Genomic DNA, 111,293 nt, shown 5'->3' with positions numbered 1-111,293 from the left:
CGCAGCAGGTGTGTCCATCGCCGCCGGCGCGTGAGATGGACATGCTCCTGACCGCGGGTGAGCGGATCTCGAACGCACTGGTCGCGATGGCCATCAGCTCGATGGGCGCGCACGCGCAGTCGTTCACCGGCTCCCAGGCCGGCGTCATCACCACCAGCAGTCACGGCAAGGCGAAGATCATCGACGTCAACCCGGGCCGCGTCCGCAGCGCGCTCGACGAGGGCAAGATCGTCCTGGTCGCGGGCTTCCAGGGCGTCTCGCAGGAGAGCAAGGACGTCACGACCCTGGGACGCGGTGGTTCCGACACCACCGCCGTCGCACTGGCCGCGGCCCTCGAGGCCGACGTCTGCGAGATCTACACCGACGTCGACGGCATCTACTCGGCCGACCCGCGGATCGTCCCCGACGCCCGCCACCTCAAGACCGTCTCGTTCGAGGAGATGCTCGAACTCGCCGCCTGTGGCGCGAAGGTGCTGATGTTGCGGTGCGTGGAATACGCCCGCCGCTACAACGTTCCCGTACACGTTCGCTCGTCGTACACGACCAAACCCGGAACCATCGTGTCCGGCTCGATGGAGGACATCCCCGTGGAAGAAGCAATCCTCACCGGCGTCGCGCACGACCGGAGCGAAGCCAAGATCACCGTCGTCGGTCTCGACGACAAGCCGGGCTACGCGGCGCAGGTGTTCCGTGCCGTCGCCGACGCCGAGATCAACATCGACATGGTCCTGCAGGGCGTGTCGAAGGTGGACACCGGCAAGACCGACATCACCTTCACCCTTCCGCGCGAGCTCGGACCCGTCGCGGTCGAGAAGCTGATGAAGCTCAAGAGCGCCATCGGTTTCTCCGAGGTCCTCTACGACGACCACATCGGCAAGGTGTCGCTCGTCGGTGCCGGCATGAAGAGCCACCCCGGCGTCACGGCGACCTTCTGCGAGGCGTTGAGCGAGGCCGGGATCAACATCGAGCTGATCTCGACGTCGGAGATCCGGATCTCCGTGCTGTGCCGCGACACCGAGCTCGACGACGCCGTGCGCGCGCTGCACTCGGCGTTCGAACTCGGCGGCGACGAGGTCGCCACCGTCCACGGCGGAACGGGGCGATAAGCGATGGGACTGCGAATCGGAGTCGTCGGCGCGACCGGTCAGGTCGGTGCCGTCATGCGCACACTGCTCGTCGAGCGCGGGTTCCCGGCCGACGAGGTGCGGTTTTTCGCCTCGTCGCGCTCGGCGGGTAAGAAGCTGCCGTTCGGTGACACCGAGATCACCGTCGAGGACACCGCCACCGCCGATCCCACCGGCCTCGACATCGCCCTGTTCTCCGCAGGCGCCACGATGTCGCGCGAGCAGGCACCGCGGTTCGCCGCCGCCGGCGTCACCGTCATCGACAACTCGTCGGCATGGCGCAAGGACCCGGATGTCCCGCTGATCGTGTCCGAGGTCAACGGGGCGCTCGCGCACAACCCGCCCAAGGGCATCATCGCGAACCCGAACTGCACGACGATGGCCGCGATGCCGGTGCTCAAGCCGTTGCACTCCGAGGCGGGGCTGCGGCGCCTGATCATCTCGTCGTATCAGGCGGTGTCCGGTAGCGGGCTCGCCGGCGTCGAGGAGCTCGCCGGGCAGTTGCGCGCCGGTATCGACGACGTCGAGAAGCTCGTCCACGACGGGTCGGCGATCACCGGACCCGCACCGGTCAAGTACGTCGCCCCGATCGCCCACAACGTGATCCCGCTGGCCGGGGCCATCGTCGACGACGGATCGTTCGAGACCGACGAGGACCAGAAGCTGCGCAACGAGTCGCGCAAGATCCTCGACATCCCCGAGCTGCTCGTCAGCGGGACCTGCGTGCGCGTGCCGGTGTTCACCGGTCACTCGCTGTCGATCAACGCCGAGTTCGACCGGCCGCTGTCGGTCGAGCGCGCCCAGGAGATCCTGTCCGCCGCCGTCGGTGTCCGCCTGGTCGACGTCCCGACACCGCGCGCCGCGGCCGGGATCGACGAGTCGCTCGTCGGACGGATCCGTGTCGACGAGGGCGCTCCGGCCGGACACGGTCTCGCGCTGTTCGTGGCGGGCGACAACCTGCGCAAGGGCGCGGCGTTGAACACCATCCAGATCGCCGAACTCCTCGTCTGAGCAGGGCTGGTGGCGGTATCTCGCGATGGTGAGACACTGGTCACGTGAGTACCCCGCAGCGCCCCGACGGTGACGACCGCGTCCCGTCCCTCGCCGAACTCGACGCGATGGACCTGGCCGAGATCGAAGCCGGTCGGACCTCGGCCGACAAGGACCTCAAACCGTCCGGCGACGCCGGACCGATCCCGCGTGCGCTGCACCATGCGCGCGTGCTGTGGATCGGCGGCGCCATCGCCGGATTGGCGTCGTTCGCCTACGGCTTCCTCAACCTGGGCACGGTCTCCGATGCGCTGCGTCAGCGGCTCGAGGAGGGCGTTGCCGTCGACCCACAGAATTCCGCGGCTCCCAACCAGATCGGGTCGCTGGCCTCGACGATCCCGCCGGTCCTGCTCGTCCTGATCGTGGTCCTGCTCGCCATCCAGTACCCGCTGCTGATGGCGATCTCGCGGCACAACAGCCGCAACTGCCGCAGCTTCTACGTGACCGCCGTACTGGTGATGTTGGCGTCCATCCCCATCGGGATGGACCTGCTGTTCGACTACCCCGAAGTCTCCGTCGTCATCCGGGTCCTCGGGTGGGTGCAGTTCGCCCTCCTGCTGCTGTCGGCGCTGTTCACCCTGCGTCGCAGCGTGAACGTGTGGCTGCCGGCGACGATGAAGTTCATGCCCGGACAGACCCTGCGCCCCGGCAAGCGCTACCGCTGACTCACAGCGCGCGCAACGCTGCGATCAGCCCGGATTCGTCGACGCGCGTGCTGCGCCCGTCGGCCACGACGACCTCGCCGCCCACCAGGACGGTGTCGACGATGGTCGGGCTCCCCGTCGTCAGGATGGATGCGCCGGGGTCGGTGACCGGCAGCGTCGCGTAGTCGCGGTCGAAACGGATCAATGTGAGGTCGGCCGGCGCGCCGACCGTCACCCCGCCCGCCACCTCGGGCCGCCCGATGGTGGCGTTGACCCCGCCGCAGGCCATGTCGAGCATCTCGTCGAAACCCAGCAGGTCCGCCCGGCGATGCGTCGCCCGCTGCAGATACGACGCGATCCGGAACGTCTCCAGCATGTTCTGTGTGTCGTTGCTCGCGGCACCGTCCACGCCGAGTCCGACGCGCAGACCCTCGGTGAGCATGGCGGGAACCGGCGCGACGCCGCTGCCGAGTCGCATGTTGGACAGCGGGTTGTGGGAGATCCCCACGCCGTGGTCGCGGAGGACCGCGCGATCGCGGTCGGACACCTCGACGCAGTGCACCGCGAGCAGACGGTCCCACAGGAAGTCGCCGCCTGCGAGGTAGTCGACCGCGCCGACTCCGGCATGCTCGCGACACATGGTGTCGTCGGTGAGCGTCTCCAACAGATGGATCGACACCGCCATGGAACGGTCGGTCGCGAACGAGCGCAACGCTGCCATCCCGTCGCCGGTGAGGGAGCGGGGATTCGGTACCGCCGCGGCCATCGTGATCGCCGAACCGCCCACCGCAGAACGCAGCTCGTCGATGTGGTCGAGCACGTCGGGCAGAGGCTGCATCAGCGTCGGCTCGAAACCCCACCTGCGGGTGGCGTCGGGTCGATCGGCGACGCCACGCCCCAGGACCGCCCGGATGCCGGTGTCACGGAGACCGCGGATCACGGCCTCGTGCACCGCGGTCGACGGGTGCGGCCACATGTGTTCCACGAGGGTGGTGGTGCCCGACCGCAAGGCCTCCGACGACGCGGCGACCGTGGCGAGATAGGCGCGCTCGGGTGTGATGGCGACGGATCTCTCGCCCACGGCGAGCAACCACTCGAGCAGTGGGGTGCACTCGGCGACGCCCCGCATGAGCGATTGCTGCAGATGCGTGTGGGTGTTGACGAACCCGGGGATCACGTGGGCGCCCGGCGCCGTGACGGTCGTGGCGGTCCGCGTCCCCGTCGGCTCGACGGCGACGACGTTCCCGGTGTCGTCGATGATGATGTCGCAGTGCGGTTCCCACGCCCCGCCGGTGAAGACGGTGGCGTCGGGGACGATGCGTGTCACCGCGCTCATCCTGCGAAGTTGGCGGCGATGCGCCTGCGCAGGTATTCGGCCGCGGTGATGGGCTCGTAGCGGCCCGCCGGTCCCTCGATCACGACATCGGCGTTGGCCTGGGCGAAGAAGGCGATCGTGTGTCGTGGCCCCCGGTACTCGTCGCGACGCGGCGCGCGCACGCGGTGGAAGTTCGACGGCAGCAGGTCGTCGGACCACCGCATCAGCATGTCCCCGATGTTGCAGGTGATCGCGTCGTCGGACGGCTCGACGGATGTCCAGGCCCCGGTGCCGACCTCGGCGCCGGGGAGGACCTGCAGACCGCCCTGACCGGACCGCTGGAACAGGAGGGTGAGTGCGTCGAAATCCGTGTGGGCACCCGCGCGCCAGATCTCCGGTCGGTCGAGCAGGTCGTCGGGGAACGCGTAGTAGTGCAGCAGGCGCAGTGTGCTCTGGTACCCGGGGTCGGCCGGATCGTGGGCGCGGGTGAAGAAGTCCCGGTCGAAGCCGAGGCGGTCGGCGAAGCAGCTGAGCAGGTCCATCGCGATCTGACGGCACCGCGCCTCGAACGACTCGATCGTCGCGCGGAAGCCGTCGAGTTCGGCGTCGGAGGGCCACAGGTCCGCCATCCGGGGCAGGGTGACCTGATACGACTCCTTCTGGTCGGGAGTGCCCACCGACGGCCGTACCTGGGACCGGAACTCCCAGCCCGCGTTGGTGCCCGGACGCAGCGGATACGCCGCCTTGATGTGCTCGGGGAGAGCGAAGAACCGCTCCGACATCGCGAACACGTGGTCCAGGGTCGCGGCGTCGATTCCGTGGTCGACGACCTGGAAGAACCCGATGTCGGTTGCCGCTGACCACAATTGGTCGGTGATCTCGGATCGTCGGTGCTCGAGATCGCGGAGACTGATACGGCGGATCTCGCGGGTGTCGGTCTCGGTGCCGAGTCCACCCATCTGCGATTCGCGGTCCAGTTCGGCCATCTCGTGGGCGGGTGCAACGTGCGCGGGTTCGATGTGTGACATGACGGATGTCTCTTCCAGGGTGTGAGGCCGGATGCGCTTTTCGACGCGACAGACGTGACTGTGTCGCGGACGCGAACGGTGGGACCCGGCCCACCGCTACACGCGGCCTCTGCTCGGAAGGATAGGACAGCGACCGGCCGGCCGCGACTCGAACCGTTCGGCATCGTGCACATAGACGAATGACTCCAATAACTGGAACTATTCCAGTATTGGGGTTAGTGTGGGTTCATGACCGCGACGATGGCACCCCACGAGCAGCTCCGCGCTGCGGGTCTCCGTGTCACCGCAGCCCGGTTGGCCACACTGGAGATCCTCGGCGAGCATCCGCACTCGACCGCCGAATTCGTGGCGTCGGGAGTGCGTGAGCGGCTCGGCGGTGTCTCCATCCAGACCGTCTACGACGTGCTGCGCGTCTGCGCCACGCACGGTCTGCTCCGCAAGATCGAACCGGCGGGGTCACCCGTGCGGTACGAGACGCGTACCGGTGACAACCACCACCACCTCGTCTGCCGGAACTGCGGGCGCATCGTCGACATCGACTGCGTCGTCGGGGCCAGCCCGTGTCTCGACCACGACGACGACCACGGCTTCGTCGTCGACGAGGCAGAAGTGACTTTCTGGGGTGTGTGCAACAGCTGCCGCACAACCCTCCCGAACGACCAGTAGTCGAACAACCACACAAGAGGAGAACAGCCCATGGCTCCCAACACCACCACGAACACCGGTATCCCGGTCGCCAGTGACGACCAGTCGCTGACCGCGGGCCCGCAGGGACCGATCCTGCTCCACGACCACTACCTCATCGAGAAGATGGCGCAGTTCAACCGCGAGCGGGTCCCCGAGCGGGTCGTCCACGCCAAGGGTGGCGGCGCGTTCGGCGAACTCGAGATCACCCACGACATCTCGCGCTACACCAAGGCCAAGGTGCTGCAGCAGGGGTCGAAGACCGAAGCGCTGGCACGTTTCTCGACCGTCGCCGGCGAGCAGGGCAGCCCCGACACCTGGCGCGACCCGCGCGGTTTCGCGCTGAAGTTCTACACCGAGGACGGCAACTGGGACCTCGTCGGCAACAACACGCCGATCTTCTTCGTCAAGGACCCGATCAAGTTCCAGGACTTCATCCGCTCGCAGAAGCGGCTGCCGGGATCGGCGCTGCGCGACCACAACATGCAGTGGGATTTCTGGACCCTCAGCCCGGAGAGCGCGCACCAGGTCACCTGGCTGATGGGTGATCGCGGCATCCCGAAGACGTGGCGCAACATGGACGGCTTCGGATCGCACACCTACCAGACGGTCAACGAAGCGGGAGAACGCTTCTGGGTGAAGTTCCACTTCAAGACCGACCAGGGTATCGATTTCCTGACGCAGGACGAGGCGGACACCCTCGCGGGTAGCAGCCCCGACCACCACCGTCAGGATCTCTACGAGACCATCGATTCCGGTGACTTCCCCAGCTGGAGCTTCAAGATCCAGGTCATGCCGGTCGACGAGGCGGAGGGTTACAAGGTCAACCCCTTCGACCTCACCAAGGTCTGGTCGCAGAAGGACTACCCGCTGATCGACGTCGGCACGCTGACCCTGAACCGCAACCCGCAGAACTTCTTCAACGACATCGAGCAGTCGTCGTTCGAGCCGTCCAACCTCGTTCCGGGGATCGGCTACTCGCCGGACAAGATGCTCCTCGGTCGCGTGTTCAGCTACGCCGACGCGCACCGCTACCGCATCGGCACGAACTACTCGCAGCTGCCGGTGAACTACGCGAAGAACGCGACGATCAACTCCTACTCCAAGGAGGGGTCGATGTCGTACCGGTCCAACAGCCCGGAGACGCCGGTGTACGCACCGAACTCCTACGGCGGACCGCACGCATCCGAGCAGGCCGCGGGCGACGAGGGCATGTGGGCCTTCGACGGCCAGGCGGTGCGGGCCGGTTACATCGAGCACCCCGAGGACGACGACTTCACGCAGGCCGGGACGCTGGTCCGTGAGGTCCTCGACGACGACGCCCGAGATCGTCTGGTGGACAACATCGTCGGTCACGTCCTCGACGGTGTGAAGGAGCCGGTGCTCTCGCGGGTGTTCGAGTACTGGACCAACGTCGACCCCGATCTGGGCAAAAAGGTCGAGGCGGGCGTTCGGGACGGTCAGCAGAGCTGACAGATGTACGGCTCACGGTCGGAACACTTCCCGGCCGTGAGTCGTTGTTCCTCACGAGCCGCGTGCCCGTCGCGTGGCAACCGTTCGACCGCCGAAAGGAAGGCACCATGAGCATCGACACCGTCTACACCATCACGTCCAAGGCCACCGGAGGAGGACGTGACGGTCAGGTCTACTCCGACACCGGTCAGATCGATCTCGATCTGCGTCCGCCGAAGGAGATGGGCGGCAGCGGTGAGGGCAGCAACCCCGAGGAGCTCTTCTCGGCCGGTTACGCAGCCTGCTTCCTGGGTGCACTCCGCGCGACCGCGGAGAAGTCGGGCGTCACGCCTCCCGAGGGCACCGAGGTCAAGGTGACCATCGGCATCGGCAAGGACTCCGCCGACGGCGGCTTCGGTCTGACCGCCGCGATCGACGTCACCCTGCCGGGTCTCGATCAGGAGACCGCGGATAAGGTCGCCGAGACCGCCCACGGCTTCTGCCCGTACTCGAAGGCGACCAAGGGCAACATCGACCAGAAGGTCACCGCGCACGTCTGATCTCTGACGCGCACGCATGACGAGAGTGTGCGTTCCCGGCGCCTCCCACGAGTGGGGAGACCATCGCCGGGAGCGCACACTTTCGGCGTCTGTGGGGGCGGCGGTAGCGTGAGTCGGTGACCGACCCCGACGCGCCGACCGCTGCTCCGCTGCACCGTCAGTGGCGATCGATGATGTCGGTGTTCGTCGGCGGTGTGGTCGGAACCCTGGTCCGGTACGCAGCCGAGAAGGCCTACCCCGTGGCCGCAGGCGGGTGGCCATGGGCGACCTTCGCTGTCAACTGCGCCGGGACCCTGATTCTGGGTGCGCTGATCGCCGGGCTCACGGCCATCGGCCCCGACACCGGGTGGCGCCTACGAACCCGACTGCTGCTCGGGGTCGGTTTCTGCGGATCGCTCACCACCTACAGCGCGTTCGCTCTGGAATCCGATCGCCTGCTCGCGCGCGGTGACGTGGGTGTCGGTCTCGGTTATGTCGTCGGAACCGTTGCCGCCGGACTGGTCTGCGCTGCAGTCGGATACGTCGTGGGGCGGGGCGTTGGCAATCGGGTGGGCGCCCGGTGATCGCGGTCCTGGTCGCGGTGGCGGGCGCGCTGGGTGCGGTGCTGCGGCTCGTCGTCGACGGGGAGTGCAAGCGCCGCTTCGGCTGGTCGACGCCGTGGCAGACGGCGATCATCAACGTCAGCGGTTCGTTCCTGCTCGGTGTGCTGGCCGGCCTGGTGACCGGCGCGGGCGTCGGCGCCGACTGGCAGGTGGTGCTGGGCACCGGGTTCTGTGGCGGCTACACGACCTTCAGCACCGCGAGTGTCGAGACCGTCGGCCTGCTGCGCGCTCATCGCCCGGTGGCGGCGGTGGCCTACGCCGGTGTGTCGCTGGTCATCTCGCTCGCCGCCTGCGCCGCCGGTCTGGGTCTTGTCGACGCCCTCGCCTGACCCCAGTTGGGCACCTGACGCCATCGGTTGGGCATCTCGGGCCATCGGTTGGGCATCTGGGGCCAGCGGTCCATGGTTACGTGCCCAACTGCGGTGGTTACGTGCCCAACTGGCGGGCTATTGCTGGTTCTGGGCGATCTGCGCCTGCGCACGGGCGAGGATGCGCTGTACCCCGGCCTGCGACAACCCGGGGATCTGCGTCTCGATGGCGCGCACGACGTCGTTGTCGTTCAACACCTTCTCGCTCGACTGGATGAGAACCGTTCCGGCGCCGGTGAAGTCGAACTGTTGCTCTTCGCCGCTTCCTGCGCCCATCATCGCCGCACCGGCGGCCATGAACCCGCTGATCCAGCTCTGGTCGTAGTGGTGACTCGGGGACGGGCAGTCGGCCCACCCCACCAACGACTCGGGGTCCACGCGCACCGGCGGCTCGGCGAACATCACCGGTCCGTTCGACGAGGCCAGGAACTTGCCGGTGCCGATGAGGGTGAGATAGCCGGGGACGATCGACTGGTTGAGGTGCAGCCCGGGTTCGAAGGCGAGGAGATTCGCCGACCGGACGGTCAGGTTGCCGTCCTCGAGGTCGAACGAGTTGATGTCGTATCCGCGGTCGCCGATGATCAACGTCCCCTGCCCCTCGGCGACGACGTAGTCGGCCATGTACATCGGTGCGCTGATCGTCCCGGCCAGCGCGGAGAGCGCGCTCGTCTGCAGGCTCTGCATCAGCGTGCGGAACTGCATCTGGCCGTAGTAGGCGATCATCGCCCCGCGTGACATGATCCACGGCTTGTCCAGGGTGATGTAGTACGCGTAGGTGTTGCCCGGGATGTTGTCGGTACCGGGCAGCGAGCCCGGGTTCAGGATCTCGCTCACAGCTTCTCCTCCGATGCCTGCACGTAGACGATGCCGTCGCCGAGGCAGTGCAGCTGCATGGCCTCGCCCGCGCCGCGTCCGACGGCGTCGCGCCAGCTCATGGCCGACTTCAGTTGCGTCTGAACGTTTCCCAGCGTCCCCACGAAAGCCTGCGGATCCACGACGACCGGGTCGGGCCCACCGACGCGGAGTTCCATCACCTCGCCGTGCGCGAGCAGGACGACCGCGCCCTGGCCCTGCAGCTGGGTGGTGAACAGGCCGTTGCCGGTCAGTGCGCCGGTGGCCGCGCCGCGCAGGCCACGCATCAGACCACCGCCACCGCCGGAGGACTGCGCCTGGATCGACACGATCGAGGCCTGCAGTCCGGCGGTGTGCGCGAGCATCCGGGATGCGTCGACGGTCACCGACCCGCCCTGCGGCATGTCGATGACGTGGACGGCCAGCCCGGCGAACCCGTAGTGCACGTCGCCCATGCCCTGGGCGAGCATCGTCTTCTCCTGCTCACCCCGCAGCATCCGCCCGGCCATCCCGGCCAACGCACCCATTCCCGCTGCGCCCCCACCCATCTGGGCCGCGCCGGGGATCATATGCGGCGAGAAGTGCACGTCGCCGGTGTAGAACAGCATCGCGCCCTTGCGCGCGACGACACCACCGGCCTGATGGACGTTGACCTTGACGACCTTGCTGTTGATCTGCTCGAAGACCATGACGCACTCACCGTTCCGCCGGCTGGATGGACACGACCCCGGAGCCCTGCCAGCGCAGCGAGAACGCCTCGCCGCCGCCTGCGCCGACCATGTCGCGCCAGCTGACATCGGTGACGAACGACTGCTGCAGTTGGCCTTTGGCCGAGACGAACGCGTCGGGGTCGACCACCAGCGGCAGGTTCGGGTTCACCTCGAGGTGGATCAGCGGTCCGCCCGCCGACAGCAGCGCGACCTGCCCGACGCCGGTGACCGTGGTGGTGAACAACCCCTGACCGCTGCTCATCCCGCCGAGGCCGGCGAACGTGACGTTGGTCTGCAGATTGCCTGCCATGGCGAGCAGTTGCTGCGACTCGACCTGGATGGTCTCGTTGTTCAGCTGCAGCACGCTGACGTACTGCCCGTTGACGGCCAGGTGCACCACCCCGGATCCGCTGCACTCCATCAGCGACAGACTCTCGCCGGTGGCGCGCTGCTTGAGGCCGGCCAGGACGCCGGAGCCGCCGCCGAAACCGGCCGACTTGAACGCCACCGTGCCCTGATAGGCCACCATCGACCCGGAGATGGCCCGAACCGAACTGTTGCCGAGACGCGCCTCGACGATCCGTTTCGAATGCTCGACCAGCTCGCCCATCGCTGCTCCTGACGTCCGCCGCGCTCGGTGATGTTCGATACACCGTATTTCGAGGACATCGTAGAAGCATCTCCCTGCTCGTGGAGGTCAACGGTGCATTTCGGGCCGTACACGGCCACCAGAGGGACTTGACCGAGCGCTTGGTCGGATACCGGTACGGTGGCTGGCGTGAACAGCTCAGTGGTGGTGGCCGTCGGGATCGTGGCGACGGTGGTGGCGATCGTCGGGTACGTCGGATATCGACGGCAGGAGGGCTCGCGTCTCGATCGCGAGGCGGCGCTCGCGTCCCGGCTGCGTGATCTGGCCGGGGGCGATCCGGTCCGACTGGCCGCGGTCGACGAGTTCGAGACGCGGATCTACCAGCGACTTTTCGGGGTGTCGACGGTGTCGCCGCGCGTGACCGCGGCCGCCTGGGCGTTCCTGGGCGCGGTGTTGTCGACGGTCGGTCTGCTGGCGGCCGAGCCCGTCGACGGAGCGCTTTATGACGTCGTGTTCTACCTGCTGGTCGCGTTCGCGGTGATCTTCGCGATCGCGTTCCTCGTGCTCCTGGTGCTCGCCGTGTACGCCGCGACGAGTCTGCCCCGGATCTCTTTCGAGGACCCCTACGCCGACGATCCCCAGTCGACGAGCTCCGACCCCGCGTCGACGGGCTCGGCCGAGACCGACTGATCCGGGCACCCGAAACGGCGCCGATAGGCGGTCGGTGACACACCGACTGCGGCGCTGAAGTGGTGGCGGAGCAGGGTGGCGGATCCGAATCCGACGCGTGCCGCCACGTCCTCGATACCGATGTCGTTCGACTCCAACAGGTTTCGGGCGTGGAGGACCCGCTGTTCGGTGAGCCAGCGGTGCGGGCTGGTCCCCACCTCGTCGGCGAAGCGCCGCGCGAAGGTGCGGGCCGACATGTGCGCCCGCCGGGCGAGGTCACCGACGGTGATGTCGGTGTCGAGGTTCTCCAGCATCCAGGTGAGCACGGCCCCGAAGCCGTCGGTGGAGCAGTCCGGGACGGGTGCGGCGACGTACTGCCGCTGTCCTCCGTCGCGATGGGGCGGCACCACCATCCGCCGGGCGATCGCGTTGGCCACGGCCGGTCCGTGTTCTTCGCGCACCAGGTGCAGGCAGGCGTCGATCCCCGCCGCGGTCCCCGCGCTGGTGATCACCGGGTACTCGTCGACGAACAGCACGTCGGTGTCGACGATGGTGTCGGGGAAGGCCGCGGCGAGCGCCGCCCCGTGCTTCCAGTGCGTCGTGCACCGCTTGCCGTCGAGCAGGCCGGTCGCCGCGATGAGGAACGCGCCGGTGCACACCGACAGCAGACGGCCACCGCGGGCGACGACCTCGAGCAGCGTCGCGACCACGTCGTGGAGGTGTTCGCTCTCGGCCGGCCCGCCCGGGATCGCGACGAGATCAGCGCCCAGCGCCGCCGACAGTGGGTGGGGCGCGATCACGAACGCACCGTTACCGCTGTTCAGCGGTACGCCGGGGGTGGGGGAGCAGATCAGCAACTCGAACGGCGGGACACCGTCGTCGGTGCGGTCGAGGCCGAAGACCTCGTGGATGACGCCGTACTCGAACAGGGCCACCGGTTCTTGGACGATCACCGCGACGGTTCTCAACATGACCTCAGTGTGGCAGAAACTTTGTCATCAATGGCCTTGCTGCCACTGGTGGCGCGATCTCGTTGATCGCATAGTTTCTGACATGACCATCGCAGTGATACTCATCCCCGTCCTCGTCGTCGCTTTTGTCGCGGTCTACCGCAACCAGCTCGACACCGCCCACCTCCCTCGGGTGCCATTCGGCTTCGACCACGAGTTCGGCCCCGATTCCAGCCGGATCCGCGAAGAACTGGCAATACTGACGAGAACCGACGAAGTGGTTGCGGCGCAACGTCGCAGTGCGCTTCGATGACCCGGTAAGCCTCTGCCCGGCCAAGCCAGGAGTTCCCCGTGCTGTTCCACCGACAGATGTTCGCCGCCGTAATCGGCGCCCTCGCCCTCTCGGTGGTCACCCCGGTGGTGGCCGCGGCCGCGCCGGCACCGATCGAGTACGCCAACCTCGGTGACAGCTACAGCGCCGGATCCGGTGTGCTGCCCCTGGTGCCGGGAGCCCCGTTGCAGTGCGCACGATCGCAGAACAACTTCTCGCACATCGTCGCCGCGCGCCGCGGCTACCGGCTCACCGACGCGAGCTGCGGCTCGGCGCGCACGGCCGACTTCTACGGCCCGCAGGCCGGGATCGCCGGCACGCAGGCGCAACTGAACGCGGTCCGCCCGACCACCGACATCATCACCGTGATGATGGGTGGCAACGACTCCGGGACGTTCGGCGGGACGCTGCAGGCCTGTATCCGTGCCGCGCTGAACGCCCGGGGCGTCGCCGATCCCTGTCGTCGGCAGTACGGACAGTCGCTGATCGCCCCGATCGCGGCCCGGACACAACCCGCGTTGACGCGAGGACTGCGGGCGATCCGCGCCAAGGCGCCCCGGGCGCGGATCCTCGTGGTCGGTTATCCGTCGGTGTTCCCGCGCTCCGGGAACTGCTCGGCCGGCTTCCTGATCGCCCCCGGTGACACGCCGTATGTCCGCAGCGTCGCCGACGCGTTGAATCTCGCGGTGCGCCGAGCCGCGGAGGCCACCGGTGCGACGTTCGTCGACATGGCCCCGGCGTCGGTCGGGCACACGGCCTGCACGCCGCCGGGTGTTCGCTACGTCGAGCCGATTCTCGGTACCACGCAGATCATCCCGGCCCATCCGAACGCACGCGGTGAGCGCGCGATCGCGACGCAGGTCCTGGCTGCGATCAACCGTCGCTGACCTGGCGATCGACGGGCTACGGGTCTGACGGCGTCAGCGTGCGCCGACAAGCGCGGCAACCGCGGCGACGACGACCTCGCGGCGACGGGCCACTCCGACATCGGTGACGAGCGCGTCGTACTCCCGCACGTTGGACTCCCAGAACCCGGACAGATGAATGACCAGACCGAGGAGTTCGGCGGCGGTGAACGTCGTCGGTAGCAGCCCGTCCGACTGCGCCCGCGCCACCGATTCGATCTTTGCGGTGTTGCTCGCGATCACCACCTCGAGCGCGGCGTCGGCACCTCGTTCCAGCCGGTGCCAGGTCGCCAGACGTTGCACCCACGGCCGGCGCCGGTAGGAGTCGTGGAGTCGGCCCGCGTACTCCGGGAGGTCGGCCGGATCGATCGGGACCTCGTCCAGGGTCTCGCGACACATCTGGTCGAAGACGGCGTCGAACAGGCCGTCCTTGCTGTCGAAGTAGTGATAGATCTGCGCTTTGTTGCTTCGGGCCGCGGCAGCGATTCGGTCGACCCGTGCTCCGGCGACGCCGACGGCGGCGAATTCGTCACGCCCGGCCTCGAGTAGTCGCCGCTGCGTGGAGGCGGGATCGCGAGTGGTGCCGGGGGACATGCCGCGATCTTATCAACCGTCTGGTTGCCAACTCGCGCCTTCGGGTCTACCGTCGTTATCAAACGAACAGTTAGTTGATAGGAGAAGATCATGACGGTTTTTCTGGTGACCGGTGCATCGCGTGGACTCGGTCGATCGATCACCTCGGCGGCGCTGGAGTCGGGCCATTCGGTGGTCGCGGGCGTTCGTTCGATCGCACACCTCGACGACCTCGCGGCGGCACACGGCGATCGACTGCGGGTGGTGGCGTTGGACGTCACCGACGCGGCGGCTGCTCGCGCAGCAGTGGCCACCGCGGTGGATTCGTTCGGCGGTCTGGACGTGGTCGTGAACAACGCCGGGTACGCCAACATCGCGAGCATCGAGGAGGTCGACGCAGGCGACTTTCGGGAACAGGTGGCGACCAATCTGTTCGGAGTCGTCAACGTCACCAGGGCTGCGCTACCGGTACTCCGCAGGCAACGTTCCGGCCACGTCATCCAGATCTCCTCTGTCGGTGGGCGTCTCGCCACACCGGGACTCGGCGCCTACCAGACCTCGAAGTGGGCGGTGGGCGGCTTCTCGTCAGTCCTCGCCACCGAGGTCTCTCCGCTCGGCATCAAGGTCACCGTCCTCGAGCCGGGCGGCATGCGGACCGACTGGGCCGGATCGTCGATGCGGGTGGATCCCATCGGCCCCGACTATCAGGCGACCGTGGGCGCGTCAGCGCAGATGCACGAGGGCGCAACGATGGCGAGCGACCCCGACAAGGTGGCATCGCTGGTGTTGCGTATCGCCGAGATGGACCAGCCCCCACTGCGTTTGCTGGTCGGCCAAGACGCCTACACCTACGCGACCGCGGCCGGGCGGGCGTTGCTCGCGTCAGACGAGCAGTGGGCGGAACTGAGCGTGTCGACCACGGCCGACGACGCCACCGCCGAGCACCTCGATCCGCTGGGGTCTTCAGCGGGCTGAGACCTCAGATGATCGTCCCGACATCGGTGGCGACGATCTCGTCGAGGGCGCGTTCGGCCACTGCGGCGATGGTCATCGACGGGTTGCACGCGCCGGAGTTGCCGGGCATCAATGCGCCGTCGAGCACGTAGAGGCCCTTCTGTCCCTTGACGCGTCCCTCGAGGTCGCAGACCGCGCCCATGTTGGCCCCGCCCAACGGATGCCAGGTCGAGGGGAACAGCAGATTGGTGTCGACCAGGGTGCTCGCGGGTCCGGCGATCGAACGCACCGTGGGTCCGATGCGCCGGTTCTGGATGACGTGGTCGCCCTCCTTGGGCCACCGCAGTGTCGCGTCGTCGGACGACGAGTTGTAGACGAAACGACCGCGGGCATCGCTGACGCCGTACCCGACCATCATCGTGCTGTGGGCGTCGACGCCGAACGACGGGATCGAGGCCTGGATGACGGTGATCGCCGACGACGGGTCCTTCCAGTCCAGGCTTCCGAACACCACCGGCCCACCCTGGACCGCGCCGAAGTCGTCGGCGAAGTCGGTCCACAGGTAGATGCGGTCGGCGTTGCTGCCCCACCCGCGGCCGAGATCGTCAGGCATGTCCGGGATCTGGCCCTTCGCCGATGCGCGCATGAGGAGCTTGGTGGTGTTCATGGTGCCGGCCGCCATGACCAGGGTGGGGGTGGTCAGGATCTTGTTCTCCAGGACCCGCCCCGAGGTGTCGATGCGGTCGACGTGGACGATCCACCGGCCGTCTTTCGCGCGCTCGACGTCGGTGACGTGGTGGCGGGTGGCCACGGTGACCCGTCCGGTGGCCTCGGCCTGGGCGATGTAGGTGACGTCGACACTGTGTTTGCCGCCGTTGTTGACCCCGAGAGCGCCGGACCCGTCGGTGTAGGACGGCTTCATCTTCCCGCGGATCTCGTCGAGGGCGTAGTTCCAGTCGATCGGCATCGGGATCTTCGACACCGGCAGACCCGCGCGGCGGGCGCGTTGTGCGAACACCCTGGGCGCCTTGTAGTTCGGTGTCCGGATGAGTTCGTCCGGGGCGACCTCGAGCTGCAGCATCCGGGCCACCCGCGGGTAGTGGACGCGTGCCATCCGCTCGTAGTCGAGCGCCTGCGGGAAGTGCGAGTTGAACACCGCCTCCGACGGCTGCAGCGTCATGCCCTGGTAGACGAGCGACCCGCCACCGACGCCGGCCGCGCACAGTGCGGTCATGTTCTCGCCCGGCACCGCCTCGATCAGCCCGGTGTACGGCTCGAGTGCGACCGGCCGACCGAACAGCGTGGGGGCGGATTTGTACCAGAGGATGCGCTTGTCGGGGTTGAGGGGTGTGGCGAAGGTGTTGGCGTCGGGCCCTGTGCGCCAACGGTTCCCGCGCTCCAGGACGAGGACGTCGACACCGGCCTGGGCCAGGCGCAGCGCCGTCACGCCGCCGCCGAACCCTGATCCCACGACGACCACCCGATGCTCCTCACGGGTGGTGCGGACACGATCGACCTGCGCGGCGATGCCGGTGGTGGCGGCGTGGGCGAGCGATGGGGCGGCCGTGGCGGCCAGACCCGCTGCGGCCGCGCCGGTCAGGAACGAGCGGCGTGTGGTCACTGACAAGGGATCCCCGATCTCACGACGAGAAGGCTGCGCACCAGATGGTGAGGCACGTCACGGACGGACTAAAACTAGACAGTCTGGGGGTTAAGTGTCAATATTTGCGACGGGCGGCTGGTCAGCCGTTCGCGGTCATCGCGGGCAGCAACCACCGCGTCAGGAAGCGGCGCAGCGCGACGTCGGTGTGCACGGTCTCGTCGTCGAACAGGATGACCGACACCCCGAGCCGCAGGACGATGTCGACGAGACTGTCGAGCTCCGGCGCGACGTCCGGGTGCCGGGCGGCCATGGGCTCGAGGATCTGGCGCGCAACGGGTTTCGCGCGGTCCATCATGCCGTCGTCGAAGAAGGGGTTCGCTCGGCCCGGATCGAGCAATGTGGCGAGGACGGGGTGTGCGCGCACGGCGCCCCGCCCGGCGACGAGCAGTTCCACGATGTAGTCGAACGGGGTGGTGGTCGCCTCGAGTCGCAGCGTGATGTCGCCGAGAGCAGTCAGCGCAAGCCCGACGACGGCCTGCGAGACCAGGTCCTCACGGGTGCCGAAGATCGAGTAGACGGTCTGTCGGGACACGCCCGCCCGGTTCGCGACCGCGGCGATGGAGACGGCGTCGAACCCCTCGGACTCGATGATCTCGACGGTCGCGTCGAGGACCTTCTGCCGCGATCTCATGTGTTCATCATCGACCACGCCGACACGGCGTCGCGACTACGTCCCGCCGGTGTCGTCGGGGACGGGGAGCGGACGGTAGACCGCGAGCGAGCGGGACACGATCTCGAAGTGTGCCGTGCGCAGGTAGTCGCCGACCTCGCCGTCGTGGGCCACCAGGGTCTGGCCGTCGAGGGAGGTGACCGTGAACTCCGGGACCTCGAAGCGGTGGTAGAGCGCGCTGCGCTCGATCCGGCCGACCGCGAGCGCGGCCAGGATGCGCGTCGTGGCGAACCGATGGTCCACATCGATCACCCGCACGTCGAGCAGTCCGTCGTCGAGGGTGAACCGCTGCGTGGGCGCGAACCCGCCGGACCGGTACTGCGAGTTGCCCACGAACAGCAGTGACGTCCGTGCGGTGGTGCCGTTGAACGAGATCCGCACCGGCCGCTCACGTCGGACCGTGGACAGGGTCGCGTAGACACTGGCCAACGGTTTGCCGATCGTGTGCTCGAGCCGCTCGCGGGTCCGGACGAACCGCGGGTAGGCGCCGATGCTCGCGGTGTTGACGATGACGGCGGACCCGTTGAGTCGGATGACGTCGACGTAGGCGGCGGTGCCGCGTTCGATCGCCGAGACCGTCTCGGCGATGGTCGGACACCCGATGTCGCGGGCGAAGTGGTTGAACGTCCCGCCTGGGAAGACCGCCAGCGGGGTGTCGGTGTCGAGGGCGATCGCCGCGGCCGTGGCCACCGACCCGTCGCCGCCGCCGATCGCGATGACGTCGGCCCGGGCGGCCGCCGATCGCAGGATCGCCTCCACGTCGTCGCCGGATCCGATGGTGACGATCTCGGCCGCGGGCAGCGACCGGCGGACCTTGTCGATGATGCGTTCGCCGGTTCCGCCACCGGACGCGGGATTGACCACCAGGACGACGCCCTCGCCGTCGGGACGCGGCGGCACGGGCACGCGAGTCGACTCCGGGGTGGGCGGCCGGTGGTCCTCGTCGTCGGTGGGATGCATCCGGGCCAGTCCCAGCGCGATGCCCGCGCCGATGCCGAAGCCCACCGCGACGTCGCCGGGGTAGTGCGCGCCGGTGGCCACGCGGGACAACCCGACCAGGCCGGCGAGCGGTGCGAGCGCGAGCCCGAGCGTCCGGTTCTCCGCGGCCACGCCGACCGCGAACGCCGCGGCGCTGGCCGAGTGCCCCGACGGCATCGAACTCGACGTGGGGGTGCGCACGATGCGCGCTCGCGGGACCGACCCGGCGACCGGCCGCGACCGCCACCGCAGCCGCTTCGCGCCCTGGTTGGTGACCAGTGAGGTCGCCGCGAGGCTCGCCATCCCGCGGACCGCGCCGCGACGCGCGGACCGGCTGCCGAACACCCACAGTGCCGCGGCGACACCCATCCACAGCTTCGAGTGGTTCGCCGAGCGGGTGAGGCGCCGCATCGGTTCGTCGAGAACGGGGTTGTCGGAGTGCGCGACCGCGTCGAACAGGGCGTGGTCGGTGGCGCTGAACCACGTCTGCAGGCGAGCGGATGGTCGGGGACTGCTCCTGGCCATCGGTGTCGTACCTGCTCTCCTGGAGGCCCGGCGGCCGCACTGTGATGCATCTGTGTCGGGGCGGGAGAAGGTGATGCCCACGACGTCTGCCGCCACCGTAGTCGACGGCGTGGCGGGGCGTCTGTGCGTTACCGTCGGTCTCATGCACTATCGGCTGCGCCGCTCGGTGGCGACCATGACCCTGGCCACGGTCTTCGGGGTGTGGCTCCTGCGCTGCCTCAAGACCTTCGTGTTCGCGGTCCTGCGCGACGACCACGACGCCACCGTCCCCGACCCGCCCTCGGGTGATCTCGCGCGGCGGCGCGTCATGCAGGTCTCCGACTCGATCGACGTCGCGCGCTCACCCGGCGACCTCTATGCGATGGTCAGCGACCCCACCCGCATGGGCGAGTGGAGCCCGGAGAACCGCGGCGCCCGCATCCTCGACCCCGCCGCCGACGGCGAGGCCTTCGTCGGCATGCGGTTCCAGGGTCGCAACCTGCGCAATGGGGCCCGGTGGGTGACGCTGTGCACGGTGACCGCGGCGGATCCGGCGGAGCGGTTCGCCTTCCGCGTCCACGCCATCGGGGTGAAGAAGCCGCGGCTGCAGGCACCGAACGCGTCGTGGGAGTACCGCTTCGACCCGCTGCCCGACGGCGGGACCCGGATCACCGAGGAGTGGACCGACGACCGGACGCGCTGGCCCCGACCGGCCGTCGAGGTGTTCGACCGGATAGTTACCCGCGGGACCACGTTCCCGGAGTTCCAGCGCCGCAACATCGCCACCACGTTGGCCGCGCTCAAGAAGGCCGCCGAGTCCTGACGTCGCGGCTCACCACGCCAGTCGCGGGTGCAACTCCACGTCGCTGATGTCGACATCCGCCGGTCCGACGACCGCGGTACCGAACAGATCGTCGGCCAGGTCGTCGGTGTCGACGTCGAGCGTGCCCGCCCATCGACGGGCCCGGGCCGCCGACCGTGAGGTGGTCAGGGTGAGCGCCGGTGCGTCCTGGGCCCCGACCACGACCCGTCCGACGTCGGTGCTGTCGACGAGGTCGATGAGGCGGTCGAGCGATCCGGGACCGAGCCGGACCCGCCCGCGGACCTCGACGACGAACCGACTGCGCCGGGTGTTCTCGGGGACCCCGACGTGGATGCGGGCGTCGACGTCACCCCACTGCGCACGTAGCGCCGCCGCGTCGGGGCCACTGATCCACACCTGGGTGTCCCCGCTTGTCACCAGCGACCCGACCGTGACGAGAAGCGACGCGGCCGAGTGGTCCGTGGTGTCCACGATCGCGACGGTCTGGGGCACGGCGTAGACGACCCCGTGGGTGCGGGCGGCCGGATCGGTGACCAGCGGAGCCAGGGCCATCGCCTCGAGGTTCTTGTCCTGGCGGTCCTCGCCGGTGCGTTCGGCCCAGTCCGGGCCGTCGTGCCACGCGACGGCGTCGCGGACGTGGGCGAACACCGCACCCGCATCGAAGGCGCGATGCGCGAACTCCCAGTCCTCGCCCCCGTACGAGGTGAAGGACTCCTCGAATCGACCCACCTCGTCGAACAACGAACGCGCACAAGTCATCACGGCACTGATGATGAAGCGATACGAGCGTCGGTCGGCGTCGAGCAGATCGCGTGAGCCGGCATAGGCATCGCGCAGCCAGCCGGGCTCGGTCAGCTCCGGCGGAGCATCGGCGCCCTCGCTGAACCAGGCGCGCAGGTCCGTCGGGTCCCAGCCGGTCAGATCCGCGTGTCGCCGTCGGCCGACGGTCAGGGCATCGGGCACCGCCGCGGGCAGGCGGGTGGCGTTCTCGACGTAGGCGGGTTCGGGGACGGTGTCGGCGTCGAGGAAACACAGGATCTCTCCGTCCGCCGCCGACGCCCCGAGGTTCCGGGCGGCGGCCGCGCGGAAGCCATGGTCGGCCTGACGCACCACCGTCAGATCCAGCCGATCCCGGTACGCCCCGACATCGGGCGGGGTGGGCGAACCGTCGTCGGCGATGACCACCTGCAGCAGTGACGCCGGGTGGGTCTGCAGCGTCAGCGCCTCGAGCAATCGGTCCAGCTGCGCCTGCTGCCGGTAGTGGGGGACGACCACGGTGACCGTGGCGGGCGGCCGGGGCTCGTCGGGCACGAGATCCCACCGATTGCCCGGGACGACCCAGTGGCCGCCCGGCAGCGACAAAGGATCGTTCATCGGCGTGACCAGGCGTCGAACCGTGCGCGGTACATCGCGGCGACCTGCTCCGACGAGGGGAACACGACGACGTCGTCGGCCACCCAGGTCAGCTCCGGCTCGGCCGCGGCCCGGGCGATGGCGTCGCGGAGATCGCCCACGGAGTCACCATGCAGCCACAGCACGCCGGGCGAGTCGGCCTCGATCTCGGCGGTGTAGCGGTTGCGGGGGACCAGTGGCCTGCGCCCGGCCTCGATCCACGTGTTGATCGAGGCCGACGCGGACAGATGTCGGTGGAACGCCACGGGCACGGCGACCGACCGCAGGGCCGCCTCCAGGGCGGTGTCGGGGACGAAGCCCGTGGTCTCGAACGCGACGTCGACATCGGCCGCCCGGGTGGTCAGGTCGGCGATCATGTCCTCGTGTCCGTCGGCCACCGCGCCCAGGGCGAGCAGGCCGAGGTCGGCGTCGGCGCCGCCCAGGGCCTCGATGATCTCCGCGTGTCCCTTGCCCGGATAGATGAACCCGAGCACTCCGACCACGGGGCGGGTCGGTGCTCGCTCGCCCGGCGGTGTCGGGGCGCGGTCGAGGGCCAGGGGGATGACGTCGACACCACGGCGATCGGTGTGGTCGGCGAGCAGGGTGCGCTCGTGGTCGCTGGAGACGACGACCCCGTCGACCGCGTCGATCACCCGCCGGTACGCCGCGACGCGCATAGCGAAAGCGTGCCCGTCGGACGGCTGCGGTACGTCGTGCAGCGTGGCCGACACCGGTCGGTCCAACGCGTTTGTGAGCGAGACGAATTCGTCGGCCCCCAGCGTCGCGGTGGCCCCGAAGAGGCGGTCGGTGAAATGTATGTGTATCCGTTCGGCGTCCGGGATGGATCGCCCGCGCAGTTCGGCGATGTCGTCGGCGATGACCACGGGCCCGCCGACGACCGCGGCCGTGGCCATCGCGTGCCGCACGACGCCGTGCCGACGCGGGCCCACGATCACGTGGCAGACCGTCGGCGTCATGACGCGAGACCCAGCACGCGTATCCGTTCGTCGTGGCGGGTCAACGCCGCATCGATGAACTCCGGATGCTCCGCATACCACCGCATGTGGACGCGATGGACCTCGTCGGGATCGAGATCGACACCGTCGACCACCCAGTGCGGGACCGGCGGTCCGTCGAGTCCGAGTGCCCGCAGCACCCGGGGGTCCAGCGGCGCGCGGACCCCGCCGAGCAGAACCCGATCCGGCTCGCGCACCGCGCCGTCGACACCGGCCGCATCGAGGATCCGGCGTGCGAGCTCGACGAGCACCATGTTGCCCGGGTGGTTGATGGTGTGCGCCGCGTGCCGACCGGCCGGGGCGAGGACGTCGGAGATGGCGACGTCGGTGTCGCGGTGCTCGCGCCGGACCAGCTCGGAGACACTCAGATCGGCTGCGCGGCGCAGGTTCTCGTCGGTCACCTCGACGTCCCACGGGTCGGACTCGTTGTGTCCCTGCGCAACTGCGAGAACCGTCCGCAGATCGTGATACGGCACCCCCGCGGGCACCGCGCTGGGCTCCGACGGGTGTCGCACGATGATCTGGAACGGATGCAGTCCGGCGTAACGGATGACGGGCCAGCGGATCACCTGGGCGCCGGCGGGGAGCAGCGCGCGCAGATCATCGGTCCCGATGGGCAGCGATCGGTAGCCCGCACGCACCGGCTGCGACACCAGGACCGCGGTCCGGCGCAGCAGCCGTTCCACGTGCGGGAGGTCGGCGGCCTCGAGCTCGTGAACCGGGGGCACGCGGACGGTCTGGTAGGGGGTATCGTGGGGTGAACTCACCAGCGTCCGCACAGCCTCAGCCTGGCAATTACCCCAGACGAGCATCAGCGGTGCAGTGGCCGAATCCGTGCCGGGTAGTCCGTAGAAATCCCCGTAATGCCGGGTCCGTCCGTCCACCGTTCTCACCAGCGCAACGTAGCCGGGGTCGCCCCGCACGCGCCACATCACTTCGATTCGCCCCGTCGCATCGGCAGCCGAGCCCAGGTCCGATCTCGTGGCGGTGAGTCCGTGTTCGTCTCGTGAAGAAGGGCAGCATGATCACAGTCGCTTCCGTTCCGTCCGCACACGTCTATGTCGACCATCTCGCGCCGACCACCACCCCGGTCGACCAGCACAAACGGGTCATCCGTCTGCCGGACCCGACGCCGGCGAACGCGTCGATGGACGGGCAGTGGTGGCCACCGCGGCTGCTCGAGAACGACTGGCTGCTCGCCCACGTCAACGGTTTCGACGTGCTGCACGTCCACTTCGGGTTCGACACCTTCGCCCCCGAGGACCTCGCAGCGGTCGTCCGGACGCTGAACGCGTTCGACAAGCCCTTGGTGCTGACCGTGCATGACCTGCACAATCCTCATTTCCCGGACAACGACACCCACCTCGCGCAGCTCGACGTGCTGGTGCCCGCGGCGCACACCGTGATCACCCTGACGCAGGGTGCGGCCGACGCCATCGCGCAGCGGTGGGGCGTCCGTGCGCTGGTCATCGGCCATCCGCACGTCGTGCCGCTGACGCAGATCGGGCGCCCCCGTCCCCACGCCGACGGTTTCGTCGTCGGGATGCACGCGAAGAACCTACGGGCGAACCTCGATCCACTGACCCTGATGGACACCCTGGTCGAGGCGGTGCGCCGGATCCCGGACGCCACCCTGCGGCTCGACATCGACGACGACGTCTTCGACCACTTCAGCCACTGGTACTCGCCCACGACCGGCGCGAAGCTGTGCGATTACGCGACCTACGACGAGGTCGACATCCGGGTGCACCCGCGCTTCGACGACGCGCAGCTCTGGACCTACCTGGCGTCGATCGACGCGTCGGTCCTGCCGTACCGTTTCGGCACCCACTCGGGATGGCTGGAGGCGTGCCACGATCTCGGCACCGCGGTCATCGCCCCGAGCTGCGGGTTCTACGATCAGCAGCAATCCTGTGCGACATTTGATTTCGGTTCCGACACCTTCGATTCGGCATCGTTGATCGACGCGGTCGTCCGCACCCACGGCACCCCGACCGTCGCGGCGTCCCGGGCGCAGCGGACCGCCGAGCGTGACTCCATCGCCGCCGCGCACACCGCGGTCTACGAACGAGCCCTGGGTGATGCCCGATGAGCGATCGCCCGTTGCGCATCGCGATCCTCGGGTCGTCGAACTACCCGATCCAGCAACCGTTCGCCGGTGGACTCGAAGCGCACGTCTACTACCTCGCGCGCGCCCTGCAACAGCGCGGACACCACGTCAGCCTGTTCGCCGCACAGGGATCGTCGGTCGACCTCGTCGCCGAATTGCTACCGGTTCGGACGCTGGAACTGTCGCCGGTCTCGGTAGCCGACCCGTCGACCATGCCGCACGCGGTTCGCGAACACCACGCCTACCTGTCGGTGATGCTGGAGCTCGCCGGGATCCGGTCGAACTCGTTCGACATCGTCCACAACCACAGCCTTCATTACCTGCCCATCGCGATGTCGGCGACGCTGCCGGTGCCGATGGTGACGACCCTGCACACCCCGCCGTTCGCGTGGTTGGAGTCCGCGGTCGCCATCGCCCCGGAGCGGGCCAACACGTTCGCCGCGGTCAGCGAGTTCGTCGCCGACCAGTGGCGCCCGGTGGCGCCCGAGGTGTCGGTCGTGCGAAACGGCATCCCGGTCGGCGACTGGCCGGCCGGACCCGGCGGTGACTACGCCGTGTGGTCGGGACGGATCGTGCCCGAGAAGGGCACCCACCATGCGATCGAGGCCGCGGTCGCCGCGGGCGTCCCGCTGCGCATCGCGGGTCCGATCAGCAATCCCGACTACTTCCGCACCGAGGTCGAACCCCTGCTCGACGACACCATCACCTACGTCGGTCACCTGCGGCAGAAGGCGCTGGCCGAACTGCTCGGAGGTGCCGCCGTCGCTCTGGTGACACCGGTGTGGACCGAGCCGTACGGGCTGGTCGTCGCCGAGGCGCTTGCCTGCGGCACCCCGGTCGCCTCGTTCCGTCAGGGCGGGATCCCCGAGATACTCAGCCCGGCGTGCGGTGTTCTCGTCGAGCCGGGCGACAGTGCCGCCCTCGCGGCCGCGATTCCGCAGGCGGCGGCGCTGTCGCGGTCGGCGGCGCGTGCCCGGGCGGAGAGTTTCTGCTCCATCGAGGCCATGATCGACAGCTACGTGGACCTCTACGGCAGCGTGATCCGAGGTCGAGAGGTCGGCCTCGAACGGTCGATCGCGTGATCGGCTACTACGTTCATCACCACGGCGTCGGACACATGACCCGCGCCGACTCGATCGCACGCGCGCTGGACGAACCGGTCACGGTGTTGTCCTCGCGTCCCCGCCCCGTCGAGCACGGCAGCACCGACTGGATCGACCTGCCGATGGACACCGACCCCGCTCCGCCCGCCGACCCCACCGCCGGATCGGTGGTCCACTGGGCGCCGCTCGGGGTCACCGGGCTCACCGACCGGATGGCGGCCATCGCGGCCTGGATCGCCGAGACCTCACCGCGTCTCGTCGTGGTCGACGTCTCGGTCGAGGTCACCGCGTTCATCCGCCTGATGGGCGTCCCGGTCGTCGTGATGGCCATGCCGGGCTACCGCGGCGACGACGTCCACTCGCTGGCCTACCGGATGGCGTCGCACATCGTGGCACCGTGGTCGCGCGATGTCTACGACCCGGAGTGGTTGCGTCCCTTCGCCGACAAGACCACCTACTCCGGCTCGATCAGCCGCTTCGACGGCCGCGAGCGTGACGAGCGTGACGAGCCGCCGACCGTGCTGGTGCTCGGTGCGGCGGGCGGCACCTCGCTGACCGAGGAGATCCTGGCCGGCTGGACCGACCCGCGGTACCGGACCCATGCCGTGGGGTTCGGCGGCGCCGACTGGGTCGACGACGTCTGGCCGCTGCTGTGCACCGCCGACGTGGTCCTCACCCACGCCGGCCAGAACGCCGTCGCCGACGTCGCCGCCGCGGGGGTGCCCGCGGTCATCGTGCCGCAGCAGCGCCCCTTCGGCGAGCAGATCGCCACCGGTCACGCGCTCGCCACCGCCCAGATCGCCGCAGTGACCACCACCTGGCCGACGGCTCACGAGTGGACCCCGATCCTCGACCGCGCGACCGGCATCCGCCGTGGCGGGTGGGCCGCGTTACGAACGCATGGCGCCGCGACACGAGCGGCCCGAGCCATCGCCACCGCCGCGGACGGCTCGCGGAGCGCCGTGCGATGAAGATCGCCGTCGTCACCGTCGTCGCCGGACGCCATGACCACCTGACCGCCCAGATACGCGGACTGGTCGCATCGACGGTCGCGCCGTGCGAACACGTCGTCGTCGCGATGGGCGACGAGCGGATCGCGCCGATGCTCACCGAGATCGGGTCCACGGCCACCTGCATCGAGATCGCCGCGGACGGTCCACTCCCACTCGCGCGGGCCCGCAACCTCGGGGCCCGCCGTGCGATCGAGGGCGGCGCGGACCTGCTGGTGTTCCTCGATGTCGACTGCATCCCCGGTCGCAACCTGATCGCCCGCTACGCCGCCGCGGCCTGGGAGTCCGACAACCGGGACTGCCTGCTGTGCGGTCCGGTGACCTACCTGCCCGCGAACATCCACGTCGGCGACAGCCGGTCGCTGGACGACCTGACCGCGCCGCACCCGGCACGACCCGATCCGCCGAACGGACGGGTCGAACCCGGCGAGGATTTCGACCTGTTCTGGTCCCTGTCGTTCGCGGTCGAGCCGAGCACGTGGTCGGCGATCGGCGGGTTCTGCGAGGACTACCGAGGCTATGGCGGCGAGGACACCGACTTCGCCGCGACGGCCGAGCAGCGGGGTATCGGACTGCGGTGGATCGGCGGCGCCCACGCCTACCACCAGCACCACCCGGTGTCCGATCCCCCGGTCGAGCACCTCGACGACATCATCGACAACGCCCGGGTGTTCTTCGACCGGTGGGGTCGGTGGCCGATGACCGGATGGCTCGACGGGTTCGAGGAGCAGGGCCTGCTGCGGCGGGACCGCGAGGGGACCATCGCCCGCTCCGCCTGACCGCCGCGCGTCACACGAACGCTGAAACGCCGAACGCCGACAATGTGGATGTCCACATCGTCGGCGTTCGTGCGATTGCTCAGCGCAGACCGGGCGTGCCGGTCATGCGTCAGTCGCGATTGGGCATGTCCACCCGGACTCCGTCGCCGGGCTGCTCCGGGCCGGCGTTGGGGTGGTCCTGGGGCAGACGACCGCGGAACCGTGCGGCCTCGCTGTCCTGCAGGCCGGTGCCCGAGTGCTGTGGGCGGTGGTACGGGCCCGCCTTCGGTCGGACACGGCCACCGGGGAACGCCAGGCGCAGGATGGTGCGCTGCACCTGTCCCCACTGCTGGAAGAACGGTCCGGTGTTGTACGGCAGGTCGTAGCGCTCGCAGATGTCCTTCACCTTGGGGGCGATCTGCGAGTACCGCGAGCTGGGCATGTCCGGGTAGAGGTGGTGCTCGACCTGGTAGCTCAGGTTGCCGCTGGCGATGTGGAACAGCGGGCTGCCGTCGATGTTCGCCGCACCGACGAGCTGACGGGCGTACCAGGCCCCACGACTCTCGTCGGCCGCCTCCTCCTGGCTGAAGGTGTACGCCTGGTCCGGGAAGTGGCCGCAGAAGATGATCGCGTTCGACCACACGTTGCGCATGATGTTGGCGGTGAAGTTCGCCCAGAAGGTGGCGACGAACGTGTCCTCGACACCCGGCAGCGCCTTGTCGGCGAACTTCGCGACACGATCGGCCGGCTTGCTGTTCAGCTTGCGCAGGTGCTTGCCGAGACGCGAGGTGGGACGCTGACGCACCCGACCACCGGTCGCGAGCGCGGTCAGCGCGAAGGCACCCGCGCTGATGCCGGGCCAGCCGATGTAGTCCTTGATGATCTGGGCGCGCATCTTGCCACCGATGCCGCGCAGGTCCTTCAGGACGTCGGCAGGCGACTTCTCCCTGCGACGCAGCGCCTCGAGGTCGAGATCGTGCAGGGCGACACCCCACTCGAAGAAGGCGATCAGGAGCAGGTTGTAGAACGGCTGCGCCAGGTAGACCGGGTTCCACTTCTGGTGCGGGTCGATCCGCATGATCTCGTAGCCGAGGTCTTTGTCCTTGCCGCGGATGTTCGTGTACGTGTGGTGCACGTAGTTGTGCGAGTGCTTCCACGACTCGGCGGTCGACGCGGTGTCCCAGTCCCACACCGACGAGTGGATGGTCGGATCGTTCATCCAGTCCCACTGGCCGTGCATGACGTTGTGGCCGATCTCCATGTTCTCGAGGATCTTGGCGAACCCGAGTGCCGTGGTGCCGGCGAACCACGCGGGCTTGGACCGCGAGTTGAGCAGGACCACTCGGCCGAGCGCGGCGAGCTGACGCTGCGCGGCGATGACCGACTTGATGTAGTTGCGGTCCTTGTCGCCGAGGTCGCTGTAGACCTCGTCGTGGATCGCGTCGAACTCCTTGCCCAGACGCTCGATCGTCTCCTTGTCGAGATGGGCGATGGGGTTCTGGGTGGTGGGGCGTTGTTCTGTGGTCGTCATGATCGTTCCTCCCTGGTGGATCATCGTCGAACTGTGGTGCTGATCGTTCGGTGGGCGATACGCGGAGCTAGAGCTCAACTTCCACGGCGCCTTCGGCGCTGTTGACGCAGATCCGGATGGACTGGCCCTCCGGAGAGGACACGTCTCCCGTTCGCAGATCGCGGACCTGTCCCTTCCTCAATACACCAGTGCAGGTATGGCAGATACCGATCCTGCAGCCGTATTTGAGGTCCAGGCCCGCTTCTTCGCCTGCCTGCAGGATGGGTACTCCTGGCTCACACTCGAACTCGGCCTCGCTCTTGGTCATCGTGACCGTGCCGCCATCACCGTCGCCGGGGTCTGCGCCGAAGGTGGGTTGGAAGCGTTCGAGCAAGATCTGATCACCGATGTCGTTGGCCTTGTAGTGCTCGACGAGATCGTCGAGCAGCTCAGCCGGGCCGGACGCCATGGTGGTGCGTTCACGCCAATCCGGACACAGCTGGTCCAGATCCTCGGGCTTCATGCGACCTTCGTCGCCGGTCACCCGGAGGTTCAACGTGAAACCGTCATGCGCTTTGTCGAACCGCTCCAGCTCGCGCAGGAACATCGTCTGTTCGCGCTTGTGGATGGAGTGGATGGACACGATGTCGTTCATCTGATCGCGGTGATCGAGAGCACGCATCATGCTCATGATCGGCGTGATGCCGCTGCCTGCGCTGATGAACAGCATCTTCTCCGGTAGCGGGTCGGGCAACAGGAACGTGCCCTCGACGTCGCTGAGACGCACGATCTCACCCGGTCGGATCGCACGCACGAGGTAGGGCGACACCGTGCCGTTGTCGACGAACTTCGGGGAGACGCTGATCAACCCGTCACGCGGTTCGGGATCAGAGGTCAGGGAGTACGCCCGCCAGTGGAACTTCCCGTCGATGACCAGCCCGAGTCGGACGTACTGGCCGGGATCGTGGCCGGGCCATTCGTAACCGGGTTTGATCCACACGGTCGAGGCGTCGGTCCCCTCGGGGGTGACCTCCTCGACACGACCGCGAAGTTCCTTCGTCGTCCACAGCGGGTTGATGAGCTCGATGTAGTCATCGGGCTCGAGTGGGCTGAAGAGCGCTTTGATCCCCCGGAGAAATCCCCGACGGAGCGGGGACACCTGAGGAGTGGCGCCGCGTTCAGCCACGAGCAGTCCGAAGGGTGGAAGAAGAAGACACGTGACCTCGCATTGAGAGAGCTGACAGTGGTCAGGAACGGGCGGTGCTCGTGAGCTCTGCCCGCGACGAGTGGGCTTCACCGGCACAGAGCTGTGACACACACCATACCGTTGAACGTTGGTTCATGGACCATTTATTGGAAATCAGTGAACACCCGTCCACTCAAAATAGTCGCACGGTCGGGTCGGTGGCTTCAAGCCGGATCTGATCGAACTGCGCACCCATGGCCTCGGAGAGTGCGGTGGCCGCCGACAGCGGCCGGACCATCACCATGAAGTCATCGATGAGCCCGTCCGCGTTGACGTGGAGGAAGTCGCATCCGTTGATCGATTTCCCGCCCACGGTGGCGGTGAACATTAGCGCGTGGTCGGTGCCGGCCACGTCGTTGATCTCGCGGACGTATTCGAAATCGGAGAACACCCGCATCACGGCCCGCAGGATGGCGGCGGTGATCGCCTTGCCCGGGTAGGGCCTGAACGCCACCGGGCTGGTGAAGACGACGTCCTCGGCGAGGAGTCCCTCGATGGCGGCGTGGTCTCGGGCCTCGACGGCCTGGCGGAAGGCATGCAACGGCGTTCTCCGATCGCGGACGGGTGTGGGTTCGAGTCGAGCTTCGCAGCATCGAGCGGCCACGGGCAGGCGATCGGTGGAACGAATCCGGGTCGTCGAGCGCTGCATCTCGGGAGAGAACACATCGCAGTCAAGCCAGGGGCTGCTCGACTCGAGAGGTCATCCATGACACGTAGTACCCCCGGCGTCGCGCTGGTCGTCGGCGCCACCGGAATCTCCGGACAGACCATCTGTCGTCAGCTCGTCGCCGACGGATGGGACGTCCACGGGCTATCCCGCCAGGATTCCCTGCCCGTCGACGGTGTCACCGCCGTGCAGGCCGACCTGCTCGATCCCGACCAGCTCACCGAACGGCTGCGCGACGTCGCGCCGGAGGCGGTGTTCCTGACCGCCTGGATGAAGCAGGACAGCGAGGACGAGAACATCCGGGTCAACAGCCAGATCCTGCGCAACGTCTTCGCGGCGCTCGAGCCGCAGCGCTCGGTCCGACACGTCGCGCTGATGACCGGGCTCAAGCACTACCTCGGGCCGTTCGAGGACTACGGCACCGCGGTCATGGCCGAGACGCCGTTCCACGAGTCCGAACCGCGTCTGGACAACAAGAACTTCTACTACGCGCAGGAGGACGAGCTCTTCGCCGCGGCGGAGCGGATGGGTTACACGTGGAGCGTGCACCGCGCGCACACCATCTTCGGCTTCGCCGTCGGCAACGCCATGAACATGGCGCTGACGCTGTCGGTGTACGCCACCCTCTGCAAGGAGAGCGGACGCCCGTTCGTCTTCCCCGGCTCCGAGACCCAGTGGAACGGGCTGGTCGACGTCACCGACGCGAACCTGCTGGCCGAACAGATGGTCTGGGCCTCCACCGCACCCGAGGGTCGCGACGAGGCGTTCAACATCGCAAACGGTGACGTGTTCCGCTGGCGCTGGCTGTGGCCGCAGGTGGCTGCGCACTTCGACATCGAGCCGGTCGGTTTCGACGGCGAGCCCCAGCCGCTCGACGGCCGGATGGACTCGGCGGCGTCGGAGTGGCGGGCGATCGCGGAGAAGTACGACCTCATCGAGCCCGACGTGGACCGGTTGGCGTCGTGGTGGCACACCGACAGCGACCTCGGCCGCGACATCGAGTGCCTCACCGACATGACCAAGAGCCGTCAAGCAGGGTTCCTCGGTTTCCGGTCGACACCGGACAGTTTCGCGTCCGCGCTCGAGCAGTACCGCGAGGCCAAGATCATCCCCTGATCTCGCGATTCCCCGGTACGCGGCGTCGACCGGCCTACCGGGGTGCGAGAAGCATTCGTACGTGCGGGATCCCGGCGTCGAGATAGTTCTCGCCTGCCCGGACGAAGCCGAAGCGGCCGTACCACTCCTCGAGGTGCGCCTGCGCGGAGATCTCGACGGCGCCCGGGTACGCCTGCAGTGCGGCGGTGATGAGTTGTCCGGCCTGGCCGCGGCCCCGCGCGTGCACGGCCGTCGCCACCCGTCCGATGTGGACCGCGTCGTCGACGAGCACGCGCAGAGTGGCGGTCACCTCACCGTTCGCGTCCTGCATCCAGAACAGGTCCGTCGTCGGCGCCAGGTCCGCGCCGTCGAGTTCGATCTCATCGATGATCCGCTGCTCGTGGACGAACACCGCGACCCGCAGCGCCATGATGCGGTAGAGGGTGTGCTGGTCGACCTGGGCGAGCGGCGCGTGGTGGACGGTGTTCATCGTCGATCCGTTCTGTCGGAGTAGGGGAGTGGTCCGCGCGCGGTCGGCGCCCGCGTCGCGACACGAGGGCGCACATGGTGAGCCCGAGAAGGATCAGATAGACCGGGAACGCGACGGTGGTGACGTCGTAGGTGGACAGGCTCAGCAGCGCGAGCGAGCCGTTCGCGGCGGCGAGCAGGTAGACCACGGGGCGTTCGGTGTCCGGTCGTCGCCACGCCTTGACGATGGTGGGGACACCGCCGATCGCGTCGGCGACCACTGCGGTGAGGACGGCCAGAACTGGATCGTCGAGGGCCAGCCACGCCACCAGTGCGACGGCGGCCACCGCGCCGCATGACCGGTCGAATCCGCTGACCCGCCAGTAACTCGAGCGATTGACGAACGACGCGCAGAGGATCAGGAACGGCCCCAGACCGACCGCGAGTGTGGTGACCGCGGGCAGTCCGACGCCGTCACCGATCTGCGCCCCGAACGCGATGCCGGGCGCTGCCGCCCACAGAAACCACGTGACCCGGTTGGGTCGCACGACACCACGCAGGGTGAGTACGGCGTACCAGGAACTGCCCATCATCGACAGAGCTGCGCCGAGCAGCGCGTATCCGGGGTCGATCACGCCGTCGCCCCTCTGATTCGCTCGACCACGTCTGCGATCGTGCGGCGCGCCAACCGTTCCTGTGCCGCGGCCGGATACGTCGGACTGTCGAGAACCGCCAGGACCGCGATGCCCTCCATCGTGGCGACGATCTCCTGCGCCCACTCGGTGGCCTCGACATCGGTGACGTGCGAACCGAGATCGGCGACGAGTCCGGTGATGCGCTCCAACCACTGCCGCGTGTTGTGCACGTGCAGCTCGCGCAGCTCGGCGTCGGCGATGGACGCCGCCGCGAAGCCGGTGAAGATGCGGGCCTCCACCATCCGCACGTCGTCGAGCGGCAGCACGGTGCAGGCGACGGCGAGGAGGCGCTTCGCCGCGGGTTCACCGGCGTCGACGCCGTCGGCGCGTGTCGCGGTGCGGTCGAACAGGGTCTGGCGTGCGTGGACCAGCATCGCCGACCTCGACCCGAAGCGGTGCATGATCAGGCCGGTGGTGCAGTCCGCGCGTGCCGCGACCGCGCGGACGGTCGTGGCCTCGATCCCCAGCTCCGCGACCGTGTCCCACACCGCGCGGGATACGCGGTGGCGCGCGGCATCGGCAGTCATGGTCGTCCACCTCCGCGTACACGTTCGTAACAGTTGTTACGAGAAATCGTAACAGGTGTTACCGGCACCCCACGCGTCTGAGGCGATCCGCGGCAGTTGTTCTCGTCCGCGGCAGCTGCAGGTGCCGCGTGTGGACACAAGTGCCGCGTATTTGGACCTACTCGCGGCCCTCGGCGACGATCGCCGCCGCGATCTCCGTCAGCAGACGCCGCAGCATCGGTGAGTCGGTGTCGCCGAAGACGTTGTCCGGCAACGCTGAATGCAGGGACACGACTCCGGTCATCAACGCGAACAGCAACGCACCGCGCAGTCGGGCCTCGTCGGCGTCGACGGCGTCGCCCTCGATGTCGGCGGCGAAACGGTTGACGACCGCGGTGAGCGTGCGTCGTCGCAAATCCGCGGTGGCCGCGTCGCCGGCCGCGTCGCGGACGAGCAACAGCAGTGGGTTCTCGTGCCCGAACTCCGGCCAGGCGTCCGGGTGCAGGCCCGCGAGCAGATCGTCGATGACGGTCTCGGGCCGGGCGGCGCCGTCGGTGGGTCGGCCGTCGAACACGTGCGCCGTCTCGGCCAGCACCGCGGCCAGTAGTCCGTCCTTGGAGCCGAAGTAGCGGTTGATCAGTGAGACGTTCGCGCCGGCGTCGGCCGCGATCTCGCGCACCGTGGTCCGCTCGTACCCGAAGACGGTGAACCGTCGCTTCGCCGCCCGGAGCAGGTCGGCCCGGGTGGCGTCGGCGTTGCGCTCACGGCCGGCCGGTTCACCGGGTGTCGGCGCGGCAGGCTCATGTAAACGCATGTTGACCAGAATGCCACACGCGCCTAGCCTCATGTGTAAACGTGCGTTTGCTTAGCGAGGGAGTGGCGGGATGACCAACACAACAGGGGTGCAGGACGGCGTGGCCGCCGAGTCGGGCTGGCGCGCGAACCTGGAGATCATCGCCATCGGGCTGGGGGCCCTGATGGCGGCGCTGGCCCAGACGCTGGTGCTGCCGGTGCTGCCGCTGATCTCCCGCGACATCGGGGCGTCGACCACCGAGGCGCAGTGGTTGCTGACGTCGACGCTGCTGGTCGGTGCGGCCGCGGTTCCTGTCATCGGCCGGCTGGCCGACATGTACGGACGGCGCCTGATGCTGGTCGTCGCCCTCGGTGCACTGCTGGTCGGTTCGGTGATCGACGCCCTGACCGACGACATCCGGATCATGATCCTGGGCCGCGCGATCACCGGCCTGTCCAGCGCCGCGATCCCGCTCGGCATCTCGCTGTTGTCGGCGGTGCTGCCCGAGCAGCGCAAGGGCTCGGCTGTCGCGCTGGTCAGCGCGATGCTGGGTGTCGGAGGTGCACTCGGACTCCCGCTCGCGGGCATTGTCGCCGAGCACTTCGACTACCACGCGCTGTACTGGATCGGCGCGGTCGGAGCGCTGGCCAGCATCGTGCTGGTGCTGACGGTCGTCGGCAACCCGCGTGGTGCGCGTCCCGGTGCGATCGACTTCCCCGGGATCATCCTGCTCGTCGGCGGACTCGTCTGCCTGGTCCTCCCGCTGTCGCAGGGGTCGTCCTGGGGGTGGGGCTCGTTCGCGACGATCGGTCTGCTGGTCGCCTCGGTGGTGCTGTTGGCGTTGCTGGTCGTCGTCGAGAAGCGTTCGCCCGACCCGCTCGTCGACATGCGCGCGCTGTCCAACCCGCCGGTCGCCATCACCAACGTGGCCTCGATCTTCGTCGGCTTCGCTCTGTTCGCGAGTTTCGTGGGCACCGCGAACTACGTGCAGGCCCCCGAGGCCACCGGATACGGGTTCGGATCGTCGGTGCTCGTCGCCGGTCTGTGCCTGATGCCCAGCGGCGTGCTGATGCTCGTGTTGGCGCCGGTCGCCGCTCGGCTGATGAAGGCCTGGGGGCCCGGTCGGGTGCTGTTCGTCGGCGGATTGATCATCGCCGCCGGCCTCATCGTGCGCATCATCCTCACCGATTCGCTGTGGCAGATCATCCTGGGCAGCACGATCGTCGGCGCCGGTACCGGCATCGCCTACGCATCGCTGCCGTCGCTGATCAACGTGCACACGCCGGCGGCCGACCTCGCGGCCGCGAACGGGATCAACACCCTCGCACGGTCGTTGGGCAGCACGCTGGCCAGCGCGGTCGGCGGCAGCCTGCTGGCCGCGGTGACCGTCACGGTCGGTGGGGCGGCGTTGCCGTCGCTGGGTGGATACCAGATCCTGTTCACCATCTGCGCGGTCGCCGCGACCCTCGCGGCGTTCGCCGGCATGGTGGTGTCGTCGCCGAAACTCGCCACGCACGACCGCCAGGACGTACTCGAACCCGTGTAGTCGGCGCCGATCAGGCGGACATGTCGATGTCGGTGCCGACGCCGGCGGCACGCGCCCACCCGATCACCAGCGCCGCGGCGGCGAGGTCCTGGAGTCCGATCCCGGTGGAGTCGAACAGGGTGATCTCGTCGTCCGCGCGGCGGCCGACGGTCCTTCCGGCGATGACGTCGCCGAGCTCGATGGCGATGTCGGCTTCGGTGATCGCGCCCTCGGCGATGGCCATAAGCGCGTCGCCCGACTTCGCCAGCGCGGTGGCCCGGCTGTCCACGACGACCCGGGATCGGGCCATCGCGTGGCCGTCCACCTCGCGTTCGTCGGGTCGGGGTGCGGCCCCCACCGCGTTGACGTGCGTCCCCGGCCGGAGCGACTCACCGAGCAGGATCGGTGTCACCGACGGCGTGAGGGTGCAGAGGATGTCCGCCTGAGCGGCAACGTGATCGACCGACTCGGCCGCCACGACGGGGATCGCCATGTCCGCGACCTTCTCGCGGAACGCATCGACCGTCGAGGCCGACCGAGACCAGACCACGAGGCGGTCGATGGGACGGACGAGTGAGATGGAGCGCGCGTGTTCGACCGCGAGATTGCCGGCACCGACGAACCCGAGCGTCGATGCCTCGGCCCGAGCAAGATGTCTGGTCGCGACGGCACTGGTTGCGGCGGTTCGCATGGCGGTGATCGCCCGTCCGTCAATCAGGGCCACGCATTCGCCGGTGACCGTCGAGGTGACCACGATCGTCGACCGCTGCCGTGGTCGACCGTGGGCCGGGTTACCGGGCAGATCGGAAAGGACCTTCACCGCAACGAGTTCTGCGGTTCGCAGCTCGGCCGCCATCCCGATCACCGCCCCGTCCGCGGGTGCGTGCATGGAGATCGGGCGGGGATTCTGGGCGGCACCGGTACTCAGGTCGGCATGGGCCTGCTCGACCGCGTCGCGGACTGCGACACGGTCGAGCAGGGCGGCCACGTGGGAGTGCCGCAACACCAGGGTCATCGGAGTCAGCCGACCGCAACCAGCTCGGCCGCGTCGACGATCCGGGTGTCCACCAGGTCTGCGAAGGCCGGTGCCTGACGCACCATGCCCTCCTCGGCGAGGATGCGCATCCACCGATCGGTGGCGGGGCCGTCGATGCGGACGGTGTCCCAGGTGCGCGAGGCCTGGATCCGAGCGCACGACGCCGACAGCGTCGCGAGCGGCATGGACGGCCAGTGCTCGGCCAGCAGCGGCTCCAGTTCGGAGACCGGCGCCTGCCGGACCGCGGCCATGCCGTCGCTCAGCGCCGAGGTGAAGGCGACGAGACGCTCACTGAGTTCGTCGAATCGATCTGTGCGGCAGTAGTACACGCTGTTGGGCCCGAGCCCGCCGACCTCGGCGTACTCGACCGCGATGTGCCCGGTACCGCGGTCGTGCATCGACTGTGCCGTGGTGATGTCGAGGATGATCGCGTCACCCAAGCCGGCCTCGAACAGCTCGACGAACATCGGGGTGGACAGGTCACGCAGGAACGTGGTGCGCGACGAATCGACACCGGCCTCGCGCATCATCCCGGCGGTGATGGCATACGGAGCGCTGCCGCCGATGCCGGGGGCCAGGACCGTGGTCCCGGTCAGCGATGACCATTCGAATTCGCCGAACTGCTCGGTGCGGGTGACCAGCGCCTTGGGGAACTGGTGGTTGAGCTGGGCGAAGACGGTGAGTTCACGGGGCGTGCCGTGGTACATCCCGGGGACCCAGAGTCCGCCGAGTGCGACGTCGGCCGATCCGTCGGCCAGGTCGTCGAGTACCCCGGTCCACGGGTCGCAGGCCTTCGCGTGCACCGTGAGGTCGCGGTCGGCGAAGAGACCGGCGTGGTCCGCGTAGTACTCGGGCAGGTAGTTGAGCCCGTGTGCGGTGGCGGAGATGGCGAGGTGTGACATTGCGATACAACTTTCTGTGGTGGGTCGAACTGATATGTGAGACAGCAGGGTTCAGGCGGCAATGGGCATGGTCACCGGGGTCTCGCTGGTGGCCTCCAACGATTTGCCGAACGTCTCCGGGCCGAACTTGGCGGCGATCACGAGCAGGCCGTACATCGCGGCGATCATGAAGAAGACCCCGGCGACCCCGGCGATGTTGAAGAAGAACAGCGCGGCGAAGGGCATGACGGCGCCGGCGACGTTGCCGATCCCGTTGACGACCGAGGCGCCCATGGCGCGGATCGACGTGGGGAACAGCTCGGGCGTCCAGACCGAGAGCATGGTGTTGAGCAGCATCGTGAAGAACTGGAAGATGGCTCCCAGCACCAGGATCAGGACCACGTTCTGGGCGAAGACCGCGAAGGCGATGGCGGCGATGCAGCCCAGGACGGCGGCCGACATCACGGTGATCCGGCGGGGGACCCGGCTGGCGAGGTAGCAGGCCGTGCAGGCCCCGAACAGGCTGCCGATGTTCATGATCATGGTGAACAGCAGGGAGTCCGACAGGGAGTAGCCCCGGGAGACCAGCAGGATGGGCATCAGGAACAGCAGGGTGACCTGCGCGCCGAAGGACATCCACGACGCGGCACCGATCGCAGCGGTGCGACGGAGGTTGCGGCCCTTGAACACCTCGGCGTACGAGGTCTTCACGTGGGGGAGTGCGTCCTCGGCGGTCACGAAGGACTTGGTCGGACCGGGGTCGCGCAGCCCGGAGATGGAGCCGGACGCGAGGCGGGTCAGCGAGCGGTTGGCCTCGTCGACACGTCCCTTGGAGAGCAGGAACCGCGGCGACTCGGGAAGGTAGCGGCGGAAGAAGACCACGAGAACCGCCGGGAGAGCCAGGATCACGTAGGTCCAGCGCCACGAGTGGTCGGCGCCACCGAGTACTCCACCCAACGGACCGAGCACGAGCAGGAAGAAGCCGAAGGATGCGATGTTGCCGATTCCGCCCGACGAGATGTTGAGCGTCGCGAGCAGCGAACCGCGATGCCGGGTGGCCACCACCTCGGCGAGGATCGCCAAGCCGACGGTGAACTCGCCGCCCAGGCCGACGCCGACGATGAACCGGCTGGCCAACAGCATCTCGTAGTTGACGGCGACCGCACTGATCAGGCCACCCAGCGTGTAGACCAGCAGGTTGAGGCTCAGTGCGATCCGTCGCCCCCAGCGGTCGGCGATGTATCCGCCGATGAGTCGTCCGACGAGTCCGCCGATGACCGTCGCGGTGTTGATCAACGTCAGCTGGGCGTTGCCGATCCCGAGGGAGTCCTTGATGAGCGGCCCCATCGCGCCGGTCGAGTTCTGCTCGAGGCTGTCGAAGAAGAGCCCGGCCATCAGCAGCGCGATGACCGCCGCCTGCACACGGGTGAAGCCGATCTTGTCGAGCGTCGCGGTCAGACCCTGGGCGGGTGGGGCGGGAGGAGTGAGGGTGGTGGGTTCGGTGAGTGGGGCGCTGATGGCCATGGCAGTTCTCCGGATGACGAAGTGGCACCGGGAGAGCTGATGTCAGCCGGTGGATCGCCAGTCGGGAGGTGCTGGGCGACTGAGTAATTTGTATACAAACAGTGTATCAACGGCGTTACTGAGCGCAACAACTGCGTTAACGACCTGATATATCAATCGAGTCGTATACGAAATCAGTCAGGGGTGTCGGAACCGTGCTCGTCACGGCGCAGGTGCTCGTCCATGAGGAACCCGGCCTGCACGGAGGCGCCGCGCAGGATCGCCGCGGCCAGTACCGCGTGGTCGTGCTGGGATGCGGTCGGGTCGTCGCCCAGGCCCCATGCGACCCGACGACTCACTGTCGTCAGGAGTTCGCGGAGCTGATCGTTGCCGGAGGCGACGGCGACGAGATCATGGAAGGAACGTCCCACCGATCGATCGTCGACGGGACCCGAGGTCGATTGCGCGATCGCCGCCAGCTCGGCGGACACCGAGCCCCCGCGGTTGTGGGCCGCGAGCTGTGCCGCGAGGACCTCGAGACCGCGCCGCACCTCGAGCAGTTCGCGGTTGTCCTTGCGCAGCGTCGTCGACACCGTCGCCCCGCGATACCGCACGATGGTGACGAATCCCTCGCCCTCGAGTTGGCCGAGGGCCTCGCGCACCGGCACGCGGGAGACACCGAACTGCTTGGCGATGGCCTCTTCGACCAACCGTTCGCCCGCGGCCAACCGGCCGGCCAGGATGTCCTCACGAACCACCCGCGCGATGACGTCGCCCGGGGATTCGTCCTCGCCGATGGTGTGCTGATCCACGTCCCGCAGTTTAGTTGGGCGGGCCGGGCGGTGGGGCGCATGATGATCTCGGTTCGCGCCGCCGGTCGGCGCCAGGCGACGAGGTGGTCCATGAGAGCGGTCAGTAGTTTGCGCGGGACGTTGACGGTGTCGGAGATCGCCGAGCCGCGGCCCGAGGCGGGGCAGTTGTTGCTCTCGGTGACGCGCTGCGGCATCTGCGGATCCGATCTGCACGCCAAGGACCATTCCGACGAGCTCGAGGACGTCATGCGCGAGGGCGGCTACACCGACTTCATGCGCCACGACACCTCGGTCGTCTTCGGTCACGAGTTCTGCGGTGAGGTGCTCGAGACGGGCAAGGGTGTCGGAAAGCGTTTCCGAACCGGTGATCTCGTGGTGTCGTTCCCGCTGTTGCGCACCGCGGGCGCGGTGCACATGACCGGGTTGTCGCCGTTGGCGCCGGGCGGCTACGCCGAGCGCACCGTGGCCGAGGCGTCGATGAGCTTCGCTGTCCCCAACGGGTTGTCGCCGGACATCGCCGCGCTCACCGAGCCGATGACCGTCGCGCTGCACGCGGTCCGTCGCAGCGAGATCTCGAAGAAGGACGTGGCTGTCGTCGTCGGGTGCGGTCCGGTCGGTCTGGCGGTGATCTGCCTGCTCAAGGCCAAGGGGGTGAACACCATCGTCGCCAGTGACTTCTCCGCCGGACGTCGCGAACTCGCCACGCGATGCGGGGCCGATGTCGTCGTCGATCCCGCCGTGGACTCGCCCTACTCGGCCGCCACGACGAAGGGCATGATCACCGAACTGCCGACGCTCTACGAACTCGGAGTCGGGTCCATGGAGAAGCTGCGCAGGGTCCCCGGGTGGGCGCACCTGTACCGGGCCGTCGACAAGCTCGGCGCCGCGGACCCGAAACGTCCGGTGATCTTCGAGTGCGTAGGGGTTCCCGGGATGATCGACGGCGTGATCAGCGCGGCACCGATCGCGTCGCGGGTCGTGGTGGTGGGGGTCTGCATGGGCACCGACCAGATCCGCCCGGCCATGGCCATCGGCAAGGAGATCGACCTGCGATTCGTGTTCGGCTACACCCCGATCGAGTTCCACGACACCCTGCACCTGCTCGCAGACGGCAAGGTGGACGCATCGCCGTTGCACACCGGAACCGTGGGACTCGACGGCGTCCCCGCGGCGTTCGATGTCCTCGCCGGCGCCGAGAAACACGCCAAGGTTCTGATCGATCCGACCAGTGAGGCCGTCCTGTGAGCACGCCGACGCACCGCATCGAGTCCTACACCCGCGACGGATACGAGTTCGACGTTCTCGACGCCGGGCCGGTCGACGGCGAGGTCGTGGTCCTGCTGCACGGCTTCCCTGAGCGTGCGACGTGTTGGGACGCGGTCACGCCGCTGCTGCATGCGCGCGGCTTCCGGACCCTGGCACCGGACCAGCGCGGCTACTCCCCGGGTGCTCGTCCGCCGCGTCGTCGCGACTACGCGCTGGGAGAACTCAGTGACGACGTGGCCGCGCTGATCGAACTCGCCGGTGGTCGCGCGCACGTGGTCGGCCACGACTGGGGTGCGACGGTCGCGTGGGCGATCGCCATCGACCGACCCGACCTGGTGCGGACGCTGACGGCTTTCTCGGTGCCGCATCCGACCGCCTTCATCGGGGCGATGACCCGATCCAAACAGGGCCTCAAGTCCTGGTACATGTTGATGTTCCAGATCCCGAAGCTGGCCGAGGCCATGGGCAGGCGCCGGAACGGGCCGATGGACAAATCCCTGCGCAAAGCAGGCATGGCCCCCGACGACGTGGCCCGGTTCCGTACCGAGATCGTCGATCACGGAGCGCTTCCCGGTGGGCTGGCCTGGTACCGCGCCCTGCCGTTCACCGACCGCTCCCGTTTCGGACGGAAGGTGTCGGTGGCCACGACGATGGTCTGGAGCGACGGCGACGGATTCATCGATCAGGCCGGGGTACTGGCCGTGGCGGCGTACGTCCGCGCCCCGTACGAGCTGGTCGTGCTCGAGGGCGTCAACCACTGGATCCCCACCCAGGCCGCGCCCGCGGCGGCCGACGCGATCATCGCGCGAGCACTGTCGGCCTGAACCCGCTGAGTGTGACGACCGAAACCCGCGAGAAGCCGATTGGTCTTCTCCTTAGGTTCGTCCCGTGCAGTCTCTGAGAAAAGCGATGTCCATCACGCCCGACGCGATCGCGTGGGAACACGAACACCCGGACGGAACACGGTCGGCGACGCTGGTCGGCGTTCGCGAAGCCGGCAATATTTTCACCTACGCGTTCTACATCCCACCGAACGTATGGGACGCGCCGCATTCTCACCCCACGGCGTCACATCTCACCGTGGCATCCGGAACGCTTTTGCTCGGCTACGGCCCAATCATGAAACCTGGCGCTGCGGTTCGACATCCCGCGGGGTCGTTCCTCCATGTGCCGGCCGGCGCCGTCCATTTCGATGGGGCCGACGAAGAGACGGTCATCATCGGCACCGCGATTGGCGCCTGGTCGACCGATTACGTCTGACGTCCCTGTCGTCGACCGTGCCGACACCACTCCCCGTTTCCAGGCATGATCGAGTGAGTCGATCCGTCCGGGTCGTGCGGCGCGGTGAGGGAGATCGACATCGGCATCAGTCTCAGGCCACGCGGTGGCCGACGGTTCTGGGTGCTCGTCGCCGCAGCCGTCGTCGTCGTGCTGGCCGCGGTGATCGCCGTGGTCGCCACCACCGGCGGTGACGACGACCCGGTCACCGAACGATCCATGACGGTGTCGGGCGTACCCGAGGCCGGGCAACCGGTGAGTCTCGACGCGTCGGTGTTCCTGCCGCGCACCCAGCCCGCGCCGGCCGTCGTGCTCGCGCACGGGTTCGGCGGATCGAAGGCCGACCTGGCCGCGCAGGCACGCACCCTCGCCGGCCGGGGCTACGTCGTGATCACATACTCGGCGCGCGGATTCGGGGCCTCCGGCGGGCTCATCCACCTCGACAACCCCGACTACGAGGTCGGCGATGCCCGTCGCATCATCGACCTCCTGGCCACGATGCCGCAGGTCGAGCGCGACGCACCGGGTGATCCCCGTGTCGGCGTCGCGGGCTCGTCCTACGGCGGCGCGCTGGCGCTGCTGACCGCCGGATACGACCGTCGCGTCGACGCCGTGGCCGCCGACATCACCTGGAACGACCTGTCGCAGGCCCTGTTCCCCGTCGGCACCGACGCACCGGGCGCCACCGGAGTGTTCAAACAGCAGTGGGCGGGTCAGCTCTTCTCCCAGGCTGCGCGCATGGCGACATCGGACGGGTGTGGAAAGTTCGCGCCCGACGTCTGCGCGGCTTACCAGGCCTCAGCAGCCGCAGGAGCGCCCGACGCGAACCTGCAGGCGCTGATGCGCGCGTCGAGCCCATCGTCAATCCTCGGTCGCATCACCGCCCCGACGCTGCTCATCCAGGGACAGCAGGATTCGCTGTTCCCGATCGACCAGGCCGTCCGCAATGCTGCGGGCATCCGCGCCGCAGGCACCCCGGTCCGTATGCAGTGGCGCACCGGCGGGCACGATCAGCCGGGCGGCGACATCACCCCGTCTGTCGAGTCGTGGTTCGCGACAGCGTTGCAGGACAGGAAGACTCCAGATTCGGGATTCGCCGCCGACGTCCCGGACGGCGCGTTGTCGACCGACACCGGACGCTCGTCGGCGCGGCAGTTGACGGCGTCGACCCTGGCCGAGGCGCAGCGCTCGCGCGACGTCACCCTGCAGGGTCCCGAACAGACCGTCAACGCCCCGGCCGGTGGGACCCCGTCGGCCATCACCGCCGTTCCCGGCATTGGAAGTCTGCTCAGCGCCGCCGCTGCGGCCACCGGTGCCGGCGCGCTGTCGGCGATCCCGGGTCAGGTCGCCGGTTTCGTGTCGAGCCCGCTCGACGCCGATACGCTGGTCGGCGGTTCCTCGTCGGTCCGGTTGCGGATCACCCCGCGAACCACCACGGACGCAACGGTGTTCGTGTCGCTGGTCGACGTCGCGTCGGACGGGCAGCGCACCCAGCCGTCCGGTCTGGTGACCCCGATCCGGCTGACCGGTCTCACGCCGGGACAACCCACCTCGGTGACCGTCCCATTGCCCACCGTCGTCCGGTCGGTGGCGTCCGGACACCGCCTGGCCGTTGCGGTCTCGACCACCGACCTCGGCTACCGGCTCCCGGTTGATGCCCGGACGTACTCGGTGGCCCTGGAGTCGCCGACGCTGACACTGACCACCCTCACCGGGCGGGCCGAGTCGACGCCGTTCCCGTGGGGCTGGCCCGTCGCCGGCGTCATCGCGCTGCTGGTCCTGATCGCGGGCATCAGCGTCGCGACGTGGCGTCGCCGGGCTCCGGGTGATGCGGCGACGGTCGGTAAGGGCGTCTCGCCGATCGTGGTCGAGTCGCTGAGCAAGGAGTACGGCGACTCGTATCGCGCGGTCGACGACGTGTCGTTCCGCGTGGAGGCCGGTCAGGTCGTCGGCCTGTTGGGCCCCAACGGCGCCGGCAAGACCACGGTGCTTCGCATGATGGTCGGCCTCATCTCGCCGACATCCGGGCACATCCGGTTGTTCGGCGAGGAGGTCCGAGCCGGATCGTCGGTGCTGGCTCGTGTCGGTGCGTTCATCGAAGGGCCGGGTCTGCTTCCGCATCTGTCGGGTCGACAGAACCTCGACCTCTACTGGGCAGCCACCGGCCGATCGGCCGAGGAGGCCGACTTCGAGACCGCGCTGGAGATCGCCGGGCTCGGGGCGTCGGTGGACCGCAAGGTCCGCAAGTACAGCCAGGGCATGCGACAGCGGCTGGCCATCGCCCAGGCGATGCTCGGGCTGCCGGAGCTGCTCATCCTCGACGAACCCACCAACGGTCTCGACCCGCCGCAGATCGCCGAGATGCGTGAGGTGATGCGGCGATACGCGGCCACCGGGCGCACCGTCGTCGTCTCCAGCCACCTGCTGTCGGAGGTGGAGCAGACATGCAGCCACGTCGTCGTGATGCACAAGGGCCGGCTGATCACGGCCGGATCGGTGGACGAACTTGCCGGCGCGGCCACGTCGACTCTCGCCGTCGACGATGTCGCCGCCGCGCAGCGGGTGCTCGAGGCGGCGGGTGTGCGCGCCGAGGTCGTGGAATCCCGGCGGCATCTCGAAGAGGCATTCCTCGACCTGATCGGAGATGAGTCCCGATGACCGACAACATCGGTGGTGATGTGGGCGGCGTCGATGCCGGCGGCCGGGCGGCCGCCACCCGCAAGGGCGTGCACGACCGGCTCGACGGCATCGGCCCGGTCCAGCCGTCGACCTTCCGGCCGGGACGGACCCTGAGCCTGCGGGTCGAGGCGGTGCGGCAGTTGCGTCGTCGCCGTACCCAGGTCGCGGCGCTGCTCCTGCTGGTGCTGCCGCCGATCATCGCGATCGCGTTCTCGCTGAGTTCCGACGATCCGTCGACCGCGGGTTCCGATGGCGGTGGTCGGCAGAACTCGGCGCTCTACGGTCTGGCGACCGCGGGCGGCGCGAACTTCGCGCTGTTCACCGAGTTCGCGGCCGGGTCGTTCCTGCTCACCGTTCTCATCGCGCTCTTCTGCGGCGACACCGTCGCCAGCGACGCGGGCTGGGCGTCGTTGCGCTACCTGCTGGTGATCCCCGTCCGACGCTCGCATCTGTTGCGGCAGAAGCTGTTCATCGGGCTGGCGTCGAGCGCGATCGCGTTGATCCTGCTGCCGCTGTGGGCCTATGTGGTGGGCGGACTGTTCTTCGGGTGGGGGCCGGCGCAGTCGCCGTTGGGTGGCGAGTTCACCAACGGGGAAACGTTGCAGCGCCTGGCGATCGTCGTCGGGTACACGCTGATCCAGTCGTTGGTGATCGCCGGATTCGCGTTCCTGCTGAGTGTGGTCACCGACGCCCCGCTCGGCGCGGTCGGTGGCGCCACGATGCTGGTCATCCTGTCGAACATCCTCGACGCGATCTCCGCGCTCGACCCCTATCGCCAGTACCTGCCGACGCACTATCAGTTCGCGTGGCTGGATGCGTTGGGGCCGAACGTGATCTGGGAGGACATGGCGCGCGGCGCCGGTATCTCGCTGATCTACTCGTCGGTGCTGTTCGGCTTCGCGTGGTGGTGGTTCGGTCGCAAGGATGTCGTGAGCTGATCCGCCGACCGTGCCGTAATCACCCGCCGACCGTGCCCTAGCAACCCGCCGACCGTGCCGTAACAACCCGTCGACCGTGCCGTAACAACCCGCCGACCGTGCCGATTCGACGAATTCGTGTCCGCGTTGAACCGTTGCTGACGATTGCGCGTCGAACACCGCATGAGCATCGACGACCAGCCCTTCCGAGTGCGAGACATCGGACTGCCCGCATCGATCACACCTCGCGAGGTGCCACATCACTATCGGCGGGTGCACCGCGCGGTCTACGCCAGCCCCGGGTTGACGCTCGGGCCGGTCGAGACCATCCGTGCAGCGTGGTTGAGGGCGGGTCCGGAGTCGGTGGTGGGCGGCGTCAGCGCAGCGGTTCTGCACGGGGCCACGTTCTTCGACCACGGCGACAACGTTGAGCTGGTTCGCGCCCCAACCGGCCAGGGGCGGACTCGCACTCAAGTCCGGATCGTGCGAACCGACCTGGATCCGCGCGACGTCGTCATCGTCGATGGCATGCCGGTGACGTCGGTCATCCGAACCGCATACGATCTGGGCCGCCGTGGACCAGCATGGCTGGGACTCGCGCACCTCGATGATCTGACCCGTTCCACCGACCTAGACCTCGGCGTGCTGTGGCGATACGTCGTCGACCATCCCGCTGTTCGCGGGATACGCCAGCTCAGGGGACTGATCCCGTGGATCGATCCCAACGCGGAGTCGTCGGGTGAGAGCTACATGCGACATCTCGTTCTGGCGCAGGGCCTACCGCGTCCCGAGACGCAGGTGAAGGTCTACGACGAGACCGGGCGAACCGTTGCGAAACTCGACCATGCGTATCGGGAGGAGAAGATCGCCTTCGAGTTCGACGGTTTCGACTACCACTACAGCGATGACCAACGGGCGGCCGACGCTCGCCGGGATCGCGAGACCGCCCGCCTGGGGTGGCACACCGAACACCGGAACAGTGTCGAACTGTCGACCGACCCGTTCGAGTTCATCGGCCGACTCGAGCTGCTCCTCGAACAACGCGCGCGGCGACGTCGGTGAGGCACGTTCGGCGGGTTGTCAGGGCCCGCTTGGCGGGTGATTAGGGCCCGCTTGGCGGGTGATTAGGGCACGGTCGGCGGGTGATTAGGGCACGGTCGACGGGAAACGTTGCCCGGTCACGTCGAACAGGTGGTGCACCGGATCGTGGATGAAGTATTGACCGAGCGTCTCGACGGTGAAGGTGCTCCCGTCGCTTCGCCGCCCGCTCCGGCCGAGCGCATCGTCGGGCACCGACCGGAACACCTCGGCCAATGTCGCCCCTTCGGAGGCCAACTCGCGCAGAACGGTGGCCGGATCCTGCTCGTTGTAGCGATCGGTGACCGCAGTCGCGTCCTGGTCCCAGTTCTCGAACTCGGGATCGTCCTCGGTGATCATCAGGTCGATGCGTGTGGCGAACCGGCGGAAGACGTCGCGAACGTGGGCGGCGTACTCCAGCGGTGACCAGGTCGAGTCGTTCGGCCGCAGACGGGGATCACCGAGGTCGAGCGCATCGGACCACTGCGCGGCGTTCGCGATGATGAGGTCGGGGATGTCGCGGAAGTCGACCTGCGAGGCATCCAACCCACATGCGTCGCAGGGCTTCTCCAACACCCAGGTCCAGCTCTTGGTCTCCGGTTCGATCGGCATGGACGTCACCGTAGCGAGCCGAGAACCACTTCGGCGGGCCGAGATCGGACACCGCGCACAGTTGGCGGTGAACTTACGAAAGATGGCCGATTCGGAGCGATCTCACCGGGTCCCGAGATAGATGAACAGCGTGTACATGGCGACCGCGGGAAGCAACACGCACCACCCGGTGATCAGGATGTTGCGGACGTTCGCCGAGCGACACAGCCCCATCACGCCCAGCATGTTCACGTTCGGCAGCGGACCGTAGGTGTCGGCCTTGGAGGCGAACAGCAACACCACCACCCAGACCCCGGCGCCGATCCCCGCGATGGATGCGAGCTCACCGAAGATCTTGTCCAGCAGCACCACCTGCGCGGCCGACGCACCTGGTACACCGACCCAGCCGATGAGCGCGACCGTCATCGCGAACAGGAACGGCGTCAGACCCCTGATCTCGGATCCGTACGACCCGAGGACGACGGTGAACGGGTTCAACCGTGCGATGGCGTTGAACAGCAGGGCCAGCAGATAGAACAGCACGAACAGCCACGCCAGCTTGGCCGCACCGCGATAGGCGTTGATCGCAAACGTCTTCGGTGACATCCCCGCACCCGCAGCGGTGACGACCGCGAGGAGCGGTAACGCGATCAGCGGCAGTGCGATGCCTGCGGTGGTGATGGTCGCGACGACGAGAACGGCCAGAAGGGTCACGGCGAACGCCACCGCGGCCCGACCGGCGCGCCGGTCGTCGACGGCGGGGGAGTCGGTCTCGATTGCCCCCAGCTCGTCCGGCGAATAGTGGTCGTCCCCGCCTACGGTCCGCCTCTGCATCCACGGGACGACGATCATGCCGACCACGATCGACAGCACGGCCAGGGGCCCGCCGCCGTGGAGCAGATACCCGAGATACCCGGTGTCGGCGGCCTGCATGATCGCGATGTTCCCGCCGGCGAACGGTGCGATCGCGAATCCCGCGCAGCCGCCGATGAAGATCGCCGACGCGGTGGCCGACCTCGTGAGCCCGGCGCGCGCGGCCACCGGCAGCAACACCGGCACGGCAACCGCGAGCGCCCCGGCGAGCGTTCCCAACGCGGCGACCAGCAGCAGGCACGTCAGCATGATCCCGGCGGCCACCGACGTCGTGTTCGAGGTACCGGCCACCCGGATGGCTGCCGACACGATCCTGGTCGCGGCCCCACTCGCACGCAGGATCTCGGCAAGGCCGCCGCCCAGCAGGATCACCACACCGATGATCGTCACCTGATCGACCGCCGACTCACGTGCGATCTCGACCACCACCTGCGGGCCGGGGAGCAGGAGCAGGGCGGCCGAGAGGACCGCCACCGACGTGGCCACCAGGATCCGCATGCCCAGCGCGGCGAGTATTCCGTAGAGGGCGATGGGGAGGAATCCCCATAGGGTGGACGGCTCGACCCGCAACCCCACGATCAGCGAGACGACGACGCTTGCCGCGGCGATGAGATTCACCGGGCGGGCGAGTCGTCGGATGTCGCCGGGGCGCTGCCCCGTGAGCAACGGTGTGGTCTGCACTCGGGCCTCCGGCGTGGTCGTGAGAACGCCGACTGCCGCGACGATGAGATCGCCCGGCGCCTATCGGACGAAAAGCGACAATACAGGGGAACCGGACCCCGTCCTGCGGCTTCACGGCCATATGGGACGTGCGCCAGGAAAACGGGTTCGACCTCGTGACCTGGTCACGAGAACTACGTCGAGGTACCGACCGAGTCCGATGTCACGGCAGCGAGGCAAACGGAATGGACATCTCAATTCTTCTGCCGTCAGAACTGCTTCCGGACAATCTGATCAGGCCTGAACCGCCGGTAGCAGGACGTCGGTGCACCACTGTCGGAAGGTGGTGGGTGTGGATGTCTCTGCGGTGCGGGTGACGCCGTCGTCGAGACCGTCGTCCTTGGCGCGCATCATGTCGACCATGCCGTCGACAAACGCCTTCCCCAGTCCGTAGCCGGTCATCTGGGTTCGCAGGTCCTCGTGCGATCGGCGTTCGTAGCGAACCGGTGTGCCGAGAACCTCGGACATGATGTGCGCCATGTCGTGCGCCGAGAGGTTCTCCGGGCCGAGCACCGGTACGGCGTCCACCCCGGTCCACGACCGGTCCAGCAGCAGGCGGGCGGCGACCGCGGCGATGTCGCGGGTCGCGGCGGCGGGTGCGGCGCGATCGGGTGCGACGGTGTCGGTGAACACGCCGCCGCGGATCGAGTCGACCTGTCTCAGAACGTTGTCCATGAACGACGGGTTGGCCAGCGCGCGGTAGGCCACGCCGGAGTCGCCGATGACGTCGTCCATCGCCAACGATGCCGTGACCAGGCCGGCCCGGTCGGCCACCGATGTACCGCGACCGAGTGCCGAGACGCCGACGACATGGCCGACACCGTGCTCGGCGAACGCGCGCGCCGCCGGTCGGGTGAAGTCTGAGAACGCCGCCGCGAGGCTGGGAGTCATCGGGTTCGGCGGAACGACCCAGAACACCGCATCCGCGCCGGCGAAGGCCCGGGCGACCACGTCGGCGTCCCCGTGTGAACCGGTGACGACATCGACACGATCGTGCACCCCGTCCGGGAGTCGCGCCGCATCCCGCACGACGACGCGAATCTCGTCTTTGTGCGATGAGTCGGTCTGGAGAAGGGCGTCGAGGACCTGGCTGCCGATGTCGCCCGTGGGCGTCGTGATCACGATCATGGGGTTCAGCCTGCGCCGATACGGTCGCACGGTCCAATACCTGTCGCCGAACATTGATACCCTCGGGGTATGGATCTGGACCTGCGCAAGCTGCGGTACTTCGTCGCGGTGGCCGAACACGGCCACTTCGGCCGCGCCGCCGAGGCGCTCTACATCGCGCAGCCGGTGCTGAGCCGACAGGTGCGTGCGCTCGAGAAGGAACTGGGCGCCACCCTGTTGGTCCGGACGACCAGGAGCGTCGAGCTGACACCGGCCGGCGAACAGCTGCGCGACGATGCGCGCGGGGTGTTCGCCACCGTGGACAACGCCGTTCGCCGAGTGTTGGAGTCCGACCGCGGGGTGGAACGTCTCGTGGTCGGTTTCGCGCCCGGATTGCATGTGGGCGAGGCGGTTCGGGCCTTCTCGGCGATGTATCCCGACGTCGAGGTCGATCTGGTTCCCGTCAGATGGTGGGAGAAGGCGGCCCCACTCCACGACGGCAGGGTCGATGTCGCCTACCTCCGTCGCCCGTTCGACGACGACGTGCTGCGGGTGGTCCCGGTCGGGAGCGAGGAGAAGGTCGCCTGTCTTCCGGCCACCCATCCGCTGGCTCGGCGCCGCTGGATCACGATGGCCGACCTCGAGGGGGAAACGATCCTCGATGCGCACTCGCGGCGGACGTCGTCGGTGGAGGAGAAGTTCGAACTGATCGCCGCCGGACACGGCATCGCCCTGGTGCCCGCCAGCGTCGCCGCGTCCTATTCACGTCCCGATCTCGTGCACCTGGTGGTGACGGATCTGGCGCCGGTCGACACGTGCATCACGGTGGTCAAAGGCCGCAGGGAACGCCGCATCCGCGACTTCGTCACCGTCGCCACACAGACCCTGGGGGCGGGTCAGGCGCGACTCTCCGCGGTGGACTGACCGATCATCGGTCTCTGATGGTCTCCCGCACATCCGACGCGGTGGCACCACCGGCGACGATGTAGACCCGGTCGTCGGCGGTCGAGTCGTTGTTCCACGAGTCGTCGTCCAGGCTTTGCCAGTCCACGAGTTGACCGTCGGAATCGAACGCCAACTGCGCGCGGTTGGGGTGTCGGATCGCGACCCGGGCGATCCGGTGGGCGAGCGCATCGATGTCCACGGGCTCCATGGTCATCTCCTCACTTCGACGGGGGTGGCACCGGCCCGGGCTTCGGCAACCGGCTGCGGATCCGCGCGGGCAGCACGAGCCACAGGATCACCGCGACGAGTGCGCAGCACGCCCCGGCCGCGATGCCGGACCCAGTATCGAGGACGACCGAGAAGATCAGCGTCACGACACCCGTGATCGCGACACCCAGCAGCAGGAAGCCGGCGATCGCCAGCCGCGTCGCGAACTGCACGGACTCGGCCATCGCATGCTGTCGGAACAGGAAGCGGTGGATGGCGACCGGCGCGACGATCACGATGGTCGCGACCGCCGAACATCCGAGCGTGACCAGGTAGATCGCCGTCTGGGTGGTGTCGAGCGTGGTGAACCGCGTCTGGAACGGCAGCGTCAGCAGGAACCCGGTGAGCAGTTGCAGTCCGGTCTGCACGACCCGTAGTTCCTGCAGCAGGCTTGACCAGTTGCGGTCGAGTCGCTCCGTCGGGGTCTCACCGCGGGCGGTCTGGTTCCAGGCGTCGTCGTCGGGTGTCATGTGCGCTCGACCGGCATACGCGAGCAGTGTCCGGGCACATCGAGACCGTATACCCCGCGATAGGCGAAGTGGCCGGTTCTCAAGGGGTCCTACTCCGGCCATCTGCCGGCGGACTGATCCGTGTGCTGACGATCCAAGCGGACCGCCTTGTGCCGACGCGTGGTTTGGGGTCTGCTGGAACGATGGCTCATGACGACGACAATTCACCACACCGGGTCTTCGACCCCTCGAGCGGCAAGGATCCCGACACCGAGGGCGTCGCGGACGGCGACGATGTGCCCTCGCCCCGCCGTCGCGGTTCATCCGACGACGACGAGGGCACCGGCGAGGCCTGAGCGATCGCCTCAGGCGCGGTCGTGCAGGGTCACGTGGTAGCCGTCGGGGTCGGCGAACGTGAACGTGCGGCCGAACGGTCCGTCGATGGGATCCGACACGATCCGGTGACCGTCGGCGACCAGGCCGTCGTGGATGGCCTGGACGTCGGTGGCGTGCAGCCAGATGGCCACGCCGATTCCGGGCTGCGCAACGGAGTCGAGATCGGTCCCGGCGACGATGTCGCGCAGCGCGAACGCGATGGGTGTTGTCTCGAAGACCACGGCATGGGGCGGGCCCGCCTGAGAGCGGACAAGGCCGAGGTACTGCTCGTAAAATGCTTGCGACGCAGCGAGATCGCGGGCCTGGAGGGAGATGAAGTCGGGACCGGTGACCGGCATGTGATGCTCCTTGATGTTGTGTCAGTTATCTGACACCAACAACGTATGTCAGAATACTGACATGAGTCAAGACAACGGTGGTGTCGATCTCGAGACGTCGGTCGGCTACCTGTTGAAGGAGGCGTCGAGCGCACTGCGCGTCGCGATGGAGGCGGTGCTGCGTCCCCTCGGGATGACCCTGACGCAGTACTCCTGCCTCGAGCTGCTCGCTCAGCGTCCGGGTCTGTCGAACTCCCAGCTCGCGCGCGGTGCATTCGTGACCCGGCAGTCGATGAACGTGCTGGTGCAGGCGCTGGAGCGAGACGGCTACGTGACGCGACCGACGCAGGCCACCGTGGGCAAGGTCCTACCGACGGAGCTCACGCCGAGCGGACGAGGAAGTCTCGACAAGGCAACCGCGGCAGTACGTTCCGTCGAGGTGCGGATGCTCACAGGCCTGACCGAGGCCGAACGGCGACAGGCTTTCGCGAGTTTGCGGAGCATGGTGAATGCGTTGCAAGACAACGGCGAAGCCTGACGGCGAGGCGAAGTCGGCCCGCGCACTGCCGATGTCGGTCGCTCGTGACAGCCCCTCGCCGGGTCATCGCGACACGCAACGACCCGGCGGGTGAGTCCTACGAGCGGAAGAACTCCAGCAGATCGTTGTTGATCGTCTCTGCCTCGGTGGTCGGCATCCCGTGCGGGAAGCCGGGATAGATCTTCAGCGTCGAGTTGGGGAGGAGTTCGGCCGACCGCACGCCGGCGTCTTCGTACGGCACAACCTGGTCGTCGTCTCCATGCATGACCAGCGTGGGGATGGTGATCCCGGCGAGGTCGGCGCTGAAGTCGGTTTGCGAGAACGCGACCACGCCGTCGTAGTGCGCCTTGGCACCGCCGATCATCCCCTGGCGCCACCAGTTGGCGATGACGCCTTCCGACGGGGTCGCGCCGGGACGGTTGTAGCCGTAGAACGGCCCTTCGGCGAAGGTGCGGAAGAAGTCTGCGCGTCGGGTCGCGACCTGAACCTGGATGTCGTCGAACACCTCCTTGGGCAAACCGCCGGGGTTGGACTCGGTCTTGACCATGATCGGCGGCACCGAGCTGATCAGCACTGCCTTGGCGGCGCGGTCCATGCCGTGGCGGGCGAGGTAGCGGACGACCTCGCCACCGCCGGTGGAGTGACCGACGTGGATCGCATCGGTCAGGTCGAGATGGTTGACGACGGCGGCGAGGTCGTCGGCGTAGTGGTCCATGTCGTGCCCGGAGTCGACCTGCTCGGACCGGCCGTGGCCGCGTCGGTCATGGGCCACCACGCGGTACCCCTTGTCGAGGAAGAACATCATCTGTCCGTCCCAGTCGTCCGACGACAGGGGCCATCCGTGGCTGAAGACGATGGGTTGTCCTGTGCCCCAGTCCTTGTAGAAGATCTCGACTCCGTCGCTCGTGACGACACTGGGCATGGTGGCCTCCTGCACTTCGGGTTCGCGTTGCCCCGGTGGGGAACTGGGCGCGATCGGATGGGATCTCAGATCGAGTTCGACGGATGTGTTGATCTCGGTAGGGGAAGAGTGGCAGACCCCTGCGAGTACCCGCCCCCCGTTTTGCGCCACGAACACCCCGATTTGGGACCTCACCTGGTGCGGGGTCGAGATCGACGGGTCAGAGAATGAGCTCGCGGGTCTCGATGACGCGGCGGGCGACGTCGGGCAGCGGGGTGTTGGTTCGGAAGCTGTGTGCGCGGAGCGTGGTCAGTGCCTCGCGCGGCGGCAGGTCGAGCTGTGCCGCAACGATACCGGCGGCGGTGTGGATGTCGGCACGGTCCGCCATGCCCGCCGGGGGAGCCGCGGCCAGGGCGATGCCGATCCGGTCGGGGTCGGCAGTGTCGCCGACGGTGCTGCGTACGTAGTTTGACCAATCGAGTCCGGCCACGCCGGTCACCTCCGTCGCACACCGACGAGCTGCGGCGAGGTGGCCGGACAGCATCGGACCGGCGCTCCGGCGGTAGACGGTCAACACGCTCCTGGCCCTCGTGGACGTGCCGTCGACGGGGAACGTGAACACCGCGCCGACACCGGCCGCGTTCAGCTCGCCGGCCAACACCGGCCACCGCCCGATCGCCGACGCCTCCCCGAGGTCGGGCACGAGGCATTCGTTCGACGTGTCGGCGGTGTCGAGAGACGGCCCCTCGCCCAGGGTGAACTGCAGGTCGTCGATCGTGCGTGCAACAGCATCGGTCGCGGCCAGGACTTCCCAGGTGCGGTGGTTGATGACGGCCACGTTGGCGCCGTGAGAGCCGGTCTCGTGCGCGACGCGCGCGCACAGGTCGGACGTTCGAGTGAACACCGCATGCTGCTTCCCGCAGCGGCATGATTCCGACGACAGCTGAAGTGGGGCACCTCTACTTCTTCGACGGTACGCGCGACGGGTGGCGGCACACGGTGACCGTGTGATTCGACGGAGACGGGCGTCTTCGCCTAGGTGTGCGGCGCTGGCGTGGAACCGGCCCTCGATCAGCTACCGGGAGTCAGCTTCTCGACGACGTTCGAGATCTTGGTGCGGATGGGGGTGTGGCTGCCGCCGCCGGCCCAGTCGGGGTCGTGCGGCATGGGTCCGATCGGATCGGCGTGTGCGGGGTCAGACGCCGGTTCGGCCAGGGCGCGGGTGATCGCGTCCTCGGTCGTGGTCAGGCTGTGGTCGGCCGGCAGGATCGTGCCGAGGAATGTCGTTCCGTGGCAGACCATGTCGTGGTGCAGGCTCTCGACGAGTGCGGTGACCGTGGACGACGGGACGTCGGTCAGGGCGGCGACCATCTCGCCGACGAGTGCCGTGGGCAGCAAGGGGACGGTCACCTGCGGACGGGTGAGCCCGGCGATCGTGGTGTACGTGTCGAGCAGGGCCGAGTACGCCATGGTCTCGGACCCTCCGATGTCGTAGTGCCCGCCGGGCACGTCCGACCCGAGGGACCCGGCCAGCGCGTCGAGCACGTCGGTGACGGCGATGGGCTGGACCTGGGAGTCCATCCAGCTGGGAACGGTCTGAACGGGTAGCCGTTCGCTGACCTGGCGGATCAGCTCGAACGAGGTCGATCCGCTGCCCAGGATGATCGCGGCGCGCAGCGCGACGGCAGTCGCCGAGGACCCTTCGAGGATCTTCTCGACCTCCAGGCGCGACGAGATGTGCTCGGAGAGGTCGTCGGACTCGACGTCGGGGACGATGCCGGTCAGATAGACGACCTTTGGAATGCCGTGCCGGTCGATCGCTGCGGCCATGTTCTGGGCGGCCTCGCGGTCGGTCTCGGCGAAGTCGTCGCCGTCGCCCATGCCGTGGATCAGGTAGAACACGGCTTCGATGCCGTCGGTGGCCGCCGCAACCTGATCGGCATCGAGAACGTCCATCGTCACCGACTCGGCCTGATCGGCCCACCACGCGGTGATGGTCGATTCGGGGCTGCTGGTGGTGACCCGGATGTCGTGCCCGTCGGCGAGCAGGCGCGGGACCAGACGACCGCCGACGTATCCGGATGCACCGGTGACCAACACCTTCATGGAACTCCTCGCGTTCGATCGTGCCGTGTCGGCCCGACCAACCGAGTCTGCCCTGTTTGCGGCGCGGTGGTGGTGAGCGCTTGGTCTCCTTGTCTACGACACTCGCGTCTGACCGATGTCGACCAGGCCGCGCCGATGTCGACCAGGCCGCGCGGATCTGGCGGCGGTCGGAGGAGTTGACGCGGGTGTCGTTCCCTCAGGGCTGACTCTGGGCGTGGTGTCCGCTATGTTTCGTGCCTGAGGGGCCGACCACCACGACACGGAGACCTATCGCCGATGGCTGCACTGACCGATCCGACCGACGCGGCCGGCAACGCCGCGTCGACGGTGTTGATCGTCAGCGACCCGGGGATCGTGTCCCGACGCGTCGCCGCCGTCCTGCCCGCACTCGAGCCGGAGTTGACGAAGCAGTTGGGTCGGCCGGTGTCGGTGATCCAGAGCGTGCACCTGGTTCGTCTCCGATCCGACGACACGATCGACTACGTCCGGGCCCGCACCGCGGCGCCCGGCCCCGACCCGCACGCGATCGTGGTGGTCACCGAGATCCCGCGCTACACACCGCGACGACCCCTCATCTCCGAGGTGTTCGTCGACGCGCGACTCGCCGTCATCTCGAGCCCGACGCTCGGTGCGTGGGCGACGAAACGACGACTGCGGATTGCGCTGACCCAGTCCGCTCGCTTGCTGTGCGAACCCGTCGCCGCCGACGAACGCAGACGCATCCCGTTCCGGGGGAGCCGGTGGACGATCGCGGAATCAGGGCCGTCGCAGCTCTACGCGCAAACGGTGTTCTCCTGGCTGCGCACTGTTCTGGGCATGATCTCGACCAACGAGCCGTTGAAGACGGTGCCGCGGTTGTCGAGCGCGTTGGCCGCGGCGGCTGCAGCGGGAGCATTCGGCATCTTCTACAACTCGATCTGGCAGATGGCGTCGTACCTGCCGTCGTGGCGGCTGCTGTTGTTCACGTTCCTGGCCATCATCATCCTGATGGGGTGGCTCGTGCTGAGCAACGGCCTGTGGGACCGTACTGCCCAAACCCGTTACGCCCAGGTCACTTTCCTCTACAACATGTCGACCCTGGCGACCTTGTTCGTCTGCGTGCTCACGCTGTACGCAACCCTGTTCGTCGCCATCCTTCTCGGCGGCGCAGCACTGATCGACCCGCAGTTCATGGAGCTCATACTCGGTCGTCCGGTCGGTGTGTCCGACTACATCAACCTGGCGTGGCTCAGCTCGACCATGGGTGTGGTCGCCGGCGGCGTCGGTTCCAGCTTCGACTCCGAGACCGATCTACGCCGCCTCACCCACGGCCGCCGCGAGCGTGAACGGTTCGATCTGGACGGGTGACGGCGACCGCGAGACGGATGGTTCGCCGCGCAGTCAATTGTTCTCGATCAGATCGCCCATGACAACGGTCGAATCGGATCCGTGGCTGTCGCTCAGGCCATTGGTCCAGTCGCTAACCTACGGTACCGTAGGTTGATGGAGATCACGCTCGAGAACGCTGATGAGGTGTACGCCTTCTACGGTGCTCACCGGCAACCGGTCATGAGGGCACGAGCGGCGTACGCGTATCTCGCGGCCAGATATCGTCCGGCCATTTCCTACGACGACGGTGCGCGAGATCAGACCATCGAGATGCGCCGGCGCAACGTCCGATTCGTCGTGTGCGCCAACCATCTGTCCGACAAGGACCAGTTCGTTCTCGCCGCAACGGCGTTCCGTACGCCGCTTCGGCGTCTCATCGGCCACATCCGAGTCCTGGCCAAGGACGAGTTGTTCGATGACGCCAAGCAGCGCGCCCAGATCGATGTCATGGGCGGCATCCCGGTCTTTCGGCCGAAGGACCATCAGATGCGGGCCGCGGTCGCCGCGGGCCGGCAGATGATCGACGTCTGCGTCGATCGGGCGACACGCTACGGCGACAGCATCGCGGTGTTCCCCGAAGGCACCTGCAACGTCACCGACCCCTCGACGCTGCTGCCGATCGCCAGCGGCATCGGCCACATCGCGCACGGGATCGCCGAGAACGTCGAGGTCGCGTTGCTGCCGATCGGCATCGCCTACCCCGACGACACGCGCGTGGGCGCCCGCGTGATGATGGGCGCCCCCGAGTTGATCGACCCCGCTGCCACCCCGGCAGCGATCACCCGCCGGGTGCGTACCCGACTGCAGAACTCGGTCAGCGACGCGCGAGGAGTCCTGGACGTCGCGTAGCGCGACGGGGTACTCGCCGAACTCGTGCCGCGAGTTCGCCGTCAGGATCTCCGCGCGAACATCGTCTTCAGCAGCCGGTCGACAACGGGGCTCGGGATGAAGTGCAGGAGGGATCGTCGCAGGTCGGCGCGAACCGAGTAGTGCGCTCGCGGACGGGTGGTCGTGGCAGCTCTCCACACGACATCGGCGAGCACCGACGGATCATGCGCCCGCGCCTGCTCTTTCACCGCCAATGCGCCGACCCGTCCGATGAGCTCCGGGAACAGGGTCGAGTTCGCCGCGGCGTGGTCGAAGGCGCTGCTGATCCCGTCGACCATGTCGGTGCGGAAGGGGCCGGGTCGGATGGTGCTGACGGGGATGTCGAGGAACATCAGTTCCCGGCGCAGCGCATCGGAGTACGCCTCGACGGCATGCTTGGTGATCGCGTACGGCCCGTTGAGCATGAGCGCCTTCTGCCAACCGGTCTCGGAGCTGATCGTGATCACCCGACCGCGTCCGCGCTGGATGAGCGGCAACGCGGCCTTGACCGCGCGGTAGGTACCGAGCAGGTTGACGTCGATCAGTTGCCGCAGTTCGTCCTCGTCGATCTCGACCACGGAACCCACCCGCATGATGCCGGCGAAGGTGACGATGGCGTCGAGTCCGTCCGGCGCGTGTCGCTCTGCGTCGGCCATCGCGGTGCTGACCGAGTGTGTGTCGGTCACGTCGATCTCGAGGGGGATGACCCCGGGCGTCGCGGCGGGCTTCGTGAGGTCTGCTGCGAGTACCGTCCAGCCGCGATCGGCGAAGACGTTGGTGGTTGCGTGACCGAGTCCGCCTCCGGCGCCGGTGATCAGCACAGTCCTGCTCATCGGGCGCTCGCGGTGTCGGCGGCGAGGATGCAGTGCGTCCGCGAGTAGATGGTGGGCATGCACTCGTTGCAGTGCGTGCACAGTGATCGAGTGGTCCGCTCGGCCTGCAGCCGGTTGATCAGGTCGGGTTGCCGCAGGAGGGCCCGTGCCATGGCCACGTACTCGAACCCCTCGTCCATCGCGAGCTCCATCGTCTCCGTGGTCGTGATGCCGCCGAGCAGGATCAGCGGCATGCTCAACTCGTGTCGGAACTGGCGGGCCAGATCGAGGAGAAACGCCTCGCGATAGGGATATTCGCGCAGGAACGGTCCGGCCAACCGCATGGCCCAGCCCATCGGTGGCGGGAACGCCTTGGCGAACGACCTCCTCGGGGCGTCGCCGCGGAAGAGGTACATGGGATTGAGCAGTGAGCTCCCGGCGGTGAGTTCGAGGGCGTCGGCCGCGTCATCGTCCTGGATCCATCGGGCGACCTGAAGGCTCTCGTCGATCTGCAGTCCCAGCGAGACTCCGTCCTCCATGCCGAGTTTGACGGTGACGGCCAGGCGGTCGCCGACGCGGTCGCGAACCGCCCGGGTGATCTCGCGGGCGAGCCGAGCCCGGTTGACCAGCGACCCGCCGTATTCGTCGCGACGATGGTTGAGCAGCGGGCTCAGGAACGAACTCGCCAAATAGTTGTGTCCGCAGTGGATCTCGACCGCGTCGAACCCGGCGCTCTCGGCGAAGCCGGCCGCATCGGCATGCGCGCGGACGACGTCCCGTAGGTCGGCAGCATCCGGCTTGTGGGTCATCCGCATGCTGAGCGGACTCAGTATGCGGCTCGGCGACAATGCCGGCGCCCGGTTCGACGCCGCGTTGGCGACGGGCCCGGCGTGCCCGATCTGCGCACTGACGGCGGCGCCCTCGGCGTGCACGGCGTCGGTCAGGCGTTGCAGCCCCGGCACCGCGTCGGGTCGCATCCAGATCTGGTGACGGTCGGTGCGTCCTCCGGGTGTGACGGCGCAGTAGGCGACGGTGGTCATCGCGACACCGCCCGCCGCCGGAGCGCGGTGGTACTCGATGAGGTCGTCGGTCACGAGCGCGTCGGGGGTGCGCCCCTCGAAGGTCGCGGCCTTGATGATCCTGTTGCGCAACCTGACCGGGCCCAGTGTGGTCGGGTCGAAGACGCTGGTCATGCGTCGACCGCCTCGTCGGACAGTCCCGCGGTGACGAAGCGGCACAGCGTCTCGACGTGCGCCGGCGAGAGGGTTCGATCCCCGGCGAGTGGGTCGCCGAACTGTCCGAGGATCACCTCGAAGCTGATGGCCCATCGCTGTCGCGCCGCGGTTGTCGACAGCCCGGGCACGATGCGCTGCAGCATGTCGACGAACGGATCGAGGCTGAACCACCGGTCACTCCAGTCGATCTCGTATCGGCCCAGCACCAGCCGGGAGAGCAGGTGCAGGTAGAGGCGTCCGGTGGGGTCGGCGGCCATGGTCACCAGGGGGCCGACCACCGCGTCGACGATGTCGCGGACCCCGGGGGACTCGGCGTCCAGTCGCGCGACCGGCTCGAACCACGCGGGACCGATCCGCGACTCCAGCAACGCCGCGATCAGGCGTTCCTTGGATCCGAAGTGATAGTGCACCGCGGCCGGGTTCATCTCCGCGGCCGCGCACACGGCGCGGATGGACACACTGTCGAATCCGGATTCGAGCAGCAGCGACTCGGCGGCCACGAGCAGTCGTGCGCGCGGATCGGCCTTGGTCTGTTCCATGGGACTCAGTAGAACACGTGCCAATCAGCGATTCAATCACTGATTGGATTCGCTGAGCGCGAAGTCGGTGCAGGTCGGCCGACGGTGTCGAGCGATCCCGTTACCGTGAGGCCATGCAGGTCGTCTTCGTACATGGCGCGCTGGTCCGCGATGGACAGTGGTGGTGGGAGCCGACGGCGCGCCTGCTCCGAGAGCGCACCGGTCTCGAGAGTCGGTCGGTGGCGCTGCCGTCCTGTGGCGAGACCACCCCCGGAGAGGCAAAGGGCGGACTGACTGCTGACGCCACCGCACTGCGCCGCGTCCTCGACGCCGCCGACTCGGCGATCGTCGTGGGCCACTCCTACGGCGGCACCGTCATCGCCGAGGCGGGCTCACATCCCGCTGTCGCGCATCTGCTGTTCGTGTCGTCGTACCTGCCTGATGTCGGTCTGTCGCAGGGCGCGATCATGAGCACCGAGACCGACCCGGTGGCAATCGCCGACCGCGGCGACGGCACGATCGGCGTATCCGGTTACGACGCTGCGTCGTTCGGCGAACGCTTTCTGCAGGACGCCGACGAGATAACTCGACGCGACGCGTGGGGCCGGGTGACCGATCAGGCGGTCGGGGCGTTCACGACGCCCACCACCGCCGCCGGATGGCAGGGGGTCGACTCCACGTACATCATCTGCGCAGACGATCGGAGCACCTCGGTTGGGTTGCAGCGGAGGCATGCTCGGCGGGCTGGTCGGTCAGTGGAAGTGCCCACCGGTCACCATCCGTTCATCTCCCGCCCCGACCTCGTGGTCGAACAGGTTGAGGCGCTACTTCGCCGGCTCTGACGGACGTGTCGGACCAGACGCCGTCGGTCAGCGCAGCTGGACGCTGGCGGAGGTTGATCGCGTAGCGGCTGCCAGGGTCTCGGGGTCGCAGGTGGGCAGCCAGTCGTCGAAACGACGTAGGAACGGAAAGCGCTCGCGAAGTGCCGTCAGGTCGGCGTGTCCGGCCAACCGCCCGTCGTCGACCGCAGCCGCCAGTCGGCCCAACAGATCGTTCTCTGAGAGAACGTCATCGGGGATCCGGCGATACGTGATCGGACGCTTCAACGCGGTGCCGAGGTGACGTGCCAGTTCATTGCCGGTGAGTGAGTCACCGGCGACATCTATGGTGCGGTCGACGAACGAAGCCGGTGAGCCGAAGATCTGGGCGACCACCAGGCCGATGTCGCGGACGGCGACGAACTGCATCGATTGCTCGGCGCGCATGAGGAACGCGAACTGCCCGTCGGCGAGTCCCATCCCGGGGAGCAGAAGGATCTCCATGAAACTGGCGGGTCGGATGATCGTGCTCGGGATATCGAGTCCCCGGATGTGTTTCTCGATACGGCTTTTGGTGTCGAAGTGTCCGATGCCGGTCGGTGTCGAGCCGGCTGCGATCGCCGAGCTGTAGACGAGATGGGCGACACCGGCGTCCCGGGCGAGGTCGGCGACGGACACGCCCCAGCGCACCTCGTCGTCGTCGGTCATGTCGGTACCGGCCTGTCCTGAGCTGGGTTGGACACTGAACACCCCGTGCGCACCGACGAAAGCGTCTCGCAGCGACGTCGGATCGGCGAGGTCGCCGGTGACCGTCTCGATCCCGGTGGCAGCGAGCCGGCGAGCGGGCGCACTCGACGGGTCGCGCACCACAGCGCGAACCCTCCACCCGGCGTCTCGCAGAGTCGAGGCAACCGAACCGCCCTGTTGCCCCGTCGCCCCGAGCACGACGATCACGTTCTCGCCAGGGAGGATTGATCGGGTCGAGTGGTGGTCGGTCATGGTGTCTCCTGGTGACGTCTCCGGCAAAGCAATGTCGTCTGCTGCCTCTCCGGTGAAACGCTAGTGTGGTGAGGCCTACCGATCGGTAGGTGTCGCCAGACCCCGGGAGACCCGATGAGTGAGTCGTTGCCCGCTGCGGCGGACTGTTTCGTCAGACTCGGCGTCGAGCTGATCGCGCATCAGTGGGACGCGGTGGTCCTGACCGTCCTGAGGAGCGGACCCTCTCGGCGTGCCGCCCTGGTGTCGGCCATCGGTGGTATCAGCGACAAGTCACTGCACGAGTCGTTGCGCAGACTGCGCGAGTCCGGGTTGGTCGAGAAGGATGAGGTCGGAAACGTGTACCGGCTGACCGAGCTCGGTGAGTCGTTCGCGACCGGACCTGTTCTGACCCTGGCGCAGTGGGCCGAGGCCAACCATGGGGAGTTGACCGACTGAATCGGGTGGTCGTCAGGCGACTGATGGGCGGACGTGGGGACGATCAGGACGACGTCGACGACCGTGTGCCGTGTCGCGCCGAATCCCCGATCGCGTCCATGAGGTGATTCAGCTCGAGAGCGTCCTCGAATCCTGGTGCTGTGTGCGTCTCGTTCACGATGTCGTCTCGCAGAGCTGAGTAGATGCCCGCGACGTTGACGACCGAGTCGGGCAGCGTCGCCACCGGACCGTCGGGGAGGTCGACTGTTCTCCCGTCCAGCTCGAGGACAAGCGAACCTGCTTGAAAGCCGCGTGCGGCGCCTCCGCGCAGCACCAGCGTCGACTTCTCGCCGACGATGCTCAGGCGGAACGGAGTGTCGTCAGCGGGTCGGCCGCCGACGATCTCGGCGGTCAGGGCGCCGCTGTCTGCCAATCGTCCCACCGCGGCAACATGATCGGGGACCGTGCGCTGGTGGACACCAGGCCCGCCGTCGACAGCGAGCACGGGGAACTGGATCGTGGTCTGTGCGCTCAGGGAATCGATCGGACCCGCGAGGTGACGCACCAGGTCGATCGTATGAGCAGCCTGGATGGTCGCCAGGTTCATCCCGGTCTCCGGGTTCTCGAGATAGAGCTCATCGGTCGAGACCGATCTGCCGAATCCTGCCGTCGTGGACAGGACAGATACGGCGAGTGTCCGGCCCACCGCACCCGAGGAGATGATGTCGCGGGCGACCACCACGGCCGGGTTGCGCCGAGCCTGCAGACCAACTGCACTGTGCCGCAGGCTCGGTGCATCGAGGGCGACCATTGCCTCGGTCTCGGCGGTACTGATGCCGACCGGCCATTCGGTGTAGACATGCTTCCCGGCCGCAGCCGCGGCGACGATCAGATCGTGATGCGCGGGAACGGACGCCGCGACGGTGACGATGTCCACGGCGGGGTCGTCGATGAGTTCCCGAGGATCTGCGTAGGCGCGGTGCGCACCGAAGGCGCGAGCGGCGGCATCGGCCGAGTCCTGACGGCGGGTGGCGACGGCCACCAGTTCGAGTCCGTCGATGGCGCGCACCGACGGCACGTGGGCGTCACGAGCCCACCCTCGCTCCGCATTGACTCCGACGATGCCCACACCCAGAACTCTTCCCACCACGACCTCCTATTTCTGAACGGTCCGTTCACCCTAGAGCGGTGAGACTGGCTTTGCAAACGGTTCGTTCAGTAATGTGGCGAGATGACCGATGCCACCGAGCCCAGCACCGCCGACGCCGTCCCGGAGAAACGCCGTCCGGGCCGGCCCGTCAGCGCAGCCGCACGCAGAACCGTTCTCGCGACGGCGGTCGAATTGCTCGATGAGGGCGGATTCGCCGCGTTCACGATCGACGAGGTGGCCCGACGATCGCGCGTGAGCAAGGCGACGATCTACAAGCACTGGGCGGGTGGCCTCGACGTTGCCGCCGACGCGTACGGCAGCACGGTCACCGACGCAGTTCCGGTCCTCGACACCGGCGACACTGTGGCGGACCTGATGGACCAGGTGCGTCGACTGGCTGCGTTCTACGCCAGCCCACGGGGGCGGGTCATCGCGGAGCTGATGGCCGCGGGAGTGGGCAAACCGCAGGGAGCAGCGCTGCTACGAAGGAAATTTTTTGCAACGCGGCGGCAGCAGACCCTGGAGCTGATCGTGCGTGGGCAGGACGCCGGTCACCTCAGGGCCGACGTCGATCCTGAACTCGCGATCGATCTCCTGTTCGGTCCCATGATCTTTCGGCTCTTCAACGGTGCTGAGCCACTCGACGACGACCAGGCGCGCACCATCGCGGAATTGGGGATGCGAGCCGTCGCAACACCCACTCATCAGCCCCTGCCGCATCATCCGGCGTGACCGTCTGCGTCGACGTCTCAGACGAGGGTCTGGGTTCCCACCACGCGCAGCAATTCGAGGCGCTGCTCGTCCTGCGAGTTGGGAACAGTCGTATAGACAACGATTCGCAGATCGCTGCCCGGGGCTGTGAGCACATCGCAGTCGATGGTGATCGGGCCCGCCGATGTCGTCATCACCTTGCGACTGGATTTGTGCACCGACATGCTGACGCGGCCCCACCGTGCATCGAAGTCCGCACTGGTCGCTCGGAGGCGTGTCACCAGATCTCGCAGGCTGCGGTCATCGGGATACCGGGCGTGCGCGGCGCGGAGATCTGCGACGAGATCATCACTGAACTCCTCGTGGTGGACGTCGTCGTAGCTGACGTCTGAGAAGTCGTCGGTGAAGTGGCGCCACACCACATTTCGGTCGACACCCTGTCGCTGGGCAGGGTCGCCGCTGATCGCTGCCCACAGGCCGTTCCAGTGGATGATGTCCCACGTCGCGGTGAACACCGCGAGCGGGACGTCTCCCAGCCGGTCGACCATGCGGCGTACTCCGGGGCTGATGTGCTGCGGGACAACGTTTGCGCTCGGCGATGCCAATCCGGCGACCTGGTACAGGTGGTCGACCTCCTCGCCCGTGAGGCGCAGTGCCCGCGCGAGCGCGGCGACGGTCTGCGCCGACGGGTGTCGTGCGCGTCCCTGCTCGAGCCTGACGATGTAGTCGACGCTGACGGTCGCCAATGCGGCGAGTTCCTCACGGCGCAGACCTGGAGTGCGACGCCCGGGGATCGCGGGCAGCCCGACCTCCTCGGGCATGGTCCGTTCCCGCCACGCGCGCAGCACGGTCGACAGTTCGCTCATACCGACCATCCTGCATCCCCTCGCGGCCGGTCGGGTGGTAACAGGAGTACCTGGAACCGCGTCCGCTCGGACCCCAGGATTGAGCACATGACCACAACACTGATCACAGGAGCGAACAAGGGCCTCGGGCTCGAGACGACCCGGCGACTCATCGAGGCAGGCCACGACGTCATCGCGGGCGTGCGCGACCCGGACAAGGCCGACGACGTCCGTGCGTTGGGCGCGCAGGTCATCCGTCTCGACGTCACCGACACCGCGTCGGTCACCGAGGCGCTGACGTCCATTCCCCGGCTGGACGTCCTCGTCAACAACGCCGGTGTCATCGGTTCCGCCCACGGCGTCGACGATCTCGACGCCGACGCGATGGCGGACACCCTCGACACCAACGTCGTCGGCATCATCAGGGTCACGCAGGCGGCCCTACCTCTCCTGCGGGAGTCGACCAACCCGATCATCGTCAACGTCGCCTCCGGCGTCGGGATGGGCCGTTTCCTGCAGGACCCGCAGCGCGATGAGTTCCCGGTCGGCTCCATCCCCTACGCCGCGTCGAAGGCGGCGGTCATCACCCTGACGGTGCAGTACGCGAAGAACCTCCCGGAGATGCGGGTCAATGCCTCCGACCCCGGTTACACCGCAACCGATCTCAACGCTAACACGGGCCACCAGTCGGTCACCGAGGGAACCGACGCCACCGTTGCGCTGGCGACACTCGACCGGGCCGGTCCGACGGGCGAGTTCCACAGCCGCAGCGGCCGCATCGATCTGTAGGTGGGCACTGATCAGTCGACGACCGCGGTGACCTCGGCTTCTATGAGGATGCCGGGCTCGTACAGGATGGTGACGCCGATCAGGGCCAACGGCGGTGTGGGCAGGTCGAACTCACGACCGGCCTGCTCGACGCCCGCCGTGAATGCCTCCATCTTCGACTTCTCCCAGTCCACCGCGTACCAGGTGAATCGGACGACGTCATGGAATGTCGCTCCGGCTGCGGCGAGCGACCTGGCCACGTTGCGGTACACCTGCGTGACCTGACCGGCGAGATCGCCAGGGGCGACCAGGTTTCCGTCGCCGTCCCAGGCGACCTGTCCGGCGAGGTGGATCTGTTTGGACCCGGTGGCCACCGCCACGTGGTGATAGAGCGGTACCTGGACGTGACCGTCCGGGTTGATCAACGAGACTGCCATCGGGGGTTCCTCGATCGTCGGGGCCTCGACCAGCACCTGGCGCACGACACCTCGGCGTCCGTGCGGCCTCGGCCAACATGTGTGGCTCACGGTATCGCCGCAGCACCTACCGATCGGTAGGTGCTGGAAGAGCTCGACTCATCTGGATGACGTGATCTCCTGGACGTCGTCGAACGCCTGCCGAAGCAGTGCGGCGAGACCGGGCGAGGGGTCGTCGTACCAGGAGTCGACGGCGGAGACGAACGCCGCCATCCCGATCTGAGCGGCCAGTCGCGATCGGGCTTCGGGGATTCCGCGCTGACGCAGTGACTCTGCCATCGCAGTGGCCAGGGCTGCCAGCTTGGACAGTTCTCGTTCGTGCAGTTCCGGGGTCGCTGCGACCAGTGCATGTCGGGGCCGAGCGAAATCACGGCCCGCGTCGTGGAAGTCGACGGTGGTCAGGCAGGCGGCGAGAAGCGTGTCCAGTACCGAGTCGGTGGCCGGGGCGCTGTCCATGGACGTGACCAACAGATCGCGCAGCTCGGCCTCGCCGCCGAACAGGACCTCGCGCTTGTCGGGAAAGTGTCGAAAGAAGGTGCGGTCGTTGACACCTGCGCGCGCGGCGATCTCCGCGGTGGTGGTCCGGTCGAAGCCGTTCTCGGTGAACAGCTCCAGCGCAGCCTGCTGCAGTCGGTGTCGTGCTTCCTGACCGCTCCGGGGCATGAGGCACTCCTTTCGTAGCGCCATATTGTGGCACTACGTGTTAGTGTCAGATTCTGGCGCAACGGCCAGCCTAATCATGTGGAGGTTCAGATGCGTGTTCTCGTCACCGGCGGGACCGGGTTCATCGGTTCCGCGGTCGTCCGCGAACTGATCGAAGAGGGCCATAAGGTCATCGGTCTCGCGCGCTCAGATGAGGCCGCCGAGGCACTGTCGGCCGCGGGCGCCACTGCGCACCGCGGCAGCCTCACCGATGCGCAGTCGCTGAGAACCGGGGCGTCCATGTCCGACGGGGTCATCCATCTGGCGGGTGCCTACGGCCAGATGAGTTTTGCCGACGCAGTGACCGTTGACCGTCAGGCGATGGTGACTCTCGGTGGAGCGCTGGAAGGATCCGACCGTCCGCTCGTCGTCGCCTCGGCGACGTCGATGATCGCTCCGGGCCGGCTGATCACCGAGCGCGATGTCGGTGACGACAGCGCCGCCCTTCCTCGTCGGGAGACCGAACTCGCGGTACTGGCACTCGCCGAGCGCGGAGTGCGGGTCGTCGTCGTCCGGTTGGCGACTCTGGTCCACGGCGACGAGGACACCCGCGGGTTCATCCCCATGCTCGTGCAGATGGCGAGCACGAGCGGCGTGTCCGCCTACATCGGAGACGGGCGCAACCGGTGGCCCGCCGTCCATCAGCGCGACGCCGCCCGGCTCTTCCGCATCGCACTCGAGCGCGCGCCTGCGGGCAGCCGAGTGCACGCCATCGCCGAGGAAGGCATTGCCTTTCGTGACATTGCCGAGGCGATCGGGCGCGGAGCCGGGGTTCCGGCACTCACCATCAGCGCGGACAGGGCCGGCGAGCAGTTCCCGCTTCTCGGTGGCCCGCTCGCCCTGCTGACCGGTACCGACATCCCCGCGTCGAGCGCCGCCACGCGAGAGCTTCTCGACTGGGCGCCCCGGCATCCCGACCTTCTCAGCGACCTCGAGGCAGGTTTCTACTTCTCACGATGACGGAGGAAGTAGCGAGCGGGCTGGGTGTCCACGACGCAACGGGTGTCAGAAGCCGATGGGCAGGCCGGCGTAGTTCTCGGCGAGGCCGGCCGCACCGGCGTCGCTGGTCGCGACCCACCGGAGTTGCGACAACTGCAGCTGCTCGTCGAACGGATCTCCGCTGGTGTGCAGCATCGTCGTCATCCACCACGAGAAGTGGGTGCATCGCCAGACCCGTCGCAGCGCGACATCGCTGTACGACGCAGCGGGTTTCGGATTGTTCCCACGCAGCAGCGCGGTGAGTGCCGGTGCCAGTGCGGCGACGTCGGCGACGGCGAGGTTGAGACCCTTGGCGCCGGTGGGCGGCACGGTGTGTGCGGCGTCGCCGGCGAGGAACAGCGCGCCGTGGCGCATCGGTGTCTGGACATAACTGCGCATGGGCAGGACGCTGCGGTCGGTGATCGGCCCCGGGTTCAGCGTCCACCCGTCCTGTCCGTGGCCCAGTCGCGTCGCCAGGGAATCCCAGATCTGATCGTCGGACCACGTGGTGACGTCGGTTCCGTTGGGGACCTGGAGATAGAGGCGGCTGACCGTGTCCGATCGCATCGAGTGCATCGCGAAACCATCAGGGTGCCAGGCGTAGATCAATTCGTCGGTCGACGGCGCCACGTCGGCGAGGATGCCGAGCCACGAATACGGATAGACGCGTTCCCACGTGTGGCGCACCGCGTCCGGCACGGCCGCGCGGCTGGGGCCGAACGATCCGTCGCAACCGGCGATGACCACCGCGTCGACGCGCTGCGGTCGCCCGGCGGAATCGGTGAACGTCACATACGGTGCGTCGGAGTCGATGTCGTGCACGGCGGTGTCGGAGGCCTCGTAGTAAATCTCCTGTCCGTCTCTCTCGCGAGCGGCGACGAGGTCCTTGGTGACCTCTGTCTGCCCGTACACCCAGACGCTGCGGCCGACGTGGTCGACGAAGTCGATGTGATGGCGTTCTTCCGGCCACTGCAGATAGATGCCTCGGTGTTCGTGGCCCTCGGCGTGCAGGCGTCGGCCGAGCCCGATCTGGTCGAGCAGTTCCACCGTGGAGTGCTCGAGGATGCCGGCGCGTATCCGGGAGAGGACGTACTCCTGCGACCTCGCCTCGATGATCACCGAATCGATTCCCTCGGCACTCAGCAGGTGGGAGAGCAGCAGGCCGGCCGGTCCGCCGCCGATGATGGCAACTTCGGTACGCATCCGAGCAGTACAGTCGCTCGCGGCTCCGGGGACCACCATTGGCTTCCGGTCAGCGGAACCATGGGGGTGGCTCAGGTCTGTTCCGGCAGGTTGCGGCCGATGCCCTGAGCTGCGACGGCGAGCGCCGCGATCAACCGGGCTCGATCGCGGTGCAGGTTCGGGACGACGATTCCGATCGCGGCCGCGACCGATCCGTCGAGATGGCGGACGGGTACCGCGACCGAGCACGCCCCCAGGCTCATCTCCTCGACGGTCTGCGCGAAGCCGTCGCGATGTACGCGCCGCATCTCGTCCTCGAGATGCCCGCGGTGGGTGACGGTGCGTGCGGTCACCCGGGTCAGATTGCCCAGCACACGTTCCTGGACATCAGGCGGCGCGAACGCCAGCAGCACCTTGCCGACACCCGTCGCGTGCAACGGCAGTCGCGATCCGATGCGGCTGACCACCGGAACCGACCGGTGTCCGGACACGCGATCGAGATAGAGCACGCGGTCACCGTCACGGATCGCGAGGTGGACGGTGGCCAGGGTGGCGCCGTAGATGTCCTGCAGGAACGGTGAGGCGATCTCGCGCAGACCGGACTGGTCAGGCGCCAACAGTCCGAGCTTCCAGAGACGTCGCCCCACGACGTAGGCGCCCGACTCGGTCCTGAAGAGGGCGCCCCACTCGACGAGTTCACCGATGATCCGATGCGCGGTCGGTCGGGCGAGTCCGGATCGGTCGGCGATGTCGGTCAGCGTCAGGGTGCGGTGCCGTTCGTCGAACGCGGCGAGGACCGCCAGGAGTCGTGACGCCACCGTCTGACCCGGCTCCCGCGAGTTCCCCGCCATGTCCACCCTCTCCGCGGACGGTGATGATGCTTCCGCTGAGTGAAATCGTAACGTGGCGCACACCGGAGGCCCACGGTTACGGTTCGCGGGTGACCACGACGACAGGTACCCAGGGCGCGATCTCGACCGAGATCGCCGACATCGCGCGGCAGTACGCCGCCTCCGGTGTGGAGGAGTTCCAGCCGCGGCTCGAGTTCCCGCCGTACCGCAGCAGCATCCTGCGCCACCCGACCAAGGATCTGCACCACGCCGATCCCGAGGAGCTCGAACTGCTGGCACCGGTCTTCGGCCCGCAGGACGTGGATCCGATCGAGGCCGATCTGACGATCCAGCACCTCGGCGAGCCCATCGGTGAGCGCATGGTCGTCACGGGTCGGATCGTGGACGGCTCGGGCCGGCCGGTCGCCGGTCAGCTCGTCGAGATCTGGCAGGCCAACGCGGGAGGTCGCTACATCCACAAACGCGACCAACATCCCTCGGCCATCGACCCCAACTTCACGGGCACCGGACGGTGCCTCACCGGCGCGGACGGTTCCTATCGCTTCGTCACCATCAAGCCGGGGCCCTACCCGTGGAAGAACCACCACAACGCCTGGCGTCCCGCGCACATCCACTTCTCGCTGTTCGGAACGGATTTCACCCAGCGGATGATCACGCAGATGTACTTCCCGGGCGATCCGCTGTTCGAGCTCGACCCGATCTATCAGTCGATCACCGATCAACGAGCCCGCGATCGCCTTGTCGCGCAGTACGACCACGCCCTGACGACCCACGAGTGGGCCACCGGATACCGCTGGGACATCGTGCTGACCGGCAGCGGCCGCACCTGGACCGAGACCGAGGAGCACGCGTGAGCGACGACGTCCGACTGCCTGCGACACCCGGGCAGACAGTGGGCCCTTTCTTCGGCTACGCCCTGCCCTACGAGCACGACAACGAACTCGTACCCCCGACGCATCCGGACGCGATCCGGTTCCACGGCAGGGTTCTCGACGGCGCCGGGGACCCGGTCCCCGACGCGCTCGTCGAGATCTGGCAGTCCGACGCCGACGGCCGGGTACCCCGCGTCGGGGGGTCGTTACGGCGCGATGGGTGGACGTTCACCGGCTGGGGCCGTGTGGCCACCGACAACACCGGGACCTTCTCCTTCAGCACGCTGCGCCCGGGCAGCACGGGTTCCGGTACCCCGTTCTTCGCCGTCACCGTGGTCGCACGCGGTCTACTCAACCGGCTCTTCACCCGCGCGTATCTACCGACGGCGGAATCGGTGGACACCGACCGGTTTTTGTTATCGGTGGACCCCGCACGACGCACCACCCTCATCGCCGTCGCGGACGCAGACGGACTCCGGTTCGACATCCGGTTGCAGGGACCGGATGAGACAGTGTTCCTGCGCTATCCCGACGACCGTGCCTGAGATGAGGGGCCTCCGATGACCGACATCTTCTGGCCCGGTGATCACCGGGCCGGCGATCTGGTGTCGGCATCGTCGTTCCTGCAGTCGATGGTCGCCGTCGAGCGCGCCTGGCTGGCGGCGATGGTCACGGCGGGCGTCGCCCCGCCGGAGGCCGACGACGACCTCGCAGACCTGGTCGGTGCCGACGATGTCGACCGGATCGCCGTCGACGCCGAGGGCGGGGGCAACCCGGCCATCCCCACCGTCGCGCTCCTGCGGTCGCGGCTGGCCGACCGCCACGCCGAGGCAGCCCGGTGGCTGCACCGGGGACTCACCAGCCAGGATGTCGTCGACACGGCTCTCGTCCTCTGTCTCCGGGCCGCGGTGGTCGCCGTCGAGCACGAGATCCGGGAGCAGGTCACGGTCCTCGCCGACCTCGCCGACCGACACGTCGACACCGTCATGGTGGGACGCACGCTGACCCAGCACGCGGTTCCGCTGACGTTCGGCGTGAAGGTGTCGGGGTGGCTCGACGGAGTGCTCGATGCCGCGACCCTGCTGTCCGCGGCCCGCGAACGGTTGCCGGTGCAGATCGGCGGTGCGGTGGGAATCAACTCCGCCGCAACGGAATTGCTCGCAGTAACCGGTGCCCGCACCGGTGCCCGCACCGGTGTCGCCGACGTGGTCGCCGACGTCGCCGACCGCCTCGGACTGGTGGCGCGACGGTCCTGGCACACCACTCGCAGTCCGCTGACCTCGCTCGCCGACGCACTCGTCGGCTACTCCGATGTGCTGGGCCACGTCGCCGCCGATGTGGCCACCCTGTCCCGCCCGGAGATCGGGGAGGTCGCCGAAGGTCAGGTGTCGGGTCGGGGCGGCTCGTCGACGATGCCGAACAAGAACAATCCTGTTCTGGCGGTGCTCATCCGACGCGCCGCGCTGGCCGCGCCGCACCTGGGCGCGACGGTGCACATCGCCGCCGCGACCGCGGTCGACGAGCGACCGGACGGGGCATGGCACGTCGAGTGGGACACCCATCGGACGCTGGCTCGACGGAGCGTGGTCGCTGCATCGCAGGCGACGGAGTTGCTCGGTGGTCTGCAGATCGACGTCGACCGGATGAGCGAGACGCTGACCGGCGCCCTCCCGGGGGTTCTCGCCGAGCGGTCCGCCATGCGGACACTGACCAACTCGCCCGATGTAGAGGCCGACCCATCGCACTACCTCGGCGCCGCATCGACGATCGTCGGCGACGTGGTGTCGCGGGCACGTACCTACCTGGAGGAGCACGAATGAACGCCCCGGTGATCACCCTTACGGAGTTCTCCAGCGATCCCGACAAGCCACTGCTGATACTGGGCCCGTCGCTGGGCACCTCGACCACGGCGCTCTGGGCAACGGCCGCGGCATTGCTGACCGACCGGTTCCACGTGGTGGGCTGGGACCTGCCCGGTCACGGCGACAGCGCGCCGGCGTCAGAGCCGTTCACCATCGCCGACCTCGGGGCCGGGGTCATCGCTGCGGTCGATCACCTCGTGAACCGTTCTGCCGGTGAGTCGTTCGGTTACGCGGGGGTGTCCGTCGGCGGAGCGGTGGGGCTGAGCCTGCTGCTCGAGGCCCCGGAAAGAATCGGTGCGGCCGTCGTCCTGTGCACCGGAGCTCGTATCGGTGAGACCGACGGATGGCGGGATCGCGCGGCGGGCGTGCGGGCGTCGGGCACCGCGTCGATGGTCGACGGATCGATCCAGCGGTGGTTCGCGCCGGGCTTTCTCGAGCGGCGGCCACATGACGCGGAGGGCGTGCTGGACGCACTGCGCGCCGCCGATGACGAGAGCTACGCCGCGACGTGTGAAGCGCTCGCAGCGTTCGACGTTCGCGACCGTCTGGCGGAGATCGGATCGCCGGTGCTCGCCGTGGCGGGCGACTGCGATGTCGTGACCCCCACACCGGGGCTTGCGCAGATCGCCGACGGGGTCGGCAACGGCGGTGTGGTCGTTCTCGACAACGTCGCGCACCTCGGTTGCCTGGAGGCCCCGAACATGACCGCGCACCTGATCAGCACGCACCTCGCGAGCGCTGCGTCGGCGCGGAGTGTGCTGTACGACAGGGGACTACGGGTCCGACGGGAGGTGCTGGGTGAGGCGCACGTGGATCGCGCGACGGCCGCCGCGACGGATCTGACCCGTGATTTTCAACAGTTCATCACCCAGTACGCGTGGGGTGGAATCTGGACCCGTCCCGGCCTGGACCGTCGTAGCCGGTCGATGATCACCCTGACCGCGTTGATCGCCCGCGGGCACCACGACGAGTTCGCCATGCACGTGCGTGCGGCGCGGACCAACGGCCTCACCACGGCCGAGATCAGCGAGGTCATACTGCAATCCGCGATCTACTGCGGCGTCCCCGACGCCAACACCGCCTTCAAGATCGCGCAGCGGGTGCTTGACGAGGAACAGGCCTGACCTACTCCGCGTCCGCCAGCGCGATGTCGAACTCGACACGCGCCCAGGTGGACCCGTCGAGGTCGCGACCGTCGGGTGTGGGCGTCCCGGCCGTCTGCTCGACGAAGTCCATGACCAGTGATTCCTTCACCCCGAACACCGAATCCGATCCGAGTAGCTCGTCGCCGCGGACGAAGATGTGGGTGACCAGCCGGCGCATACGGGGCGCGGTCACCATGAAATGCAGATGCGACGCGCGCATGGGTGACCGGCCGACCGCGGCGAGCAGCGACCCCACGGGCCCGTCGTGCGGGATGGGGTACGGCGTCGGGGTGAGTGCCCAGAACGCGTACCGACCGTCGGTGTCGCTGAACAGGTGGGCGCGGGCACTCGTGCGTTGCTCGTCGTACTGGACGTCGTAGAGCCCGTTGTCATCGGCTTCCCACACCTCGAGTCGCGCGCCCGCGAGCGGCTGCCCGTCCGCCGTCCGGACCGTGCCCTCGACCCAGCAGGGTTGACCGCTCGCCCCGCCGGCGATGTCGCCACCGATCGGGATCTCGGGGGAGTCCTCGACGAAGAACGGTCCGAACACCGTGGCCTCGGTGGCCTCGCCGCGGGCCTCGTTGTTCACCGTCACGGTCTGCATGGACGCACCGAAGACATCCGACAGCAGGATGAACTCCTGGCGTCGATCGTCGGTGATGTGTCCGGTGGCGGTGAGGAATTCGATGGCCGTGTTCCACTCGTCCTCGGTGAGTCGGACGTCGCGGATGAAGGCGTGCAGGTGGCGGGTGAGGGACTGCATCACATCGCGGAGTCGTGGGTTGTCGGCGGTGTCGAACGAGGCCACGACCCGATCGACGAGCTCGTCCTCGCGGGCTTCCTGTGTCGGTGAGACGGTCGGTGCGTTCTCGGATGTCATCTCCGGCCCTCCTGGGGGTGTGTCATCGGTGCGTCGCCCGTGCAGGCGGCGGTCAGGATGGTGGTCAGGTCGCTCTCGGTGACCGGACGTGGGTTGGACTCGGGCACCACGGGGAGGATCCGTGCGACCGCATCGGGGATCATCGACACGTCGAAACCGTACGGCGACAGAGCGGTCGGTGCATCGACGCGCTTCCTGAGTCTCGCCAGACCGTCCTCGGCGGAATCGGTCCCGAACGCCGCGGCGATCGTCCGGGCCGCGTCGGGTGCGGCGGGTGCGTTGAACGCCAGCACGTGCGGCAGGATCACCGCGTGGGTCTGGGCGTGCGGGAGGTCGTAGGCGCCACCGAGGACATGACAGATCTTGTGATGCAGTCCCGAACCCGCAGAGGCGAAGGCGACGGCCGACAGATAGGCGCCGAGCAGCATCTCGTCTCGCCCAGCCCGGTCGGTGGCATCCTCGACGACGGCAGGCAGCCCGGCGTTCAACGCCCGGATCCCGGCGGCGGCCGTCGACGCGTTGATCGGATCGGCGCGTGGGCCCCACAACGAGTCGACGCAGTGCGCCAACGCATTGAGTCCCGACGCGACGCTGAGTTCTACGGGGAGACCGACGGTCAGCGCGGAGTCGTAGACGACAGTCGTCGGCAGCACGCGACGGTCGACGCCGGTGGTCTTGCGGCCGGCCTCGGTCAGCCCCCAGACGTCGGTGGCCTCCGATCCCGCGTAGGTCGTGGGGACCGCAACGATCGGGATACCACTCGTCAGCGCAACGGCTTTGGCCAGGCCGGTCGTGGACCCACCGCCGATGCAGACCAGGAGGTCGATGTCGTGGTGGCGCGCGGCCTGACGCGCACGGTCGGCGACATCGACCGGAACGTGCGGGGCGACGTCGTCGTGATGCAGCGCAACGGGGATCGTCCCGATGACGTCGGGGTGGGGATGGGTGGCGATGACCATCACCCGGGTCGCGCCCAGTCGGGTGACCTCGTCGGCGAGGTGCTCGCCGGCGCGACCGTGGCCGAAGAGCACGCGTTGGGCCGGAGTGTCGTGGGTGAAGATCACGCGGTCACCGACACCGGCTGACACAGCACGGCGGTCATGGCGTCGCGGAGCGCACCGGTCGGGTCCGTCGGTAGATCCATTGCCCGCCAGGCGATGTGCTTGTCGGGCCGCACCAGGACGGCACCGGATTCGTCGACCTCACGGACCGCGGCCCAGTCGAAGTAGAGATCGGTGATCTCGCGTCCCGGCCCGATGACGACTGTTCGTACGGTCACCCCGAGTTGTTGCGACACCGCGTCGGCGGCCGCGGCCCAGTCGTCGCCCGCGATGCCGGTGAACAGCGTGAACTGCGTGCACGGTGCGAGATCGTGGGTGGAGTACCGGTGCGTGGTGTCGCCGACCCAGACGTGCGGCAGGCGGGATCCGGGCACCGTGGAGGCCTGGTAGTACAACTCCGCGTCACGCACCGGTTCGGCCGCGGGGCCGGCGGACACGACGGCGTCGGAGACGTAGAACTGACCGAGTTCCACACCGTGCGCGTTGAACTCGTAGTTCTTGATGTCCATCGCCGCGGCGATCGCGGCGCGTTTGCGTGCACCGGCGGGCGTGTTGGCCTTGCGCTCCTCCATCTGCTCGATCATCTCCGCCTCGGTGGTCGCGCCGGTGACCCCGAGGGCGTCGAAGAGCTGGACGAACTCGCGACCGGACTTGTTGGCCCGCCTGACGATCTGTTCGGCGACCGGCGCGCGCTCGGCGGTGTAGGTCTCCAACAGCCCGGAACCGGCGTCGCCGCGCAGCACCGCCGCGATCTTCCACGCCAGGTTGTACGAGTCCTGGATCGAGGTGTTCGATCCCAGCCCGTTGCTCGGTGGATGCCGGTGGACGGCGTCGCCGACACAGAAGACACGGCCGGACTGCAGTCGCGTCGCGTACTGCTCGTTGTTGCCCCACAACGAGGTGCCGGTGATCTGCACCTCGAGGTCCGGATCGCCGACGAGGTTGCGCACGATCCGGACGGCCTCGGCCTCGTCGACCGACGGCGGTTCGCCCGCGATGTCGTACCCCCAGACGATCAGCCATTCGTTCCACGGCCGGACCATGCGGACGAGACCGGCGCCGATGCCGCCGACGTTCGAGCCGGGCTGGATGACCCAGTACAGAACCGACGGGCGATGTCCGACGAACGCGGCCATGTCGGCAGTGAAGGTGATGTTCATCGACCCCGCGATGTCCATGCGCCCCTCCATCGGCAGGTCTATGTCGTCGGCGACGCGCGATCGCGCACCGTCGGCACCGATGAGGTACTTCGCGCGGATGGTCGTCTCGGTACCGCTGAACCGGTCGAGTACTCGGACGGTGACGCCGTCCGCGTCCTGGGTGTGCGAGAGGTACTCGGTGGAGAACCGTGTCTGCGTGCCGCGCATCGTCGCGTTCTTCACGAGGATGGGTTCGAGGTAGGTCTGCGGGATGTCGCAGTTCAGCGACGGCGACGCGAGCACGTAGTCGCCGTGCCGAGCCGGGTGCGTGCCCCAGGTGAGCACGCGCCCGAGTTCCTCACCCGCGATCGACGTGCAGAAGACGGTGTCGCCCATCAACTCGTGCGGTGTCGCCTCGACCAGCACCTGCTCTTCGACACCGACGTCACGCAGGATCTCCATGGTCCGCTGGTTGGTGATGTGCGCCCGCGGTGTGTTCGCCGTCCACCGGTATTTGGTGATCATGATGTTCGCGATGCCCAGGGTGGACAGGAACAGCGCCGCCGACGCCCCGGCGGGGCCGGATCCCACGATCAGCACGTCGGTGTCGATCTGATGCTCGCCGGGCAGGGCGGTGTCGGCCATTCCGTCGTCGAACGCAACCATGGTGTCCCTCTCGTGGAGGATCCGCGCACCGTTGCACCGGATCATCCACGGCAGTGTCACACGTCACAGACGGCTACTTCTGCGCTCTTGCGACGGAGGCGGAATTCGATCAGGAACTGGCCGAAACCGACAAGCGGCGACGGCGGGATCGGTCACCGACCGGAGTTGCGGACGTCGGTGGGGGGCGCTCCGAAAGCCGCGCGAAATGTCCGCGAGAAATACGCCGGGGAAGAGAAACCGCAGTCGGCGGCGACGGCAGCGATGGTGGGTCGCAGGCCGGTGACCTGTGACAGCAGGCGATGTGCCCGGTCGAGTCGCCGCCGCAGTATGTAGGCCGACACCGAGGTGTCGTGGGCGGCGAACAGGCGCGACACCTGGCGGGTACTGACGCCGACGGCCGCGGCGATGTCGGATGCGGCGAGCAACGGGTCGTGCGCGGACCGGGCCACGACGACCTCGATCTCCGCCCACACGGCGGTGTCGGCGCGGCGGTCGGTGTCGAGTACCGATCGGATGAGATCGAGAACCTCGGACTCCGTGGCGGCGTCGCCGGTCTCGTCATCGCCGGCGCCCAGCGACCGGGTGACGGCCCGCGCCAACGCAGCGCCTCGGAGGTCCGCGGACGACCCGGTGCCGAACTCGAGCGTCGTCGGTCCGCCGACGACGTCGCGTCCGACGAGGTCGCGGGCCACTGCGCGCGGGACCTTCACGACGAGCTCGGTCAGGCCACTCGAGAAGCCGCGCATGAAGGGTTTGTCGGCGTCGCAGATGACCAGGTGTCCGGGATCGACCAGGAACGCGCCGCCGGTGTGGTGGAAGAAACCGCTGCCCGCGAGTACCAGGTAGATGACCACCGCATCGGCCGGATTCGCCGACACCGACGACGAGGTGCGCTCGACGACGTGGGCCGACCCCTGCACGCGACCGAGCTGCACCGACGGCAGCGTGCGGGTGACCTCGCTGGCGTCGAGGCGGGCGCCGTCGAGCGTGGTGCACCGCAGGCCGATCAACTGCGCCGCGTTGTGCCGCTCCCATTCCGCCACCCGGTCACCGACCGGGAGGTCGGTGGTGGAGAACGCGGTGAGCGAGGTCATGGGTTCACAGTTGCCCCGCCTCGCCACCGCGTCAAGCACACGTCAGTGCAGGGTGACGTCGAGGAGCTCGGCGAGACCGTCGCGGTCGATGCCGTGCGTGTCGCGCACCGACACCCCGTCCGCACCGACATCGAACGTGGCGAGGTCGGTGTAGACGCGTGTGACGCACCCGACCCCGGTCAGCGGATAGGTGCACTCGCGTACCAGTTTCGGGGTGCCGTCCTTGGCCAGCAGCGTCATCATGACGAAGACCTGCTTGGCGCCGATCGCCAGATCCATCGCCCCGCCGACCGCGGGGATGGCGTCGGGTGCGCCGGTGTGCCAGTTCGCGAGGTCGCCGCCGGCGGAGACCTGGAAGGCGCCGAGCACGCAGACGTCGAGGTGGCCGCCGCGCATCATCGCGAACGAGTCGGCGTGGTGGAAGTACGAGGCGCCGGGCAGTTCGGTGACCGGGATCTTGCCTGCGTTGGTCAGGTCCGGGTCGATCTCGTCGCCCACCGCGGCCGGGCCCATGTTCAGCATCCCGTTCTCGGTGTGCAGCACGATCTGGGAGTCCGCGGGCAGGTGGTCGGCGACCAGGGTCGGTTGTCCGATACCGAGATTGACGAACGACCCGTGTGCGATGTCCGCCGCGATCGCCGCGGCGATGGCGCCCTTCGACCGCGGTGCGTCGGTGTGCGTCACGACATCGCCTGCGCTGCTCACGACTGCACCGCCACGATGCGGTCGACGTAGATCGACGGGGTGACCACGGCCTCGGGGTCGAGCGTTCCGGTGTCGACGATGGTGTTCACCTGGACGATGGTGGTGTCGGCGGCGGTGGCCATCACAGGACCGAAATTGCGGGCTGTCTTGCGATACATCAGGTTTCCCATCCGATCGGCGGTATGAGCCCCGATGAGTGCGACATCGCCGCGGATCGGGAACTCGAGAACGTGGGTGCGACCGTCGATCTCGCGCACCTCCTTGCCCTCGGCGAGCAGGGTGCCGACGCCGGTCGGGCAGTAGAAGCCGCCGATTCCGGCGCCTGCGGCGCGCATCCGTTCGGCGAGCGTCCCCTGTGGGACCACCTCGAGTTCGATGTTGCCGTCACGGTAGAGGCCGTCGAACACCCAGGAGTCGGACTGCCGGGGAAAGGAGCAGATCACCTTGCGGACGCGACGTTTCGCGAGCAGCGCGGCGAGGCCGGTGTCGCCGTTGCCCGCGTTGTTCGACACCACGGTGAGGTCGGTGGCGCCCTGGTCGATCAGCGCGTCGATCAGGGTGACCGGCATACCGGCCATGCCGAACCCGCCGACCAACACGGTGGCGCCGTCGGTGATGCCGTCCACCGCCTGAGCGGCGGTGTCATGGAAGGTGGTGATGCTCATCGTGCGACTCCTGTGTCGACTTGACCGGCATTGCGTTCGCTCTGCGAACCGGCGTTCGCTATGCGAACAGAGTAGCAAGCGAGGCGGCGTCACGCCAGCATCGACAGGTCGGCCCGGATCTTCTCCGCGGTCGCCCGCAGTGCGTCGAGGTGCGCGAGCGGATCGCCGCCACCGGAGTGCATGGAGATGTTGAGTGCCGCGACGACCCGGTCGGCGGCGTCGCGCAGCGGGACCGCGATCGATCGCAGCCCGACCTCGAGTTCCTCGTCGACCAGCGCCCAGCCCTGCTCGCCCACGCGAGCGATCTCCGCGGCCAGGTCCGCGGGATCGGTCAGGGTGCGCGGGGTCAGGGGTTGCAGCGTCAGGTCGGTGAGCCGGGCGGTCGCGTCGGCGCCCTCGGCCGCGATCAGCACGCGTCCCATCGAGGTCGCCCACGCGGGGAAGCGGGTGCCGACGGTGATGCCGACCCGCATCAGACGGTGGGTCGTCGCGACGCGCGCGACGTAGACGATGTCGTCGCCGTCGAGAATCGCCGCCGACGTGGATTCGCCGACGTCGCCCGACAACGTCGCGAGGTGCGGTTGCGCGACCTCGGGAAGGCCCAGCCCGGTGAGATAGGCCGTGCCCAGTCGCAGAACCTGTGGGGTGAGCGCGAATTCGCCGTCGGCGAATCGCACGTAGCCGAGTTCGACGAGTGTGTGCAGCAGCCGCCGCGCGGTGGCCCGACTGAGACCCGCGCGGGCGGCGACGGCGGTCAGTGTCATCGACACGTGCTCGGCGTCGAACACGGTGATGACCGACAGTCCGCGGGCGAGGGACTGTACGAATTCGTCGGCCATGCCGACAGGGTAGAGCGGGCCGAGCTTCGCTCTGTCGTATCCAACTGACTAGCCGATCAAGAAGCCAGCACTGCTACGCTGGCGGCATGACCGAGTTGCTCACCGACCGTTCCGACTGGACGCTGACCAACTGCTCGATCGCCAACGCCCTCGACGTGATCGGCAACCGTGTGACGATGCTGCTCCTGCGCGAGGCGTTCCTCGGAACCCGCCGCTTCGACGACTTCGCCGAACGGGTGGGCGTCTCGGAGTCGGCCGCGGCCAAGCGTCTCGGTGAACTCACCGCTGCGGGCATCCTCGAACGACGTCCATATCGCGAGCCCGGACAACGCGAGCGTCACGACTATCGGCTCACCCGCAAGGGCGCCGAACTCCGCGTTGTGCTCACCGCACTACGAGAATGGGGTGATCGGTGGGCATCCGGCGACACCGAACCCCCGATCCACACCGTGCACCGCGACTGCGGAGCCGCTGTTCACGCCGAGATGCGCTGTACCGAGGGCCATCTCGTACGCCGCCGCGAGACCGCCATCGCCGTCGGTCCCGCACCCGACCCCATCACCCCCGCCGACACAGCCGAGAACGAGGACCGATGACCACCGATGCCACCACCCGCACCCGCACCATCACCTGGGACGACCCGATGGCCACCGCGTCGGCCGCCGCCGGCCGGACCGGACTGCAGTTCGTGCAGGCACTCGCCGCCGGCGAGGTACCCGCGCCTCCGATCATGAACTTGACCGGTGCTCAGCTCGTCTCGGCCGAATCCGGTCGGGTGGTGTTCAGCCTCGAGCCCGCCGAGTACCACTACAACCCGATCGGATCGGTGCACGGCGGCATCATCGCGACCCTCCTCGACTCCGCGGCCGGATGCGCGGTGCAGACCATGCTCGAGGAGGGCGTCGGTTACACCAGCCTCGATCTGTCGGTGAAATACCTGCGCGGCATCCGCGCCGACACGGGACTCATCACCTGCACCGGTTCCGTGGTGCACGCCGGGCGGCGAACTGCGCTGGCGCAGGCGGAGATCCGTGACGGCAACGACCGTCTGCTCGCCTCGGCCACCAGCAGTTGCGTGATCCTGCGTCCCTGACCGTCAGCGATCGGTGAGTGGGAAGTAGGGCAGCCACGAGCGGCGGATGGCGTCGAGTACTTCCGGGCCAACAGCTGTGGCTCGAATGCGTGTACGCCAGACGATGTGGCCGTCGGCGCGAACCACCACAGCGCCGAGGACACCGACCTCATAGAGCTCGACAGCGGTCTCCGGTGACGTCGCATCTCCCAGGTCGACGATGTGGGTCGTCAGTGGCGTCAGGGCGTCGGACTCGATGCCCATGCGTTCTGACCACCCCGACGGGTCGAAGGTGAACACGCTCAGCGCGTTCGGTCGGGTGTCGACCAGTTCGAGGGTCGACCTCGGCCCCTCGGGGGTGTCGATGACCATGTGCGGCAGACGCCCACCGGGCCTCGTGGTCGGGCGGTACTCGACGACATCGTCGGAGCCGATTGCGGGCTCGCGCTCGCCGGGTTCGGTCGAGATGAGGGGGCCGTCGTACCGGTAGCCGTATTCGAGCCCGGTGGACACGAAGTGGGCGAGTTGTCCCGGTATGTTGCCGGCGACCAGGTCCCGCACGCGTTGCGCCCGCCACCCCGTCGAGGCGAGGATCCGGGTGCGGGCCAGGCCGGCGCGCGTGATCCGTTCTGCGAGCGGGGCTGCGATGCGTCCCGGTAGCAGCGTCAACGGACGCCGCGACATCGCCGTGGTCGCTCGCTGCAGCATCCAGTTGGTCACCCCGAAGTACTTCGTGGCGGAGTCGAGCTCGAAGTGGTTGGCGACGCTGTGTCGGGCGAACAGATCGATCACCGGGCGTCGTTCGACCTCGTAGGTGTCGAGGAGGCGATCGGTGGCCCGGCCGCTGAGGACGGCGTCGAGCTTCCACGCGATGTTGTGCGCATCCTGCACACCGCCGTTGAGGCCGTATCCGCCGGTGTGGGGGAATCGGTGTGCGGCGTCGCCGGCCAGGATGAGACGTCCGCGACGGAAGGACTCCGCGGTCTGCGACGTCATCGTCCAGGTCCCGGTCGAGACGATGTCGAAGTCGAGGTCGTCGCCCAGTACTTCGGGAAGTGTTCTGGCCCAGTAGTCCTCGCGTGAACTGGCCACATCCTGGTCGGGATGCAGGTAGGTGTTCATCAGTACGTAGTGGTCGTCGGCGTGGGCGATCATCACGCCGGCGAAATTCGGCTGGTAGATCCAACTCAGCAGCGGGCGCGACTCGGCGGGATGGAGCCCCGGCGCGCGGAAGAACGTGCTGCCCATCCTCGCCAGCACGGGACCGTGCATCGCGATCCCGGCGGACTCGCGGAGTTCGCTGTTGGAGCCGTCGGCACCGACGACGTAGCGCGCGGTGACCTTCTCGCCGGTGCTCATCGTCGCGGTCACCGTGTCGGCGTGCTGCTCGACGTGCTCGACCCGCGTGGACCGGCGGAAGTCGACGAGTGGCTCACGATCGAGTGCCGACCACAGCACGGGCATCAGCTGATGCTGTCCGACATGGGAGATGAGGAAATCGCTGTGGGACCTGACCCGCGCGAGTTGTTCCGGCCGGGACGCAAGGTCGATCTCGCCGAGCGGAAGACCGTTCAGATCCGAACACCATCGGATGAGGTTGACCGACTCGATCGGCGGCGCGAGTGCGGAGATCTTTGCTGCGAGAGCGGGGTCGGCCTCACGCCAGATCTCCAGGGATCGCCCGTGGATGACGTGTGCCGCGGGATGGGTGAGCTCGTCTGCGCGCCGGTCGACGATGCTGGTGGGGATCCCGCGACGTGCGAGCAACAGTGCCGCGGTGGCACCGGTCGAACCGGCACCGGCGATCACCACCGGCACCGGATCAGTCGTGCTCACAGCGTTCGGAGCGTGATCGCGCGCTTGTTCACCCGTGGCTTCGTGCCCGGCCGCACGCCGGCGTCTCGTCGCAGCAGAGACTCGGTCGGGGCTCCGTCCCGCAGCCGTTCGAGCAGGTAGGACGGGTCGATGGTGATCCCGATCGGGTTGGCCTCGAACTCGCGGCTGGAGAAGAACTCCGCGGTTGCTTCGGGTGTGGGGAAGTTCTCGGTCTGGAACTCCAGTCGGATGCCGTCGGGATCCTCGTAGTACAGCGACGTCGTGGGGCCGTGGTTGATCGACCACACCGGTGTGATGCCCGCGGCGGCGAGACGCTCGTAGTTGAGCAGCAGTGGCTCCAGCGAGGTGTAGGTGAACGCGAGGTGGTCGACGCCGTAGACCTTGCGCCGGAACCGGGCCAGCGGGAACAGGTATCGCAGTACCGGGGGCACCTTGACCAGGGCCAGGCGGTGGCTTTCGTCGTCCCAGGTGAGGAACGCGATCTGGTCATCCTCGTGGACGACGTGTGCGCCCAGCACGGTGGAGTACCAGTCGATCATCTCGGTCGGGCGTGCGGTCTTCACCACGAAGTGCGCGAGGAGATCCGGGGCGAGTGCTGTCGTGGTCGGGGCGGGACTCGGTGTCTTCGCGGGCATGTCGACTCCTTGGGGTCAGCGGGGTGCGACGATCGGTGTGCGCTGCTCACCGAGATCGATTGCACCGTCGGAAGATCGGATCGTGGCGGTGACGGTGTCGCCGGGCTTCAGGAAGGGGCCGTCGAGATTTCGGCGGATGAACAGCTTCCACATGATGTGTTCGGGCAGTGCGGCAGTCGCGAATCGGCGTACCAGCGCGGGCGGCGACTTCGCCGCAGTGCCGTGCGGGGTCCCGGTCAGGAGGACGTCGCCGACGGCCATGTCGCTGAACGTGCTCAGCTCGGACAGGGATTCGGCGGGACGGTAGACGAAGTTGGCGGTGGTGTCGGTCTGCCGGAGATCGCCGTTGACGTGCAGACTCAACACCAGGTCGTCGAGGCGGTCGTAGTCGGCGTCCTCGAGGATCGCCAGCACCGGACCCAGCGGGCAGAAGCCCCGATAGCTCTTGCCTTTCAGGAACTGCCCCTGCGGGAGTTGGACGTCGCGGGCGGACACGTCGTTGGCGATGGTCAGCGCGACCACGTACTCGCGCAGCGATTCCTCGGTGATCGTCACCGGCTCGGTGATCGCCTTGCCGATGACCAACGCGAGCTCGATCTCGTGGTCGAGGAGCTGCACGTGCGCCGGGCGGGTGACCGGTGAGTGTGGCCCGGTGACCGACGCGTCGGTCTTGTCGAAGAACAGATTGAACGCGCGGTTGTCGGGATCCATGCCGGAGTCGATCGCGTGCTGCCGGAAGTTCGCGCCCTGGCACAGCACTCGACACGGGGTGGTGATGGGCGAGCGCATCTCGACGGCATCGGCCTGATGGGTCGGCGGGCGCGACGCCGCTGCCGTCCAGTCGTCCCGACCGTTCTCCAGCAGTTCTGCGGTTGTCGGGTAGTGCCCCTCCAGCTCGGTGATCCCCGCGGGAGATACGACACCCCACCGCACGGCTTCTCCCGTCGCAAAACGGCTGAGGTGGATCGCCATCGTCTGAACTCCGTCCGTGGTGGGTATCGGAGCCTCAGGCTAACCCGTTCGTTGAACGACAGTCAATGAATAGCAGTCACCAACGCGGTCAGCGGTGATTCATTTCGGCGGCCGCAGAAAGTGTGGCGATCGGTTCCCGCAGGTCAGGGCACCCAGCGAGGTTCTGCACGCCCTTCAGTGCGCCGATGCAGAGTTCGATGAACGACGTGACCAGGGCGTCGACGGGTATCGGATCGGGATCGTTCAGCCACCATGACGACGCCTCGTCGAATGCGGCCACCAGTGTGGTGCCGACGAACTGCATGAGCCTGTTGGTGGGGTCGAGCTCCAGTGATCCCGCCAACGCCGTCAGGGCCCGGGTGCGTCCGAGGTCGGACACGGCAGCGACCGTGGGGTCGGGGTGCCGACGACCGACGATCAGCCGCAGCGCGACGCCACGGTGGTTCGCGAGGTAGGTCAGATGGGTGCGTAGTGCGGCTCGGATGACCGTCGGGGTGTCGGCGCCGACCGGGGTGGTGAACGCGGAGTCCATCTGTGCGACAACCTGGTCGAGGACGGCGCGGTAGATTCCCTCTTTGTTCGAGAAGTGATGGAACAGCAGTCCGTGGGCAACGCCCGCGCGTGTGGCGATGTCCGCGATCGTCACGTCGCCGAAGTCGTGCTCGGCGAACAGCTCAGAGGCGGCCGTCAACATGCGGTCGCGCGTGGCGGCCTTCTGCTGTGACCGCGTCGTGGTTGGACGGGCCTGTCCTGCGTCACCCGTCATGACTCGAGACCCCAGATGACCACGCGGCAACTTTACTCGTCGACGTGAGTAGACGGCAGCAGCGCGGACCCCTTGTCTGTGGTGGCGATGCTTGCATCACGCCTCGAGCAGGAACGCCTCCAGCTCACGCAGGAACTCCGACGGCTTCTCGATGTGCGGCCAATGCCCGGTCTCCGGGATCTCGACGGCGGACGCGGTCCCGACCGTCGCCAAGAATCTGTCGACGTCGGCAGGCGGCGACAGCGGATCCTCGGGTCCGCGGATGATCTTTGTCGGGCAGGTGATCCGGTGTAGATCGGTACCGGGGTCGTCGCCGATTGTCGACAGCAGAGCGGGAAAAGAGCCCGGCGCACCGAGCGCGGACATCACGTGGTGCATGAGCTCGGGATCCAGGCGCTCGGGGTGCGCGAGGAACGGGCCCAGCGCGAGTTTCAACGGTCTCGGCGAGGACGCCACCATTCTGCTCACCGGCGCGGGCAGGGGAACCCCGATGGTCATCAGTTCGGTGAGCAGGGTCGCGACCGATCGTGGCTGGGCCAGGAAGGTCTGAACGGGATGACGTGCCAGGCCGGTGAGCGAGAGGACGGGCCCGCCGGTGATCACGAGTCTCTCGACGAGATCCGGTCGGTCGATGGCGAGGCGGGTCGCGACGATCGATCCCATGGAGTGCCCGATGATAATTGCCCTGTCGACCGACAGTGCCGCACATACGCCGGCGACGGCCTCGGCCAGCGCGGTGAAACCGGTTTTTCTCCAGGACATCTCAGAATTGCCGAACCCGGGGAGGTCGATGGCGATGGCGCGATGGGTCTCGGCGACCTCAGGGAGGATCTCGATGAACCAGCGCCAACTCGCGGAGATCCCGTGCACGAAGATCAGCACATCGGTGTTGTCGCCGGCCTGGTCGAGGTCGACGAGGTGTACTCGCCTTGCGTCGACTTCGACGTCGCGAGTCACCTCGTCCCAGGGGAAGTGTCGCCAGTCGGGTCCAAAGGCGGGATCGGCATTGTCAGGGGCGGACACGGACGCCCCGGTTGTCGCTCGAGGTGGTCGGATGCATCACCCTGTCCAGCGCGGGGATCAGGATCCGTCGCGGCACGAGGCCGGCGAGGTGGGCTGCGACGGAGTTCCTCCGACCCGAGACCACATGCGGTGGCGGCCGGCGACGATCGAGTGCGCGTAGGCCGGTGGCGACGACCTGTTCCGGCGTCTGGAAGGACCCCACGACCGATGCATCGTCGCCGATGATGTCGAAGAACTCGGTCCTGGTGGGCCCAGGCGCGAGGGTGAACGCGGTGATCCCGTGCTTGCGCGCCTCGAACCACAGCGACTGACTGAAGCTGAGCACGAAGGCTTTCGACGCCGAGTACACCGCGAGCGAGGGCACCGGCTGGAAGGCCGTGGTGCTGGAGACGTTGATGATGCCGCCGCGGCCGCGTTCGATCATCGCGGGCAGGAACGCGCGGGTGAGATCGACGACGGCGAGGACGTCGACCGCGATCTCCGTGCGGTAGTCCGCCGCTTCGGTGTCCATGAACAGTCCCTGGGTGGCGAATCCGGCGTTGTTGACGAGCAGATCGATGTCGCCGTGGATCTGCGCGCGCAGGTTCTCGCCCGGGTTGTCGGTGGCCAGATCGAAAGGGACGGCGGCGCAGTGGACCCCGAACTTCTCGGTCAGCTCATCGGCGAGCTTCTGCAGCCGGTCGGCCCGTCGCGCCACGAGGACGAGGTCCGATCCCCTGGACGCGAGGGCGCGGGCGAACTGCTCGCCGATCCCGGAGCTCGCGCCGGTGATGAGGGTGCGTCGGGCGACGAAGCGGCGTCGCTCACTCGACGGCATGGTGATCTCGCGTGTGGTGGGTCATGAGCACGAGCGTGGCATTTCGTTGACTTACAGTCAACCATCTTGTAGCGTCGCTTCAACCGACGCGGCGTCGTGCGTTCGTGCTGTCGCCGGGCGCCCAGAAGCGCCTGCGTCACATGCCCGTTCGGTTGTCGACGAAGGAGTGGACGTGACAGAGAAGATCCTGGTGACCGGGGCCGGTGGGGGAGTGGGCCGCAGTGTGGCTCGCAGACTGGTTGAGCGAGGTGAGACCGTGCGTGCGTTCGTCAAGAGCGAGGAACAGGCCGGCGTCGCGCGTGCCGACGGTGTGGCCGAGGTGGTGATCGGCGACATCCGATCACATGCCGACGTGGCCGGTGCGGTCCCCGGCGTCGCCCGGGTGTTCCACGTCTGCCCGACGGCCGTCGTGCGCGAGGTGTCGATCGCCGAGGGGTTGATCGCCGCGGCGCGGGCAAACGACGTCGAACACATCGTGTTCAATTCCGTGATCCATCCGGACATCGAGGAGTTGCCCCATCACCAGGAGAAGCTGCGGGTCGAGGAGCTGCTCCACGCGTCGGAGGTACCGGCGACCGTCCTGCGGCCGTCGCACTTCATGCAGAACTACCTCGACTTCTGGGACCTGATGCTCGCGGGGACCCTGCCCTACCCGTCGTCGCCGAATTCCGTCATGGGCGTCGTCGACGCGGAGGACATCGGCGAGGTGGGAGCGATGATCGCCGCGTCGCCGGACGGTCACGCGGGCAAGACCTACGATCTCTCCACCGAGGAGCTCACCCGCCACGAGATGGCGACCGTCTGGAGCGGCGTTCTCGGGCACTCTGTCTCGGCCGTCCGACTACCTCCGACGGCGGTGAAGAGCCCACTGCAGGGTGTCGGTGCGGCGGCCACGATCGTCGCGAAGTCGCTCGCGTCGACCAAGACCCGTGCGCTGGGAAACGTGGTCCGCGGACTGGCCCGCTCGTCCAACACCAGGGGAGTGCGGAACTGGCCGGACGAGTCCAAGAACTGCTACGTCGCGATGATGACCTACTACGACACGGTCGGGCTGCCGGCCGGCGACATGACGGTGCTGCCGCGACTACTCGGTCGCCCGGCGACCGGATACCGCGATTTCGCCGCACGTGAGGCCGCCCGGCGAGGGATCTCGATCGGCTGACCTGGCGACTCGGTGAAATCCACGGATGTCGATTCGGGTGTATATGTGGTGTAGATCACAAATTGCACAAGGAGCGCGCCATGGCCGTCTCGATCAGCTTTCAAGCACCGCATCTGCACCACAGGCCACCGATGAGTGCGGCGCGCGTGCGCCGAGCGCGATTGCGGCGCGCAGCCATGTGGGCACAGGTCGGATGGGCAGCGTTCATGGCAGGTTCCGCGGCCCTGGCTCTGGGACTGGCCGGCCTCGCGACCGGACTCACGGTCGCGGGCATCGTCGGCCTGGCGGTGTGGGTCGTGGCCTACGGGCTGGCCATCTACTCGACCCGCGCGCGAGCCATGGCCCGAGGAGACCGCACCCTGCAGGAGCACATCGCTCGCGTCAAGCGCTCGCGGTATCGCCGCGCCTACCCCTCGACCTCGGATCCCGCGGCGTCGAATCATGTGGAGCCCTACCGCCCGCCCGTGTCGCTCCTCGCGCCCGGCGCCGACTGAGATGACAATCAGTAGGTCACCCCGACTGCGCACGATCCGCTCGTGGGTGGATGATCGGTGAACAAGATCAGGCGTCGTCGATAGGGGAGAAAATGTCGGTACTGGAGTCGTTGTCGCGCAGGCCGGGCGTGCGTTTGGTGGCCGCGTTCGTCGGTACTTATATCGCGTTCGCGGTCGTCGGCTGGGGCCGTGCTGTGGCGGCTGAGAAGTCCGGCCAGTAGCCCGCTGAGCTGAGGTCTCGGCCACCGCCGCATACAGGGGCTTCGATGGGGAATCGGGCTTAAGCGTCAGCGCATTTCGTCGGCGACGGTACCGCGATACAGTCATATGGTTCCGATGGACCATGCGGAAGCCGGTGGGAATCCGGTGCGGTCGCGCCACTGTGACCGACACCCTCGAGGTGTCGGAAGTCAGACCCGCCGGTCCATCAGTTGTCGACGGAGACGCGAAAACCTCCAGAAGCGAGTTGATGGCATGGCGACTCCTCCCACTGTCGGGCCACCATCGCTCGGGCGGGTGCTGTCGAGTTGGCGCCGTGGGGATTGGCTGGAGGCGTCGGGCCTGCTGGGGTTCATCACACTCATGCACATCGTCGGCTTCGGGGTGTTGATCTTCGGGGTTGCACCGCACCACTACCGTGCCGGTACCGAGGTGTTCGGGGTAGGTCTGGGCATCACCGCGTACGTGTTCGGGATGCGGCACGCCTTCGACGCCGACCACATCGCCGCGATCGACAACACCACGCGAAAATTGATGGCCGACAACAAGAAACCGAAGTCCGTCGGGTTCTGGTTCGCCATGGGGCATTCAACGATCGTGTTTCTCCTCGCGACCTTGGTGGTCGTCGGTGCGCATGCGGTCGGTGCCCTGCTCAACGAGGACTCGCCGACACGCCAGGGGCTCGGGATTGCGGGCACACTTGCCTCCGGCGGTTTCCTGTACCTCATCGGCCTGATCAACGTGGTTGCGCTCATCGGGATCTGGCGGGTGTTCCGGAAGCTTCGCGACGGCGAGTTCTCGGCCGCAGAACTCGACGCCGCGCTTGATGGACGGGGTTTTCTGGCCCGGCTGCTGCGACCGATCATGAAGCGCATCACCCATGCGGCGCAGATGTATCCGGTGGGCATCTTGTTCGGCCTCGGGTTCGACACCGCCACCGAGGTCGCCCTGCTGGCCCTGGCGGGCACGGGTGCCGCCGCGGGGCTGCCCTGGTACGCGGTGTTGGTGCTACCGCTGCTGTTCGCGTCCGGTATGAGTCTGATGGACACCCTCGACGGCCTGTTCATGAACGTCGCCTACGACTGGGCGTTCGCGCACCCGATCCGCAAGATCTACTACAACCTCACGATCACGGTGCTCTCGATCGGCGTCGCGCTGATCATCGGCACGATCGAGCTGATCTCGGTCCTGCACGACGACCTCGGCCTGGTCGATCCGGTGACCGACTGGATCAGCGGCATCGACCTGAACTCCGTCGGGATCGGCATCGTCGCCATGTTCGTCGTCGCGTGGGCCGGCGCAGTGGCGTACTGGAAGATCGCGAAAGTCGAGCAACGATTCAGGCTGCCCACCTAGCGGTTGTACCCCGGGGGAGGTCTGTTCGCCTCCGGCGGCGTCTCACATCACCGAGAACATGATCGACATGCCCGCGGCCATGAAGGCCTGACACAGTGTCCCCGCATGGTCGATCAGCCGAGTCTGTCCACGCGAATCAGCCTGTCGTGCAGCCAGGTAACGGTACAGCCACCAGAGCGCCGCAGCACCGAAGCCGATGACGAGAGCGGTGTCGACACCCGCCACCCAGCCGGTCGTCGACATGTGCCCGGCGTGCGATCCCGACGACATGTCCATCCCGGTCATCGACGTGTTCTCACCGCTCGCGGAAGCCATCGACATCGCGGTCATCGGGGTGGTTCCCGGGAGAAAGGTGCCGTCCATCACCGCGTACATCCACGCCATCGCTCCCATCATGGCGGCGTGGTAGACACCGGTGAGGGCGGCACCACGATGGGCTCGCAGCGACACTGTCGACGCCAGGAACCACAGCGTGGCAACGGTGAAGAAGACCATCGGTGGGATGTTAGGGACGTCCATACCGAACGGCCACGCCATCACGATCATCGCCACCGCCATGATCAGGTGCAGCCAGTGACCGACCGTCGATCGGCGCGAATGACGATGTCGCGTCAGTGAGTACCCACATTCGGCGACACTCGCGGCGAACAACACGGTCACAACCCAGCGCAGGGTGAGGTCGGTGATCATTCGGCGATAACCGATTGCTCTGGTTCGACCGTTTCACGCCGTTGCCATAGTCCGACCGTGACATCGAAAAGTACGAACGCCGCGATCGACAGGCCGAACAGTGGTACATACCAACCGATCCCGGCGATCACCACGATTAGGATCAACGCTTCGATCGGCTTGAGTTCCGCCAGTGCGCCGCGCCGTGGCGCCCGCGGCAGCCCTCGTCGTCGCGTCGGACGTCGTCTCCACCAAAGGATGTAACCGCGGATGATCACGGTGATCAGCCCGATCATCAACAGCGCCAGAGTGATCTGGTTGACGATGCCGAACAGGATCCCCATGTGGGCGTCGATGGTCCAGTTCGTCATCTTCGCGATGAGGGGCCAGTCGGAGAAGTTGATCCGGTCGGTGATCTGACCGTTGGACGGGTCGACGGTGATGGCGTCGTACCGGGTGGGGGCGCGGCGCTTGTTCTCGGTGACCTGCCATCCCTCGCCGGCGGCGCTGGGCGGGTAGAGCCACATCGGTCCCTGTAGGCCGGCATTCTCGGCGGTCGAGAGCACACGATCGACCCCGATCAGTGTCTGTGTGGGTGAGAGGGCCTCGGCCTCTGCCGAACCTGATCCCGAATCATGATGGGAAGCGCCGGAATCGGTCGGTGTCTCGCCGGACAGGACGGTGTTCACCGAGGGTGTGGTCCAGCTCAGTGAGGCCCGCAGCTCCGAGATCGACTCACCGGCGTAGCGCGACCACGTCAGTCCCGTTACCGACAGGCCCAGGAGTCCGACGACGACGAGGAGCCCGACGGACCCGTGCCAGGTCATCGTGCGGGTACGGCCGCTCTTGTCACGGTCGGGGACCGCGAGGCGCCGGAGCTTCCTCGTGCGCGCCCGGTAACCGATCCACAGTGCCAGTCCGCCGAGCGCCACCACCCACAGCCAGCTGGCCGCGAGTTCGCTGTAATTGCGGCCGTATTCGCCCAGATGCAGGTTGCGGTGGAACTCGTCGAACCAGGCCCGGATCGGTAGCCACTGCCCGAAGGTGGTCAATGCGCCGCGCACGTCGCCGCTGTACGGGTCGACGAACACGGTGCGGCTGTAGTCGGTGGGGACGTCGGGTGCAGCCATCACGACCTGGGTGGTCTCGTCGCGAGCCGACGGCGGCCGGATGCTGGTGACCTGCCCCTCGGGGTGTGCCGCCATCGCTCTGGCGATCTGCTCGCTCATCGGCAGCGGCCGGTCGCCCACCTGATCGACCTTGAGTTCGTGCTTGAACACGATCGGATCGAGCTGAGGTGTGAACGTGTAGAGCAGCCCGGTGACCGCGGCGATCAGCAGGAACGGGCCGGCCAGCATTCCGCCATAGAAGTGCAGCCGCATCAGGAACGGACGCAGGCGTTGCCAGACGCTCGGGTCGACGCCCCTGAGATCCCGTTGCTCTCGCGACTGGGCAGTCGCGGGATCGGGGGTACCGATCGGCGGTGGATCGATGGTCTGGCTCACGTGCGTGTCTCGCTTCATCTCGGGTGGATGTGATCGCAGTAGTAGTCGGACGACTCAGGCAATGAGTTCCCGCGGGCATCGCGCACTGGAAAAGCAGGGCTCCAGTGCGCGATGATGGCGGCGTGGAATGTGAGGTCGCCCGCGAGGCGCTGTCGGCGCGTATCGACGGTGAGCGTCAGTCGGTTCCCGCCGCGCGTGTCGACGAGCACGTGGCCGGGTGCCGCGGCTGCCAGGCGTGGGTCTCGTTCGTCGACCAGCAGGCGCCTCGCTCCATCGGCGGTCGTGGGCCGTCGGTGGACCAGACCCGGTCGATCATGAGTCGTGTGGAGTCCGCGCCCCACACCCGCCTGGACTCGGTTGTCCGATGGCTTCGTCTCGACGGGCTCCGCGCCGCACTGGTGGTCGTGGGAGTGGTGCAGGTCGGGCTCGCGGTCGCGCAGATCGCGGGGTTGCACTTCGGTATGGTCCACGCCGGTCCGGCATCGATGATGTCGGGCGATCACCTGATGAACGAGTCGACCGCCTGGTCATTGGCGCTGGGCGCGGCGACGATTGCGTCCGCCAGGTGGCGTGCTCTGCTGCCTGGGTTGGCGCTGATCCTCGGTGTGTTCGTGGTGGTGTTGTTCGGCTACGTCGTCCATGATGCGGTCGCGTCCGACGTCACGCTCAGCCGTGGGGTCTCGCACCTGCCGGTGGTGGCGGCGTTCCTCTGCGCAGTCGCTGCCCACCGGCACGGCACGCGCGAACACCGTCCTCCCGCGAACGCCGCGATGCAGGTGGCCGACCACGACCGCGTTCGCTCGATCGACGATTCCGCGGCCTGACAGGACACGGGCTCTCAGTCTCCTCGTCGCCGGTGTGCGCAGCCCGCATTGGTCACTACGACAAAGCGTCGTAGTCTCGAAGGCGGCCCAGTTTCCCGGACGAGAGTGGCGGTAGCGAATGTCGTCGACAACACCCGATGAGATCCACGCTCCGCCGCGCCGGTCACCACGCCACGTCCTGGCAGCCGTGACCGCGGTCATGGTCCTGATCCTCGTCGGCTACGCGACAGTCAGTGGACGTACGCCGTTCGCCGAGACGGGTGATCAGTATCCCGGCGAATTCACCTCGACCGCGACACCGGTGCTGTTCTTCCTCGGTCTGCTCGCCGCGGCGATCTCACTGGGCGGTCTCGCCTTCGTCGTGATCGCCGCGCGTCCCGACCATGACGGCGCCATCGGGTTCGAGGTCTTTCGCGCGCATCGACTGGTGGAACGGTTCTCGCTCGCCTGGGTGGTCCTGGCCTGCGTCATGGTGGCGCTGACAGCGGCCAACCGCTCCGGTATCGCGGTGTCGCGCATGTTCTCCGGGTCCGCCCCGCTTCAACTCATCGATGCCACCGAGCAATCCAAGGCGTGGATCGTCAGCGCGGTCTGCGCGCTGGCGGTGGCGGTACTCGCCCGGTGGTCGCTGCAGTGGACCAGCCACGTCGTCATGCTCCTCCCCGGGGCGATCGGCGTCATCGCGCTCGGTGTCGCGGGCAGCGCCGGTCAAGGACCCGGACACGACTACACGACCGGCGCGGCCATCGTGGTGTTCGTCTCGGCAGGACTCGTCGCCGGGATGAGCGTCGCCGCCGCAATCACCCTGGCCCACGACACGTCCGACGATGACCTGCGCCAGACCGCCTCTCGGGTGCACCATGTCGCTGCGGGCCTGCTCGGATGTGCCGTGGCCTACAGCGTGGTCGAGGTCGCCTTCCTGGTCCCCGCCAGGTTCCTCGTGACCACCGCATACGGACGTTTCGCAGTCGTTGCCCTCGCGGTCACCGCCATCGCGCTCGTGGTGGAACTCCGTGCGATCCGCGCCGTGCGTGCCGGGACGCACACCAGGGCGTCGGTCATCACGGCGAGCACGATCGTGGGTGTGTGTTCGATCGTGTTCGCCGCCGTGGTCGCCGGAATGGAAACGCGCACGGCACCAGGTCTTCTGGTGCACGACTTCACCGTGTTGGACGTCTTCCTCGGCTACAACCTGCCCGAGCGGCCCACGCCGTGGACCCTGGCGACCATGTGGCGGTTGGACCTGGTGCTGGGCCTCGGCGCGGTGGCCGCCGCCGGTGTCTACGGCCTCGGCGTCCGGAATGTGCGCCGTCAGGGCATCGAATGGTCGAAGTGGCGCACCATCTCCTGGATGATCGGATGTCTGTCGTTGCTCGTGGTCACCAGCTCGGGGCTGCGTACCTACGGCATGGCCCTGTTCAGCATCCACATGATCGAGCACATGGCGCTGAACATGTTCATCCCGGTGCTACTGGTTCTGGGGGCTCCGGTGACGCTGGCCCTGCGTGCGCTGCCTGCGGCCCGGCGGGGTGCGCTGCCCGGGCCGCGCGAGTGGATCGTGTGGCTGGTGCATTCCCGTCTGACGGCGTTCCTCAGTCACCCGGTGACCGCGTTGATCGTTTTCGTCGCGTCGCTCTACATCGTCTACTTCACACCGCTGTTCGGCATCCTGGCCCGCTACCACTGGGGACACGAGGCGATGAGCATCCACTTCCTGGTGACCGGGTACGTGTTCTACTGGGCCATCATCGGCATCGACCCCGGGCCGCGGCGGCTTCCATTCCTGGCCCGGTTGGGACTGCTGTTCGCGGTCATGCCTTTTCACGCCTTTTTCGGAATCGCGACGATGACGATGAACTCGGTGATCGGTTACGACTTCTACGGCTTCCTCAAGCTCCCCTGGCTCGCCGACCTGCAGCACGATCAGTTCCTCGGCGGCGCGATCGCCTGGGGCGCCAGCGAGGTGCCGGTGGTCATCGTGGTCATCGCCCTGGTGAGTCAGTGGGCGTCGTCGGACCGACGCGCAGGCGCGCGTGCCGACAGGCAGGCCGATGCCTACCCCGACGACGAGCTGGCCGCGTACAACGCGATGCTGGAGGAACTCTCACGCACCCGGCGCTGAGGTCTCCGCGTAGAGGTCGCGGTGACGGGTGTCGGGACGCTTGGCGAACTTTCTGATCCGCAGGCTGTTCGACACCACGAAGAACGACGAGAAGGCCATGGCTGCACCGGCGATGAGTGGATTGAGCAATCCGACGGCCGCGATGGGGATGGCCGCGATGTTGTAGCCGAACGCCCATGCCATGTTGGTGCGGATGGTGCGCCGCGTCATCCGTGCCAGCCCGAGCGCCTCGGGAACGGTCATGAGTGCGTGTCGCACCAGGATGATGTCAGCCGCACCGATGGCGACATCGGTGCCGCGTCCGATCGCGAGTCCCAGATCGGCGGTCGCAAGAGCTGGACCGTCGTTGATCCCATCACCCACCATCGCGACCGTCGCGCCCTCGGATCGCAGTTCCTCGATGAGATCGACCTTGCCCTCGGGCAACACCTCGGCCACCACCTCGGTGATACCGACGGCCGCCGCGACCGACTCGGCGGCCGCGCGGTTGTCACCGCTGACCAACATGGTGCGGATACCGATGCGGTGGAGTTCGGCGACTGCCTGCGCAGCATCGTCTTTCACGGTGTCGGCAACACAGATGGCGCCGCAGACCTCGTCGTCGATCCGGATGTAGACGACGGTGTTGCCTGCCTCCTCCGCGCGCCTGCGGGCTCGGGCCAGATCTGCGTGCACGGCGTGGCCCGCGGCGACCCATCGGGGTGACCCGACTGCCACTGCACGCGCGCCGATCACCCCGTGCACCCCGTGACCCGCTTCGGCGGTGAAGTCGACGACCGTGGTGTCCGTGTCGTCGGCGAAGGTCGCGATCGCCTGTCCCACAGCATGTTCGGAGGCCCGCTCGAGGATGCCGGCGGCTCGCAGGACGTCGTCGCGGTCCCACCCGTCGAGCACGGTCACATCGACTACGGTCAACTCACCGTTGGTGACCGTGCCGGTCTTGTCGAACACGACCGTGTCGATCTGTCGCGTCGCGTCGAGTGCCTGATGCCCCTTCAGGAAGATGCCCATCTGCGCGCCGCGACCGGATGCCACCATCAACGCGGTGGGCGTGGCCAACCCCAGCGCGCACGGGCACGCGATGATCAGCACGGCGAGCGCGGCGGAGATGCCGGATTCCAGATCGGCACCGGCGAGCACCCAGCCGGCCAGCGTCAGTGCGGCGAGGACGACGACGCAGGGCACGAACACCGACGACAGCCGATCGGCCAGCCGCTGCGCTGTCGCCTTTCCGGTCTGCGCCTGCTCAACGAGCCGGATCATCGCGGCGAACCTGGTGTCGGGGCCGACCGCGGCCGCCTCGACGACGAGTCGACCGTTCAGGGCGACAGTGCCCCCGACGACCACCGATCCGGCCTCGACGTCGACCGGTCGGGACTCTCCGGTCATCGCGCTCATGTCGACCCCTGCGGTGCCCTCGACGACGAGGCCGTCCGTGGCGATGGTCTCACCGGGCCGCACGACGAACTTCTGCTGCTCGTTGAGTTCGCTGACCGGTATCCGCATCTCGCTGCCGTCGCGGAGCAGGATCGACACGTCCTTGGCGCTGAGCGCGGCGAGGGCCCGCAGAGCGCCGCCGGCGTTGGACTTCGCGCGTGCCTCGAAGTACCGCCCGGCGAGCACGAACACGGTGACGCCGGCCGCGACCTCGAGGTAGATCGAGTCGCTGTCGATGATGGCCTGCCAGACCCCGCGGGAGGAGTCGCCGGTGGCACGCCCGGCTCCGAACATCGTGTACAGCGACCACCCCGCCGCGGACAGGATGCCGAGCGAGATCAGTGTCTCCATGCTGGAGGTGCCGTGTCGGAGGTTGCGTGCGGCGACCCGATAGAACGGCCAGGCCGACCAGGTGAGGATCGGGAGGGCGAGTGCGAGCAGGATCCACTGCCAGCCGGTGATCCGGGTGTCGGGGACGACGGAGAACATGATCGACAGATCGGCCAGCGGTACGAACAGGATCAGCGCGACGACGAGACGGCGGAAGATCGATTTCGCGTGATCGCGGTCGGGATCGCTGTCGGAGGAGACGACCTCGTCGCGAGGTGCGGCCCCGTAACCGGCGCGGTCGACCACCGCGCACAGATCGTCGACGCTGATCTCCTGATCGGCGTCGATCGTCGCGATGCGCGTCGCGTAGTTGACCGAGGCCCGCACACCGTCGACCTTGCCGAGCTTGCGCTCCACCCGCGTCGCACAGGCGCCGCATGTCATCCCCGTCACCTCGAGTTCGAGGCGACGGGGATGCGTGGTTTCGGTGTCGGGTGCGAATGTGCTGCTCACGATGTCGAACGTTCCTACCTGCGATGTTGTGCGGGCGCTGCCACCCGGCGGTCTGCCTGCCTCACACAGGTAGTCGTCTCGACGTGGTCGAGAGTTCCCGGTGTGCGCACGATACGGTTGGGCGCGTGAGGGCCGAGGATTCCGATGACGACCACGTCACCGGTCTCGCTTTCGCTGCAGCCCGCGGTGATCGACATGCGTTGGAATCCTTCATCAAGGCTACTCAGGCCGATGTGTGGCGTTTCGTGAGTTATCTCAGTGATGCCGGTCGTGCCGACGATCTCACCCAGGAGACGTTCATCCGGGCCATCGGCAGCCTGCCGCGGTTCTCGGGGCGGTCGAGCGCTCGCACCTGGCTGCTGTCGATAGCGCGTCGGGTCGTCGTGGACCAGGTTCGTCACGACAGGGTTCGCCCGCCGTCAGCGTTTCGATCCGGAGCCGACAGCGTGGTCGAGATCCCCGTCACCGAACGCTACGAGGATCGCGTCGAGTGGGACATGCTCATCGGCGGACTCGAGGAATCGCGCCGTGAAGCGTTTCTCCTCACGCAGTTCCTGGGGCTCTCATACGCCGACGCCGCAGAGGTGTGTGGATGCCCGGTGGGCACGATCCGTTCGCGCGTCGCCCGAGCGCGTGGCGATCTGATGGAGGCGTACCGGGCCGATCAGCACCGGACCGGCTGACCGATCCGTCGAGCTTCCGATCCCGACGAGCGAGTCCGGATGAGGGTCACTGCTTGACCGCTGCGTCGACCGCGGCGATCAGTGCCTGGGGTGTCGACAGCTGTAGGACCTTCCCGTTGAGTTCGATCTGTGGAGTGCCCTGCAGCCCGTTCTCGGAGACCTTGGTGGTCTGCGCGTCCACCCACCCGGAGTATTTCTTGTCGGTGATGCACGAGCCGACCGACGACGGTGCGCCCGCGGTGGTGGCGATGGATGTCAGGGTTGCATCGGTCAGCCCCGCCCCACCCTCCTCGGGCTGCTGTGCGTAGAGCGCGTCGTGGAACGCCAGCCACTTCGTGTAATCACCGGTGGTGGCGGTGGACTCGGCGACACACGCCGATGCGTTGGCGGCGCGGGTCGAGTACTGCGTCGACGACTGCTGGTTGAGGATGGCTATCGGCTTGTAGTCGATGGCCACCTGCGGGTTGCTGCGCAACTCCTTGACGGCGTCGCCGAACTGCGCCTCGAACGCCTTGCATGCAGGGCACTGGAAGTCCTCGATCAGCGTCAACGTTGCTTTCGGCGCGGTGGGAGTGTTCACGCGGTAGGCCCCGGTGTCGGTGACCACCGACGGGGGCGCCGTGCCTCCGGCCGAGCTCGATGAGTCGTCTTTGGTGAGGATCAGGCCGATGCCGATCGCGGCTGCGACCACGACAACCACCGCAGTTGCAGCAATTCGGACGACGATGCTGCGCCTGCGTTCCGCATCGCGTGGGTTGATCACCGTGGGTGTGCGCTTGGCTGCGGCGGCCATGGGCTGCTCCTGACGTGGCTGTGTGGTCCCGACTGCACCCGACAGTGGGCGAGTGGGAGGCGTTGAGATCTCACTTCAGTAGTCGTGGCGGATGCCGCGATGGTTCCCTGGACATCGGGTCGGTCGGGAAGAAGGTCAGATCGGAGGTTCGGGGTCGTACTGGATGCCGCGCCGAACCTGTCTCGCGCGGTCCACTCCCGCGAGACGAGCGACCAGGTGCAGCGCCATGTCGATTCCGGCCGAGACGCCGGATGCGGTGATCGTGTCGTCGCAGTCGACGAACCGGTCCTCGCCGCGGACGTCGATCGTCGGGTCGAGCTCGGCGAGATGATCCAGCGCGGCCCAGTGGGTCGTCGCGGGACGGTTCCGCAGGATGCCGGCTGCCGCGTAGATCAGCGAGCCCGTGCACACACTCGTCATCAGAGTTCCGCTGTCGTGGCGTTGGCGTACCCAGTCGAGTCGGGCCGTGTCGTCGATCTGAGGCCGCGTCCCCTTGCCGCCGGGATAGACGAGTACGTCCAGATCGGGCCGATCGGCCTCGCTGTGACCGGCTCGAACCGTAAGGCCTTTGGCACACAGCACATCGCCCCCGGACTGAGAGAAGGTGAAGACCGTCCAACCATCGTCCGGCCACTCCCTGGTCCAGAACGACAGGACCTCCCATGGCCCGATCGCATCGAGTTCTTCGACATCGGGAAACAGAAAGATACCGATCTGCTTGTTGTCATCGGACATGGCGTGATTCCTTTCGAAGAGACGGACAGGCGCGCAGTGACCGGCACTGCTGGTCTCGTCGTCGCTCTCCACACGAGTTGTCGTGCAGGACGAGGCGTTGGTTCCCTCGGTGTCGCCTCGGACCCGATCAAATGCGCTGAGTCATCGGTGCGACGGTGGCGCTAGGGTCTCAATGGGTTCCCGGACCGGGGAAACTCGGCTGTTTGCATGGCAGTCGGTGGAGAGCGCGGTTCGGGACCCACCAGGCAGCGGCCGGCAGGGTGGCCCAATGAGTCACTTCTTCTGCGGTGCCGAGGGTCGATCCAGGTGACAGTAGCTTTCATGAGTCGCTCCGTGTGTTGTGAGGGTTGCCCATGGTGGAGCGGCTGCGCGCGCCGGCGGCGTGATCGTCGGGGTTGAGCGCGAGTGTGGTCTCCTGCGGGGTCCTGTGATCGCCCGCGACGGTGAGGATGTCGTTCTCGATGCGGTGCCAGTCGGGTGAGGCGGCATCGACGAGCGACGGGTGGGTGGCGCGGGGAAGGATCACAACGTTCACGGGCGCGTTGTGTGCACGGGCCCGAGTCGCGTAGTCGACGGCTTGCGAAGCGGGGACGATGTTGTCGCGCAAACCGTGATAGAGCGTGACCGGGATACGAGAAGATATGTGCTCGATGGGGCTTGCGGTGCGATACCGGCCGGGGACCTGCAGTGGTTTCCCGCCGAGAACGCGGATGACCCGGTCGTTGCCGGCGTCGGCGGCGGCGCGCATGTCGAGCACTCCGGCGAGTGAGAAGACGTGCAGCGGCACAATGCGGGGGTGGGCGCCGGGCTTGCCGCTCGCGAGCAGTGTGCGTGACGCGGTCCACGCGGCGAGCTGCCCGCCGGCGGAGTGCCCGACAACGATCACCCTGGTCAGGTCGATGTCGGTGTGCGTCGTGTGCAAAGCGGTGAGGTGATCGACTGCTGCGGCGACGTCGACGAACGTGTGTGGCCAACCGCCGCCCGACCCGACCCGCCGGTATTCGATGTTCCACACAACCACCCCACGGTGGGCGAGCCGCTGCGCCTCCTCGCGGAGCACCGAGGCACCGAAGCGCTTGTTCCATCCGCCTCCGTGGATGAGAACCACCACCGGGGTCGGCTCACGCGTTCTCGGTAGGTACAAGTCGCCATAGTTCTGTGTCGGATCAGCATCGGCCGCCGGATACAGATGACGTTCGACCGTGACCGGGATGGTCGCGCCGCCACCGATGAGGGGCGGTGAGTCCGCGGTCGTCGGACCGAGGACGATCACGGACATCACAGCGATGATGACAGCGACCGCCACACCGCTGATCGCACCGAGCCACCACCGCGGCCGCGCCCCGTTCTCAGAGGTGTTCGAGGTGGACTCGCTTGTTCTCATGCAACAACAGTGGTTCACGCTGGTGCTGCGCGGTATCTGCCGATCGGCGACTGTTTGCGGCCGACTGGCGGGTGTCCGTGTGAATGCACCGAGGTGATTCTGGACTCTGACCCCCCGTTGCGTCCGCAACCGGTCGGACGTGCCCTCCGGCCAGAGATCGAGGTATCCGTTGCTGTTTCATCGCTACTCCACCGTTGTCGAGCGTGATTCCGCCGCCGCACCGGCTCGGTACGCCGCTGTTGGTCTACCGGTGGCGTGGCTTGTGGGCGTGGCGTTGTTTCCGGTGGTGTTGCCGAGAACGGCTGCGCTGGCCGGAGGATTGGTAGACCTGCGAGCGCATCCGATCGCGGGTGTGGTCCACTTCGTGCTGCTCGGAGTGGTGGCGCCGGCGTTGTGTCTGATTGCCGCAGCTCCGACGGTGCTTCGGTTGCGGTCGGCCGGCACCCGGTTCTCCGTTGTGTCGGCGGGGATCGGCGCCTGTGGGGTGTCCGTGGTGCAGTTGGGATTTGGTGCGGTGCTGATCTGCACCAGGCCAGGAGTGTACGGCGATCAGGCGATCGCAGCTGCGTTTCATGACCTCGACGGCGTCAAAGCTGCACTGGTGGCCGTGGCGCTCGTCGGGATCATGTCGGAGCGGTGGTCGTCGACGATGCGGACGAGATATCGAGGTGTGCTGGTCGCCGCGACGGTGGTGGCGTTGACGCTCTACGCTGTCGGAACGATCAGCGATATGGGGTGGTTGTCTGTGATTGCCTGGGTGGCAGTGCCACTCACCCTGGTGACGGTGTGCGATCTCGCCGGCGACAGGCCGTCGTCGGTCGGGTGAAGTGTTGGGCTCAGCTCTGGTGGTCCGGTGTCGCTGTGCGGCGGGCGAAGATTCGGCCCGCGATGCTCGAGGCGCCGAACCCGTGCATGACGAGACTCAGCGCCACGGTGACGATCATGATCTGCAGTACGAAAATCGCGGTGTCATCCTCGATCGCGTTGAACGCGAGGAGCCCGAAGACCAACGTCGTGATCCCGCGCGGACCGAGGCTCGACAGCGCCAGTCGCTCGGCACGGTCGGCGCGTGACCCCACCAGGGCGAGCGCCACCGGAATGGCGCGGATCACGGTCAGTGCGGCCACCGCGATGACAACCGCTTGCCATTCGACGCCGACGTAGACGACGTACGCGGCGACCACGCCGAAGACGAACCACAATGCCAGCGACGTCGACTCGACGACATCTTTGGTGAGGCTGGTGTAGCGCTCAGCATCCGCCCGCAGGCAAAGGTGCACGACGACCCCGGCGACGAATGCGGCGACGAAGCCGTTTCCCTTGAACAGGACGGCCAATGAGTACGTCGCCAACGGCACGGCGAGCATTCCGATCCGGATCGCGGTGTCGTCGCTGAATGCCCGTGCGCGGGACCAGCGTGCGGCCAACCCGTATCCGGCGCCTGCGGCGACGCCCACCGCGACGGCGATGGCGGCGGCCTCGAACGCCTCACTCACGATCGATGAACCGGACTTGCCCGATGCGGCGATGACGGCAGCGAGCGCTACTGCGAACACCGGCGCGACAATTCCATCGTTGTACCCGCTCTCGACGTTCAGTGCGGAGCGCACCCGAGCGGGAATCCGATTGTCGGCCAGAATGTTCGGGGCGGGTGAGATGTCGCTGGGCATCACCACGCACGCCACGAGCAAGGCCAGGGCGAGGGAGTCGGGTGGAAGAATGGCCCAGGCCACCCCAGCAGCCAACAGCAGCGACAGCGGCAGCGCGATGAACAGCAACCGCGCCGACACCGACGGGCTGTCGCCCAGCATCTTTCCCTTCACCGCGATCGCGTCGGAGAACAACAGGGTGGCCAGGACGAGCTCGACGATCTGCTCGGTGACGTGGTAGTTGAGGACTTCCGAGATCTGTGGTCGGACCAACAGGCCGACAACAACACCGAACACGGCCAGGGTCAACGCCGGGGAGACCCGCCACGAATCGAGTCTCGCAGCGACAAGCGACCACACTGCGATACTGCCGACGCAACACAGCAACGATGCGGCGAACATCTGGATCTACCTCCGATTGTCACAACGCACAGACCGGCAACACGCCCCGGGCCACCGAATCGGCGACACAGGAGACGGTCTCACGTCGGCATGACGTCGTCGAGTTGCTCGAGCTGGACTGCTCTGTTGCGTATGGATTCTGCTCCGAGGACTTCCTCGACGACGGGTTCGTATGTGCTGTCGGTCTTCCATCCCACCTCGTATCGATTGCCGCCCAGGCAGATGATCATGATGCCGCCTGGATAGCCGCCTCCCCACCCCCATGCGTCGTAGTGCGCTCGGTAGCCGTTCGTTTCGCCGTGGTGGCGGCGCGAGTGCCACCCGCGGGCGCGGAGGAATGCGTCGGTGTCGTCGTCGTGGCGGTCGTTCTTGGGCATGGCCCGTCCCTTCTTCGTCGGAGTTCTGCGGGTCTAGCGGCGGGTGGTGGTCTCGATGAGGTCGTAGGCGATGTCGGGTCGTACGCCGTCGGGGTTCTCGATGTCGGCGTTGTCGTACCAGTCCTGTTCGGCTTCGGGGTGCGGGCCACTGACCCCGACCTTTCCTTTGCCGAAGGGGGCGACGAGGGCTGCGGCTGTGCCGTTGGAGTACGTCGCCAGCACGTCGACGCCGGGGGAGTTAGGGGCGACGGTGAACGCGGGGCCGTCCTGGAAGAACATGTGGCGCTGCTGGCCGCGGTAGGTGACGTCGATGATGGTGTTGCGGTCGTCGTGGACGGTGGCGCCGGCGGTGTCGGTGTATCCGCGTATCTCGACCGGGAGTAGATCGAATCCCGGGCCCTTGCCGGCGAGGTAACCACCGAAGCACAGCCCGAGGTAGCTACCGCCGTCGCGGACCCACGCTCGCAGATCGTTCGACACGTCCTCCAGGTCGTTGAAGGTGGCCTGGAGGTCTTGCCCGCCGCCGGGTTGGACGTAGAGCGATGCCGTGGCCAGGGTGGCCGCGGTGAGATCGGTACCGGTGCCGGGACCGACATACTTCGTTCGGAACGGGTGTGGTGCGTTCTGCAGGACTTTCGCGATGGTGGGTGCGCAGTCGTCGCACCCCTGTGGGCCGTTGTAGATCAGTGCCAGTGGCAGATTGTCTTTGGGCGGATCGAACGCGGGTGTACACCCCGCCACCAGCGCCAGTACGGCCAGCGACGATGCGGCCAGCACGCGTACGCGCTTCGAGTTCAAAGCATGGATTCTGATGCGGCTGCGGGCGGTCATGTGGGTTCTCCGTTATCAGTGGTGCCTGGTGTTGGTGGTGTCGAGCGGTGTTCGAGTGCGGTTGGTTTCAGGCCGGGATGGCCAGTTCGATGCGGAAGCCGCCAGTTCCGGTGGGGGCAGCGGTGAGGGTTCCGCCGAGGTGTTCGGCGCGTTCGGTCAGGCCGATCAGGCCATGCCCTGCCGAGGGCAGACCCAACGGGGCGCTGGTGGTCGAACTGTTGGTGATGGCTAAACGCAGAACGCCGTTCGTGGTGGTCGTCGCGATCGTGACGGTGGCGCCGGGGGCATGTTTGCGGACGTTGGTCAGTGCTTCCTGGATGGTGCGGAACACCGCCCGTTGAGCGGCCGCGGACAAGGTGGTCGGCAGTGCGATCTCATGACGGATCGAGATCCCGCTCTCGGCGATCAGGGTGTCGATGTCCTGGCCGGTGGGCTGCGGACGAGTTCCCTCGCCGAGACCGCCGGCCGCGCGCAACACGCTGACCATCTGACGCAACTCGTCGAGGGTCTCGACGGCCAACGAGCGGATCTTCTCCGCCCCCGCGGTCACCGCGTCGTCATCACTGCGCACCCGCAGTACCCCTGCCTGGACGGCGATCAGGCTGACCTGGTGCGACACGACGTCGTGCATCTCCCTGGCCAGCCGTGCCCGTTCCTGGCTCAAGACGTGCTCGGCCACCGCGTCCGCCTCGTGTTGGCGCGCTGCGTTGAGGGCCTCGATCTTGTCGGACAGCTCGACGCGCACGCGCATCAGCCGCCCCAGGGCGACCGGCCCCAGCGCCATGATCGTGCTGTAGGTCAGGTTGACCAGAAGCGAACTGACAGAGGCGTTTCCGATGTAGGAGAAGTTGCCCACGAAGACCACCGCAGCGACGACACCAACCACGCCGAGACGAGGTGTGCGTCGCGCAACCGAACACGTCGCGACCGCAGCGGCGACGACGGTCGCCGACAGGAACAGGCCGGGCAACGTGAGTGCGAACGCCACGATCGGGAATCGACGGCGAACCAGCAGTCCAGCCGACGCGATGACAGCACAGGCTATTGCCGCCGCGCTGCCGCCATCGACAACGGTCAGCAGGCCGTCAGCGAGTGACGCGCCAATCACCGCGACGTCGATGACCGCCGTGATCACGGCGGGGTGGGGTCGGGTGAACGTCATGAGGGTTTGTTGAGTCCGGCGCGCTCGGCGATGAGCGCGGCCTCCACGCGGGTCGGAACCTGGAGCTTGTCCAGAATGGAGCTGACATGGGCTTTGATGGTTCCGACGCTCAGGTGTAGGGTGGTGCCGATCTCGTTGTTCGACTTGCCTTGCGAGAGCAGTCGTAGGACCGATTTCTCCCGGACGGTCAGGCCGGCCACCAGTCCGAGTGCGGTGGCATCGGCGGGGTTGCCGACGTAGCCGGTGATGATGGTCTTGCTGACCTGCGGAGACAGCACGATGCCGCCGGCGGCGAGGGTGCGGATGTGCTCGGCCAGGTCGGCGGGGTCGGTGTCCTTGACCAGGAACCCCGCTGCCCCGAATGACATCGCCGCGCTGATGTGTTCGTCGGAATCGAACGTCGTCATCATCGCCACCGCAGGAGCATTCGGCATCGTGCGTGTCGCTTTGAGTACCTCGATGCCGCTGGTGCCGGGCATCCGGATGTCGAGGAGAACAACATCGGGCCGGGTTTCGATGAGCAGACCGACTGCGTGGACCCCGTCGGCGGTGCCCACGACCTCGATATCGGAGGCGGTCTCGAGAATCAACTCGAAGCCGGACCGGATCATGGCCTCGTCATCGACGATGACCACCCGGATCGGGGCGTCGTCGCTCGGGTCGGTTCGCATGCTTGCCACCCTAGGACTCGCCCGACAGTCTCCGGTACCTGATCAGCGCCTTTCCAGCCACCTGGCGACTCATTGCAGCCACCTGGCCGATACGCGGTGGAACCTCCCGGTGACACCGTCAATGAAGACGAAACGAGGGTTGCGCGAGGCCGGGAGAAACCATGTTCGACGACGCGAGATCAATGAGCCTGTTCCACCCCGTCCTCCTGTGTGTTGTTCTGACCCTCCCGGCCCTGGTAGGGGTCACAGTGGTGGTCAGGTCCTGTTCGCTTCGTACGCTGCTCCGTTGCGCGCCCCTGGCTCTGGGGGTGGCGGCGACTGCTGTCGGGGCCACCATGACCTGGCTCGCCCATCAGGGACTCGACCCCTTCACCGCACCGGCCTGGCTGTGGGTCTCGGTCGTAGAAGCTGTAGTGATTGTGTTCGCATCAATCGGATTGTGGCGGTCGGTGCGCTGGATCAGTCGGGGCGCGCTCGCCGGATCGGTCGCCGTGGCCGTGCTGGGCGTGGCGCTCATGGGAAACGTCTGGGTGCACTACCTCCCGACCGTCGGCAGCGCAGTGGACGTGGCTGTGGGTAAAGGTCCCGTTCACGAGACATCTCTGGTGCGAGTGCACGCAATGAAACAGCGCGCCTCGGTTCTCTCCCAGGGAGTGACCTTCGTACTACCGCGTAGCTCCCAAGACCCGTTCGCGGCACGAACCGAGTACGTCTACGTTCCACCGGCATGGTTCGCCGACGGAACCGGACCCACCGACGTGTTCCTCATGATGGGTGGCGTCATCAACACGCCTCGGGACTGGATCGTCAGCGGCGGGGCCATAGACACGGCGAACAACTACGCGCGCACCCACGGCGGCCGAGCGCCGATCATGGTCTTCGTCGACACCACCGGCGGGCTGTCGAATGACACCGAGTGCGTGAACGGCCCACGAGGGCAAGCGGAAACACACATCGTCGCCGGCGTCCCACAGCGGCTCCACAGCGCCCTCGGGGCCACCGGGGCCACCGGGCCGTTACGGTTCGTCCCGGTCGGGTGGTCGATGGGCGGGACCTGCGCGATCACCTTGGCCGCACGCCACCCGCACCTGTTCGAGCGCTTCGTGGCCATCTCACCCGACCGGGCACCCAACAGTGGCGGCAACACCGCCGCAACTGTCCGCGGTCTGTACGGCGGCAAGTATTCAGAATTGGCGAGCCACGACCCCGTAGCGATCTTCTCAGGTGCCGCCACGGCCCCGCGCTTTCGCCACGTGAAGGCGCTGCTCGCTGCGGCATGCACACAACGCCCATGCGCGAGCGCCCCGGAAAGCAAGAGCGTCACCGCGCTGGCGACTGCCGCCCAACGTGGCGGTGTGTCGGTGACCACCCTCTATCAACCAGGTCGCCATAACTGGAGTTTCGCCGCCGCGGTCTTCCGTAATGTTCTGCCGTGGTTGTCCAGCGGTCCGGCGCGCAACGCCGGCAAGTGACCCCTACCCACCTCACAGTTACCGGCAGTGGCCCGATCGAGCATCAATGATCACCATGTCGAAAACCATCATGTCGAGCTGCCGCAAAAGGTGATTTGGTGTAGATGATGATGACGCGAGCCGACATTGCGCATGGCCCATGCGGTCCTGACGGAATAACTGCTCACCGTGCGATCGGGGCGGCGGACAGGGAATCCGGCGGAGTCGTAGCGGCAGACACCGTCGAGGTTGCCGTGGCCGCCTCGTCCGTCGTCACCGCAGAAGTATTGTGCGTGGCCGGCAACGACGGGGTGATCGTGTACGAGCCGACGAACACGAAGACCCCGGCGCACGCCAGTCCGACAGACAGATTCTTCGTTGCGGTCAACGTGGAGCTGAGCGAAAAACTGCGTCTGAACATGGGATCCAACTTTCCTACATCGTGGGTCGGTCAGCGCCCACTCCGTCGAATGTCGGCTCGGAGTCGATGCGCCTACTACGACACTGACGCGTCCCGCGTCGAGGCGGTATCGGTCAGGTGGCTGTTGTCCCCAGCCACTCGGCGGGCCCGCACCATGCGCGAAGTATTCAGTTGACGCAGGGGACCCCGCCCGGTGAGCTGAGCACCGGCGGACCGTGATTCGGGGCCGGCACCGCCCGGGGCTCGCCCGCGCCGGGGCGACGGCGGAGGCCAGGCGCCACTGGCGCGGGCGGGATGAGGCCGAACGCGGTCTGGACCTGGGTTCTGATGGCGGTGGGGTCGATGATGTTGACGTCCTGGCCGTCGATGGTGTCGTACCGCTGGACCGGCAGTGTGGTGAACCGCGTGCTCTGGCCGTTGATGTCGCCGATGCGGTGGGCGTAATCCACGACGTTCCATCCCGCCGACAGGGTGATGTCGCGTTGGGCCACCGTGACGAGGGCGTCGAGTTTGTTCAGGTCGCCGAACACCCCCGATGAGGACAGGGCGTGGGTGACCGAGAGCAGGAATGCCTGTTGGCGGTGGGTGCGGTCGAGGTCGCCGTTGTCGAGGCCGTGGCGTTGTCGGACGAACGCCAGTGCCTGGGCTGCGTTCAGGGTGTGCACGCCCGCGGCGAAGTGGGCACCGGAATAGCTGTCGGAGACGGCATGGTTGAGGCAGACCTGCACCCCGCCCAAGGCTTTGGTGATGTCGTAGAACCCCACGAGACTGACCTCGGCGAACCGGTCGATCGGTACCCCGGTCAGGGC

At 67.6% G+C, this 111,293-nt stretch carries 118 protein-coding genes (1 of these 118 running past the window's edge); 50 read left to right on the top strand and 68 right to left on the bottom strand.

Going from position 1 to position 111,293, the window contains the following annotated elements:
• The 3 genes in view from LX13_RS07405 to LX13_RS07395 are tightly spaced (at most 44 nt apart) and all read left to right on the top strand, a layout consistent with a single transcriptional unit that may run on beyond the window.
• On the top strand, positions 1-1,106 hold the 3' portion of the coding sequence (locus LX13_RS07405; RefSeq protein ID WP_253660708.1) for an aspartate kinase. 160 nt of this gene lie to the left of the window's left edge; only the last 1,106 of its 1,266 coding nucleotides appear in the window; its start codon lies off the left edge, out of view; it ends in the stop codon at positions 1,104-1,106.
• Positions 1,107-1,109: 3 nt separating this feature from the next.
• Entirely contained in the window at positions 1,110-2,135 is a 1,026-nt protein-coding gene (locus LX13_RS07400) for an aspartate-semialdehyde dehydrogenase (protein ID WP_253660707.1), read from the top strand.
• A 44-nt stretch (positions 2,136-2,179) separates the two neighbouring features.
• The gene (locus LX13_RS07395; RefSeq protein WP_253660706.1) at positions 2,180-2,839 is read left to right on the top strand and encodes a hypothetical protein; all 660 of its coding nucleotides are present in this window, start codon (positions 2,180-2,182) and stop codon (positions 2,837-2,839) included.
• 1 nt (position 2,840) lies between these two features.
• Here LX13_RS07395 and LX13_RS07390 read toward each other — a convergent pair whose 3' ends face one another.
• Both LX13_RS07390 and LX13_RS07385 read right to left on the bottom strand, forming a co-directional pair.
• On the bottom strand, positions 2,841-4,154 hold the full coding sequence (locus tag LX13_RS07390) for an amidohydrolase family protein (RefSeq protein ID WP_253660705.1): 1,314 nt from the start codon (positions 4,152-4,154) through the stop codon (positions 2,841-2,843).
• Positions 4,151-5,161, bottom strand: coding sequence for an isopenicillin N synthase family dioxygenase (locus LX13_RS07385; RefSeq protein WP_253660704.1), 1,011 nt, complete (start codon positions 5,159-5,161; stop codon positions 4,151-4,153). The genes LX13_RS07390 and LX13_RS07385 overlap by 4 nt, the downstream gene beginning before the upstream one ends.
• Before the next feature lie 228 nt (positions 5,162-5,389).
• On the opposite strand from LX13_RS07385, the gene LX13_RS07380 reads away from it, so the two are divergent.
• The 5 genes from LX13_RS07380 (at position 5,390) to crcB (ending at position 8,788) form a co-directional block, all read left to right on the top strand.
• Complete coding sequence (locus tag LX13_RS07380) at positions 5,390-5,827, top strand: Fur family transcriptional regulator (protein WP_253660703.1); 438 nt, start codon at positions 5,390-5,392, stop codon at positions 5,825-5,827.
• Between the two features lie 30 nt (positions 5,828-5,857).
• Positions 5,858-7,318 (top strand): catalase, encoded by a 1,461-nt coding sequence (locus LX13_RS07375; RefSeq protein WP_253660702.1) that lies wholly within the window; start codon positions 5,858-5,860, stop codon positions 7,316-7,318.
• A gap of 107 nt (positions 7,319-7,425) precedes the next feature.
• The gene (locus tag LX13_RS07370; protein WP_253660701.1) at positions 7,426-7,857 is read left to right on the top strand and encodes an organic hydroperoxide resistance protein; all 432 of its coding nucleotides are present in this window, start codon (positions 7,426-7,428) and stop codon (positions 7,855-7,857) included.
• 116 nt (positions 7,858-7,973) lie between these two features.
• Positions 7,974-8,420 carry a FluC/FEX family fluoride channel gene (locus LX13_RS07365; protein WP_253660700.1) on the top strand — a complete coding sequence of 149 codons (447 nt, stop codon included), beginning with the start codon at positions 7,974-7,976 and terminating at the stop codon, positions 8,418-8,420.
• Entirely contained in the window at positions 8,417-8,788 is a 372-nt protein-coding gene (crcB, locus tag LX13_RS07360) for a fluoride efflux transporter CrcB (protein ID WP_253660699.1), read from the top strand. The genes LX13_RS07365 and crcB overlap by 4 nt, the downstream gene beginning before the upstream one ends.
• Positions 8,789-8,905: 117 nt before the next feature.
• On the opposite strand, the gene LX13_RS07355 is transcribed toward crcB, so the two are convergent.
• The 3 genes from LX13_RS07355 to LX13_RS07345 are packed head-to-tail and all read right to left on the bottom strand — an operon-like array spanning position 8,906 to position 10,999.
• Positions 8,906-9,661, bottom strand: coding sequence for an AIM24 family protein (locus tag LX13_RS07355; protein ID WP_253660698.1), 756 nt, complete (start codon positions 9,659-9,661; stop codon positions 8,906-8,908).
• The gene (locus LX13_RS07350; protein ID WP_253660697.1) at positions 9,658-10,368 is read right to left on the bottom strand and encodes an AIM24 family protein; all 711 of its coding nucleotides are present in this window, start codon (positions 10,366-10,368) and stop codon (positions 9,658-9,660) included. Before LX13_RS07350 ends, LX13_RS07355 begins: the two co-directional genes overlap by 4 nt.
• A 7-nt stretch (positions 10,369-10,375) precedes the next feature.
• Positions 10,376-10,999, bottom strand: a complete 624-nt coding sequence (locus LX13_RS07345; protein WP_253660696.1) for an AIM24 family protein — start codon at positions 10,997-10,999, stop codon at positions 10,376-10,378.
• A 168-nt stretch (positions 11,000-11,167) separates the two neighbouring features.
• Here LX13_RS07345 and LX13_RS07340 point away from each other — a divergent pair, with 168 nt between their 5' ends.
• Positions 11,168-11,668, top strand: coding sequence for a hypothetical protein (locus LX13_RS07340; RefSeq protein ID WP_253660695.1), 501 nt, complete (start codon positions 11,168-11,170; stop codon positions 11,666-11,668).
• Here LX13_RS07340 and LX13_RS07335 read toward each other — a convergent pair.
• The gene (locus LX13_RS07335) at positions 11,602-12,618 is read right to left on the bottom strand and encodes a GlxA family transcriptional regulator (protein WP_253660694.1); all 1,017 of its coding nucleotides are present in this window, start codon (positions 12,616-12,618) and stop codon (positions 11,602-11,604) included. The genes LX13_RS07340 and LX13_RS07335 overlap by 67 nt on opposite strands.
• A gap of 82 nt (positions 12,619-12,700) precedes the next feature.
• On the opposite strand from LX13_RS07335, the gene LX13_RS07330 reads away from it, so the two are divergent.
• Positions 12,701-12,910 (top strand): hypothetical protein, encoded by a 210-nt coding sequence (locus LX13_RS07330; RefSeq protein WP_253660693.1) that lies wholly within the window; start codon positions 12,701-12,703, stop codon positions 12,908-12,910.
• 38 nt (positions 12,911-12,948) lie between these two features.
• The gene (locus tag LX13_RS07325) at positions 12,949-13,815 is read left to right on the top strand and encodes an SGNH/GDSL hydrolase family protein (RefSeq protein ID WP_253660692.1); all 867 of its coding nucleotides are present in this window, start codon (positions 12,949-12,951) and stop codon (positions 13,813-13,815) included.
• A 33-nt stretch (positions 13,816-13,848) separates the two neighbouring features.
• Here LX13_RS07325 and LX13_RS07320 read toward each other — a convergent pair whose 3' ends face one another.
• On the bottom strand, positions 13,849-14,427 hold the full coding sequence (locus tag LX13_RS07320) for a TetR/AcrR family transcriptional regulator (RefSeq protein WP_253660691.1): 579 nt from the start codon (positions 14,425-14,427) through the stop codon (positions 13,849-13,851).
• 87 nt (positions 14,428-14,514) lie between these two features.
• Between LX13_RS07320 and LX13_RS07315 the strand changes: the two genes are divergently transcribed.
• Entirely contained in the window at positions 14,515-15,381 is an 867-nt protein-coding gene (locus tag LX13_RS07315) for an SDR family NAD(P)-dependent oxidoreductase (RefSeq protein ID WP_372499894.1), read from the top strand.
• Between the two features lie 4 nt (positions 15,382-15,385).
• Here the strand turns inward: LX13_RS07315 and LX13_RS07310 are convergent, their stop codons facing one another.
• The 3 genes from LX13_RS07310 to LX13_RS07300 all read right to left on the bottom strand — a co-directional run bounded on the left by LX13_RS07310 (position 15,386) and on the right by LX13_RS07300 (position 19,196).
• A complete protein-coding gene (locus LX13_RS07310) occupies positions 15,386-16,987 on the bottom strand; it encodes a GMC oxidoreductase (protein WP_253660689.1) in 1,602 nt (533 codons plus the stop codon).
• A 115-nt stretch (positions 16,988-17,102) separates the two neighbouring features.
• The gene (locus LX13_RS07305; protein ID WP_253660688.1) at positions 17,103-17,654 is read right to left on the bottom strand and encodes a TetR/AcrR family transcriptional regulator; all 552 of its coding nucleotides are present in this window, start codon (positions 17,652-17,654) and stop codon (positions 17,103-17,105) included.
• Positions 17,655-17,690: 36 nt separating this feature from the next.
• Positions 17,691-19,196 (bottom strand): bifunctional phosphatase PAP2/diacylglycerol kinase family protein, encoded by a 1,506-nt coding sequence (locus LX13_RS07300; RefSeq protein ID WP_253660687.1) that lies wholly within the window; start codon positions 19,194-19,196, stop codon positions 17,691-17,693.
• Positions 19,197-19,338: 142 nt separating this feature from the next.
• Between LX13_RS07300 and LX13_RS07295 the strand changes: the two genes are divergently transcribed.
• Positions 19,339-19,998 (top strand): SRPBCC family protein, encoded by a 660-nt coding sequence (locus LX13_RS07295; RefSeq protein ID WP_308214718.1) that lies wholly within the window; start codon positions 19,339-19,341, stop codon positions 19,996-19,998.
• A 9-nt stretch (positions 19,999-20,007) separates the two neighbouring features.
• On the opposite strand, the gene LX13_RS07290 is transcribed toward LX13_RS07295, so the two are convergent.
• Genes LX13_RS07290 through LX13_RS07280 form a run of 3 tightly spaced genes read right to left on the bottom strand, consistent with a single transcriptional unit; the run spans position 20,008 to position 23,299 of the window.
• Positions 20,008-21,372 (bottom strand): glycosyltransferase, encoded by a 1,365-nt coding sequence (locus LX13_RS07290; protein ID WP_253660686.1) that lies wholly within the window; start codon positions 21,370-21,372, stop codon positions 20,008-20,010.
• Positions 21,369-22,367 carry a glycosyltransferase family protein gene (locus LX13_RS07285; RefSeq protein ID WP_253660685.1) on the bottom strand — a complete coding sequence of 333 codons (999 nt, stop codon included), beginning with the start codon at positions 22,365-22,367 and terminating at the stop codon, positions 21,369-21,371. The genes LX13_RS07290 and LX13_RS07285 overlap by 4 nt, the downstream gene beginning before the upstream one ends.
• On the bottom strand, positions 22,364-23,299 hold the full coding sequence (locus LX13_RS07280; protein ID WP_308214717.1) for a WcbI family polysaccharide biosynthesis putative acetyltransferase: 936 nt from the start codon (positions 23,297-23,299) through the stop codon (positions 22,364-22,366). Before LX13_RS07280 ends, LX13_RS07285 begins: the two co-directional genes overlap by 4 nt.
• Before the next feature lie 128 nt (positions 23,300-23,427).
• Between LX13_RS07280 and LX13_RS07275 the strand changes: the two genes are divergently transcribed.
• From LX13_RS07275 to LX13_RS07260, 4 genes are read left to right on the top strand one after another with little or no spacing between them, the layout of a single operon-like run.
• Entirely contained in the window at positions 23,428-24,498 is a 1,071-nt protein-coding gene (locus LX13_RS07275; RefSeq protein WP_253660683.1) for a glycosyltransferase, read from the top strand.
• Entirely contained in the window at positions 24,495-25,598 is a 1,104-nt protein-coding gene (locus tag LX13_RS07270) for a glycosyltransferase (protein ID WP_253660682.1), read from the top strand. The genes LX13_RS07275 and LX13_RS07270 overlap by 4 nt, the downstream gene beginning before the upstream one ends.
• The gene (locus LX13_RS07265) at positions 25,595-26,590 is read left to right on the top strand and encodes a glycosyltransferase (RefSeq protein ID WP_253660681.1); all 996 of its coding nucleotides are present in this window, start codon (positions 25,595-25,597) and stop codon (positions 26,588-26,590) included. Before LX13_RS07270 ends, LX13_RS07265 begins: the two co-directional genes overlap by 4 nt.
• Positions 26,587-27,408, top strand: coding sequence for a glycosyltransferase family 2 protein (locus tag LX13_RS07260; protein ID WP_253660680.1), 822 nt, complete (start codon positions 26,587-26,589; stop codon positions 27,406-27,408). The genes LX13_RS07265 and LX13_RS07260 overlap by 4 nt, the downstream gene beginning before the upstream one ends.
• Positions 27,409-27,517: 109 nt before the next feature.
• On the opposite strand, the gene LX13_RS07255 is transcribed toward LX13_RS07260, so the two are convergent.
• The 3 genes from LX13_RS07255 to LX13_RS07245 all read right to left on the bottom strand — a co-directional run bounded on the left by LX13_RS07255 (position 27,518) and on the right by LX13_RS07245 (position 30,684).
• Positions 27,518-28,918, bottom strand: a complete 1,401-nt coding sequence (locus tag LX13_RS07255; protein WP_253660679.1) for a fatty acid desaturase family protein — start codon at positions 28,916-28,918, stop codon at positions 27,518-27,520.
• A 67-nt stretch (positions 28,919-28,985) separates the two neighbouring features.
• Positions 28,986-30,083 (bottom strand): ferredoxin reductase, encoded by a 1,098-nt coding sequence (locus LX13_RS07250; RefSeq protein WP_253660678.1) that lies wholly within the window; start codon positions 30,081-30,083, stop codon positions 28,986-28,988.
• A gap of 193 nt (positions 30,084-30,276) precedes the next feature.
• On the bottom strand, positions 30,277-30,684 hold the full coding sequence (locus tag LX13_RS07245) for a nuclear transport factor 2 family protein (RefSeq protein WP_253660677.1): 408 nt from the start codon (positions 30,682-30,684) through the stop codon (positions 30,277-30,279).
• A gap of 165 nt (positions 30,685-30,849) precedes the next feature.
• Here LX13_RS07245 and LX13_RS07240 point away from each other — a divergent pair, with 165 nt between their 5' ends.
• The gene (locus LX13_RS07240) at positions 30,850-31,926 is read left to right on the top strand and encodes an SDR family oxidoreductase (RefSeq protein ID WP_253660676.1); all 1,077 of its coding nucleotides are present in this window, start codon (positions 30,850-30,852) and stop codon (positions 31,924-31,926) included.
• Between the two features lie 34 nt (positions 31,927-31,960).
• On the opposite strand, the gene LX13_RS07235 is transcribed toward LX13_RS07240, so the two are convergent.
• The 4 genes from LX13_RS07235 to LX13_RS07220 form a co-directional block, all read right to left on the bottom strand.
• A complete protein-coding gene (locus LX13_RS07235; protein ID WP_253660675.1) occupies positions 31,961-32,395 on the bottom strand; it encodes a GNAT family N-acetyltransferase in 435 nt (144 codons plus the stop codon).
• Complete coding sequence (locus LX13_RS07230; RefSeq protein ID WP_253660674.1) at positions 32,286-33,008, bottom strand: hypothetical protein; 723 nt, start codon at positions 33,006-33,008, stop codon at positions 32,286-32,288. Before LX13_RS07230 ends, LX13_RS07235 begins: the two co-directional genes overlap by 110 nt.
• Positions 33,005-33,595, bottom strand: a complete 591-nt coding sequence (locus tag LX13_RS07225) for a TetR/AcrR family transcriptional regulator (RefSeq protein ID WP_253660673.1) — start codon at positions 33,593-33,595, stop codon at positions 33,005-33,007. Before LX13_RS07225 ends, LX13_RS07230 begins: the two co-directional genes overlap by 4 nt.
• Before the next feature lie 157 nt (positions 33,596-33,752).
• Entirely contained in the window at positions 33,753-34,388 is a 636-nt protein-coding gene (locus tag LX13_RS07220) for a TetR/AcrR family transcriptional regulator (protein WP_253660672.1), read from the bottom strand.
• Positions 34,389-34,458: 70 nt separating this feature from the next.
• On the opposite strand from LX13_RS07220, the gene LX13_RS07215 reads away from it, so the two are divergent.
• Positions 34,459-35,913 (top strand): MFS transporter, encoded by a 1,455-nt coding sequence (locus tag LX13_RS07215; RefSeq protein ID WP_253660671.1) that lies wholly within the window; start codon positions 34,459-34,461, stop codon positions 35,911-35,913.
• 10 nt (positions 35,914-35,923) lie between these two features.
• On the opposite strand, the gene LX13_RS07210 is transcribed toward LX13_RS07215, so the two are convergent.
• From LX13_RS07210 to LX13_RS07195, 4 genes are all read right to left on the bottom strand, one after another.
• Positions 35,924-36,907, bottom strand: coding sequence for an ornithine cyclodeaminase family protein (locus LX13_RS07210; RefSeq protein ID WP_253660670.1), 984 nt, complete (start codon positions 36,905-36,907; stop codon positions 35,924-35,926).
• 5 nt (positions 36,908-36,912) lie between these two features.
• The gene (locus LX13_RS07205; protein WP_253660669.1) at positions 36,913-37,830 is read right to left on the bottom strand and encodes an ABC transporter substrate-binding protein; all 918 of its coding nucleotides are present in this window, start codon (positions 37,828-37,830) and stop codon (positions 36,913-36,915) included.
• 51 nt (positions 37,831-37,881) lie between these two features.
• Positions 37,882-39,333, bottom strand: coding sequence for an MFS transporter (locus LX13_RS07200; RefSeq protein WP_253660668.1), 1,452 nt, complete (start codon positions 39,331-39,333; stop codon positions 37,882-37,884).
• 173 nt (positions 39,334-39,506) lie between these two features.
• Complete coding sequence (locus tag LX13_RS07195) at positions 39,507-40,124, bottom strand: GntR family transcriptional regulator (protein ID WP_253660667.1); 618 nt, start codon at positions 40,122-40,124, stop codon at positions 39,507-39,509.
• A 90-nt stretch (positions 40,125-40,214) separates the two neighbouring features.
• Here LX13_RS07195 and LX13_RS07190 point away from each other — a divergent pair, with 90 nt between their 5' ends.
• The 6 genes from LX13_RS07190 (at position 40,215) to LX13_RS07165 (ending at position 47,326) form a co-directional block, all read left to right on the top strand.
• Positions 40,215-41,369: a zinc-binding dehydrogenase gene (locus tag LX13_RS07190; protein WP_253660666.1), complete on the top strand. Its 1,155-nt coding sequence runs from the start codon at positions 40,215-40,217 to the stop codon at positions 41,367-41,369.
• Positions 41,366-42,214 carry an alpha/beta fold hydrolase gene (locus LX13_RS07185; protein WP_253660665.1) on the top strand — a complete coding sequence of 283 codons (849 nt, stop codon included), beginning with the start codon at positions 41,366-41,368 and terminating at the stop codon, positions 42,212-42,214. Before LX13_RS07190 ends, LX13_RS07185 begins: the two co-directional genes overlap by 4 nt.
• An 85-nt stretch (positions 42,215-42,299) precedes the next feature.
• A complete protein-coding gene (locus tag LX13_RS07180; protein WP_253660664.1) occupies positions 42,300-42,650 on the top strand; it encodes a cupin domain-containing protein in 351 nt (116 codons plus the stop codon).
• Positions 42,651-42,734: 84 nt separating this feature from the next.
• A complete protein-coding gene (locus tag LX13_RS07175) occupies positions 42,735-45,326 on the top strand; it encodes an alpha/beta fold hydrolase (protein WP_253660663.1) in 2,592 nt (863 codons plus the stop codon).
• Positions 45,323-46,285: an ABC transporter permease gene (locus LX13_RS07170; RefSeq protein ID WP_253660662.1), complete on the top strand. Its 963-nt coding sequence runs from the start codon at positions 45,323-45,325 to the stop codon at positions 46,283-46,285. Before LX13_RS07175 ends, LX13_RS07170 begins: the two co-directional genes overlap by 4 nt.
• 162 nt (positions 46,286-46,447) lie before the next feature.
• Positions 46,448-47,326 (top strand): hypothetical protein, encoded by an 879-nt coding sequence (locus LX13_RS07165; RefSeq protein ID WP_253660661.1) that lies wholly within the window; start codon positions 46,448-46,450, stop codon positions 47,324-47,326.
• An 84-nt stretch (positions 47,327-47,410) separates the two neighbouring features.
• Here the strand turns inward: LX13_RS07165 and LX13_RS07160 are convergent, their stop codons facing one another.
• From LX13_RS07160 to LX13_RS07150, 3 genes are all read right to left on the bottom strand, one after another.
• Positions 47,411-47,953 (bottom strand): DinB family protein, encoded by a 543-nt coding sequence (locus LX13_RS07160; protein WP_253660660.1) that lies wholly within the window; start codon positions 47,951-47,953, stop codon positions 47,411-47,413.
• A gap of 102 nt (positions 47,954-48,055) precedes the next feature.
• Entirely contained in the window at positions 48,056-49,486 is a 1,431-nt protein-coding gene (locus tag LX13_RS07155; RefSeq protein WP_253660659.1) for a permease, read from the bottom strand.
• Positions 49,487-49,759: 273 nt separating this feature from the next.
• Positions 49,760-50,653, bottom strand: coding sequence for an NAD(P)H-binding protein (locus tag LX13_RS07150; protein WP_253660658.1), 894 nt, complete (start codon positions 50,651-50,653; stop codon positions 49,760-49,762).
• 69 nt (positions 50,654-50,722) lie between these two features.
• On the opposite strand from LX13_RS07150, the gene LX13_RS07145 reads away from it, so the two are divergent.
• Positions 50,723-51,556 carry a LysR family transcriptional regulator gene (locus LX13_RS07145; RefSeq protein ID WP_253660657.1) on the top strand — a complete coding sequence of 278 codons (834 nt, stop codon included), beginning with the start codon at positions 50,723-50,725 and terminating at the stop codon, positions 51,554-51,556.
• A gap of 4 nt (positions 51,557-51,560) precedes the next feature.
• On the opposite strand, the gene LX13_RS07140 is transcribed toward LX13_RS07145, so the two are convergent.
• Together LX13_RS07140 and LX13_RS07135 are read right to left on the bottom strand one after the other, a co-directional pair.
• Positions 51,561-51,791, bottom strand: coding sequence for a hypothetical protein (locus tag LX13_RS07140; RefSeq protein ID WP_253660656.1), 231 nt, complete (start codon positions 51,789-51,791; stop codon positions 51,561-51,563).
• Positions 51,792-51,795: 4 nt separating this feature from the next.
• On the bottom strand, positions 51,796-52,314 hold the full coding sequence (locus tag LX13_RS07135; protein WP_253660655.1) for a DUF6328 family protein: 519 nt from the start codon (positions 52,312-52,314) through the stop codon (positions 51,796-51,798).
• A gap of 182 nt (positions 52,315-52,496) precedes the next feature.
• Here LX13_RS07135 and LX13_RS07130 point away from each other — a divergent pair, with 182 nt between their 5' ends.
• Positions 52,497-52,649 carry a hypothetical protein gene (locus LX13_RS07130; protein ID WP_253660654.1) on the top strand — a complete coding sequence of 51 codons (153 nt, stop codon included), beginning with the start codon at positions 52,497-52,499 and terminating at the stop codon, positions 52,647-52,649.
• Positions 52,650-52,658: 9 nt separating this feature from the next.
• Here the strand turns inward: LX13_RS07130 and LX13_RS07125 are convergent, their stop codons facing one another.
• Positions 52,659-53,027, bottom strand: coding sequence for a VOC family protein (locus tag LX13_RS07125; RefSeq protein WP_253660653.1), 369 nt, complete (start codon positions 53,025-53,027; stop codon positions 52,659-52,661).
• Positions 53,028-53,088: 61 nt separating this feature from the next.
• On the opposite strand from LX13_RS07125, the gene LX13_RS07120 reads away from it, so the two are divergent.
• Entirely contained in the window at positions 53,089-53,544 is a 456-nt protein-coding gene (locus tag LX13_RS07120; protein WP_253660652.1) for a MarR family winged helix-turn-helix transcriptional regulator, read from the top strand.
• A gap of 97 nt (positions 53,545-53,641) precedes the next feature.
• Here the strand turns inward: LX13_RS07120 and LX13_RS07115 are convergent, their stop codons facing one another.
• The 3 genes from LX13_RS07115 to LX13_RS07105 all read right to left on the bottom strand — a co-directional run bounded on the left by LX13_RS07115 (position 53,642) and on the right by LX13_RS07105 (position 56,551).
• A complete protein-coding gene (locus LX13_RS07115) occupies positions 53,642-54,466 on the bottom strand; it encodes an alpha/beta fold hydrolase (protein ID WP_253660651.1) in 825 nt (274 codons plus the stop codon).
• Between the two features lie 199 nt (positions 54,467-54,665).
• Entirely contained in the window at positions 54,666-55,349 is a 684-nt protein-coding gene (locus tag LX13_RS23415) for an ANTAR domain-containing protein (RefSeq protein WP_253660650.1), read from the bottom strand.
• A 167-nt stretch (positions 55,350-55,516) separates the two neighbouring features.
• Positions 55,517-56,551: an NAD(P)H-binding protein gene (locus tag LX13_RS07105; RefSeq protein ID WP_253660649.1), complete on the bottom strand. Its 1,035-nt coding sequence runs from the start codon at positions 56,549-56,551 to the stop codon at positions 55,517-55,519.
• Positions 56,552-56,827: 276 nt separating this feature from the next.
• Here LX13_RS07105 and LX13_RS07100 point away from each other — a divergent pair, with 276 nt between their 5' ends.
• Together LX13_RS07100 and LX13_RS07095 are read left to right on the top strand one after the other, a co-directional pair.
• Positions 56,828-57,898 (top strand): hypothetical protein, encoded by a 1,071-nt coding sequence (locus tag LX13_RS07100; RefSeq protein WP_253660648.1) that lies wholly within the window; start codon positions 56,828-56,830, stop codon positions 57,896-57,898.
• A gap of 135 nt (positions 57,899-58,033) precedes the next feature.
• Positions 58,034-58,768 carry a lysophospholipid acyltransferase family protein gene (locus LX13_RS07095; protein ID WP_253660647.1) on the top strand — a complete coding sequence of 245 codons (735 nt, stop codon included), beginning with the start codon at positions 58,034-58,036 and terminating at the stop codon, positions 58,766-58,768.
• A 41-nt stretch (positions 58,769-58,809) separates the two neighbouring features.
• Here the strand turns inward: LX13_RS07095 and LX13_RS07090 are convergent, their stop codons facing one another.
• The 3 genes from LX13_RS07090 to LX13_RS07080 are packed head-to-tail and all read right to left on the bottom strand — an operon-like array spanning position 58,810 to position 61,372.
• The gene (locus LX13_RS07090; protein ID WP_253660646.1) at positions 58,810-59,619 is read right to left on the bottom strand and encodes an SDR family NAD(P)-dependent oxidoreductase; all 810 of its coding nucleotides are present in this window, start codon (positions 59,617-59,619) and stop codon (positions 58,810-58,812) included.
• The gene (locus tag LX13_RS07085; RefSeq protein WP_253660645.1) at positions 59,616-60,791 is read right to left on the bottom strand and encodes an NADH:flavin oxidoreductase; all 1,176 of its coding nucleotides are present in this window, start codon (positions 60,789-60,791) and stop codon (positions 59,616-59,618) included. The genes LX13_RS07090 and LX13_RS07085 overlap by 4 nt, the downstream gene beginning before the upstream one ends.
• Positions 60,788-61,372, bottom strand: coding sequence for a TetR/AcrR family transcriptional regulator (locus LX13_RS07080; RefSeq protein ID WP_253660644.1), 585 nt, complete (start codon positions 61,370-61,372; stop codon positions 60,788-60,790). The genes LX13_RS07085 and LX13_RS07080 overlap by 4 nt, the downstream gene beginning before the upstream one ends.
• A 113-nt stretch (positions 61,373-61,485) precedes the next feature.
• On the opposite strand from LX13_RS07080, the gene LX13_RS07075 reads away from it, so the two are divergent.
• The gene (locus tag LX13_RS07075; protein WP_253660643.1) at positions 61,486-62,193 is read left to right on the top strand and encodes an alpha/beta hydrolase; all 708 of its coding nucleotides are present in this window, start codon (positions 61,486-61,488) and stop codon (positions 62,191-62,193) included.
• Between the two features lie 27 nt (positions 62,194-62,220).
• On the opposite strand, the gene LX13_RS07070 is transcribed toward LX13_RS07075, so the two are convergent.
• A complete protein-coding gene (locus tag LX13_RS07070) occupies positions 62,221-63,168 on the bottom strand; it encodes an NmrA/HSCARG family protein (protein ID WP_253660642.1) in 948 nt (315 codons plus the stop codon).
• A 114-nt stretch (positions 63,169-63,282) separates the two neighbouring features.
• On the opposite strand from LX13_RS07070, the gene LX13_RS07065 reads away from it, so the two are divergent.
• Positions 63,283-63,603, top strand: coding sequence for a winged helix-turn-helix transcriptional regulator (locus LX13_RS07065; RefSeq protein ID WP_253660641.1), 321 nt, complete (start codon positions 63,283-63,285; stop codon positions 63,601-63,603).
• Between the two features lie 43 nt (positions 63,604-63,646).
• Here LX13_RS07065 and LX13_RS07060 read toward each other — a convergent pair whose 3' ends face one another.
• Complete coding sequence (locus tag LX13_RS07060) at positions 63,647-64,729, bottom strand: Gfo/Idh/MocA family protein (RefSeq protein WP_253660640.1); 1,083 nt, start codon at positions 64,727-64,729, stop codon at positions 63,647-63,649.
• A gap of 84 nt (positions 64,730-64,813) precedes the next feature.
• On the opposite strand from LX13_RS07060, the gene LX13_RS07055 reads away from it, so the two are divergent.
• Entirely contained in the window at positions 64,814-65,464 is a 651-nt protein-coding gene (locus tag LX13_RS07055) for a TetR/AcrR family transcriptional regulator (protein ID WP_253660639.1), read from the top strand.
• A gap of 17 nt (positions 65,465-65,481) precedes the next feature.
• On the opposite strand, the gene LX13_RS07050 is transcribed toward LX13_RS07055, so the two are convergent.
• Positions 65,482-66,309, bottom strand: a complete 828-nt coding sequence (locus LX13_RS07050) for a helix-turn-helix transcriptional regulator (protein ID WP_253660638.1) — start codon at positions 66,307-66,309, stop codon at positions 65,482-65,484.
• Positions 66,310-66,396: 87 nt separating this feature from the next.
• On the opposite strand from LX13_RS07050, the gene LX13_RS07045 reads away from it, so the two are divergent.
• Positions 66,397-67,077 carry an SDR family NAD(P)-dependent oxidoreductase gene (locus LX13_RS07045; RefSeq protein ID WP_253660637.1) on the top strand — a complete coding sequence of 227 codons (681 nt, stop codon included), beginning with the start codon at positions 66,397-66,399 and terminating at the stop codon, positions 67,075-67,077.
• A gap of 11 nt (positions 67,078-67,088) precedes the next feature.
• Here LX13_RS07045 and LX13_RS07040 read toward each other — a convergent pair whose 3' ends face one another.
• Positions 67,089-67,493 (bottom strand): RidA family protein, encoded by a 405-nt coding sequence (locus LX13_RS07040; RefSeq protein ID WP_253660636.1) that lies wholly within the window; start codon positions 67,491-67,493, stop codon positions 67,089-67,091.
• A gap of 138 nt (positions 67,494-67,631) precedes the next feature.
• Positions 67,632-68,195, bottom strand: a complete 564-nt coding sequence (locus LX13_RS07035) for a TetR family transcriptional regulator (RefSeq protein WP_253660635.1) — start codon at positions 68,193-68,195, stop codon at positions 67,632-67,634.
• Between the two features lie 90 nt (positions 68,196-68,285).
• Between LX13_RS07035 and LX13_RS07030 the strand changes: the two genes are divergently transcribed.
• Positions 68,286-69,194 carry an SDR family oxidoreductase gene (locus tag LX13_RS07030; RefSeq protein WP_253660634.1) on the top strand — a complete coding sequence of 303 codons (909 nt, stop codon included), beginning with the start codon at positions 68,286-68,288 and terminating at the stop codon, positions 69,192-69,194.
• Positions 69,195-69,239: 45 nt separating this feature from the next.
• Here LX13_RS07030 and LX13_RS07025 read toward each other — a convergent pair whose 3' ends face one another.
• Entirely contained in the window at positions 69,240-70,415 is a 1,176-nt protein-coding gene (locus LX13_RS07025) for a 4-hydroxybenzoate 3-monooxygenase (protein WP_253660633.1), read from the bottom strand.
• Between the two features lie 71 nt (positions 70,416-70,486).
• Positions 70,487-71,245, bottom strand: a complete 759-nt coding sequence (locus LX13_RS07020) for an IclR family transcriptional regulator (protein ID WP_253660632.1) — start codon at positions 71,243-71,245, stop codon at positions 70,487-70,489.
• An 89-nt stretch (positions 71,246-71,334) separates the two neighbouring features.
• On the opposite strand from LX13_RS07020, the gene pcaH reads away from it, so the two are divergent.
• From pcaH to pcaDC, 4 genes are read left to right on the top strand one after another with little or no spacing between them, the layout of a single operon-like run.
• On the top strand, positions 71,335-72,099 hold the full coding sequence (pcaH, locus tag LX13_RS07015; RefSeq protein WP_372499856.1) for a protocatechuate 3,4-dioxygenase subunit beta: 765 nt from the start codon (positions 71,335-71,337) through the stop codon (positions 72,097-72,099).
• The gene (gene pcaG / locus LX13_RS07010; protein ID WP_253660630.1) at positions 72,096-72,662 is read left to right on the top strand and encodes a protocatechuate 3,4-dioxygenase subunit alpha; all 567 of its coding nucleotides are present in this window, start codon (positions 72,096-72,098) and stop codon (positions 72,660-72,662) included. The genes pcaH and pcaG overlap by 4 nt, the downstream gene beginning before the upstream one ends.
• A 15-nt stretch (positions 72,663-72,677) precedes the next feature.
• Positions 72,678-73,937: a lyase family protein gene (locus tag LX13_RS07005; RefSeq protein ID WP_253660629.1), complete on the top strand. Its 1,260-nt coding sequence runs from the start codon at positions 72,678-72,680 to the stop codon at positions 73,935-73,937.
• Entirely contained in the window at positions 73,934-75,103 is a 1,170-nt protein-coding gene (gene pcaDC / locus LX13_RS07000; RefSeq protein WP_253660628.1) for a bifunctional 3-oxoadipate enol-lactonase/4-carboxymuconolactone decarboxylase PcaDC, read from the top strand. The genes LX13_RS07005 and pcaDC overlap by 4 nt, the downstream gene beginning before the upstream one ends.
• Position 75,104: 1 nt before the next feature.
• Here the strand turns inward: pcaDC and LX13_RS06995 are convergent, their stop codons facing one another.
• The 7 genes from LX13_RS06995 to LX13_RS06965 form a co-directional block, all read right to left on the bottom strand.
• A complete protein-coding gene (locus LX13_RS06995; protein ID WP_253660627.1) occupies positions 75,105-76,004 on the bottom strand; it encodes a hydroxyquinol 1,2-dioxygenase in 900 nt (299 codons plus the stop codon).
• On the bottom strand, positions 76,001-77,068 hold the full coding sequence (locus tag LX13_RS06990; protein WP_253660626.1) for a maleylacetate reductase: 1,068 nt from the start codon (positions 77,066-77,068) through the stop codon (positions 76,001-76,003). The genes LX13_RS06995 and LX13_RS06990 overlap by 4 nt, the downstream gene beginning before the upstream one ends.
• Positions 77,065-78,870: an FAD-dependent oxidoreductase gene (locus LX13_RS06985; protein WP_253660625.1), complete on the bottom strand. Its 1,806-nt coding sequence runs from the start codon at positions 78,868-78,870 to the stop codon at positions 77,065-77,067. Before LX13_RS06985 ends, LX13_RS06990 begins: the two co-directional genes overlap by 4 nt.
• Before the next feature lie 152 nt (positions 78,871-79,022).
• A complete protein-coding gene (locus LX13_RS06980; protein ID WP_253660624.1) occupies positions 79,023-79,964 on the bottom strand; it encodes an AraC family transcriptional regulator in 942 nt (313 codons plus the stop codon).
• 42 nt (positions 79,965-80,006) lie between these two features.
• Positions 80,007-80,669, bottom strand: a complete 663-nt coding sequence (locus LX13_RS06975) for a 3-oxoacid CoA-transferase subunit B (protein ID WP_253660623.1) — start codon at positions 80,667-80,669, stop codon at positions 80,007-80,009.
• The gene (locus LX13_RS06970) at positions 80,666-81,334 is read right to left on the bottom strand and encodes a 3-oxoacid CoA-transferase subunit A (protein ID WP_253660622.1); all 669 of its coding nucleotides are present in this window, start codon (positions 81,332-81,334) and stop codon (positions 80,666-80,668) included. The genes LX13_RS06975 and LX13_RS06970 overlap by 4 nt, the downstream gene beginning before the upstream one ends.
• Positions 81,335-81,423: 89 nt before the next feature.
• The gene (locus LX13_RS06965; RefSeq protein WP_253660621.1) at positions 81,424-82,173 is read right to left on the bottom strand and encodes an IclR family transcriptional regulator domain-containing protein; all 750 of its coding nucleotides are present in this window, start codon (positions 82,171-82,173) and stop codon (positions 81,424-81,426) included.
• A gap of 86 nt (positions 82,174-82,259) precedes the next feature.
• Here LX13_RS06965 and LX13_RS06960 point away from each other — a divergent pair, with 86 nt between their 5' ends.
• Together LX13_RS06960 and LX13_RS06955 are read left to right on the top strand one after the other, a co-directional pair.
• On the top strand, positions 82,260-82,769 hold the full coding sequence (locus LX13_RS06960) for a winged helix-turn-helix transcriptional regulator (RefSeq protein WP_253660620.1): 510 nt from the start codon (positions 82,260-82,262) through the stop codon (positions 82,767-82,769).
• A complete protein-coding gene (locus LX13_RS06955; protein WP_253660619.1) occupies positions 82,766-83,266 on the top strand; it encodes a PaaI family thioesterase in 501 nt (166 codons plus the stop codon). The genes LX13_RS06960 and LX13_RS06955 overlap by 4 nt, the downstream gene beginning before the upstream one ends.
• Before the next feature lie 3 nt (positions 83,267-83,269).
• On the opposite strand, the gene LX13_RS06950 is transcribed toward LX13_RS06955, so the two are convergent.
• From LX13_RS06950 to LX13_RS06925, 6 genes are all read right to left on the bottom strand, one after another.
• Positions 83,270-85,081, bottom strand: a complete 1,812-nt coding sequence (locus LX13_RS06950; RefSeq protein WP_253660618.1) for an FAD-dependent monooxygenase — start codon at positions 85,079-85,081, stop codon at positions 83,270-83,272.
• Positions 85,078-85,716, bottom strand: coding sequence for a VOC family protein (locus LX13_RS06945; RefSeq protein WP_253660617.1), 639 nt, complete (start codon positions 85,714-85,716; stop codon positions 85,078-85,080). The genes LX13_RS06950 and LX13_RS06945 overlap by 4 nt, the downstream gene beginning before the upstream one ends.
• Before the next feature lie 15 nt (positions 85,717-85,731).
• Positions 85,732-86,688 carry a fumarylacetoacetate hydrolase family protein gene (locus LX13_RS06940; protein WP_253660616.1) on the bottom strand — a complete coding sequence of 319 codons (957 nt, stop codon included), beginning with the start codon at positions 86,686-86,688 and terminating at the stop codon, positions 85,732-85,734.
• A gap of 88 nt (positions 86,689-86,776) precedes the next feature.
• On the bottom strand, positions 86,777-87,454 hold the full coding sequence (locus LX13_RS06935; protein WP_253660615.1) for a TetR/AcrR family transcriptional regulator: 678 nt from the start codon (positions 87,452-87,454) through the stop codon (positions 86,777-86,779).
• Positions 87,455-87,550: 96 nt separating this feature from the next.
• The gene (locus LX13_RS06930) at positions 87,551-88,411 is read right to left on the bottom strand and encodes an alpha/beta fold hydrolase (RefSeq protein WP_253660614.1); all 861 of its coding nucleotides are present in this window, start codon (positions 88,409-88,411) and stop codon (positions 87,551-87,553) included.
• A gap of 52 nt (positions 88,412-88,463) precedes the next feature.
• A complete protein-coding gene (locus LX13_RS06925) occupies positions 88,464-89,294 on the bottom strand; it encodes an SDR family NAD(P)-dependent oxidoreductase (RefSeq protein WP_253660613.1) in 831 nt (276 codons plus the stop codon).
• A gap of 172 nt (positions 89,295-89,466) precedes the next feature.
• Here LX13_RS06925 and LX13_RS06920 point away from each other — a divergent pair, with 172 nt between their 5' ends.
• From LX13_RS06920 to nicT, 4 genes are all read left to right on the top strand, one after another.
• Positions 89,467-90,456 carry an NmrA family NAD(P)-binding protein gene (locus LX13_RS06920; RefSeq protein WP_253660612.1) on the top strand — a complete coding sequence of 330 codons (990 nt, stop codon included), beginning with the start codon at positions 89,467-89,469 and terminating at the stop codon, positions 90,454-90,456.
• A gap of 80 nt (positions 90,457-90,536) precedes the next feature.
• Complete coding sequence (locus tag LX13_RS06915) at positions 90,537-90,950, top strand: hypothetical protein (RefSeq protein WP_253660611.1); 414 nt, start codon at positions 90,537-90,539, stop codon at positions 90,948-90,950.
• A 50-nt stretch (positions 90,951-91,000) separates the two neighbouring features.
• The gene (locus tag LX13_RS06910) at positions 91,001-91,171 is read left to right on the top strand and encodes a hypothetical protein (RefSeq protein ID WP_253660610.1); all 171 of its coding nucleotides are present in this window, start codon (positions 91,001-91,003) and stop codon (positions 91,169-91,171) included.
• A 253-nt stretch (positions 91,172-91,424) separates the two neighbouring features.
• Complete coding sequence (gene nicT, locus LX13_RS06905) at positions 91,425-92,525, top strand: Nickel transporter NicT (protein WP_253660609.1); 1,101 nt, start codon at positions 91,425-91,427, stop codon at positions 92,523-92,525.
• Between the two features lie 42 nt (positions 92,526-92,567).
• On the opposite strand, the gene LX13_RS06900 is transcribed toward nicT, so the two are convergent.
• Both LX13_RS06900 and LX13_RS06895 read right to left on the bottom strand, forming a co-directional pair.
• The gene (locus LX13_RS06900; RefSeq protein ID WP_253660608.1) at positions 92,568-93,215 is read right to left on the bottom strand and encodes a DUF5134 domain-containing protein; all 648 of its coding nucleotides are present in this window, start codon (positions 93,213-93,215) and stop codon (positions 92,568-92,570) included.
• The gene (locus LX13_RS06895; RefSeq protein ID WP_372499893.1) at positions 93,212-94,576 is read right to left on the bottom strand and encodes a PepSY-associated TM helix domain-containing protein; all 1,365 of its coding nucleotides are present in this window, start codon (positions 94,574-94,576) and stop codon (positions 93,212-93,214) included. The genes LX13_RS06900 and LX13_RS06895 overlap by 4 nt, the downstream gene beginning before the upstream one ends.
• A gap of 227 nt (positions 94,577-94,803) precedes the next feature.
• On the opposite strand from LX13_RS06895, the gene LX13_RS06890 reads away from it, so the two are divergent.
• Together LX13_RS06890 and LX13_RS06885 are read left to right on the top strand one after the other, a co-directional pair.
• Positions 94,804-95,523: a DUF2275 domain-containing protein gene (locus tag LX13_RS06890; RefSeq protein ID WP_253660607.1), complete on the top strand. Its 720-nt coding sequence runs from the start codon at positions 94,804-94,806 to the stop codon at positions 95,521-95,523.
• Positions 95,524-95,641: 118 nt separating this feature from the next.
• Complete coding sequence (locus LX13_RS06885; protein WP_301300759.1) at positions 95,642-97,645, top strand: cytochrome c oxidase assembly protein; 2,004 nt, start codon at positions 95,642-95,644, stop codon at positions 97,643-97,645.
• Here the strand turns inward: LX13_RS06885 and LX13_RS06880 are convergent.
• Entirely contained in the window at positions 97,628-99,925 is a 2,298-nt protein-coding gene (locus LX13_RS06880) for a heavy metal translocating P-type ATPase (protein ID WP_343946508.1), read from the bottom strand. The two genes, LX13_RS06885 and LX13_RS06880, sit on opposite strands and share 18 nt — an antisense overlap.
• Before the next feature lie 125 nt (positions 99,926-100,050).
• Here LX13_RS06880 and sigC point away from each other — a divergent pair, with 125 nt between their 5' ends.
• On the top strand, positions 100,051-100,608 hold the full coding sequence (gene sigC / locus LX13_RS06875) for an RNA polymerase sigma factor SigC (protein WP_253660605.1): 558 nt from the start codon (positions 100,051-100,053) through the stop codon (positions 100,606-100,608).
• A gap of 46 nt (positions 100,609-100,654) precedes the next feature.
• Here the strand turns inward: sigC and LX13_RS06870 are convergent, their stop codons facing one another.
• The 3 genes from LX13_RS06870 to LX13_RS06860 all read right to left on the bottom strand — a co-directional run bounded on the left by LX13_RS06870 (position 100,655) and on the right by LX13_RS06860 (position 103,520).
• Positions 100,655-101,401 (bottom strand): DsbA family protein, encoded by a 747-nt coding sequence (locus LX13_RS06870; RefSeq protein ID WP_253660604.1) that lies wholly within the window; start codon positions 101,399-101,401, stop codon positions 100,655-100,657.
• Positions 101,402-101,536: 135 nt separating this feature from the next.
• The gene (locus tag LX13_RS06865; RefSeq protein WP_253660603.1) at positions 101,537-102,136 is read right to left on the bottom strand and encodes a DJ-1/PfpI family protein; all 600 of its coding nucleotides are present in this window, start codon (positions 102,134-102,136) and stop codon (positions 101,537-101,539) included.
• 319 nt (positions 102,137-102,455) lie between these two features.
• The gene (locus tag LX13_RS06860) at positions 102,456-103,520 is read right to left on the bottom strand and encodes an alpha/beta hydrolase family protein (RefSeq protein ID WP_253660602.1); all 1,065 of its coding nucleotides are present in this window, start codon (positions 103,518-103,520) and stop codon (positions 102,456-102,458) included.
• A 268-nt stretch (positions 103,521-103,788) separates the two neighbouring features.
• Between LX13_RS06860 and LX13_RS06855 the strand changes: the two genes are divergently transcribed.
• On the top strand, positions 103,789-104,346 hold the full coding sequence (locus tag LX13_RS06855) for a hypothetical protein (RefSeq protein ID WP_253660601.1): 558 nt from the start codon (positions 103,789-103,791) through the stop codon (positions 104,344-104,346).
• 10 nt (positions 104,347-104,356) lie between these two features.
• Here the strand turns inward: LX13_RS06855 and LX13_RS06850 are convergent, their stop codons facing one another.
• From LX13_RS06850 to LX13_RS06830, 5 genes are all read right to left on the bottom strand, one after another.
• Entirely contained in the window at positions 104,357-105,571 is a 1,215-nt protein-coding gene (locus LX13_RS06850) for a cation:proton antiporter domain-containing protein (protein WP_253660600.1), read from the bottom strand.
• A gap of 80 nt (positions 105,572-105,651) precedes the next feature.
• Positions 105,652-105,948 (bottom strand): hypothetical protein, encoded by a 297-nt coding sequence (locus LX13_RS06845; protein ID WP_253660599.1) that lies wholly within the window; start codon positions 105,946-105,948, stop codon positions 105,652-105,654.
• Positions 105,949-105,981: 33 nt separating this feature from the next.
• Complete coding sequence (locus LX13_RS06840) at positions 105,982-106,779, bottom strand: BPL-N domain-containing protein (RefSeq protein WP_253660598.1); 798 nt, start codon at positions 106,777-106,779, stop codon at positions 105,982-105,984.
• A gap of 67 nt (positions 106,780-106,846) precedes the next feature.
• A complete protein-coding gene (locus tag LX13_RS06835; protein WP_253660597.1) occupies positions 106,847-107,941 on the bottom strand; it encodes a sensor histidine kinase in 1,095 nt (364 codons plus the stop codon).
• A complete protein-coding gene (locus LX13_RS06830; protein ID WP_253660596.1) occupies positions 107,938-108,612 on the bottom strand; it encodes a response regulator in 675 nt (224 codons plus the stop codon). Before LX13_RS06830 ends, LX13_RS06835 begins: the two co-directional genes overlap by 4 nt.
• Positions 108,613-108,947: 335 nt before the next feature.
• Between LX13_RS06830 and LX13_RS06825 the strand changes: the two genes are divergently transcribed.
• Positions 108,948-110,084 carry an alpha/beta hydrolase gene (locus LX13_RS06825; RefSeq protein WP_253660595.1) on the top strand — a complete coding sequence of 379 codons (1,137 nt, stop codon included), beginning with the start codon at positions 108,948-108,950 and terminating at the stop codon, positions 110,082-110,084.
• A gap of 567 nt (positions 110,085-110,651) precedes the next feature.
• Here the strand turns inward: LX13_RS06825 and LX13_RS06820 are convergent.
• Positions 110,652-111,293 (bottom strand): LCP family protein (locus tag LX13_RS06820; protein ID WP_253660594.1); only part of this gene is annotated, 642 nt, incomplete at its 5' end.

The organism is Williamsia maris (genome assembly GCF_024171815.1).
Classification (GTDB): Bacteria; Actinomycetota; Actinomycetes; order Mycobacteriales; family Mycobacteriaceae; genus Williamsia_A; species Williamsia_A maris.
Note: the sequence above shows the minus strand (reverse complement) of the source record. Positions and strands in the feature narration are given on the sequence as shown.

What these genes read in the sequence shown, in the direction of transcription:
- LX13_RS07320 (WP_253660691.1), bottom strand. Translation starts at nt 14,427, where the DNA reads ATGTCCCCCGGCACCACTCGCGATCCCGCCTCCACGCAGCGGCGACTA.
- LX13_RS07005 (WP_253660629.1), top strand. Translation starts at nt 72,678, where the DNA reads ATGACCGACATCTTCTGGCCCGGTGATCACCGGGCCGGCGATCTGGTG.
- LX13_RS07220 (WP_253660672.1), bottom strand. Translation starts at nt 34,388, where the DNA reads ATGCGTTTACATGAGCCTGCCGCGCCGACACCCGGTGAACCGGCCGGC.
- LX13_RS06955 (WP_253660619.1), top strand. Translation starts at nt 82,766, where the DNA reads ATGACCACCGATGCCACCACCCGCACCCGCACCATCACCTGGGACGAC.
- LX13_RS06830 (WP_253660596.1), bottom strand. Translation starts at nt 108,612, where the DNA reads ATGCGAACCGACCCGAGCGACGACGCCCCGATCCGGGTGGTCATCGTC.
- LX13_RS06985 (WP_253660625.1), bottom strand. Translation starts at nt 78,870, where the DNA reads ATGGTTGCGTTCGACGACGGAATGGCCGACACCGCCCTGCCCGGCGAG.
- LX13_RS06885 (WP_301300759.1), top strand. Translation starts at nt 95,642, where the DNA reads ATGTCGTCGACAACACCCGATGAGATCCACGCTCCGCCGCGCCGGTCA.
- LX13_RS07235 (WP_253660675.1), bottom strand. Translation starts at nt 32,395, where the DNA reads ATGAACACCGTCCACCACGCGCCGCTCGCCCAGGTCGACCAGCACACC.
- LX13_RS07075 (WP_253660643.1), top strand. Translation starts at nt 61,486, where the DNA reads ATGCAGGTCGTCTTCGTACATGGCGCGCTGGTCCGCGATGGACAGTGG.
- LX13_RS07330 (WP_253660693.1), top strand. Translation starts at nt 12,701, where the DNA reads ATGACCATCGCAGTGATACTCATCCCCGTCCTCGTCGTCGCTTTTGTC.
- LX13_RS06840 (WP_253660598.1), bottom strand. Translation starts at nt 106,779, where the DNA reads ATGACCGCCCGCAGCCGCATCAGAATCCATGCTTTGAACTCGAAGCGC.
- LX13_RS07350 (WP_253660697.1), bottom strand. Translation starts at nt 10,368, where the DNA reads ATGGTCTTCGAGCAGATCAACAGCAAGGTCGTCAAGGTCAACGTCCAT.
- LX13_RS07300 (WP_253660687.1), bottom strand. Translation starts at nt 19,196, where the DNA reads ATGGCCAGGAGCAGTCCCCGACCATCCGCTCGCCTGCAGACGTGGTTC.
- LX13_RS06925 (WP_253660613.1), bottom strand. Translation starts at nt 89,294, where the DNA reads ATGCCGTCGAGTGAGCGACGCCGCTTCGTCGCCCGACGCACCCTCATC.
- LX13_RS07240 (WP_253660676.1), top strand. Translation starts at nt 30,850, where the DNA reads ATGACACGTAGTACCCCCGGCGTCGCGCTGGTCGTCGGCGCCACCGGA.
- LX13_RS06945 (WP_253660617.1), bottom strand. Translation starts at nt 85,716, where the DNA reads ATGCCCGCGAAGACACCGAGTCCCGCCCCGACCACGACAGCACTCGCC.
- LX13_RS07025 (WP_253660633.1), bottom strand. Translation starts at nt 70,415, where the DNA reads ATGCGTACCGAAGTTGCCATCATCGGCGGCGGACCGGCCGGCCTGCTG.
- LX13_RS07285 (WP_253660685.1), bottom strand. Translation starts at nt 22,367, where the DNA reads ATGACGCCGACGGTCTGCCACGTGATCGTGGGCCCGCGTCGGCACGGC.
- LX13_RS06995 (WP_253660627.1), bottom strand. Translation starts at nt 76,004, where the DNA reads ATGACATCCGAGAACGCACCGACCGTCTCACCGACACAGGAAGCCCGC.
- LX13_RS07115 (WP_253660651.1), bottom strand. Translation starts at nt 54,466, where the DNA reads ATGCCCAGTGTCGTCACGAGCGACGGAGTCGAGATCTTCTACAAGGAC.
- LX13_RS07055 (WP_253660639.1), top strand. Translation starts at nt 64,814, where the DNA reads ATGACCGATGCCACCGAGCCCAGCACCGCCGACGCCGTCCCGGAGAAA.
- LX13_RS07135 (WP_253660655.1), bottom strand. Translation starts at nt 52,314, where the DNA reads ATGACACCCGACGACGACGCCTGGAACCAGACCGCCCGCGGTGAGACC.
- LX13_RS06970 (WP_253660622.1), bottom strand. Translation starts at nt 81,334, where the DNA reads ATGAGCATCACCACCTTCCATGACACCGCCGCTCAGGCGGTGGACGGC.
- LX13_RS07390 (WP_253660705.1), bottom strand. Translation starts at nt 4,154, where the DNA reads ATGAGCGCGGTGACACGCATCGTCCCCGACGCCACCGTCTTCACCGGC.
- LX13_RS07200 (WP_253660668.1), bottom strand. Translation starts at nt 39,333, where the DNA reads ATGGCCATCAGCGCCCCACTCACCGAACCCACCACCCTCACTCCTCCC.
- LX13_RS06865 (WP_253660603.1), bottom strand. Translation starts at nt 102,136, where the DNA reads ATGTCCGATGACAACAAGCAGATCGGTATCTTTCTGTTTCCCGATGTC.
- LX13_RS07085 (WP_253660645.1), bottom strand. Translation starts at nt 60,791, where the DNA reads ATGACCAGCGTCTTCGACCCGACCACACTGGGCCCGGTCAGGTTGCGC.
- LX13_RS06915 (WP_253660611.1), top strand. Translation starts at nt 90,537, where the DNA reads ATGGCCGTCTCGATCAGCTTTCAAGCACCGCATCTGCACCACAGGCCA.
- LX13_RS07070 (WP_253660642.1), bottom strand. Translation starts at nt 63,168, where the DNA reads ATGACCGACCACCACTCGACCCGATCAATCCTCCCTGGCGAGAACGTG.
- LX13_RS07380 (WP_253660703.1), top strand. Translation starts at nt 5,390, where the DNA reads ATGACCGCGACGATGGCACCCCACGAGCAGCTCCGCGCTGCGGGTCTC.
- pcaDC (WP_253660628.1), top strand. Translation starts at nt 73,934, where the DNA reads ATGAACGCCCCGGTGATCACCCTTACGGAGTTCTCCAGCGATCCCGAC.
- LX13_RS07130 (WP_253660654.1), top strand. Translation starts at nt 52,497, where the DNA reads ATGGCTCATGACGACGACAATTCACCACACCGGGTCTTCGACCCCTCG.
- LX13_RS06860 (WP_253660602.1), bottom strand. Translation starts at nt 103,520, where the DNA reads ATGAGAACAAGCGAGTCCACCTCGAACACCTCTGAGAACGGGGCGCGG.
- LX13_RS07335 (WP_253660694.1), bottom strand. Translation starts at nt 12,618, where the DNA reads ATGTTGAGAACCGTCGCGGTGATCGTCCAAGAACCGGTGGCCCTGTTC.
- nicT (WP_253660609.1), top strand. Translation starts at nt 91,425, where the DNA reads ATGGCGACTCCTCCCACTGTCGGGCCACCATCGCTCGGGCGGGTGCTG.
- LX13_RS07120 (WP_253660652.1), top strand. Translation starts at nt 53,089, where the DNA reads ATGAGTCAAGACAACGGTGGTGTCGATCTCGAGACGTCGGTCGGCTAC.
- LX13_RS06870 (WP_253660604.1), bottom strand. Translation starts at nt 101,401, where the DNA reads ATGGCCGCCGCAGCCAAGCGCACACCCACGGTGATCAACCCACGCGAT.
- LX13_RS07205 (WP_253660669.1), bottom strand. Translation starts at nt 37,830, where the DNA reads ATGTCACACCTCGCCATCTCCGCCACCGCACACGGGCTCAACTACCTG.
- LX13_RS07210 (WP_253660670.1), bottom strand. Translation starts at nt 36,907, where the DNA reads ATGACCCTGGTGTTGCGGCACTCCCACGTGGCCGCCCTGCTCGACCGT.
- LX13_RS07270 (WP_253660682.1), top strand. Translation starts at nt 24,495, where the DNA reads ATGAGCGATCGCCCGTTGCGCATCGCGATCCTCGGGTCGTCGAACTAC.
- LX13_RS07030 (WP_253660634.1), top strand. Translation starts at nt 68,286, where the DNA reads ATGCGTGTTCTCGTCACCGGCGGGACCGGGTTCATCGGTTCCGCGGTC.
- LX13_RS07375 (WP_253660702.1), top strand. Translation starts at nt 5,858, where the DNA reads ATGGCTCCCAACACCACCACGAACACCGGTATCCCGGTCGCCAGTGAC.
- LX13_RS07215 (WP_253660671.1), top strand. Translation starts at nt 34,459, where the DNA reads ATGACCAACACAACAGGGGTGCAGGACGGCGTGGCCGCCGAGTCGGGC.
- LX13_RS07295 (WP_308214718.1), top strand. Translation starts at nt 19,339, where the DNA reads ATGCACTATCGGCTGCGCCGCTCGGTGGCGACCATGACCCTGGCCACG.
- LX13_RS07035 (WP_253660635.1), bottom strand. Translation starts at nt 68,195, where the DNA reads ATGCCCCGGAGCGGTCAGGAAGCACGACACCGACTGCAGCAGGCTGCG.
- LX13_RS07385 (WP_253660704.1), bottom strand. Translation starts at nt 5,161, where the DNA reads ATGTCACACATCGAACCCGCGCACGTTGCACCCGCCCACGAGATGGCC.
- LX13_RS06895 (WP_372499893.1), bottom strand. Translation starts at nt 94,576, where the DNA reads ATGCGGCTGCACTTCTATGGCGGAATGCTGGCCGGCCCGTTCCTGCTG.
- LX13_RS07180 (WP_253660664.1), top strand. Translation starts at nt 42,300, where the DNA reads ATGTCCATCACGCCCGACGCGATCGCGTGGGAACACGAACACCCGGAC.
- LX13_RS07225 (WP_253660673.1), bottom strand. Translation starts at nt 33,595, where the DNA reads ATGACTGCCGATGCCGCGCGCCACCGCGTATCCCGCGCGGTGTGGGAC.
- LX13_RS07065 (WP_253660641.1), top strand. Translation starts at nt 63,283, where the DNA reads ATGAGTGAGTCGTTGCCCGCTGCGGCGGACTGTTTCGTCAGACTCGGC.
- LX13_RS07045 (WP_253660637.1), top strand. Translation starts at nt 66,397, where the DNA reads ATGACCACAACACTGATCACAGGAGCGAACAAGGGCCTCGGGCTCGAG.
- LX13_RS07150 (WP_253660658.1), bottom strand. Translation starts at nt 50,653, where the DNA reads ATGATCGTGATCACGACGCCCACGGGCGACATCGGCAGCCAGGTCCTC.
- LX13_RS07170 (WP_253660662.1), top strand. Translation starts at nt 45,323, where the DNA reads ATGACCGACAACATCGGTGGTGATGTGGGCGGCGTCGATGCCGGCGGC.
- LX13_RS06835 (WP_253660597.1), bottom strand. Translation starts at nt 107,941, where the DNA reads ATGACGTTCACCCGACCCCACCCCGCCGTGATCACGGCGGTCATCGAC.
- LX13_RS07090 (WP_253660646.1), bottom strand. Translation starts at nt 59,619, where the DNA reads ATGAGCAGGACTGTGCTGATCACCGGCGCCGGAGGCGGACTCGGTCAC.
- LX13_RS07190 (WP_253660666.1), top strand. Translation starts at nt 40,215, where the DNA reads ATGAGAGCGGTCAGTAGTTTGCGCGGGACGTTGACGGTGTCGGAGATC.
- LX13_RS06845 (WP_253660599.1), bottom strand. Translation starts at nt 105,948, where the DNA reads ATGCCCAAGAACGACCGCCACGACGACGACACCGACGCATTCCTCCGC.
- LX13_RS07040 (WP_253660636.1), bottom strand. Translation starts at nt 67,493, where the DNA reads ATGGCAGTCTCGTTGATCAACCCGGACGGTCACGTCCAGGTACCGCTC.
- LX13_RS07370 (WP_253660701.1), top strand. Translation starts at nt 7,426, where the DNA reads ATGAGCATCGACACCGTCTACACCATCACGTCCAAGGCCACCGGAGGA.
- LX13_RS07145 (WP_253660657.1), top strand. Translation starts at nt 50,723, where the DNA reads ATGGATCTGGACCTGCGCAAGCTGCGGTACTTCGTCGCGGTGGCCGAA.
- LX13_RS07095 (WP_253660647.1), top strand. Translation starts at nt 58,034, where the DNA reads ATGGAGATCACGCTCGAGAACGCTGATGAGGTGTACGCCTTCTACGGT.
- LX13_RS07275 (WP_253660683.1), top strand. Translation starts at nt 23,428, where the DNA reads ATGATCACAGTCGCTTCCGTTCCGTCCGCACACGTCTATGTCGACCAT.
- LX13_RS07165 (WP_253660661.1), top strand. Translation starts at nt 46,448, where the DNA reads ATGAGCATCGACGACCAGCCCTTCCGAGTGCGAGACATCGGACTGCCC.
- LX13_RS06965 (WP_253660621.1), bottom strand. Translation starts at nt 82,173, where the DNA reads ATGGCCGACGAATTCGTACAGTCCCTCGCCCGCGGACTGTCGGTCATC.
- LX13_RS07255 (WP_253660679.1), bottom strand. Translation starts at nt 28,918, where the DNA reads ATGACGACCACAGAACAACGCCCCACCACCCAGAACCCCATCGCCCAT.
- LX13_RS06940 (WP_253660616.1), bottom strand. Translation starts at nt 86,688, where the DNA reads ATGGCGATCCACCTCAGCCGTTTTGCGACGGGAGAAGCCGTGCGGTGG.
- LX13_RS07125 (WP_253660653.1), bottom strand. Translation starts at nt 53,027, where the DNA reads ATGCCGGTCACCGGTCCCGACTTCATCTCCCTCCAGGCCCGCGATCTC.
- LX13_RS06825 (WP_253660595.1), top strand. Translation starts at nt 108,948, where the DNA reads ATGACCTGGCTCGCCCATCAGGGACTCGACCCCTTCACCGCACCGGCC.
- LX13_RS07400 (WP_253660707.1), top strand. Translation starts at nt 1,110, where the DNA reads ATGGGACTGCGAATCGGAGTCGTCGGCGCGACCGGTCAGGTCGGTGCC.
- LX13_RS06850 (WP_253660600.1), bottom strand. Translation starts at nt 105,571, where the DNA reads ATGTTCGCCGCATCGTTGCTGTGTTGCGTCGGCAGTATCGCAGTGTGG.
- LX13_RS07160 (WP_253660660.1), bottom strand. Translation starts at nt 47,953, where the DNA reads ATGCCGATCGAACCGGAGACCAAGAGCTGGACCTGGGTGTTGGAGAAG.
- LX13_RS06935 (WP_253660615.1), bottom strand. Translation starts at nt 87,454, where the DNA reads ATGACGGGTGACGCAGGACAGGCCCGTCCAACCACGACGCGGTCACAG.
- LX13_RS07050 (WP_253660638.1), bottom strand. Translation starts at nt 66,309, where the DNA reads ATGAGCGAACTGTCGACCGTGCTGCGCGCGTGGCGGGAACGGACCATG.
- LX13_RS06900 (WP_253660608.1), bottom strand. Translation starts at nt 93,215, where the DNA reads ATGATCACCGACCTCACCCTGCGCTGGGTTGTGACCGTGTTGTTCGCC.
- LX13_RS07140 (WP_253660656.1), bottom strand. Translation starts at nt 51,791, where the DNA reads ATGACCATGGAGCCCGTGGACATCGATGCGCTCGCCCACCGGATCGCC.
- LX13_RS07305 (WP_253660688.1), bottom strand. Translation starts at nt 17,654, where the DNA reads ATGAGATCGCGGCAGAAGGTCCTCGACGCGACCGTCGAGATCATCGAG.
- LX13_RS07105 (WP_253660649.1), bottom strand. Translation starts at nt 56,551, where the DNA reads ATGAAGGTGTTGGTCACCGGTGCATCCGGATACGTCGGCGGTCGTCTG.
- LX13_RS06910 (WP_253660610.1), top strand. Translation starts at nt 91,001, where the DNA reads ATGATCGGTGAACAAGATCAGGCGTCGTCGATAGGGGAGAAAATGTCG.
- LX13_RS07020 (WP_253660632.1), bottom strand. Translation starts at nt 71,245, where the DNA reads ATGGCGGGGAACTCGCGGGAGCCGGGTCAGACGGTGGCGTCACGACTC.
- LX13_RS06980 (WP_253660624.1), bottom strand. Translation starts at nt 79,964, where the DNA reads ATGACCTCGCTCACCGCGTTCTCCACCACCGACCTCCCGGTCGGTGAC.
- LX13_RS07290 (WP_253660686.1), bottom strand. Translation starts at nt 21,372, where the DNA reads ATGAACGATCCTTTGTCGCTGCCGGGCGGCCACTGGGTCGTCCCGGGC.
- LX13_RS07345 (WP_253660696.1), bottom strand. Translation starts at nt 10,999, where the DNA reads ATGGGCGAGCTGGTCGAGCATTCGAAACGGATCGTCGAGGCGCGTCTC.
- LX13_RS07080 (WP_253660644.1), bottom strand. Translation starts at nt 61,372, where the DNA reads ATGGAACAGACCAAGGCCGATCCGCGCGCACGACTGCTCGTGGCCGCC.
- LX13_RS06960 (WP_253660620.1), top strand. Translation starts at nt 82,260, where the DNA reads ATGACCGAGTTGCTCACCGACCGTTCCGACTGGACGCTGACCAACTGC.
- LX13_RS07260 (WP_253660680.1), top strand. Translation starts at nt 26,587, where the DNA reads ATGAAGATCGCCGTCGTCACCGTCGTCGCCGGACGCCATGACCACCTG.
- LX13_RS07100 (WP_253660648.1), top strand. Translation starts at nt 56,828, where the DNA reads ATGGCTGCACTGACCGATCCGACCGACGCGGCCGGCAACGCCGCGTCG.